The sequence below is a fragment of the Citrobacter sp. TBCS-15 genome (assembly GCF_005280815.1).
Lineage (GTDB): Bacteria > Pseudomonadota > Gammaproteobacteria > Enterobacterales > Enterobacteriaceae > Citrobacter > Citrobacter werkmanii.
The window spans coordinates 1-114,655 of the sequence record NZ_SZWK01000312.1; the positions used below are offsets into that span (position 1 = coordinate 1).

Below are 114,655 nucleotides of genomic sequence, written 5' to 3' on the forward strand. Positions count from 1 at the left end.
CGGATGGGCTTTTTTGCGTCTGTGCGAAATGAAACCTGCCGGATGTGGCGTAAACGCCTTATCCGGCTTACCAAAGCGCATCAGGCGCATCAACATACAGCAGTTATCGTCTTGCCCATTGCGTAACGAAATCAGCAACTTGCTGTATGTCATTAATATCTAATAATGGAACATCCACAGATAACGGAACATCACTGGCAACCGCGATAACAAACTCATCCATCACCAACTCTTCAGGAGTATGTCCGCAGCCCTCACGAAAAAGCAGGATCTTCGCAACAGGTTCATGCTTAAATCCCTCGACCAGTACCATATCTAACGTCGAAGCATCCATCCTGCTTACCAGATACGCTAAATCCAGTTCGGGTTCTTCCGGTGTTTCTACCATTAACGCCCAACGTTGCTGGCTGGCGACCAGTGTTTGTGCCGCCCCTGCTTTGCGCAGCTCATAGCTGTCTTTACCGGGCTTGTCGACATCCATATTGTGATGTGTATGCTTAATCAATCCGGGTCTAATACCTCTGACACGCAGCTCAGGGATCAGTTTCTTTAGCAGCGTGGTTTTTCCCGTACCGCTCCATGCCGCAATGGCAAGTAATGGGATCATGATTTTTCCTGCCATTTTGCAAGTTCTTCAGGTGTGTTCACGTTTACGAATGCATCTTTATGATCGCTGAAATCGACGGCATGACCGCCAGCCTGACGCATAAAGACCATGACGCGTCGTTCACCTGACTGAAGATAATCCTGTAGCAAGGGCTGCAAGGAGCGGTGCATCAGGGCAATTGTCGGGTGATCTCTTTCCCCATCATGCACCCAGACGATTGGTGCAGCTTTGCGCTGCTCTTTTAAACGGGAGACCAGATCGTGAGGAATATAGGGCATATCGCACGGGCAGAACAAAAACCAGTCCCCCGCTTGCTGCAGGAATACCGACAGCATCCCAGCCAGTGGGCCAGGGAAATCGGCCAAGGTATCGGGAATAACTTTCAGGCCGCTTTGTTGGTAGATATCCCGGTGGCGATTGGCATTAACGACTACGGTATCGACCTGCAAAGCGAGAGTATCGGCCACATGTCGCCAAAGCGGTTTACCGTCGAGTTCAAGCAGGCCTTTATCGGTTCCGCCCATCCGTCTGGCCTTACCGCCCGCCAGCACAACCCCTGTTATTGCACTATCCAGAATCACTGATATCGCCTCTTTTAATGTGGGATTGACCCTGCTAACGTATCCGTATTAAGCCTAAGGAGCACAACCATGAAATGTAAACGCCTTAATGAAGTTATTGAACTCCTCCAGCCAGCCTGGCAGAAAGAACCTGATCTTAACCTGATGCAATTTTTACAGAAACTGGCGCAAGAGTCAGGTTTTGACGGTGAACTGGCGGATTTAACTGATGACATTCTGATCTATCACCTGAAAATGCGTGACTCGGCGAAAGACGCCGTCATCCCAGGTATTCAGAAAGATTATGAAGAAGATTTTAAAACAGCCCTTCTCCGCGCACGTGGCGTAATTAAAGAGTAAAAGCTTGTAATCGCCGCCACCGAAAGCGCTGCGAAATGATATCCTGAATCATTCGTAGTATTTTCCGGATGATGGGATGAACGACAACGCTTTTACTTTCCAGACGCTACACCCGGATACCATCATGGATGCACTGTTTGAGCAGGGGATCCGGGTGGACTCCGGGCTAACCCCGCTTAACAGCTATGAAAACCGTGTCTATCAGTTTCAGGACGAAGACCGTCGACGCTTTGTCGTTAAGTTTTATCGCCCTGAGCGTTGGTCCGTTGATCAGATCCAGGAAGAGCACCAGTTTGCGCTGGAACTGATGAGCGATGAAGTGCCGGTTGCTGCACCGCTGGTACTGAACGGCCAAACACTGTTAAGCCATCAGGGTTTTCATTATGCGATCTTCCCAAGCGTCGGCGGACGCCAGTTTGAGGCCGATAACATCGATCAGATGGAGGCGGTTGGGCGCTATCTGGGGCGTATGCACCAGACTGGCGGCAAGCGTAATTTCGCTTTCCGTCCCACGATTGGCCTTGAAGAGTATCTGACCGAACCGCGTAAACTGTTTGAACAGGCCCAACTTATTCCTTCAGGGCAAAAAGCAGCCTTCCTGAAAGCAACGGATTCACTTATTACAGTAGTTTCCGAATGCTGGCATACGCGTTTTGCCACGTTACGCCTGCATGGTGATTGTCATGCCGGCAATATTCTGTGGCGTGACGGTCCAATGTTTGTCGATTTAGATGATGCCCGCAATGGCCCGGCTGTTCAGGATTTATGGATGCTTCTTAACGGCGATAAAGCTGAACAACGCATGCAGCTTGAAACCATTATCGAGGCTTATGAAGAGTTTAGTGAGTTCGACACGACAGAAATCGGACTGATCGAACCTTTACGTGCTATGCGTTTAGTTTATTATCTTGCATGGCTGATCCGACGTTGGGGTGACCCTGCGTTTCCAAAAAACTTCCCGTGGTTAACTGGGGAAGATTACTGGCATCGTCAGACCGCAACTTTTATTGAGCAGGCAAAAATTCTGCAAGAGCCCCCCTTACAATTAACGCCAATGTATTAATCGGAGAAACTTGAACATGAAAAAAATATGGCTGGCGCTGGCTGGTATGGTTTTAGCTTTTAGCGCATCTGCGGCGCAGTTCCAGGATGGCAAACAATACATCACTCTGGAAAAGCCTGTTGCGGGTGAACCGCAAGTGTTGGAGTTCTTCTCCTTCTACTGCCCGCACTGCTATCAGTTTGAAGAAGTGCTTCATGTGTCTGATAACGTGAAGAAAAAACTGCCGGAAGGCACCAAGATGACCAAATACCACGTCGAGTTTCTTGGGCCTTTGGGTAAAGATCTGACGCAGGCCTGGGCTGTTGCTATGGCACTTGGCGTTGAAGATAAGGTCACTGTTCCGCTGTTTGAAGGGGTTCAGAAAACCCAAACCGTTCAGTCTGTTGCAGATATCCGTAAAGTGTTTGTCGACGCGGGTATTAAAGGTGAAGACTACGATGCGGCATGGAACAGCTTTGTGGTGAAATCACTCGTGGCGCAGCAGGAAAAAGCGGCAGCTGATTTACAGCTGCAGGGCGTTCCGGCGATGTTCGTGAATGGTAAATACCAGGTAAACCCGCAGGGCATGGATACCAGCAGCATGGATATCTTTGTACAGCAGTATGCGGATACCGTGAAATTCCTGGTTAGTCAGAAGTAAAAGCGAAAGCCGGTCATTGACCGGCTTTTTTGTTTGTGGCTTTAATCGCATCTATTTGCGCGTCTTTCTCGCTCCAGAGCGTATTCAACCATAGCTGAAACCGACGCTTGAAACCTTTATCGTTCACGTAATCACCGTGCAACTCTTCTTGAATTTGCTCCAGGTTCACTCGCACGACAATACGCGTTAATTTGCCGCTCAGCATATCGTAGAAAGGGCGGCTGCTATTTTCCGGGTAGCACAGCGTGACGTTCAGCAACTTATCAAACTGCGCCCCCAGCACATTCAATGCCATAGCGATACCGGCCGCCTTAGGTGGGAGCAGGTTTTGATAGGGGGAGCGGGTTTGCTCACGTTTCTCATTAGTAAAGCGTGAACCTTCGACAAAATTGACGATAGTTGTCGGGTGTACGCGAAATTTCTCGCAGGAGCGACGCGTTGTTTCCACGTCTTTACCGCGCCGTTCCGGGTGACGGAGCAGGTAGCCGCGTGAATAACGTTTCATAAACGGCATATCCAGCGCCCAGCAGGCCAGGCCAATAAACGGCACCCAGGCGAGTTGTTGTTTGAGAAAATATTTATTCATCGGGATGTGCTTACGAAACAGAACGCAAAGCACGACGATATCGGCCCAGCTGTAATGATTACAAATGAGCAGATACCAGTTTTTTTTGCTAAGACCTTCCAGCCCTTCGACGTCCCACTTCAATCGTGGATTGAGGTGCAGCAGTATAGCCAGACCTTCACACCAGCAATACATCATGAAATTACAGAAGATGGAAACCTTGCGCCAGACGACAGGAACAGGCAAAAGGAGTTTTACCACCCCGGCAAGGATGATTGGCACAGAACAAAAAATCGTAACCAATATGGTCAATACGATACTCAGCAACAGCGTTATCGCAGCGAGTATTCTTGTCATAATTAAATTATTCAATAAGTTAGCCATAGACAGTGCGCTAAAAAGGCGCAAGGGGCTGATTTTATCAGAAAACGAACCAAATGATGGATCTTCCCTGAATAGAAAAAAAAGGAATATCTATCCACATCGGGATACAAGCGATAAAAATGGAATAAAATGCTGTAGATTTATTTAATTAACTGAAACATATGAAAAAATATAATGAATCAATAATTACCTTGCTATATTTAAAGAGCTGAAAATTATTTATTCACAAAGTTATCCACAGTCTTATTTGCGAGCAAAGCAGAAGAACTGCAAAAGTTTTTCGACAAAAACGGCGAAAAACTCATGTTTTCATCCCGTCTGTGGCATCCTTTACCCATAATCTGATAAACAGGCACGGACATTATGGTTCAGATCCCAGAAAACCCACTTATCCTTGTAGATGGCTCATCTTACCTTTATCGCGCATATCACGCGTTTCCGCCGCTGACTAACAGCGCAGGAGAACCTACTGGTGCGATGTACGGTGTTCTCAACATGCTGCGTAGCTTGATTCTACAATATCAGCCGACCCATGCTGCTGTGGTATTTGACGCTAAGGGTAAAACCTTCCGTGATGAATTATTCGAGCATTACAAGTCACACCGCCCGCCAATGCCTGACGATCTGCGCGCGCAGATTGAACCTCTACATGCGATGGTAAAAGCGATGGGGTTGCCATTACTCGCTGTTTCAGGCGTGGAAGCGGATGATGTTATCGGTACGCTGGCGCGTGAAGCGGAAAAGGTTGGTCGTCCGGTGCTGATCAGTACCGGTGATAAAGACATGGCTCAGCTGGTGACACCGAACATCACCCTGATCAACACCATGACCAATACTATCCTCGGCCCGGATGAAGTGGTGAATAAGTACGGTGTGCCACCTGAGCTGATTATTGATTTCCTGGCGCTGATGGGCGACTCCTCCGATAACATTCCTGGTGTGCCTGGCGTGGGTGAAAAAACGGCTCAGGCGCTGCTCCAGGGCTTGGGGGGGCTGGATACCCTTTATGCCGAATCTGACAAAATTGCGGGGCTGACTTTCCGTGGTGCGAAAACCATGGCGGGCAAGCTTGAGCAAAATAAAGAGGTGGCGTACCTCTCTTATCAATTAGCGACCATTAAAACAGATGTTGAGCTGGAGTTAACCTGCGAGCAACTGGAAGTGAAGCAGCCTGCCGCAGATGAACTGCTTGGCCTGTTTAAACAGTATGAGTTTAAGCGTTGGGTTGCAGACGTAGAAGCCGGTAAATGGCTGCAGGCGAAAGGAACGAAGCCGGCGGCGAAACCGCAGGAAACAATCGTCGTCGAGGCTACGCCGGATGAATCTGCGACGGCTCTTTCGTACGATAACTACGTGACGATTCTGGATGAAGCGACGCTGGAAGAGTGGATCGCGAAGCTGAAAAAAGCGCCCGTCTTCGCCTTTGATACAGAAACTGACAGCCTGGACAATATCTCTGCGAATCTGGTTGGACTGTCTTTTGCCATTGAACCGGGCGTAGCTGCCTATGTTCCTGTTGCCCATGACTACCTGGATGCTCCCGATCAGATCACTCGCGACCGTGCGCTGGCGCTGCTGAAGCCGCTGTTGGAAGACGAAAACGCGCATAAAGTGGGACAAAACCTGAAGTACGATCGCGGCATTCTGGCGAATTACGATATCGAACTGCGCGGCATCGTCTTTGACACCATGCTCGAGTCCTACATTCTTAACAGTGTTGCTGGTCGACACGATATGGACAGCCTGTCCGATCGCTGGCTGAAACATAAAACCATTACCTTTGAAGAGATTGCCGGAAAGGGCAAAAACCAGCTGACCTTTAACCAGATAGCGCTGGAAGAAGCTGGTCGTTATGCCGCGGAAGATGCCGACGTCACGCTACAGCTACATCTGAAAATGTGGCCGGAATTGCAGCAGCACAAAGGGCCGCTGAACGTCTTTGAAAATATCGACATGCCGCTGGTGCCGGTTCTGTCTCGCGTTGAACGCAACGGTGTGAAAATCGATCCGGCTGTTCTGCACAAGCATTCAGAAGAGCTGACGCTGCGTTTGAACGAGCTGGAGCAAAAAGCGCACGAGATCGCCGGAGAAGCGTTTAACCTCTCTTCCACCAAGCAGCTACAAACCATCCTGTTTGAAAAGCAGGGTATTAAGCCGCTGAAGAAAACACCTGGCGGCGCGCCATCAACCTCGGAAGAGGTACTGGAAGAGCTGGCGCTGGACTACCCGTTGCCGAAAGTGATCCTGGAATATCGTGGGTTAGCAAAACTGAAGTCGACCTATACGGACAAGCTTCCGTTGATGATTAACAAGAAAACCGGGCGCGTACATACCTCCTATCATCAGGCGGTTACCGCTACCGGGCGCTTGTCTTCAACGGACCCGAATCTGCAGAACATCCCGGTACGTAATGACGAAGGTCGTCGTATTCGCCAGGCGTTTATTGCACCGGAAGACTACGTGATTGTTTCAGCGGACTACTCGCAGATTGAACTGCGTATCATGGCGCACCTCTCGCGTGATAAAGGCTTGCTTACTGCATTTGCCGAAGGGAAAGATATTCACCGCGCAACGGCCGCTGAAGTCTTTGGCTTACCGCTGGATTCAGTAACTAGCGAACAACGCCGCAGCGCGAAAGCTATCAACTTCGGTTTAATCTACGGGATGAGCGCCTTTGGTCTTGCTCGCCAGTTAAATATTCCGCGCAAAGAAGCTCAGAAGTACATGGATCTCTACTTCGAACGCTACCCTGGCGTGCTGGAATATATGGAACGCACGCGTGCACAGGCAAAAGAGCAGGGTTACGTTGAAACGCTGGAAGGGCGTCGCCTCTATTTGCCGGATATTAAATCCAGTAATGGCGCTCGTCGTGCGGGTGCTGAACGCGCCGCAATCAACGCCCCGATGCAAGGTACTGCCGCAGATATTATTAAGCGAGCTATGATAGCCGTAGACGGATGGCTGCAAACCGAGAAACCGCGCGTGCGCATGATCATGCAAGTTCACGATGAACTGGTGTTTGAAGTGCACAAAGATGACCTGGAAAGTGTGTCTAAAAAGATCCATCAACTGATGGAAAACGAGACCCAGATTGACGTGCCGTTATTAGTGGAAGTCGGTAGTGGTGAAAACTGGGATCAAGCGCACTAAGGGTTTACTGAATAACGGCCTTTTTTCGTAACTAAGCAACATAAGATAGAACTTTTTGTGATGTCCATTAGAATTCCCTATGTAAGGAATGAAAAAAAATTACAAAAAGTGCTTTCTGAGCTGCTCAAAAAAGAGTAAAGTTATTCACGTAGGGTACAGAGGTAAGATGTTCTATCTTTCAGACCTTTTACTTCACGTAATCGGATTTGGCTGAATATTTTAGCCGCCCCAGTCAGTAATGACTGGGGCGTTTTTTATTGTGCGCAAGAAAAGTTTCGCTCACGCCGTAGGCCGGATAAGACGCGCAGCGGCGCCATCCGGCATAGCGGGGGATTATTCCCCGTCCTGAATCTCTTCGACCGGTGCCAGTTCACTAAACCAGCTATCCAGCTTCTGCCGCAGTTTGTCCACGCCCAGCTTTTTCAGTGATGAAAAGGCTTCTACCTGCACATCACCATTAAACGCCAGCACGGCTTCACGTACCATATTCAGTTGAGCTTTGCGCGCGCCGCTGGCCAGCTTGTCTGCTTTAGTCAGTAGCACCAGAACCTGAACGTTGCTCTCTACCGCCCACAGGATCATCTGCTGATCCAGATCTTTAAGCGGGTGACGAATATCCATCAGTACCACCAGACCTTGCAGGCTTTGACGTTTTTCCAGATATTCAGCCAGTGCGCGCTGCCATTTGCGCTTCATCTCTTCCGGCACTTCGGCGTAACCATACCCCGGCAGGTCAACCAGGCGTTTGCCGTCAACGACTTCAAACAGGTTGATGAGCTGAGTACGGCCCGGTGTTTTAGATGTACGCGCCAGACTCTTTTGATTAGTCAGGGTATTTAGCGCACTGGATTTGCCTGCGTTGGAACGGCCAGCAAAAGCCACTTCGATTCCGGTATCGGAAGGTAAGTGGCGAATATCAGGCGCACTCATCACAAAATGCGTCTGTTGATAATTCAAGTTAGTCAAAGAGGTCCTCTCCATCAATCAAGGCTTTGCAGCGATTATACCTGAACACCAGCAAAAGGCTGGTTTTTCGACGCGTGGCCTGTGTAAGTAAAAACCTCGCACTTTGTGAGACATTGCCGATAGTATCTATACGAGATGACAGTGTAAAAAATGACATGGCCTAAATAAATCATAGCGTTACGGTTAGGCACTATTCTTAAAATCCGAAATTGTTACCTTGGTTACTTGTACGTTTAAACCAAAACGGTAAAGTAGTGCCCATAGCGAGGAAGCTGACAGGATAGACGACTCAGGATGAGGGTCAGGAGCGCCAGGAGGCGAAGACACAGGATTGTCAGGAAGACAAACGTCCGGAGACGTTAGTAAAAGGAAATGGAAACAACACGGAATGTTTCAGGCTAAGGGAAAAACAGGGTGTGTTGATAGCCAACAGGGATAGTAGAGCCCGTAAGGGTTGAGAGTCAGGAAAAAAGGCGACAGATTACTCTGTCGCCTTTTTTCTTTATTTCTGCTAGATTCCGGCGCAAATATATACTGAATTAAAACAGCCAAAGACGAATCATGATGAAACCAACTTCTACACCACGCGGTAAAGGTCCTGCAAAAGCGCGTCGTAAAACACGCGAAGAAATTAACCAGGAAGCTCGCGACCGTAAGCGCCAGAAAAAACACCGTGGCCATGCGGCGGGTAGCCGTGCGTCCGGTAGCGATGGCGCATCTGGTGGCGGAAAGCAAAATAAGCAACAAGATCCTCGTATTGGCAGCAAAACCCCCATTCCATTGGGCGTGACCGAAAAAGTCACCAAACAGCACAAACCGAAGAGTGAGAAACCTATGCTTTCACCACAGGCTGAGTTGGATTTACTGGAAACGGATGAGCGCCTGGATGCGCTGCTGGAGCGTCTTGAAGCAGGAGAAACCCTGAGTGCGGAAGATCAAACCTGGGTTGATGCCAAGCTGGATCGCATTGATGAGCTGATGCAAAAGCTGGGTCTCTCTTACGATGACGAGGAAGAAGAGGAAGAAGAAGAAAAGCAGGAAGATATGATGCGCCTGCTGAAAGGCGGCAACTAACGGTTTTACACCGTGGGTCTTCCCGTCCTGCTTATAACCCTTCCGGTTATATGTTATCTGGTGTGGTTATTCGTTAAACTACAGCGGTTGTCGCGGCGACAGAAGTGGCTGCGCAACCGGCTTATTACCCGCACAGGGGTTAAGCCGGTACGCCGTACCCGCCAGAGACGCCATCGGAAGGAGTGAGCATGTCAGAGCAGCTAATAGACTGGGACCTGGCCCTGATCCAGAAATATAACTATTCCGGGCCACGATATACCTCGTACCCAACCGCGCTGGAGTTTTCTGAAGACTACGGCGCCGAGGCGTTTTTAAACGCTGTGGCGCGTTACCCTGAGCGTCCGCTCTCGTTGTACGTTCACATCCCGTTCTGCCACAAACTGTGTTACTTCTGCGGCTGCAACAAGGTTGTGACGCGTCAGCAGCATAAAGCCGATCAATACCTCGATGTCTTAGAACAAGAAATTATTCATCGCGCACCGTTGTTTGCCGGACGTCATGTCAGTCAGCTGCACTGGGGCGGTGGCACGCCAACGTATCTGAATAAAGCGCAAATCAGCCGTTTGATGTCGCTGCTGCGTGGCAACTTTAACTTTAACGATGACGCCGAAATCTCGATCGAAGTGGATCCGCGTGAAATTGAGCTGGATGTGCTCGATCATTTACGCGCTGAAGGTTTTAACCGCCTGAGCATGGGGGTGCAGGACTTCAATAAAGAAGTTCAGCGTCTGGTTAACCGTGAGCAGGATGAAGAATTTATCTTTGCGCTGCTGAATCATGCGCGGGAGATTGGTTTTACCTCGACGAACATCGATCTGATTTATGGTTTGCCAAAACAGACGCCGGAAAGTTTCGCCTTCACCCTGAAACGCGTTGCTGAGCTGAATCCAGACCGACTGAGCGTCTTCAACTACGCTCACCTGCCGACGCTGTTTGCTGCTCAGCGCAAAATCAAAGATGCCGACCTGCCCAGCGCGCAACAGAAGTTGGATATCCTGCAGGAGACCATCTCTTCACTGACCGAAACCGGTTATCAGTTCATTGGCATGGATCACTTTGCTCGCCCGGATGACGAACTGGCGATTGCTCAACGCAAAGGTGTGCTGCATCGTAACTTCCAGGGGTATACCACCCAGGGGGATACCGATCTTCTGGGGATGGGCGTATCGGCCATCAGTATGATTGGCGACAACTACGCGCAGAACCAAAAAGAGCTGAAGCGCTATTATCAGCAGGTAGACGAGCAGGGGAACGCGTTATGGCGAGGAATTGCGCTGACCCGCGATGACTGTATTCGTCGGGATGTGATTAAGCTGCTGATCTGCAACTTCCGCCTCGACTATGCCGCCGTGGAACAGCAATGGGATCTGAATTTTGCTGACTATTTTGCCGAAGATCTGAAACTGCTGGCGCCGCTGGCGAAAGATGGGCTGGTGGATGTGAATGAGAAGGGAATTCAGGTTACGCCTAAGGGCCGCCTGCTGATTCGGAATATTTGCATGTGCTTTGATGCCTATCTGCGCCAGAAAGCGCGGATGCAGCAGTTCTCACGCGTCATTTAGCCGGGTTGCCGGGTGGCGCTGCGCTTACCGGGCCTACACGTTGCGACAACCTGTAGGCCGGATAAGCGTTAGCGCCATCCGGCACATTGTCAGCTGAACAGTCCAACCAGCGCCGCGCACAGCACTGCGGCAACCGCAGTTTGTGGCGTATGGCTTTCGACCGCACCGCTCGACAGCAGATTAATCATTGATTCCAGCATGATGACTTCCCCCCGTTAGCCGGGCACGATCATACTTAACTCATCGGAACAGTAAAGCGCAAAATAGCAGCAATTTGCGCTCAATTATCAAACTTTACACTGTGACCGAGCGTCACTCCATTCCGAGTTCTTTTAACTTACGCGTCAAGGTATTACGGCCCCAGCCGAGCAAGCGCGCTGCTTCCTGTTTATGCCCCTGGGTATGACGTAGCGCGGTGGTCAATAGCGTGCGCTCCATCTCTGGTTGAGCTTCAGAAAGCAAATTTTGATGACCGGAACGTAATGCCCGGTCTGCCCACTGTGCTAACAGCGTTGCCCAACTGTCCGGCTGCATAGGGGACGGCGCGTCTGGCACGCTGGTTTCAAAAAGCTCGGCCGGCAAGTCCTGAATCAATACTTCCTGTCCGGCAGCCATAACAGTTAACCAGCGGCAGGTGTTTTCAAGCTGGCGTACGTTGCCCGGCCAGGCCAGACGCGTAAGCGCTGCCTCGGTTTCGGGATGTAATTGTTTGGCTTCCACCCCCAGTTCGCGGGCGGCTTCCTGCAGGAAATGACGTGCCAGGCGAGGGATGTCTTCCCGACGTTCACGCAGCGGGGGCAAATGAACGCGAATGACGTTCAGACGGTGGAATAAATCCTCACGGAATTTGCCTTCCTGTACGCGCAGTTCCAGATTCTGGTGCGTGGCGGCGATGATGCGAACATCCACTTTCACCGGCGCATAACCGCCCACCCGGTAAAACTGTCCATCGGCTAATACGCGCAGTAAACGCGTTTGCACGTCCAGCGGCATATCGCCGATTTCATCGAGGAACAGCGTCCCACCGTCGGCCTGCTCAAAACGCCCCTGACGAATGGTATTTGCCCCGGTAAACGCCCCTTTCTCATGACCGAACAGTTCAGACTCGATCAAATCTTTCGGGATCGCCGCCATGTTCAGCGCGATAAACGGCGCTTTGACGCGTGGGCTATGACGGTGCAGGGCGTGAGCGACCAGCTCTTTACCGGTCCCGGACTCGCCATTAATCAATACGCTGATTGAAGAACGGGAAAGTCGGCCAATAATGCGAAAAACATCCTGCATCGCTGGCGCTTCGCCAATAATATCGGTCGTTGGTCCGTGGATTTGTACATTACGCGGCTGCTGCTGTTCCTGATAATGACTGATGGCACGTTCGACCAGCGCCACGGCTTCGTCAATATCAAAAGGTTTGGGCAGATAATCAAACGCCCCTTGCTGGTAGGCGCTGACGGCGGCATCCAGATCGGAATGCGCCGTCATTATGATGACCGGAAGCATTGGATGACGCTGTTTGATCTGTTTTAACAGCGTCAGACCATCCATACCCGGCATGCGAATGTCTGACAACAATACGTCCGGTGTTTTGCTGGCCAGTGCGTCCAGCACCTCTTTACCGCTTTCAAATGCGGTACAGCTCAGACCAGCCCCTGCGAGCGCACGTTCTAGCACCCAACGGATGGAACTATCGTCATCAACGACCCAGACTATTCCTCGTTGCATAAACGTCACCTTTATTTCCTGATAGGCAGGTAAACCGAGAACTCGGTATGACCCGGCCAACTGGTAAATTCAATTTTGCCGGAATGCTGATCAATTAAATTACGGGCGATGGATAACCCAAGGCCGGTACCGCCCTCGCGACCGCTGACCATTGGGTAGAACAGCGTGTCCTGCAAATGAGAGGGAATACCCGGGCCGTTATCCTCAACATCGATCCGCGCCGCCAGACGGTAACGCACGCCGTGCAGCGTGAGCTGAAACGCAGTGCGGGTACGCAGTACGATCTCGCCACCTTCCGGCCCTAAGGCTTGCAGGGCATTGCGCACGATATTCAGCAAAACCTGTTCTATCTGGTCCGGGTCGTGCAATAACTCAGGCAGACTCGGATCGTAATCACGAATTAGCGTAACGTTTTCTGGCACTTCCATCGAAACCAGCGCCACTACACGCTCCGCCACTTTGTGAATACTTTCCGTGACGTGCATGCCCGGTTGTTGCGGTCCTAACAGACGGTCGACCAGATTACGCAGGCGGTCGGCCTGCTCAATAATGACTTTGGTATATTCGGTCAGCGCCGGGTCCGGGAGCGCTTTACTGAGAAGCTGTGCCGCGCCGCGTAACCCGCCCAGCGGGTTTTTGATTTCATGCGCCAGCCCGCGTACCAGATCGCGGGCGGCAATTTGCTGGGCATGCTGGAGTTGTTCCTGACTCAGACGGCGCTGGTTATCCATTGGCGCCATCTCCAGCAGGATCAAGCCATCAGGCAGCCTCTGGGCGGTCACAGAGAGGATATGTGAGTGGCTGTCTATCACCAGCGTCACTTCGTTATCCGTAAAGCCCTGACCGGCTTCCAGGCTCTCACGCAGCAGTCCGATGTTTAACGAGAAATAACTCAACAGATCGGGCAGCGGTGTACCAAACAGTTTGCGGGAGCTTTGAGCGAGCAGCTGTTGCGCCGCCGGGTTGGCGTAATGTATCGACAGCTCATCGTCGACGAGTAAGATGCTATTGATTAAAGAATTGAGGATCTGCCCAGCATCGGGCAGCGTGCCGGTTGCCATTCAGCAGTCTCCTGAAAAGTGTTGCACCATTTTAGTGCATTATAGCTTTTTATGGATAAAAAGCGCGAAAAAGCAGGTTGTTAGTGGAGAAAAAAGCCCATCCAGAGATGGGCTAAAAGTTCCACGGCAACTAAAACCTTCGTCTTTCTCCCTACAGCTGTGTTGGCTGTTTTCGCTCACCCCAGTCACTTACTTATGTAAGCTCCCGGGGATTCACTCAATTGCCGCCTTGCTGTAGCAAGAAATCCATTGGTTATTACATCCTCTGCACGTTTTTATGTGAGAGTGTAAAAGTTAAATTAAACGCTGTAGTACAGCTCAAACTCTACCGGGTGCGGCGTCATGCGCACGCGGTCATCTTCTTCGCGACGCAGTGCAATGTACGCATCGATCGCTTCATGGGTGAACACGCCGCCTGCAGTCAGGAACTCGCGGTCCAGATCCAGTTCTTTCAGTGCTTCTTCCAGAGAACCTGCAACCTGTGGGATCTCTTTCGCTTCTTCCGGCGGCAGGTCGTACAGGTTTTTGTCCATCGCTTCGCCCGGGTGGATCTTGTTCTTAATACCGTCAAGACCCGCCATCAGCAGCGCAGCAAAGCACAGGTACGGGTTAGCAGCCGGGTCCGGGAAACGCACTTCGATACGACGCGCTTTCGGAGAAGCTACCACCGGAATACGGATGGAGGCAGAACGGTTACGGGCAGAGTAAGCCAGCATGACCGGCGCTTCGTAACCCGGGACCAGACGCTTGTAGGAGTTGGTGGTCGGGTTCGCCAGGGCGTTGATCGCTTTAGCGTGTTTGATAACGCCGCCGATGTAGTACAGCGCCTGCTCAGACAGACCCGCATACTTGTCACCGGAGAACAGGTTTACGCCGTTCTTGGACAGGGACATGTGGCAGTGCATGCCGGAACCGTTATCGCCGAACATTGGTTTCGGCATGAAGGTTGCTGTTTTACCGAAGCGGTGAGCGACGTTGTGAACCACATATTTGTAGATCTGAATTTCGTCCGCTTTTTTAGTCATGGTGTTAAAGCGGGTCGCGATTTCGTTCTGACCAGCAGTCGCTACTTCGTGGTGATGCGCTTCAACGACCAGGCCCATTTCTTCCATGATCAGACACATGGTAGAACGGATGTCCTGAGAAGAATCTACCGGAGGAACCGGGAAGTAACCGCCTTTCACGCCAGGACGGTGACCTTTGTTACCACCTTCGTATTTGGTGGAGGAGTTCCATGCGCCTTCGATATCATCGATAGCCACGTGGGAACCGGAAATGGACGCGCCGAAACGGATGTCGTCAAACAGGAAGAATTCTGGCTCTGGCCCGAACAGAACGGTATCTGCGATGCCGGTAGAACGCAGGTACTCTTCAGCGCGTTTAGCGATGGAGCGCGGGTCGCGGTCGTAGCCCTGCAGCGTACCGGGTTCCAGGATATCGCAACGGATGATCAGGGTAGACTCTTCATAGAACGGATCGATGAGTGCAGTAGACGCATCTGGCATCAGAACCATGTCTGATTCGTTAATGCCTTTCCAGCCACCGATTGAGGAGCCGTCAAACATTTTGCCTTCTTCAAAGAATTCGGCATTTACCTGATGAGCAGGAATAGTGACGTGCTGTTCTTTACCTTTGGTATCAGTGAAGCGCAAATCAACAAACTTCACTTCGTGTTCGTTCAGCATCGTCAAAACGTGTTCAGCGGACATACTTACTCTCCCGGATTGGTCATGGTCGTCGTGGTAACGAAGTCTTCAATTCTGCAAAAAATTGGCCGTGTCGCCGTAAAAAAGATAAAGCGAAATCTGTGCCAACTTTTAAATTGCCCCTAAAAGGCGTTATCATGCGCACTATCGTGCAAAGGGGCTGCACCATGAAGGATGTATTGCACCATTATAGTGCTTTAATGTGAACATTAAGCACCATATTGGTGCAACGCACCCCAGATTACCCCTTTTAACGCTCCGTGAATGTGATCACAAAGAAACTCTGCAATACTTGTTTGCGGAGGATGTTTGTGATCCTGTTTTGTACTGCGATTAATCCGTGTACAATAACGCGCTATTTCTAAAATGCCTGAGGCAAAGTTGTGATCGAAAATTTGCGTAACATCGCCATCATCGCGCACGTAGACCATGGTAAAACGACCCTGGTAGACAAGCTGCTCCAACAATCCGGTACGTTCGATGCACGTGCTGAAACCCAAGAGCGCGTGATGGACTCCAACGATTTGGAGAAAGAGCGTGGGATTACCATCCTCGCTAAAAACACCGCTATCAAATGGAATGACTACCGTATCAACATCGTTGACACCCCGGGGCACGCCGACTTCGGTGGTGAAGTTGAACGTGTAATGTCCATGGTCGACTCCGTGCTGCTGGTGGTGGATGCAATGGATGGTCCGATGCCGCAGACGCGCTTCGTGACCAAAAAAGCCTTTGCCCATGGCCTGAAGCCAATTGTTGTTATCAACAAAGTTGACCGTCCTGGCGCGCGTCCTGACTGGGTTGTTGATCAGGTATTCGACCTGTTCGTTAACCTCGACGCTACCGACGAGCAGCTGGACTTCCCGATCGTTTACGCTTCCGCGCTGAACGGTATCGCAGGTCTGGATCACGAAGATATGGCAGAAGACATGACCCCGCTGTATCAGACCATCGTTGATCGCGTACCAGCTCCGAACGTAGACCTTGACGGCCCGCTGCAGATGCAAATCTCTCAGCTGGACTACAACAACTACGTTGGCGTTATCGGTATCGGCCGCATCAAACGCGGTAAAGTTAAACCGAACCAGCAGATCACTATCATTGATAGCGAAGGCAAAACCCGCAACGGTAAAGTCGGTAAAGTTCTGACCCACCTGGGTCTGGAACGTATCGAGAGTGATATTGCCGAAGCAGGCGATATCATCGCGATTACCGGTCTGGGCGAACTGAACATCTCCGACACCATCTGCGACCCGCAGAATGTCGAAGCGCTGCCGGCTCTGTCCGTTGATGAACCGACCGTAACCATGTTCTTCTGCGTAAACACCTCTCCGTTCTGTGGTAAAGAAGGTAAATATGTTACCTCTCGTCAGATCCTTGACCGCCTGAACAAAGAGCTGGTGCACAACGTTGCGTTGCGCGTTGAAGAAACCGAAGATGCGGATGCGTTCCGTGTATCCGGTCGTGGTGAGCTGCACCTGTCTGTTCTGATCGAAAACATGCGTCGTGAAGGTTTCGAAATGGCGGTTTCCCGTCCGAAAGTTATCTTCCGCGAAATCGATGGCCGTAAACAAGAGCCGTTCGAAAACGTAACGCTGGACGTTGAAGAGCAGCATCAGGGTTCTGTGATGCAGGCGCTGGGTGAGCGTAAAGGCGATCTGAAAAACATGAATCCAGATGGCAAAGGCCGCGTACGTCTTGACTACGTGATCCCAAGCCGTGGTCTGATCGGCTTCCGTTCAGAATTCATGACCATGACCTCCGGTACCGGTCTGCTGTATTCCACCTTCAGCCACTACGACGACGTTCGTGCGGGTGATGTGGGTCAGCGTCAGAACGGCGTACTGATCTCCAACGGCCAGGGTAAAGCAGTTGCGTTCGCACTGTTCAGCCTGCAGGACCGCGGTAAGCTGTTCCTGGGTCACGGTGCTGAAGTTTACGAAGGCCAGATCATCGGTATTCACAGCCGCTCTAACGACCTGACCGTAAACTGCCTGACCGGTAAGAAACTGACCAACATGCGTGCGTCTGGTACTGACGAAGCAACGGTTCTGGTTCCGCCGGTTAAGATGACTCTGGAGCAGGCTCTGGAATTCATCGATGACGACGAACTGGTAGAAGTGACTCCAACCTCTATCCGTATTCGTAAGCGTCACCTGACTGAAAACGATCGTCGCCGTGCAATGCGTGGCGCGAAAGAAGAGTAATTAACGCTCTTTCTCAGGTAAGCATAAAAAAGCCGCTGATTATCAGCGGCTTTTTTTTATCTCGGGAGTATCAGAAGAAATACTTTGCCCCAACACGAATCTGATTTTGTTCGCGATGATAGGGTTCCACATTACGATCTAACCAGCGTAATTCCAGGTAGGGTAACCAGTGTTCATTGATACGATACTTAAAGGTATTCGTAATTTCCCAGTGATGATCTTTTCCGTTACTGCTGTTGAAGTCATTGACTCGTATAAAATAGTGCGGCTCAAAGGTATAGGAAAACTTATCGGTGATGGTAAAGTTCCAGTAATTACCTATTTCATAGGTATCGTTATTATCCTGATCACCGTTTAGATCGGTTGAACTATAGTTATTATGGTTATAACGGTTACGCACGGTAAGATTAAACCACGGGGTAAATTTATAGTTAACATCCAGATAAGCCGCGCCACCAGAACCCGTACTCTTATCGTTTATCAATCCACCGGGCTGGATAGTTAATTTATCCGTTGGTTTAAATAAAGGATACCAACCTTCTATTTCGTTATAGCCGTGTTTTAACTCATCCTTACGTTGCATGGTGTAGGTGTTGGTGAGCATGATACCTGCGCCCATATCGGAGTTATAGCCAACGCGCATCATCACTTCTATCTGATCGGATGCCAGATTATATGCCTCGCGGTTCTCGACATAGGCACCGGCAAAAACAGAAGTGGACACAACAGAGGATAAGAGAATTATTGTCGTTAACTTTTTCATAATAAATCCATTTTTTAAGCGTAGGGAAGCCGCCATCCATTAAGATGGAATAAGCGGCAATTATTTTTATACGTTTACAGCAGAGGTATTATTTTTAGCGGTAACAGGATCCTGTTGAGTGTTGTTTTTCTTCCGTTGGCTGATTTCCTCAATAATAAAAGCAAAACGCGTTTCATTGAGTTTATAAAATAAACCCATCGTGATTGCAGCGATAATAGCCAGCCCGCAAGGCCACAGAAAAATAAGCTGACGCAGGCCAAGCAGGGTCGCATCGCTCTGGGTTATGTTGGGAATATAACCGATTTGCGTCAGCATGATGCCTGGCAGGAAGCCTGCGAGCGCAGCGGAAATTTTGCGAGAAAAGGTATAACCCGTATACACCGAGCCTTCCGCGCGGATCCCCGTTTTCCATTCGCCATAATCAACCGTATCCGGAACCAGCGCCCAGTTCAGGCTGTTGACGAATGCTGTCCCGAAGAAGGCCATACAGGAGAACGTTACGAACAAAAATGACGTACTGCCCCAGAAAAAGTTCAGAACATCACCGACAGCCCATAATGCCAGACCGCCGAGATAAACCTGCTTTTTACCGAAGCGTTTCACGGCTGCGGGAACCAGCAGCACGCCGACCAGAATGCATCCCATGCTGAAAAAACCCATCCACGACAGCAGATGAATATCGTTGAGCACGTACTGGGTGTAATACACCTGGATGGCCAGTTTTATGTTGAATGCGGCCAGTGTGCACAGGTTGGCAACACACAGCACCAGCAGCGGAGGGTTACGGAAAATGGCACAGAACGATTTGAGAATGCTGGGCTTATGGTGATCCGGCACGATTTCGATATAGCGTTCTTTCACACCGCTAAAGCACCACCACATGCTGAACAGTCCGCAGACCGAAAAGATCAGTGCGGCAATCAGATAACCCAATGAGGGGGAACTGACAAATAGCGCCTGAATTGGCATAAAACCAACGGTACACAATAACAGGCCAATGGTGGCACCACCCTGACGCCAGGCGGCGAGCTGAGCGCGTTCCTGTGGGTTTTTCGTGATTGCAGGCACCATCGCGCCGTAGGAGCAGTTCATCAGGCTATAGAACAGACCGAACAGCATAAACAACACCGTCGCCAGCCCGGTTTTCACCGTGAGCGTAAAATCAGTCGCTAAAAACTGGGCGCTGGCAACGACTGCGACAGGAAATGATGCATACAAAATAAAGGGTCTGAATTTCCCTTTTGCGCCAATATTTCGCCTTGAGTCCAGCAATACACCGGTCAGCATATCGGTAAAGGCGGTGAAGAACTTCGCCACCAGAAAGATAATCCCACCGTAATATGCGGGCATCCCTAGTTCATCGGTATAAAATTTGAGCAGATACAGCGTGCCGATACACAGCATCAAATTTGAGCCGAAGTCACCCACTCCGTAGGCGAATTTTTCACGCAGGCTCAGTTTTAGCGTTAGCGGATCATGAAAAGACATAATCGCTCCTCAATAGCGCCCCGCAGGGCGCTATTCATTATTATTATCAAACGGGTTGTTTACGTGCTTCTATCTCTTCAACGATGCGGACATACATCTTTTCGTTGAGATTGTAGAAACAGCCCATTGCGACGATGGTGATGACTGCCAGGGCACACGGATAAATAAAGATCAGCTGCCGCAAACCTTCGACCGTGCTCGCAGATTGCACCACGTTGGGGACGTAGCCGATTTGCGTCAGCATCCAGCCAGGGAAGAAGCCTGCCAGCGCCTGTGAAACTTTACGGAAGAAGGTGAAGCCAGTGTATACCGTGCCTTCAGAACGTACGCCGGTACGCCATTCGCCATATTCCACCGTATCGGAAACCAGCGCCCAGTTCAGGCTGTTGACGAAGGCTGAGCCGAAGAACGCCAGACAGGAGAAGGCGACAAAGCTGACTGAGCCGCCGCCAAAGAAGTAGTTAAGCAGATCGCCCGCGACCCAAATCAGCAGCCCGCCAATATAAACCTTCTTCTTACCAAAACGTCTGACCATCCCAGGCATCAGGAAGACGCCAATGAAGATACAGCCCATGCTGAAAAAGCCCATCCAGGAAAGGAGGATCGGATCGTTCAGTACGTACTGGGTGTAATACACCTGAATCGCCAGCTTGACGTTGAATGCGCCCAGCGTGCAAAGGTTGGCAACACACAGAATAAATAGCGGGCGGTTACCGGCGATGGCGCGGAAGGATTGCAGTAATCCCGGTTTTTGCGCGGCATCCACGGGTTTCACTTCCACGTAGCGTTCTTTTACCCCGGCATAGCACAGCCACATGAATAACAGACCAAACAGCGAAAACAGCGTGGCGGCGAAAATATAAGCCAGCTGTGAATTGCCTTCGATCAGGTTCATCACTGGAACAAAGCCGACGGTGCACAGCAGCAGGCCGAGAGTTGCGCCTCCTTGTCGCCAGGCAGCCAACGACGCGCGTTCGTCCGGGTTTTTCGTGATTGCAGGCACCATCGCGCCGTAAGAGCAGTTCATCATGCTGAAGAAAAGTCCGTACAGCATAAACAGCACCGTTGCCATGACCGTTTTACCGGTGACTTCAAACGGTGTACCGACAAAGTTGGCAATCGCCAGCAAGGTAACCGGAAATGCGGCATAAAGGACGAATGGACGGAATTTTCCTTTCGGGCCGATTTTGCGGCGCGAATCGAGCATAATCCCGGTGCCCATATCGGTAAACGCGGTAAAAAACTTGGCGATAAGGAAAATGATACCGCCATAAGTTCCCGGTAAACCAAGGACATCGGTATAAAACTTGAGTAAATAGAGCGTACCAATGTCCAACAGGATATTGGAGCCTAAATCACCCATCCCATAGGCGAGTTTTTCTTTGAACGGCAAGCGTAGGGTTGCCGGATTAGAGGAAGTCTGACTCATTATTATTCTCCATGTGCCCGCGAGTTGCCCCGCGGGCGAGCCGTGTTAGATGTTGCGTAAAGTGGCAAACAGTGACGCCCATTCACTCTTCGCGCGATAAAACACCGGAGGCTGGCCAATCGGCGCGTCCACGGTAATTTCACCCCCCTGGTAAGTTTCCCCGGTCCAGACATTGACCCAGCTATCCTCCGGCAGATACAGCGTCCAGTCGCTGCGTCCCTGTTCGTGAACCGGCGCTACCAGCAAATCTTGTCCCAGCAGGTACTGATACTTCAGGGTGTAGGTGCGCGCATCGTCTTCGTAATGCAGGAACAGCGGGCGCATTACCGGCAGACCGGTGGCGCTGTTTTGCGCGACGGCCTGTTTGAGATACGGTTTCAGGGTGGTGAAGACGGTGGTCATACGGGCAAAGTGGGCAATGGTTTCCTCATCGCCATCAAACTGCCAGTTATCGCCAGGACGGTTACCTTCGTGGGTACGCATCATCGGGGTGAAGGCGCTAAAGTCACACCAGCGCAGCAGTAGCTCTTTGCTGCGCTTCATATCAAACAGGGTGGTGTAACCGCCGATATCGCTGTGGTGCAGACCGTGGCCGGTCATCGCCAGCGACAGCGCGGCAGGAACGACGGAGGCCAGACCGTCGTCGAGGCTCCAGTCAACGTTCTGATCGCCCGCCCACATCATGGTGGAGTACTTCTGGCTACCGGTGTAGCCCGCACGCATAAAGAACAGGATCTCGCCGAGCTTGCCGGTCTCCTGCAGCGCTTCGTAGTTACATTTCGCCCACAGTGCGGGCCACGCGTTATGCATAATTTCGGCGCTGACGCCGTTATGCAGGTAAGTGTCGGTTGGCAGGTATTCGCCAAAGTCGGCCATCCAGCCGCCGCAGCCCAGCTCGATCATGTTCTTTTTGATGACCTCTTTGAACCAGGCGTAGGCTTTGGAGTTGGTCAGATCGACCACGCCGCCGTAAAACTCGCCGAACTCAACCAGATAGTCAGCGCCAGAGGCGTCTTTTGCCAGATAGCCGTGCGCAGCCGCTTCGGCGCAAAGATCTTTATCGCTGGCGACGTACGGGTTGATGTAAGAGAGGAACTGCACGCCTTCTTCTTTCCACTGCTGAATACGACTATCCAACTGCGGATAGTTGTCGCTGTTCCATTTCCAGTTCCACATCACGCGCTTGCCAAAGGAGGTCATGCGGATCCCGGACCAGTCCTGCGCCCAGATGCCGTTTACCTTCACGCCTGCGTTACGCATGGTGTCCAGTTTTTTCTGGCACACCTCTGTTCCGCCCTGAATGCCCAGCGTGACGCCATCATAAATCCAGTCCGGCAGCTCCGGCTGACGGCCTAACAGCGCGGTCAGTTTTTCCAAAAGAGAGATAAAGGTGTCGGCGCACTCAATGCGCAGCGTGGTTTTGTCTTCCCACAACGCCAGTTCGTGGTACTCCGGCGCGCTAAAGTCGAAATTCATATAGCAGCTGTTATCAACGTGGCAATAATACTTCTGCGTACTGACAAAGGTTGGTTGTGGGAAGAAGGTCCAGTAGTAGTCACCGCCGGCATTTTCTTTGCAGTCGGCCTGCCACGTGACATAGCTGTTTTTGTTGCGGCCCACGCCCTGTTCGCTGGTCCACAGTGGGAATGGCTTACCGCGCAAATCGAAGTAAGAGAACTGTTCGCCACAGCCGTAAATATGATCGTCTGGGTTAGCGGCCAGACGCAGCCAGATACGGTTATGGCTGCGTTCCTCGTTATGGAGGTCGAGCTTCAAACGACCCTGTTCGTCGGTAGAAATGTGCAGCGTGGCGTTGATGGTATTACCGCGGCTGAAATCGACCCGCCAGCCCTCAGGCGACTCGCTTACTGTGGCGTCGGTCAGGGCAATCTTCTCGTTGAGCTTGTCTTTAATGCTGAAGTTGCCGCGGAACATATCAATGTCGGCAACGCCAGCGCCAATCCACAGGCAAGGGGTCTCTGCGCTGTGACGTAAGATCGGGCGCTGGTGGTACGTCAGCGTAAATCCATTTTGTAACGTCGTCAGTTCTAATGCGGCGGACCGTTGTTGTAGCGAATTCATTTTCGTCTCCGTAAAAATAGGGTATTTCGGTAATTTGTCGGAAATCTGTTATTCACTGCCGATTAAAAAATGCATTTGATGCGTTTCTCCGGGCGCGAGATGAATCAGGCTAATGCCGGAGTTAAAGGCGTCGGGCGGGCAGGTCATCGGTTCTACTGCCAGGCCGCGGCGTGCTAATTTTTCGCCGGTATACACCTGCAGCCAGGGCTGGTGGCTGCGCAGGTATGTGGATATCTTTTGTGTTGGGCAGGTCAGTCTGACCTCCCACTCAGCCTCAGGCAGCAAGATCCTGAACGTGTGATCGATAGTGGTCTGAGCGATAACACGCGGCGTTGTGAAATCCCATTCACCGTGGGTGACATCACTCGCCGGGAGCGTTAATTCGCAGCTATCAATGGATTGCAAATTGCAGGTCAGGTAGGGATGTGCTCCCGCGCCATACGGTGCGATTTCGTCACCCACATTCTGGGTACGAATAAAGACGTGCAGTCCGCGGGCAGCATCCAACCGGTAAATCACCTCTGAATACAGCGCGAAGGGATAACCATAAGAAGGCGGTAGAAAAATCGTCAGCGACACTTCCGTGTTTGACAGTTGGTTAATCTGCCAGTCGCGCCAGGCCAGTAATCCATGAATGGCGGTATGCGAAACAGGGTCGTTAACGGCAAGCTGAAAGGCCTTGCCGTTATGTTGATAGCAGCCGTCTGCAATACGGTTTGGCCAGGGAATTAACACTTTTCCCAAATGTGCCAGCGGCATCTCTTCCGGCTTATGTGGAATAACGACGTGACGCCCAAAGTGCGTCAATTCTGCTAACCCAGCGCCAACCGTGACGATTTTCGCCTGGTAATGACCAGCCTGAAGATGAAGGGTTTTTCCACCGCTATGCATGACAGCTCACCTCGTGACTTATTTGGCGTTGATATCCAGCAGACCGGCTGCAACTGCCGGTGCAAGACCCGGAGCCAGCGGTAAACGTGGGATCACGAGGCAGTGCAGCAGGTGGTAAATGTCCTGCTTACCGTCCCAGACTTTGGTGGTCACCTTGTTATTGGTGTCCAGCTCTTGCCACCATGAACCGGTCTCGTAGTCCATCAGATACGTGATGCAGTAGTCCCACCACTTCTGGTACCAGGCTTCGTACTGGCTGTCGCCGGTAAGGGTATACAAGGCATAGGCGGTACCCATTGCTTCGACTATTGGCCAGCGCACTCTTTCGCGCACGATGGGTTTTCCGTCCCAGTCCACCGAATAGACAAAACCATCCGCACCGTCCGGTGCCCAGGCATCACGGATGGTGGCGTGGAACAAGCCTTTGGCATCTTCCAGCAACCAGGCGGGAGGTGTTTCAAAGCGGGCCTCCAGCGCGGCATGCAGATGCAGCATCAGACGGCCCCACTCGATCCAGTGGCCCGGCGTGCCGCCGTAGGCACGGAAACGATGCGCTGGATTCTCTTTGTTGTAATCGCGGATTGGGTTCCACTGTGAATCGAAGTGTTCGTTGACGCGATACTCCCCGCTGCGAGCCACGTCGTGAATAATTACCGATGCGATACGCAGTGCGCGATCGAGCCATTTGCGATCATGGGTAACGTCATAAACGATCAGGAAGGCTTCAACCGCGTGCATGTTGGCATTGCCGCCGCGGTAATCTTCCGTCTGGCTGAAGGCTTCGTCCCAGGACTCCAGACACATCTGCTCATCTTCGCTCCAGAAGTACTTCTCAATCACTTCGATAGCGTCATCCAGCAATTGTCTGGCCTGCGGATGCCCGGTAGTGACCGCGCTGGCTGCACCAAGCAAGACGAAGAAATGCTGATAGCCCTGTTTGGAGGCATCCATCACGCCTTCGTCATTTACGCAGGCGTACCAGCCGCCGTAACGTGTGTCGCGTAGCGCGCCGTTCAGCGCCTTAATTCCGTGATCGACTAACTGATATGCGCCGGGGCGACCCATGGATGCCGCAACGGAGTAAACGTGCAGCATGCGGGCGGTGATCCACAGATGCGTACCCATATCCGCTCTGACCTGACCACTATTTCCCAGCCAGCCAAAACCGGTCGGGACAGCAGCATTTTTACCAAAGTTAAAGATGCGGTCAGTTTCCTGCTCCAGCCAGCGGTTGTGGCTTAAGGTGTTAAACCATTTCATGCTTTGATCCTCGATTAACGGCGGGCCATCATTTCGTCGACGATATCGCCCAGACGCTGCAACTTCGGTGCGGAAACGTCGCGCAGCATCAGTTCGGTGTCCGGCAGGCCAATAACTGATGACCAGACAGCTCGCCCGGCCAGGAAGCCGGATGCGCCAGCGGTCATCGCCACACTGACCGCGCGTGGGAACAGTTTTTCATCCACACCAGAGGAGAGGATGACCCATGGCATGTTGATGTTTTCATGCAGACGCTGAGAGGCGCTGAGCAATTCCTGTTGGGTTCCTTTGCCATACAGCGGCATCTCGACCTTGTAGAGATCGGCACCGCTATCGCCCAGCTCTTTCGCGGCATCGATAATGGCCTGCTCGCGATCGAACTTATCGCCACGACGCGGTGGACGTACAACCGGCTCAATGATGCTCAACAGACCATTGGAATGGCATAGCTCATTGAATTCTTTGACCATATCCAGACGTTGCTGGGCATCTTCATCGCTACGCCACAGCACCAGCAGTTTGAGAGCCTTGGCGCCATCTTGCTTCACGGCCTGCGGGTTAATTTTTTTATCAATCACCACGCTATCGACCGGAATGCCGTTACCCGGAATAAAGTCATCAGCGGCAACAACCATGGCGCAGCTTTTGGCGACCGCGTTTTGCTCTACGACCTGGCGGTAGCAGAACTGCTGATCGACCAAAATAGCGGATGCATAGGGGGAAAGGATCTTCGCCGCATTGACTTTAAAATCAGTCAGCACGCTGTCACAGACCGGAGATTTTGCACCCGCTGCGACAAACATTAAGCGCATGGCTTCGCGCTGATCGACCGCCAGCATGGCAAAACCGCCGGAAGCTCGGGTGATATCTTTCAGGGTGTACTTCGTCATTGTTCAGTCCTTTTACTTATTAAAATTGGTGATTTAATCCGGCAGACGCACGAACCTGCTCAAGAATTGCGGTCCAGTCTTCCCGGCCACGGCCAGCGGCACGGGCCTGGTTATAAACTTCGCGGGAGGCGGCGCCGAGCGGCATCGGCACATGCAGAAGGTTTGCGACATCCAGCGCGATGCCAAGATCTTTGTGAGCTAAATCGATCATGAAAGCGGGAGAAAGATCGCCTTTCAGCACTTTGTTCGGCCAGGAGGTAGTGAAATGGCCTTTTCCGGCAGGAGTACCGCTCATTACCTTCAGAGCCACATCGAAGGAGAGGCCGAGCGCTTCGCATAACACGGCAGCTTCGGCTGAGAGGGCGTTCAGCGCGATACTCATGTAATTGTTGATGAGCTTCACGCGGATCCCCATGCCGGGACCCCCTGCGTTGATCAGCTCATTCCCCATCGCCATCAGCACCGGTGTGGCGCGTTCCACCTGTTCTGCTGTTCCGCCCGCCAGCAGCAGCAGCGTTCCCGCGATGGCGTGATCGGAGGTGCGTCCAACCGGGCAATCCATCATGTTGAAGCCTTTGGCACGCATATCGGTAATTAGTTTGTCGGTTTGCAGCGGGTGAATGGTGGACATATCAATCACCAACGCCTGCGGGGAGAGGCTTTCGCAGATTCCCTGTTCACCGAACAGTACGCTGCGCACCAGATCGCCATTGGGGAGCATAGTGATGACAAATTCCGCCTCTTTTGCTGCCTGGGCCGGGCTGCTGGCAGGCTGTGCTCCTTTTTCCACCAGGCGCTGAACGGCATCCGGGTTAACGTCAAAGACGCTGAGTTGATGACCCTGCTTCAGCAAGTTGCTCGCCATGGGTGAACCCATCTGACCTAATCCGATAAATGCTATAACTGCCATAACGTTCTCCTGAGACGTGGATGTCATTTTTTGTCATTTAAGGTCGCTTGTTTTTGTCTGTTTTTGATCGTATTTGTAATTTATAGTCAAAAAATTGACAGCCGTCACTTTTTAAACATTTTGTGAAATTAAAATGATCCCATCTTGAAACGCCTAAGGAATGACCATGATTCGTATTGCTTGTGTAGGTATTGCCGTGATGGATCGCATCTATTACGTGGAGGAGTTACCGACTGAAGGAGGTAAATATGTGGCGAAGCGTTATACGGAAGTGGGCGGCGGGCCTGCGGCAACGGCCGCGGTGGCTGCAGCGAAGTTGGGCGCGCAGGTGGATTTTATTGGTCGTGTGGGCGACGATGACACCGGAAATAGCCTGCTGGCGGAGCTGGAATCCCTGGGGGTGAATACACGCTACACCCGACGCTACGTGGGGGCGCAATCCTCCCAATCGGCAATTCTGGTTGATGCACAAGGGGAACGAATTATTGTTAACTATCCCAGCCCGGATTTACTGCATGACGCTGGCTGGCTCAATGAGATTGATTTTTCCCAGTGGGATGTGGTGTTAGCGGATGTTCGCTGGCACGAGGGGACCAAACAGGCGTTCACGCTGGCACGCCGGGTGGGAGTCATGACGGTACTGGATGGTGACGTAACGCCGCAGGATATCCGTGAGCTGGTGGCGTTAAGCGATCATGCCGCGTTCTCTGAACCGGGTCTGGCGCGTATGACCGGGATAAACGATCCGCAGGCCGGACTGAAAAAAGCAAAAACGCTCACAAATGGACATGTTTATGTGACGCGAGGGCGTGAAGGTTGCGACTGGATAGAAAATAATACTTTGCAGCATCAATCTGGTTTTACCGTCGACGTTGTTGACACCACCGGGGCCGGGGATGTTTTTCACGGCGCGCTCGCGTTCAGTCTGGCTAACGGAAATACCCCGCAAGACGCTGTCAGGTTCGCCAGTGGCGTTGCGGCGCTAAAATGCACGCGCCCGGGAGGACGAGCCGGAATCCCTGACTGTGATCAAACCCGATCTTTTCTGTCACTTTTTGTATAAAATGCCAGGGCAATGGTTTTTCGAGGAAATTTCATGAGTCTTACCGAACTGACCGGTAATCCGCGACACGATCAACTACTGATGCTGATTAGCGAGCGCGGTTATATGAATATTGATGAGCTTGCCAACTTGCTGGACGTGTCCACGCAGACCGTGCGTCGTGATATTCGTAAACTCAGCGAGCAGGGATTAATTACGCGTCATCATGGCGGCGCGGGCAGAGCCTCCAGCGTGGTGAATACGGCGTTCGAGCAGCGTGAAGTCTCCTGGACGGAAGAGAAAAAAGCCATCGCGGAAGCGGTGGCTGACTATATTCCTGATGGGTCAACGGTGTTTATTACTATTGGTACTACCGTTGAGCAGGTGGCGCGGGCGCTATTGAACCATAATCATTTACGCATTATCACTAACAGCCTGCGCGTGGCACATATTCTTTATAACAATCCACGTTTTGAAGTTATGGTGCCAGGTGGAACGTTACGTCCGCATAACAGTGGCATTATCGGTCCTTCCGCTACGGCATTTGTCGCTGATTTTCGGGCTGATTACCTGGTGACCAGCGTCGGCGCGATCGAAAGTGATGGCGCTTTGCTGGAGTTTGATGTCAACGAGGCCAGCGTCGTGAAAACGATGATGGCCCATTCAAGGCATATTCTGTTGGCTGCGGATCATACGAAATACACGGCTTCTGCCGCGGTAGAGATTGGCAATGTGTCTCAGGTGACCGCGCTGTTTACCGATGAATACCCTGGTCCCGCATTGCATAATTTACTCCAGTCTCAGCAGGTGGAAATTGTGCAGGTGAGTCCGTCACAGGATGATGCTCAGGTCGGGTAATTCTCCCAATGATGGCTCGATAAATTCGCAGCCATCATTCGCGCATAGTCAAACTTCTTCTTTCCCGCTACAGTTATTCATCCACGGCGAATAAGGAGAAGGGCATGCTCTATATCTTTGATTTGGGTAATGTGATTGTCGATATCGACTTCAATCGCGTGTTAGGCACATGGAGCGATCTGAGCCGTGTACCGCTAGCTTCGCTAAAGCAAAGTTTCAGCATGGGCGAGGCTTTTCACCAGCATGAGCGAGGTGAAATAACGGATGAAGCGTTTGCGGAGGCGCTATGCCATGAGATGGCGCTGCCGCTAAGCTACGAACAGTTCTCCCACGGTTGGCAGGCCGTTTTTGTCGCCTTGCGCCCTGAGGTGATCGATATCATGCATAAGCTGCGTGAGCAGGGGCATCGGGTGGTCGTTTTGTCGAATACCAACCGTCTGCACACAACGTTTTGGCCGGATGAATACCCCGAGATCCGTCAGGCCGCGGACCATATTTATCTTTCCCAGGATCTGGGCATGCGTAAACCGGAAGCGCGGATTTACCAGCATGTCCTGCAGGCTGAAGGTTTTTCTGCGCACGATGCGGTCTTTTTTGACGATAACGCCGATAATATTGAAGGGGCAAACCGGTTAGGTATTACCAGTATCCAGGTCATCGATAAAGCGACCATTCCAGACTATTTCGCGAAGTTGTTATGCTAAAAAATGTCCAGCAACAAGCCAGGCATCATACGCGGCCCGTACGAGCCTGGCTGAAGCTGCTATGGCAGCGCATTGATGAGGACAACATGACGACGTTGGCAGGGAATCTTGCCTACGTTTCATTGCTCTCATTAGTGCCGCTTATTGCTGTTGTTTTTGCACTTTTCGCCGCATTTCCGATGTTTTCCGACGTCAGTGTTCAGTTACGGCATTTTATTTTTGCGAACTTTATCCCGGCGACGGGAGACGTCATCCAGCGTTATATCGAACAGTTTGTCGCCAACTCGAACAAAATGACGGCCGTCGGGGCATGTGGGTTGATTGTGACAGCGTTATTGCTGATGTATTCCATTGATAACGCGCTGAATACTATCTGGCGCAGTAAGCGCACTCGGCCCAAAGTTTACTCTTTTGCCGTTTACTGGATGATTTTAACGCTGGGTCCTCTACTGGCGGGGGCCAGCCTGGCGATCAGCTCTTATTTGTTGTCATTGCGCTGGGCCAGCGATCTCAACACGGTGATTGATAACATTCTGCGTATTTTCCCGCTGGTGCTTTCCTGGCTCTCGTTCTGGCTGCTTTATAGCATCGTGCCGACCACGCGCGTACCTAACAGGGATGCGGTTATTGGCGCCTTTGTAGCCGCCGTATTGTTCGAGGCCGGAAAAAAAGGATTTGCGCTCTATATCACGATGTTCCCGTCTTATCAGCTTATTTACGGTGTTCTTGCGGTGATCCCCATTTTATTTGTCTGGGTGTACTGGACGTGGTGTATCGTCTTGCTAGGCGCGGAAATAACTGTCACTCTCGGGGAATACCGCAAACTTAAACAAGCCGCAGAACAAGAAGAAGCAGAGCAACCATGATTGCATTAATTCAGCGCGTAACCCGTGCCAGCGTCACCGTGGAGGGCGAGGTGACGGGTGAAATTGGCCCAGGACTTTTGGTCCTGTTAGGTGTCGAAAGGGATGATGACGAACAAAAAGCGAACCGCCTGTGCGAACGCGTACTCGGCTATCGAATCTTTAGCGATGCCGAAGGCAAAATGAACCTGAATGTGCAGCAGTCAGGCGGCAGCGTGCTGGTGGTCTCGCAATTTACGTTGGCGGCAGATACTGAGCGCGGCATGCGCCCAGGCTTTTCAAAAGGCGCCGCGCCCGATCGGGCAGAAGCACTGTATGAGTACTTTGTTGAGCGTTGCCGCCAACAGGAAATGAATACGCAAACCGGCCGATTCGCTGCGGATATGCAGGTTTCGCTGGTTAATGATGGCCCCGTGACGTTCTGGTTACAAGTATGAACCAGCTACCGGTGTGGCCGCGGGCAACAAGAGAGAGTACAGCTATGTATCACCTTCGAGTACCGCAAACAGAAGAAGAGTTGGAGCGTTACTACCAGTTTCGCTGGGAGATGCTGCGTAAACCGTTGCACCAGCCAAAAGGCTCCGAACGGGATGCCTGGGACGCAATGGCGCATCACCAGATGGTGGTGGACGAAGAGGGTAATCTGGTCGCGGTAGGGCGTCTGTATATCAATGCGGATAACGAAGCCTCCATACGCTTTATGGCTGTTGACCCCTCCGTGCAGGAGAAAGGGCTGGGAACATTGATGGCGATGACCCTGGAGTCTGTCGCGCGTCAGGAAGGGGTAAAGCGCGTAACCTGTAGCGCCCGTGAAGATGCGGTCGAATTTTTCGCCAAACTGGGGTTTGTGAGCCAGGGAGAGATCACCACACCGCAAACCACGCCGGTGCGCCACTTTTTGATGATTAAGCCCATCGCGACGTTGGACGATATTCTCCATCGCGGCGACTGGTGCGGACAGTTACAGCAAGCCTGGTACGAACATATTCCCTTGAGTGAAAAAATGGGCGTGCGTATTCAACAGTATACCGGGCAGAAATTTATTACGACGATGCCGGAGACGGGTAATCAGAATCCGCACCATACTCTGTTTGCCGGGAGCCTGTTTTCTCTGGCGACATTAACGGGTTGGGGGCTGATCTGGCTGATGCTGCGTGAACGTCATTTGGGGGGAACCATTATCCTTGCCGATGCGCATATCCGCTACAGCAGGCCAATCACCGGGAAGCCGACCGCCATCGCCGACCTGGGCTCGCTGAGTGGTGACCTCGACCGTCTGGCGAGAGGCCGCAAGGCGCGTGTGAAGATGCAGGTCGAGGTATTTGGCGATGACTCGCCTGGCGTCGTGTTTGAAGGCACGTATATTGTGCTACCCGCGAAACCGTTTGGCGCGTATGAAGAGGGCGGAAATGAGGAAGAGTAGCTGGACATATCCAACTACTCGATGAAGGCATCCGCTGGTAGTTTAAAGCGTTGTGTAAGCGCTTTAATATGATTAACCGTTAGTGCTCTGCGGCCATTTAAGATGTTGCTGACGTTCGATTTAGAACCAAGTTCGTTGGCAAGATCTGCTGCTTTGAGACCGTATTGATCCATGAGCGTTCGCAATACTGAAACGCCAGGGGGCGTTTTCTCCAGGTGTTGGTTGAGTGCTTTGAATTGCGGCGCATGTTTTTCGTATTCACTGATTCGGGCACAGAGTAATTCAAATAGTGGGTTTTCAAGATCGTCGTGGTCGACCAGAAACTCCACTAGCGCTAGTGCCCTGCGATACTCATTGTCATTTCGGTCTTCCCCCATCAGTGGGACGCTTTTTACCGCATCGCTGAAGGTATCAACGATCTTTTTTGCGCTGGTTGCATCCATCTGACGATGAGTTCTCATTCTTTATTACCCCGATAATATGCGGTCAGTTTGTCATATTCGGCATGGGAAACGATATGTTTCACAAATATCTTATGTAACCTGAAATCTATGTAGGAAATGAGTCTCAGGCTGTTACCAGAAACATCAATCACCCACCATTTATCTCTGTACTTAAAATTATCCAGTGAAGGAATATACAGCTTCATCTCTTCAGGCTGAGTGAATGTTTTTTTCTCCAGAACATTCAGCAACTCAGTGAGAGCAAGCTCATGGTTTGGATACATGAGCATCGCTTCATTGAACGGTTTTCGGCTGATAACATGCACAATGTAGTTCCATTACAAAGTTTTCAACCTGAAAACAATTTAGCGCAACGTTATCCAGTTTTCAAGTTGAAAACAAAATTGAATTTTAGGTCATTTTGCCTGTTGATGGACTTACAACACGCCAGGCCACATCTCGTATGGCGCTTCGTGCCGCCTGGCTCACACCTCCGAGCTGGAAAAAGCCATGAATGACACCGAGATAGCACTGGCAAGTGCATTCCACACCCTGCTCCTGGAACCGTTGATACAGGGCCTCGCCTTCATCTCGCAGTGGGTCGAATTCAGCTGTAATGATGTGCGTGGATGGCAGACCGGCGAAGTCCTCACGCCAGAGCGGACTGGCTTCAGGATGCAGTGGATCGGTTCGCGGCATATACATCTCGTAGCCCGACAGCAGCGTGTCGCGGGTGATAATGTAATCCTGTCCATTATGGTCATAGCTCGCAAACCTGGCTGTTGCGTCCAGCATCGGGTAGATCAACATAAGCTGCGCAGGTTGCCATTGACGGGCGGCTTTCAGGCGTAGCGCGGTGACCAGCGCCAGATGCCCACCCGCGCTGTCACCGGCAAGCGTAATGTTCTCGCGATCTATCCCCAGTTTCTGGGCATATTTCCAGATAGTATTGGCTCCAGTTTCGGCATCGTTATGTGCGGCCGGGAAGGTGTGCTCTGGTGCAAGTCGGTACTGCGCCGCAATCACGCGACAACGGCTGTAAAAAGCTAACTGCCTTAACTGGTTATCGTGGGTGGCAAAACCACCGCTGACAAAGCAGCCGCCGTGATAATAGATAACGCAGGGGAGATTTCCTGTGCTGCCCCGCGGCGAAACAACGCGAAACGTCATGGCATCGAGTTCAATATCTTCAACTTGTACGCGTGTTTCAGTTTCTCCTGCCAGTGCAGTACTGGCGATGTAGTCTGCTCTCCGGTCATCAATATTCTGCTCGCGTGAAGAAGGGCGTCCCGCCGCGATAAATGCCTCCACTAACTGCGCAATCCCGCTTTCCAGTGCCATTCATTATTCTCCTTGCCTGTATATATATACAGTTTTATAACCTGGATACTCACGAATGAAAATGGGAAAAAAGGGGGCGGGTATGATTCTGGAAAGCAGCTCGCAGATTAAATACCGTCATTGGTTTCTGCGGTTTGAATTCGGTATTGTGAGAAAAATACACTATACGCCATTGACGTATAGTTGATTTCTATTAATATAGTCCAATGGCGTACTCAAAATGCTATTCATAGAAACGGAAATCTTTACTGAAGACGTCAAAAAATTACTGGATGATGATGAATACCGTAGACTACAGATATTCCTTACGATTCAGCCCGATTGTGGCGATCTGATACAAGATACAGGGGGCCTGAGAAAGGTTCGCTGGAGAGCGCGAGGGAAAGGAAAACGTGGCGGTGTAAGGATTATCTACTTTCATCAAATCAGGAAATCATAAATTCGTTTGTTGCTGATTTATCAGAAAGGGATCAAGGATGATCTGACTCCACAGGAAAAAGTACTGCTGCGTATGTTGAATGAGGGGGGGTAAATGGATAAGGCACTATTTGAGCGATTAACTCAAAGTATGATTCAGATGAATGAGATCGCTGAAGGAACGCGGCAGCCTTCTCGTACCTTTCATATTGACGCCATGAAAATAAAGGAAATCCGTCAGTCTTCAGGATTATCACAGACTCGTTTCGCAGATTTGATATCGGTAAGCGTGAATACGTTGCGAAATTGGGAGCAGGGGCGTCGTTCACCGACCGGTCCAGCAAAAGCGTTGTTACGTGCCATTGCCAACGATCCAAAACATGTCATTCAGGCGCTAAGATAATCCCCGGCAGTCTGGTTCACTTGCCGGGGGAAGATCTTACAACTTACTCCCCTTCACCCGGGAACAGGAACGGGTTGATGGAGCTGCGGGCAAAGCCTTCTTGCTCCATGTGGGCGTCCAGCATCAGTGACGCGAGGTCGTCGGCCACGGCCTCGACTTTCGGGTCTTTTTCCTGGTAGAGAATCTTCAGGTAAGTCCCGCAGTCGCCGCAGCTTTCGGCTTTAATTGCCGCCTGCTCGTTATCCAGCGACCAGTAGTTCAAGTCACGGCTCTGTTCGCAGTTGCTGCACTTCACGCGCACCACGTGCCACTCGGTTTCGCACAGGTTGCAATGCAAATAACGCAGCCCCTGAGTCGTACCGATTTGCACTATGCTGGAGACCGGCATCGAACCACATACCGGGCAGAACTGACGCTGTTCACCGTACTCAGCGCGCGCTTTGCCGGGGATCAGACTTGCCATCTGCGCCCAGTAGAGCGACAGAGCGGCCCAAATGAACGGGGCTTTATCGCTACTGACGGAGGCAAAATCTGAGGCAAACAGCGCGCTTGCCATCAGCTCCAGCTCCTGCTCTGAGGCTTTTTCCAGATTCTCGATCACCGCCAGTGCAGGGCCGCTCATTTCTGGCTTCAGCTCAGCAATTAACGATTGCAGCAGTTTTTGCCAGTGCTTGTCACGTGGCAGGACGTGGATATCCAGCGGCGGCTTGCCCTGATCGTTCGCTTCTTTGATACGAGCGGTCAGATCCATCTGCAGCGGATGATCGTACAGTACCACTTCCTGTGCGTGGGCGATCAGCGCGGCAAAGCGCAGATAATCGCCCAGCGGGTTGTTTTCGGCCAGCTCGCGCAGACGTTCAGCGCGGCGGTTATACAAATTTTTGAGTCTGGGGAACAATAACGGCGGAATCATATCCGCCGTGCGTTTCTCGCTCGAACCCAGCTCATCTTGCGGGATTATGCGAATACTCATTCAGATGACTTTTCCTGTTTCTGGCGGACTTCACGGTACCAGCGTGGGTGATGTTTCTTCGCCCACGATTTAGTAACCCATCCTTCCACCATCGCGGTAATGGTGCCTTTCACCCAAAGGGCGGCGTAAATGTGCACCATGATAACCACAATTAACGCTACTGCGGCAAATGAATGCAGCATTAACGCGAATCGGATCACCGGGATTGAGAAAGCAGGCGCAAAATACGGACGCCAGATGATCACTCCGCTCACCAGTAACAGCACCAGGAAGATAATCGCCGCCCAGAATACGCATTTCTGGCCGAAGTTATAACGTCCCGTGTCACCTACTTCCTCGTTGACGACAATCTTACGAATATTCTTCGCCCAAAAGATATCATCCCGATTGATTAGATTGTGGTGCCAGTAACGGAAAAACATGATGATAAAAGAGGCAAACATGATCACGCCGACAAACGGGTGCACAATTCGCGCCAGTTGCGGCGTGCCCATGATGTGCATCAGCCAGTTAAAAGACGGGAAGAGAAAACCCATCCCGCTCACTGCCGCCAGAATAAAGCAGAAGGCGGTTATCCAGTGGTTGATGCGTTCCGGCGCCGTGTAGCGCACGATGGTGTCACGTCGTTTCATTTGCGCACCTCGTCTTTCTCTTCATGCAGATTGTCTTCTTCCTCTTCCGCACGGTTTGGACCCACACCGACGTAGTGGAAGATACTGGCCGCAAACGTCGCTGCGAAGCCGACCGCTGCCAACGGTTTCCAGATGCCTTTCCAGAACTTCACGGTGGCGCTGATTTCCGGGTTCTCCGGCAGACCGTGGTACAGATTCGGCTTGTCGGCATGGTGCAATACGTACATTACGTGCGTACCGCCAACGCCTGCCGGATCGTACAGACCCGCGTTATCGTAACCACGCGTTTTCAGCTCCGCCACGCGCTCACCGGCCAGGGTTTTCATCGACTCTTTCGTGCCGAAATGAATCGCCCCGGTTGGGCAGGTTTTCACGCAGGCCGGTTCTTGCCCGACCACCACACGGTCGACGCACAGCGTACATTTGTACACGCGGTTGTCTTCCGGGTTGAGGCGCGGCACATCGAACGGACAGCCAGCAATGCAGTAGCCGCAGCCGATGCACTGCTCGGACTGGAAGTCGACGATACCGTTGGCATACTGAATGATTGCGCCTTCAGCCGGGCACGCCTTCAGGCAGCCCGGATCGGCGCAGTGCATACAGCCATCCTTACGGATCAGCCACTCAAGTTTGTCGTTCTGTTCCACTTCCGAGAAGCGCATCACCGTCCAGGATTTCGCGGTCAAATCAGCCGGGTTGTCATACACCCCAACGTTGTTGCCCACTTCATCACGGATGTCGTTCCACTCGGAACACGCCACCTGACAGGCTTTACAGCCGATGCAGGTAGTGACGTCGATAAGTTTCGCCACCTCTTCCTGGTGATCCCGCGCCTGAGGCGCGGGGGTGAAACCGTTAGTGGCGGATCGACGAATGATGTCTTGCGATTGATAAGCCATAGGTCGTCTCCGTTACACCTTTTCCACGTTCACGAGGAAGGACTTAAATTCCGGCGTCTGCGTATTCGCATCACCAACGAATGGCGTTAACGTGTTAGCGATAAAGCCTTTTTTCGCCACACCTTCGTAGCCCCAGTGAATCGGAATACCGATAGTGTCGATATCCTTACCGTTAGCCTTCAACGTGCGAATACGTTTGGTCACCACTGCTTTGGCTTTAATATAGCCGCGGTTAGAGGAGACTTTGACGGTATCACCATGAGAGATACCGAGCTTATTCGCCAGCTTCTCGCCAATTTCCACAAACTGTTCCGGCTGGGCGATAGCGTTTAGCAGCGCATGCTTGGTCCAGTAGTGGAAGTGCTCGGTCAGACGATAGGTTGTACCGACATACGGGAATTTATCCGCTTTACCCAGCGCCTCCGCGTCACCTTTAAAGATACGCGCGGCAGGGTTAGAGATAACGTTCGGGTGCAGCGGGTTAGTGCCGAGCGGCGTTTCAAACGGCTCGTAGTGTTCCGGGAACGGCCCTTCCGCCATCTTATCGATAGCAAACAGGCGTCCCATCCCTTCCGGCTGCATGATGAACGGCCCGACGTCAGTACCCGGTGCGGCGGCGCTGTAGTCTGGAATATCCATCCCGCTCCATTTCGCGCCATCCCATTTCAGGATCTGACGTTTCGGATCCCACGGATTCCCCTGCGGGTCTGCGGAAGCACGGTTATAAAGAATGCGGCGGTTAAGCGGCCACGCCCAGGCCCAACCCAGCGTATTGCCAAGGCCCGACGGGTCGGCGTTATCGCGACGCGCCATCATGTTGCCTTCCGGCGTCCAGCTACCGGCAAAAATCCAGCAGCCGCTGGAGGTCGTGCCGTCATCGCGCAGTTGGGCGAACGAGCTGAGCTGTTGGCCTTTCTTGACGATTACCGCGCCGGTTGCCGGGTCGGTAATATCAGCCAGCGCTTTACCGTTACTCTCCATCGCCACTTCTTCCGAAGCCGGCTCATGCGGTGTGGAGTAGTTCCAGGTCATGCTCAGCACCTGTTCCGGGTTTGCACCACCTTGTTCGGCATACATCTTGCGCAGGCGCAGGAAGATACCGGCGAGGATTTCGCCATCGGTTGCGGCAATCCCTGGGGCATCCGCGCCTTTCCAGTGCCACTGCAGCCAGCGACCAGAGTTGACGATCGAACCGTTCTCCTCGGCGAAGCAGGTGGACGGCAGACGGAATACTTCGGTCTGGATTTTTGACGGATCAACATCGTTCGACTCACCATGGTTCTGCCAGAAGGTGGAGGTCTCTGTGTTGAGCGGGTCGATAGTGATCAGATACTTCAGTTTGGACAGTGAAGCCACAACCTTGTTTTTGTTCGGGAATGAGGCGACCGGGTTAAAGCCCTGGCAGATATAGCCATTCACTTTGCCCTGGTTCATCATCTCGAAGTACTGCAGGACGTCGTACCCTTTATCCCACTTCGGCAGCCAGTCGAAGCCCCAGCTATTTTCTGCTGTCGCTTTATCGCCAAAGAAGGCTTTCATCATCGAAACGAAGAATTTCGGGTAGTTGCCCCAGTAGTTTACCTGACCTTCCAGCAATGGTTTTGGCGTGTTGGCGGCAAGGTAGGTTTGCAGGTCGGTCTGTTTTTCGCTTGGCAGCGTCAGATAACCCGGCAGACTCTGTGACAGCAGACCAAGGTCGGTCAGTCCCTGAATGTTGGAGTGACCACGCAGGGCGTTAACACCGCCGCCGGCCATGCCCATGTTGCCGAGGAGCAACTGGATCATCGCCATCGTACGGATGTTCTGCGCACCAACGGAGTGCTGCGTCCAGCCCAGCGCGTACAGGAATGATGCGGTTTTGTCTTTCGCGCTGGTTTCTGCGATGTATTCACAGACCTTCAGGAAATCGGCCTTCGGCGTACCGCAGATATTCTCTACGACCTCCGGTGTATAGCGGGAGACGTGCTGTTTGAGCAGGTTCCATACACAGCGTGGATGTTGCAGAGTCACATCGCGTTTGGCGAAGCCGTTTTCATCCAGCTCATAGTTCCAACTGGTTTTGTCATACTTGCGTTTGTCCGCGTCGTAGCCGGTAAACAGGCCATCTTCGAAGCCAAAATCCTCGCGCACGATCAGGCTGGCGTTGGTATAGGCCTCGGTATATTCGCGGTTGAATTTTTCGTTATTCAGTAGGTACAGCATGACGCCTGACAGGAAGGCAATGTCAGTACCGGAACGAATTGGGGCATAGAAATCAGCCACCGCTGCGGTTCGCGTAAAGCGAGGATCGATGACAATCAGCTTAGCGCCGTTGTGAATTTTCGCTTCCATCGCCCAGCGGAACCCGACCGGGTGAGCTTCAGCGGCGTTACCGCCCATCACCACAACGAGGTTGGCGTTTTTAATGTCGACCCAGTGGTTGGTCATCGCACCGCGACCAAATGTTGGAGCAAGACTTGCTACCGTTGGTCCGTGTCAGACACGCGCTTGGTTGTCGACCGCGAGCATACCCAGCGCGCGGGAGAATTTTTGCGTCAAATAGCCGGTTTCGTTACTGGAAGCGGATGCACACAGCATCCCGGTGGAAAGCCAGCGGTTAACGGTTACGCCTTCGGCGTTTTGTGCAACGTAGTTAGCGTCGCGGTCTTCTTTCATCAGCTTAGCGATGCGGTCGAATGCCTCATCCCAGCTAATTTGCTGCCACTTATCTGAGCCTGGTGCGCGGTATTCCGGGAATTTCAAACGGCTTTCAGAGTGGATGAAGTCCACAAGACCTGCGCCTTTCGGGCACAGCGCGCCGCGGTTCACCGGGTGATCCGGGTCCCCTTCAATATGGAAGATGGATGCTTTGGCGTTTTTTGCTCCGTCACCGAGGCTGTACATCAACAGTCCACAGCCAACGGAACAGTAGGTGCAGGTGTTACGGGTTTCGCGGGTGCGCAGCAGTTTATATTGCCGTGTTTCCGCGAGCGCTACGCCGGGTGCAAAGCCCAGTGCCGCTGCCGTGGTGCCTGCCATACCGCCAGCGCAGATCTTAAAGAACTGCCTTCTGCTGACCTGCATGGTTTGCTCCTTGTTTCGACATTGTCACGTTCCCTTCGCATTTCTGCCATGCCAACGCGTGGGAAGTGGTTGTTATTTTTCTTTGCGGACGGGACCGCAAAGGTCCAGAATTGGGTGAATTTCCCTCCGTCCAGGAGGGATTTGTAAAGAATACCACAATGTTGGTACGCGTGTTCCAATATGGTTAAAAGAAAGTGAATAAGATTATTCAAGAAAACATTAAGAATGTGACATCTACGACAGGATCGCGCCAATTGACTCTCTGGAAGCGCGAGGATTTACAACATCCTCAGCCTGATGAAGTCGCTGAAGAAGTGCCTGTTGCGCTGGTCTATAACGGAATTTCACACGTGGTGATGATGGCGTCACCGAAAGATCTTGAGCATTTCGCGATGGGTTTTTCACTTTCTGAAGGCATTATTGAGTCCCCGCAGGATATTTACGGGATGGACGTGGTTCCTTCCTGCAACGGATTAGAAGTTCAGGTTGAGCTGTCCAGCCGTCGTTTTATGGGATTGAAGGAACGTCGTCGCGCGTTGGCCGGGCGCACCGGTTGTGGTGTTTGCGGCGTGGAGCAGCTCAATGATATTGGCAAGCCGGTCCAGCCGCTGCCGTTTACCCAGACATTCGATCTGGCGAATCTTGATAACGCTTTACGACATCTCAATGATTTTCAACCCGTGGGTCAACTGACAGGCTGCACGCACGCGGCGGCATGGGTGCAGCCTGCAGGTCATCTGGCGGGCGGACATGAAGACGTTGGGCGTCATGTCGCGCTGGATAAACTGCTGGGGCGTCGGGCGCTCGAAGGGGAAACCTGGCAACAGGGTGCGGTATTAGTCTCCAGCCGCGCCAGCTATGAGATGGTGCAGAAGTCGGCAATGTGCGGCGTGGAGATCCTGTTTGCCGTTTCTGCGGCGACAACGCTCGCTGTGGAAGTTGCCGAGCGCTGTAACCTGACGCTGGTGGGTTTTTGCAAACCAGGCAGGGCGACGATCTATACGCATCCGGAGCGTCTGATCGCGAAGTGACGCCACCAGGCGGCCAGGATACTCCCTGAAAATGCCAGTTCCATTATTACGGCAACGGGCGAGCCGACAATCACATTGTTCAGTAGCCAACACAGGCTGCCGCACAATGTGTATCCGCGTAATTTCCCGCTGCGTTTTTGAAACGACGCAAAGGTCATCAGCAGGCTTCCCATCAGCGGCAAAATACTCGACAGATTTTGCCAAAGATAAACGCTACACATCAGCGACCCCAGCATAAATCCCCACATCGCCCAGCGGTGAAACGTGACGATGGCCGTCGCGTAGCGGCATGCGGCAATGATCATTAACCCAGCCGCAGCGTGTTGATCCAAAAGATAGAAATGGATAGCCAACAGGGAAGTGGAACTGGTGAGCAGAGATAAGGTGATAGCCCGGCGCTGAAAATGAAAAGCGGAAATATCCAGCAAAAAGCTGATGCCAGCCAGAATCTGAGAGAGGAGAAATGCGTTCATAATGTGCGCCAACAATTGAAGAGTGACGGGACAATAATCGACGCATCAACGTAAGGCGTTAACCTTTGTTAAGACGCTGGCGAATACGAGACAGGCTAACGGGAGTAATGCCGATATAGTTGGCGAGATCGCGCTGAGTGAGTTGCGACTCCCAGTCCGGGAAGTGTGTTTGTACGTACTGGTAGCGTTGCTCTGGGGTATTGAACAGCAGCATTTGTTCTTTTTTCTCTTTATAGATCAACTGCTGGACCAGTAGCTGGGTCTTAATATCCTGATTTTCCGGCGCATCCAGCAACGCCAGCGGTATTTCACTGGTTTCGCCAGCGGCGATCATTTGCAGACTGTAATCAGCAGGCGTGTTGGTTAGCCAGTTCAGGTACAAAAAGCAGTATTCCCCGGCAAAGTAGAACTCTTTAACCCTTTCAACGCCACTGTCTGCGTGATACACCGCACGTGCAACGCCATGATGTAAAAGATGAATTTTACTTTGTGGTTCACCCTGACGCAGTAACCAACTTCCCGTCGGTTGCGTTTTTCTTCGGCTGCCTGCAAGCCATTGTGATTCCCGATTATGTGACATCTCATCTCTCAAATAATTTGAATAAGACTGGCAAATCATTCCGCTTTTAGTTGTTCGAGTATCAGCCTATTATTTATCACATCAAGGCACGGTGCCTTACTCAAACAACTAAGTTAAAGGGTTTATATCATGAAAAGCATCAAAACTTTTGTCGCAGTTATCGCTCTGGCTACTTCTTTTGGTTCATTCGCTGCTCAGACTGTTACCGCAACCGGTTCTACACTGGAAAGCGCTGAAGCAAACATTGCCGCTCAGGCTGAACGTGCAGGCGCCAGCGATTATAAAATCACCCAGGCTTACACCGGTAACCGCGTGCACATGACCGCTGAACTGCTGAAATAAGATACCTCAGTACTGTAGAAAGAGCGCCTTTGAGGCGCTTTTTTCATTTCCGGCATTCACTGCCCGAGCAATGCGATAAACGCTTTATAGTCTTTCAACCCTGCAATCATCTCTGCCGGGTGGCTGCTCAACACGCTGGATAAATAACTGAAGATTTTTAGTTCATGTCGCGCTTCGGCAGCGGCACAGGCGATCAGCACATGGCTGACCGGTTCGTTATTCACCAAAATAGGGTGCGCGAGGGTGATAAAGAAACCACGAAAGCGACGCTCCTGTTCACTCCAGCAGTGAGGAATCGCCAGACGATTCACTATCAGGTTTTCACCTTCATGTTCCCGGGCGCAAATGCGTAGCGCTTCGTCCTCGGTGATGTGGCCCTGTGCCACAAGCTGGCCGCAGATCCGGCCAATGATGCTCTGCCAGCTTTCGCCACTCGTATTGGCGTAATGAAAACTGCCCTGCTGTAAAAAGAATCGTTCGGGCTGCTGGCGTATAAAGGCCGTTGCGAGGAAGTGTTTTATCTGCTCGGTACCCGCCGCGGTGATAATGTTTTTGATAGTTAATGTATTTTTTAGAGATTCATCAAGCAGATAGTGGCTATTATTGATGATTAACAGCGGGGTGATTTCTTCACTGATGGCGCTGACCTCACTCGTATTTCGCGCAATGATCACCCGACAATTCAGTACGTCTCTCTCAATGGCCTGTTGGTTAACAGTGGCGATAGCATTCTGGTCGGATAACAAAATGATCGGCTGACGCTCGTTTTGGTGCCGCTCCAGCGCACAGGCGAAGTAAAGTCCGATGAGATCGCTATCGAACAGCGGAATATCCAGTTTTTCGCGCAACAGGGCAATAAAACGCAGACTTAAATCGAAGGCGGCAGGCCAGGTAGACTTCAGGTTATGCATACTGCTCTGGCGATGTTCCGGTACCCAGACTGGGGCAGAGACGCATCTCAGCAGGTGGCCGGTAATATTATCAACCAGTTGGCTATCGATAACGTTCAGCGCGGCGATGCCGGGAACACTTTTTAATAACGAAGTCACCGTCCCGGTCGAGATGGTCATGGCCTGTCGTTGTCTGATTTCCAGAAGGCCGATCAGTGTTCTGAAGGCGTTCTCACCCAGGTAAACACCTCCTTGTTCCACTGCGTTTTTCAGTGATGCATACCGACATTCTGGCCATGATCCGCAGAGCTGATTACGCAGGGCGTAGACTGCCAGCACCAGGCTTGCCAGGTACTCTCCCGAGATGAGCGGAAATTCATTAAGGTTTTCACATGCTGCATTGAGCCTGTCGATATTGTCGCGGGTAATACCCGGCAGCGGAATCAACAGCGGATCTTTTTTCAGCAGATTCGCCAGCAAGATAATGCGCTTTTCTTCCGGTTCATCAATGAAATGACCGACGCCTGGGCGGCTGGCAAGACAAAAGGCGCGCTCATAGCGTTGTTTGAGACGCGGCAGCCTGTCGGCAACCCAGGTTTCGGGTAAATTCAGCGTCGAGGCGAGCTGAAGGCGGGGGGTAAAAGGGTTCAGCAATAATATCGCCAGCAGTCGGTCATCATTATCATGGCGTTGCAGAAGCTGAAAATAACCGCGCCTGTCGACGATATCCAACTGATATCCCGCACTGCCCCCTGGCTGGATGCGGGCCTTACCGCTGAGCGTAAAATTGAGGTAGTCAAGATCGCGCAGGATGGTTCTGCCCGAAACGCCAGTTTGCCGCGCCAACTCGCCCAACGAATACGGCTGCTGTTCGAGGAGATCGACAATTTTCAACTGGCGTTCACTGAGCATCAGATTGACTCGCGAAAATCGGTGAAGGCTTTAACGTTATCCGCCGTCAGCGAGACCAGCAGCTCGCGGACCAGAGTGAACAGCGCGTCATAATCTTTCGCCGAAATCATACCGCTATTGGCGTGCAGATAGCGGGTCGGCAGGCACAGCGCAGCCACCGGACGACCGCCGCCCATCACATTATAGCGTCCGCCGTCCGTCGCACCGGTTTTCATGGTGCAGAACTGTAAAGGAGCCCCGCTGAGCTTAGCGCTCTCTTTCAACGCGGCAACCAGTCGCTGATTGGGAAAGTAGCGCTTATCAAACAGCATCAGCCCCGGACCATCGCCGAGCTTCAGCGGATATTTGATGCTATCAATGCCGGGAACGTCGCCCGCCACCGCCGTATCCAGCACGATAACCACGTCGGGTTTGATATGCTCCGCCGAGGTTTGCGCCCCGCGCAGCCCGACCTCTTCTTCCACGCTGCCGACGCCGTACAGGATGATCTCCGGGTTATCCACTGCCTGTAATAGCTCCGCCATCAGGGCGCAGCCGACGCGGTTATCCAGCGCTTTGCCGACGATTTTATCATCGCCCCAGCGGGCGAAATTGGCCTCCGGACTGATGAAATCGCCGACCGCAACTCCCTGTTTTTCTACCTCTTCACGGCTGTTCGCGCCAATATCAATGAACATCTCATCAAAAGAGAGCGGCTGCTGTTTTTGTTTCTCCGTGAGGGCATGTGGCGCAACGGAGCCGATCACGCCGGGTATTTTAGCCCCCGCGCGAGTGCGAACAGTGACCCGATGGTTAAGCATCGACTGGTTCCACCAGCCGCCGATGGTGGTAAAGCGGATAAAACCGCCCTCGTCGATATGCGTCACCATAAAGCCGACTTCATCCATGTGCCCGACGATGGCCACTTTCGGCCCGCGCTCACCTTTGCGGGCGACAAAACTGCCGAGGCCGTCAAAGGTGATTTCATCGACGCCGGATTCCAGCGCATTAATGAGAACGGAGCGAACTTCCTGCTCATCGCCGCTGACGGCGCTGGCTTCGCATAACTGCTGTAGTAACTCAATGTTCATGGGCAAGCTCCTGCTGCGCGGCTTTACGTTTCAGCCACAATCCTTTCAGGATGATAATTAACGAAATGTTCAGCGCCAGACCGATAGCCAGCACCAGATAAAATGACCCCACTGGCGACATCAGGCCAATCAGTGGATCAAAGATACCTAACCCCGGCGCGAGCCGTTTGATTCCGAAGGCGATCACCAGCATGCCGGTAATACCGCCGGAGAGCGTATTGGCAGTAATCATCGGCAGCGGCGCGGCCAGCGCGTAAGGAATAGCCGGTTCGGTGGCGACGGTTGCCCCCACCACAATCGCGCTGCTGGCGGCTGCCTTCTCCTGCTGGGTAAACAGTTTTGGCGCTAAATAGGTAGCGATACCTGCTGCGACGGGCGGCATCAGCGCCACCACGCCGACGATGGCGTACCAGTCATAGATATGTTTTTCCAGCAGCGAGAAACAGAAGAACCACGCGGTTTTGTTGATTGGCCCGCCCATATCAAACGCCAGCATCGCGCCGACGAGAAAGGCTGCGCCCATTTTCATTGATGGCGGAATGGTGTTCAGGAAGTGCAGCAGGCCGCTCATGATATCGGACATCACCGGGCCGATGACGTAATAAGTCAGTACGCCAAACACCAGCAGTGTGACAAACGGGATCAGCATCGAGCCGAGCAGCGGCTGGAGCGCTTTGCCGAGGCGCACCTTGCGAAACCACAAGACGAAGTAGCCGATTGCCAGCCCCAGCACGACCGCGCCGAGAAATCCCGCGCCGGATTGCGTCCCCAGTAGCCCTTTATCGTTCGCCAGATAGCACACGAGGAACGCCGGGGCGAACGCCGGTTTATCGGCAATAGACCAGGCGATGTACGCGCCCATTATGGGGATCATAAAGGTGAAGCCCAGATAGCCGATGGATTCGACGATCCAGGTAAACGACGGCGCGCCCTTTGACATGTCGGTATAGGGCAAACCGAACTGCACTAGCATATTGGCGATGGCGACCAGAATACCGCCGCCGATAACAAACGGCAGCGCGGCGGAGACGCCCGCCATCAGGTGACTCATCACGCTACCCTGCTGCACATCCTGTTTGCCCAGCTTTACGCCGCTATCGGCGGTAAACAGCTGCGAATGTGAAGGCAACTGCGTAAAAATCTGGTCGATATTTTTCAGCGCCTGAGAAATGGCGATTTCATAGACCTTTTTCCCTGTGAAGCGCGCGCGGTCTTCACCGCTTAAGCCGCGGCCTGTTGCCAGAATCACGTAATCCGCGGCGGCAATCTCTTCACTGGTCAGACGGTTTTCCACGCCGCTTGAGCCCTGGGTTTCGACTTTAATGGTATGGCCAAGCGAACGCGCTTTTTGCTCCAGCGCTTCCGCCACCATATAGGTGTGGGCGATTCCCGCAGGACAGTTGGTGATCGCCACTAAACGCAAGGATGACTCCATAGCCGCTTCCTTATGAGGTTAAGGTCTGATTGAGCAGGGCAAGCACCTGACCGACGTCGCCCTGTTTCAGCTGGTTGATGAAATCCTGATGGATAATTTTGCGGCACAGGGTGCCGATGATTTTGACCTGATCGTCCTCGCCGGTTTGCGGCACGCCGAGGCAAATCCAGCAGTTGACGTCTTCGCCGTCGCTGGCCTTCCAGTCGACGTTTTCTGATTTACGCGCGAACAGGACGAAAGGCTGCTTAACACAGGCGCTTTTGCCGTGCGGGACGGCAATGCCCGAACCAAAGCCGGTGGAGTGCAGCTTTTCGCGCAGCAGCAGCGTTTGCAAAAACTGATGACGATCGCTGACGTAGCTGTTATCAAAAGCGATATTCGCCAGCTGTTTGAGGATAGAATAAACGCTATTTCCCTGAATATTCAGGTCAATGCAGTTAGCTGTAAGGGCTGCCATGGTGAGACTCCGTTAAAACCTGTTTCATACGATTTTAACGGTGAGACGATGAAGAGATGAGCGGCAATATGTCAGCGTGCAGTGACAATTTGAGGCCGAGTTAGCGCGTGGTTTTGTGGGGTAAAACACACAATGCTACAGGCGATTACCCTGATGAATATTTCGTCAGGGTCGTTATATTATTAGTGTATTCCCGCCATCCTCAACAGCGCCGTCACCACGGCCGCAGCAATGATTACCACGATCAACGGCATTTTACGCCAGGCGAGAAAGACCGCGAAGCCAACCCCAAGAACGCGCGCCATTCCAGCAAAGTGTTCACCTTCATAAAAAGTAGTCGCCAGCGCGACGGAGAACAGCAATACCGTTGCGGCATCAGAAAGCAGCGCCTGCGAGCGTTCTGAAAACGCTAAACGGCTCCCAAGCTTCGCTCCCCCTAAACGCATTAAATACGTTCCCAGAGATAACATGGCGATACCAACGATAAACAGCGTCATGTTGCCCATTATTTTTTCCTCGTCAGTAAGCCAAACAGTGAGAGCAGAACCGGTAAACCCACCGGCGCAAAGGGAATGGCGGCAAGCGACAGCGCGGCACCGCTGCAGGCGCGGATCAGCGTGGTGCGGTTTTTAAAGGCCGGGACCACTAAGGCCAACAAAATGGCAGGGAAAACGGCATCCAGACCGATGGTTTCTGGGGCCGGGAGCAGTTTGCCGACACCTGCGCCAATCAGCGTGCCAATCGGCCAGAATAGGGCGACGCCCAGACCGCATAGCCAGTAGGCGGCTTTACGCTGTTCCGGCGTTTTTTGCGACAGGCCAAACACCACGCTTTCGTCGTTCATGATATGGCAGCCGAGGAGGCTGGCGACACGAGAGCCTACCAGGTCACGCACCGTAACGCCAAAAGGTACGTGTCGGGCGTTCACCAGTAAACCGGCAGCCGCAGCCGCCAGTGGGTTACCGCCGCTGGCGACGATGCCGATAAACATAAACTCGGATGCGCCCGCCAGCACCGTAATAGAAAGCACAAATGGTACCCACAGCGGGAAACCGTAGGCCATCGCCAGCGAGCCATATGACATGCCGACAACGCCGACGGCCAGACAGACGAGAAATATTGCTTTCAGCGTGTCGCCTTTGAGACAGGAAAAATAATGTTTCATACCATTTTAGCCATATCGAACGAATTTCCATTATAATGAACGCAACAATTTAGCTTTACAAGTCGAACGATTCGTTCGATATAAAAAACATGGAGTCGTGAATGACCCAGCCCATCAGTATGATCGCGAAAAGCCTGGTGCGTGAACGTCAGCGCACCGGTTTGTCACTGGCAGAGATTGCCCGCCGCGCGGGGATTGCAAAATCGACGCTCTCACAGTTGGAAGCGGGTAATGGCAATCCTAGCCTGGAAACGCTGTGGTCGCTGTGTGTGGCGTTGGATATCCCTTTTGCGCGCCTGCTGGAGCCGCAAGAGCAAAAAACGCAGGTGATTCGCCGCGGCGAAGGGACAAAAGTCGTGGCGGAACAGGCCCACTATCAGGCCATTTTACTGGCCGCCTGCCCACCGGGCGCGCGGCGGGATATCTATCTGCTGCTGACGCAACCGGGCGCGGATCGTATTTCACAGCCGCATCCACCGGGATCGGTTGAACATATTATCGTGACGCAAGGTAAGGCGATGGTGGGATTGACGGAAGCGCCGGAAGAGTTAGGTGAGGGCGACTACATTTGTTACCCCGCCGATCGGGCGCATATCTTTAAAGCACTGGAGCCTGACACCCAGGCGATTCTGGTTTCTGAGCAGAATTGAAATTGCCGGATGGCGCTATCGCTTATCCGGCCTACAAAAAATAAAACCGTGTGCCCGGTAAGCTTGCGCCACCGGGCACACGACTTACTGCAGATAGAACACCTCTTTTAGCTCTGCGCTGAGCGGGCTGTTGTCCGGGTTGGCTGGCATAACGTCGCGCATATGTTTCCACCAACGCTGGCAAACGTCGGTGCTGGCAACGGCATTCCAGCGCTCCTCGGACTCAATCTCAACGGTGGCGAACAGCAGATTACGCTCCTGATCAAGATAAATCGCGTAGTGATGGGCGCCGTGTTGTTTCAGTACTAATTCCAGCTCAGGCCAAATGGGATTATGACGACGCTGGTACTCAACGTGCGCGTCGGCATTCACCTGCATCACAAACGCTTTGCGGATCATAACGCCTCCAGATATAGCTCGCGGACTTCATCGCGACTGGCGGTGCGTGGGTTACATGGCGCACACGGATCGGCCAATGCTTTATCCAACCAGCCTTCAATATCTTCTTTGGTCACGCCAAGCTGGCTGAAACCGGCTGGAATACCTACCCGCTTGCTCAGGGCGCGAATGGCGTTAATGGCTTCCATGCTTGCCGCTTTATCGCTCATGCCGCGGGTATCGACGCCCATCGCCTGCGCCACGCGGGCAAAGCGAGCCTCGGCGTTTGGGCGGTTAAAGTTTTCGATTACTGGCAGCAGGATGGCATTGCAGACGCCGTGCGGCAGGTTGTGGGTTGCGCCCGGCTGGTGCGCCAGCGCATGCACCAGACCCAGACCGGCGCTGTTAAATGCCATACCCGCCAGATACTGACCAAATGCCATTTGTTCACGGGCTTCGAGGTTATGACCATCGTCAACCGCTTTCGGTAGCCACAGATTGATTAAGCGAATCGCTTCCAGCGCGTTGGCGTCAGTGAGTGGATGCGCGCCGACGGAAACATAGGCTTCCACCGCGTGCGTCAGGGCGTCCATACCGGTTGCGGCGGTAACGGAAGCCGGGATTTCCAGCATCACGCTGGCATCATCCACGGCGATATCCGGGATGATGTTCGGGTCGATGATCACCTCTTTAACCTTGCGAGCAGAGTCGATAATCACCGCATTGCTGGTCATTTCTGCAGCTGTACCGGCGGTGGTATTGATGGCGACCAGCGGAACGCCGGCATTTTTCACTTTGCCCACGCCGGAGTATGCGGTAGAAGGACCCGGGTTGGCGGTCAGGATTTTCACCGCTTTAGCGGTATCGATCGGGCTGCCGCCGCCGAAGGCGATAATGTAGTCACATTCTGCGCTCTTATACGCCGCAAAACCTTTCTGCACCAGCTCTTCTGTCGGGTTTGGGAATACCTCATCAAACAGGTGGTAAGACATTTGATGTTCATCCAGCGCGGCAAACAGGCTGTCCAGCAGGCCCAGCTTCACCAGTTGACCATCGGTGACGATCAGCGCTTTGCCCCATTGCTTATTCGCCACGAGGTTCACCATATCGGCAATCGCTCCAGCGCCATGCAGGCTAATTTTGGGTAGTGCTAACATAAAGCTCATCACTATTCTCCTTATAATGCTAGTGCGCTTGCCAGCGGAGTCACGCCAAAACGTTTGCCGAGTGCGACCAGTTCTTCACGCGTGATGGTCTGCTTCATACCGCCCATCGAATAGATTTTGACTAAAACTTCTGCTGATTTCTCTGCGGTGTCGATCAAACCGAATGCTTCATCGAGAGAGGGGCCGCTGCCGAACACGCCATGGAACGGCCAAAGAACAAGCGAATGCTTCTGCATTTCCTGCGCGGTCGCCTGGCCGATTTCATCCGTACCCGGCACCATCCACGGCAAAATGCCGACGCCATCCGGGAACACCACCAGGCACTCGGTGCTGCCTTCCCACAGTTTGCGCGTCATCAGCGCGGTGTCGTTTTCCAGCACATAGGTCAGGGCGATCAGGTTGGTGGCGTGACAGTGCATGATCACGCGATCTTTGCCGTTCGTCGCTTTAATACGTTCGCAGTGAGAGAGGAAGTGAGCCGGCAATTCGGAGGTTGGTACCGCTTCGTGGGTCAGGCCCCAAAGGATGTGATAGCCCGCGCCGTCGCTGTCCACTTTCACTACGCCTAAATTTGCCGCCGGATCGAGCTGAACGTTACGGAAAAATTTACCCGAGCCGGTGACGATAAAGGACGTATTCGCCAGCAACGGCATAGGCTGACTCAGCGCAATATAGCGCGGTTTTTCGTGAAAGTCGGCGCTAAATGGCGCGATGTCTGCTTCATCCAGCCGCAGCGTCAGGTTGCCGCCGTTACGCTCGTCCCAGCCTTTTAGCCACGCATCAGAAGTGGCTTTGATCATCCCCTGGACGAACCAGGAAGTAGTAATGTTTTGCATCTTCGGTGTTCCTGTTTATTGCCCGAACGTTATCGGGTCTTACGTAGGCCGGATAAGCGCAGCGCCATCCGGCAATCATGTTTCATTTACTGCCGGATGGCGACGCGAGGCGTCGTATCCGGCCTACAGATCAGGTGTCGCAATCAGCTACGTTTGCTCAGGATCTCTTTTTCATAAGCGCGAACGCTGTCCAGCCACTGGCTGCCCGCTGGCGTGTCGTGGCGCTGGCAATACATTTCCCAAACGGCCTGCCATGGCAGTGATTTTTGCTCTTCCAGCAGCGCCAGACGTGCGGTGTAGTCGCCGCTGGCTTCGAGCTGACGCAGTTGCTCGGTTGGTTCTAACAACGCGCGCAGCAGGGCTTTTTTCATATTGCGGGTGCCGATAACCCACGCGGCGATGCGGTTAATAGAGGCGTCGAAGAAGTCGAGACCGATGTGTACGCGGTCAAACAGGTTGTGGCGGACGATCTCGCTGGCAATCGCCTGAGTTTCATCATCCAGCAGCACCACGTGATCGCTGTCCCAGCGCACCGGACGACTGACGTGCAGCAGCAGGCGCGGTACATACAGCATGGCGGCGGAGATTTTGTCGGAAATCACTTCAGTTGGATGGAAGTGACCCGCATCCAGGCACAGCGCAGTCTGGCGGCTGGTGGCGTAGCCCATATAGAACTCGTTGGAGCCGACGGTGTAGCTTTCGGCACCGATGCCAAACAGCTTGCTCTCAACGGCGTCGATATGGTGCGCCGGGTCGAGTTTCTCGCTGATCACTTCGTCCAGTGCTTCCAGCAGGCGCTGGCGCGGCGCTAAACGGTCAACGGTGATATCTTTCATACCGTCCGGGATCCAGATGTTCATCACCGACGGTGTACCCAACTGCTCGCCAAAATACGCCGAGACGCGACGGCTGGCTTTGCAGTGATCGATCCAGAACTGGCGAATGTGGTCATCGGCGTGGGCCAGCGTGAAGCCGTCGGCGCTCAGTGGGTGAGAAAAGCAGGACGGATTGAAATCCAACCCTAACTGGTTTGCTTTCGCCCACTCAACCCAGTTTTTGAAGTGTTCCGGTTTGATTTGGTCGCGGGCAACCGGCGTATCAGATTCCAGATAGATCGCATGCAGGTTCAGACGTTTTGGTCCCGGTATCAGGCTCAGCGCCTGCTCAAGATCGGCACGCAGTTCGGTCGCGTTGCGCGCTTTGCCCGGATAGTTGCCGGTAGCCTGAATTCCGCCAGTGAGCGAGCCTTCCGGGTTTTCGAAACCGGCGACGTCATCGCCCTGCCAGCAGTGCATGGAGACCGGCAGACGATCGAGCTGGCGTAAGGCCGCCTCGACATCAATACCTACCGCGGCGAAACGCAGTTTTGCCAGTTCCCAGGCTTGTTCAAGTTGAGTGGTCATGCGCAAAGCTCCTTTGTCTGTCGTAGTGATTGAAACTGCGCCTGGTAGCGGGCAATTTCACTTTCCGGATTGGGAATGAAGGTGGTCAGGTCGTAGTTGGCGCGCACTACCTGACGGAAATCATCGACGTTGTTAAGCTCGTCCAGCGCCATCAACTGGATGCCGATGTTGCCGAGCGTGGAGGCCTCAATCGGGCCGGACATAACGCGAATACCGCAGGCATCCGCGCACAGCTGATTCAGTAACGCGTTCTGGCAACCGCCACCAACAATGTGCAACTGGCTAAACGCTGCACCACGCAGGTCTGCTAACTCTTGCAGAATGTCGGCATACAGCAGAGCCAGGCTGTCGAAGATGCAGCGCGCCAGTTCGGCGTTTTGCAGTGGAACAGGTTGGCCTGATTCACGACAGGCCGCCTGAATTTCCGCACTCATATCGTCGGGGTTGATAAAGCGATCGTCGTTCGGGTTTATCAGGAACTGGCAGGCTGGCAGCGCTTGCGTTTCGGCGATAAGCGTTGGCAGATCGTCGATCTGGCGCTCTTTTAATACGCGCTGGAGCAGCCATAGTCCCATGATATTTTTCAGTACCCGGTAGCGCCCTTCCGCGCCGCCTTCGTTGGTGATATTCGCCGCCAACGCCGCATCGTTGGTATACGGTGTGCTGCTCTCAAACCCCATCAGCGACCAGGTGCCGGAAGAGAGATACGCGCTGTTTTTATCGGCGAGCGGCGAAGCAATGACCGCGCTGGCTGTGTCGTGACTGGCAACCGCCACGACCGGAATTTGATTTTTCTGCGGGCAAATCCAGTGGCCAATGACGTTCCCCGGATGCGTCGGGCGACCAAACCAGGCTTTGTCTGCCCCGGTCCACGCCAGCAGCGTGTCATCCCAGTCGTCGGTATTGATATTGACTAACTGGGTGGTGGTGGCATTGGTGTATTCCCAGTTCATTTCACCGGTCAGGCGAAAGCTGAAGTAGTCGGGGATCAGCAGGGCATGCGCCACCTGCGGAATCAGTTCTGGTTGCTGTTCAACCAGCGCGCGCAACTGATACAAGGTGTTAAAAGGCAGAAACTGAATACCGCTACGACGGTAAATTTCATTTTTACCCGGCTGCTTCATCGCCTGCGCCATAATGCCCGTCGTGCGGTTGTCACGGTATGAGACCGGCAGACCGACGCGCTGACCGGCGTTATCGACCAGCACGTAATCCACCCCCCAGGTATCAATGCCGATGCTGTCTATCCGAATGCCTTCATCGCAGACTTTCTTCAGACCCAGACGAATGTCGTTTTCCAGGCTGTCGATGTCCCAGGTGTCAAAACCGTCCGTTTTTTGCAGGCAGTTAGTGAAGCGGTGGATTTCACGCAGCGTCAGGGTGCGGTGTTCACTGTCGTAACGCGCCAGCATTACGCGCCCGCTGGATGCGCCGAGATCGACAGCGACACAATGGCGAAAAGTCATAGCGAGGTCCTTCTGAGTTTTATTGCACTCAGTCTAAGAACCCCGAATAAGGCCTACCTTCTCAACAGTGACAGGCACAATTAGCGGCTGGCAACATGGCAAAGGTGAACGTGATGATGTTCACAGTTTCTACTCATGGGGCGGATTCGGGCAGATGTGACGCCTTCCGCAATTCCCGATCTTTCCCGCCGTATCTTGAAGAATTGACCGTGTTTACGCACTTTGGCGTCAAAAATTTAAGGTGAGGGTAGTAACCCTTAATTACTATTCAGCCATATTCGCTAAACAGGGGGAGCCGTCATGACTGTACTGCATTGCGTAGACTTTTTTCCGACAGGTAAAGCGCCAGTGGCTATTGAACCACGGCTTCCTCAACCCGCATTTCCTGAACATCATCATGATTTTCATGAGATTGTGGTGGTCGAGCATGGTACGGGAATCCATGTGTTCAACGGACAGCCTTACACCATCAGCGGTGGTACGGTGTGTTTCGTCCGCGATCATGACCGGCATTTATATGAGCATACGGACAATTTATGTCTGACCAATGTCCTGTATCGATCCCCGGATGCGTTTCAATTTTTAGCCGGGCTGAATCAGCTTTTACCTCAGGAACAGAATGGGCAGTATCCATCCCATTGGCGGGTAAACCAGGGGGTATTACAGCAGGTCCGACAGTTGGTGGGGCAAATGGAAGCGCTTGGTGACGGGATGGATACGCCAACGGCAGCAAATCGTGAAATTCTGTTTATGCAGCTACTGGTCGTGTTGCGTAAAAGCAGCCTGATGGCAGCGGCAACCGATAACGACGCGCGGCTTAACCTTCTGATGGCGTGGCTGGAAGATAACTTTGCTGACGAGGTGTGTTGGGAGGCGCTGGCCGAGAAGTTTTCGCTCTCTTTGCGCACACTGCACCGCCAGCTTAAACAACAAACGGGATTGACGCCCCAGCGCTACCTTAACCGTCTGCGGCTTATTAAAGCGAGACATCTGCTTCGCCACAGTGATGACAGCGTGACCGATATCGCGTATCTCTGCGGTTTCGGCGACAGTAATCACTTTTCGACGCTTTTTCGCCGTGAGTTCGAGTGGTCGCCACGCGATATTCGCCAGGGGCGCGATCTCATGGCGGGAAGCAGCCTGCAGTAACGCGAAAGCTATCAACGTTTTTTACCGCCCGTTTGCTGATAATCATACCCTTTCATGCCGGATGGCGGCTGCGCCTTATCCGGCAAGTGTCCAGGTTGAGGTAATGCGGTGGCGAATCAGCTAATCCTTCTGAAATCAGATTTTTTTGCGCATGAGCAGCAGGCTGTTGCCGTGGCTGACCGCTATCCGCAGGATGTCTTTGCGGAGCATACCCATGAATTTTGCGAGCTGGTCCTGGTCTGGCGCGGCAATGGTCTGCATGTCCTTAACGATCGTCCATACCGAATAACCCGTGGCGATCTGTTTTACATTCGCGCCGAAGACAAACATTCCTACACTTCCGTAAACGACCTTGTGTTGCAAAATATCATCTACTGCCCGGAGCGGTTGACGCTGAATGTTGACTGGGAAGGGGCGATCCCCGGATTTAACGGTACGCCACGGCAGCCGCACTGGCGACTCGGCAGCGTAGGTATGACTCAGGCCCGGCAGGTGATAAGCCAGCTTGAGCATGAAAGTAATCAACGCGATGCGCAGGCTTTTAGCATGGCGGAACTGCTATTCGGGCAACTGGTGACACTCCTTAAACGCCATCGTTATGCCACAGATACGCTCCCGGCAACGTCGAGTGAAACGCTGTTGGATAAACTCATTACCGCGTTAGCCGGGAGCCATGAGCATGCTTTCGCACTGGATAAATTTTGCGAGCGCGAACAGTGCAGCGAGCGCGTTTTGCGCCAGCAGTTTCGTAGCCAGACCGGGATGACCATCAACCAGTATCTCCGCCAGGTGCGGGTCTGCCATGCTCAATATCTGCTCAAGCATAGCCGGTTAATGATTAGTGAGATTTCCATGCGCTGCGGCTTTGAGGACAGTAACTACTTTTCGGTGGTGTTTACGCGGGAAACCGGGATGACGCCGAGCCAGTGGCGTCATCTCAGTACCCAGCATGCTTAGCTGGCCATTCCCAGACCAACAATATTTGCCGCGACGATAATCACCACGCAGCCGAGGCTCAGTACGCTGACCGGACGGCGACCCGCATTCTTCCACTCTTTCAATACCAGACCAACAATCCCACCGCACAGGACATAAAAACTCATGTGCAGCATCCAGCTTACATAGTCATACTGTGCCGGAATACGCGCGTGGCCCCAGGCGTAGAAGAAAAATTGCAGATACCACATCAAGCCACCGAGCGCGGAGAGCAGCACGTTGCTGATGATCAGCGGTTTAGCTAGCGAGAAGTCGGCTTTTATCGACAAGTTCTTCACTTTTGCCAGACGAATGAAGCAAAAACCCAGGTTGACCAGCGCACCACCGCCCATGATAACCACATAGCTGGGCAGGGCGACATACAACGGGTCTACACCCAATGCGGCGGCGGCATCGTGCATCGGTTTCGCGGCGTTCATCGCAAATGACATCCCTGCGGAGAAAATGCCGCACATGACCGCCAGAACCAACCCTTTTTTCAGGTTGAACTCTTCGGCTTTGATGCCCATTTTGCGTTCTTTTAATTGACCCGCACGGGTAACAATGCCCACGCCAATCAGTGCGACCAGTACGCCAAGCAGCGTCATGCGTCCGCCGGAGGTGTTGATCAGCACGTCAAAGTTGCCGTTGATAATCGGGGTCATCAGTGTGCCGACAATCAGCGTAATACCTATCGCAATGCCGATACCCATCGACATACCGAGATAACGCATAGTCAGGCCATAGTTAATGTTGCCAATCCCCCACATCGCACCGAAAAGAAATACCGGGGCCAGTGTGGAAAGGCTGAAGGAGCTGAAATAGGCCCAGAAATTGGGAAGTAACATAGCGCTGATAGTCCACGGAAGGATAAGCCAGGAGACGATCCCGCCCACCGACCACATCGTTTCCCATGACCAATGTTTGACCTGCTTGAACGGGGCATAGAAACAGGCGGCACTGGCTGCGCCTATCAAATGCCAAAAGATACCCATCGTAATCGCGTTACTCATGACTTAATCCTCGTTATTTTTTATCGTCGGTAATGACCCCTCCGACCTAACGAGTTTAAAAATTACGCAAGGTGTTAACCTTTTAACGCTTGCCGCCATTTTACGCATGTTGGCAATCATCACGTTAAGTGGGTGATTCGGTTCACAACTTTTGCAATAGACTGAATGACTAAAACCTTGTAAAAAGTACGGCATTGATAATCATTTTCAATATCATTTAATTAACTATAATGACCCAACTGCTTACGCGGCGTTAACACTGGCCGCCCGACAACACTGGAGATGATTATGAGTTATACACTGCCATCCCTGCCGTACGCTTATGATGCCCTTGAACCGCACTTCGATAAGCAGACGATGGAAATTCACCATACCAAACACCACCAGACTTACGTAAACAACGCCAACGCTGCGCTGGAAAGTCTGCCTGAATTCGCCAGCCTGTCGGCTGAAGAGCTGATCACCAAACTGGATCAACTGCCAGCGGACAAGAAAACCGTACTGCGCAACAACGCAGGCGGCCACGCTAACCACAGCCTGTTCTGGAAAGGCCTGAAAACCGGCACTACGCTGCAGGGCGACCTGAAAGCGGCTATCGAACGCGACTTCGGCTCTGTTGACAACTTCAAAGCTGAATTCGAAAAAGCAGCAGCCACCCGCTTTGGTTCCGGCTGGGCGTGGCTGGTGCTGCAAGGTGACAAACTGGCTGTCGTTTCCACCGCTAACCAGGATTCCCCGTTGATGGGTGAAGCAATTTCTGGCGCTTCCGGCTTCCCGATCGTCGGTCTGGATGTTTGGGAACACGCTTACTACCTGAAATTCCAGAACCGCCGTCCGGACTACATTAAAGAGTTCTGGAACGTGGTGAACTGGGATGAAGCTGCTGCGCGTTTCGCCGCTAAAAAATAAGTTCTACGCTTAAATAATGCCCCTGCAAGCGCTGCTTGTGGGGGCTTTTTTGTGATCAAAATCAACATGGGAACATTGATCCATTTAAATTGAAACAATGTTTTATTGTGCGGGTGGGATCACTTTTATAATTCCTCTGAATGTCTATCTTCTGTTCATCAAGACGGGCGCATCTCAAAAGTAAGATGCAATCGCCCATAAAAATTGCCCCATTTTTATGTCTACAGGTGATGGAAATGCAGATCAAACGAACGATAGAGAGAATCCCTGGCGGGATGATGCTGGTGCCGCTTTTCCTCGGCGCGTTATGTCACACCTTTTCACCCGGCGCCGGGAAATATTTCGGCTCATTTACCAACGGTATGATCACCGGTACGGTGCCTATTCTGGCGGTCTGGTTCTTTTGTATGGGCGCGTCGATTAAGCTAAGCGCAACCGGCACCGTGCTGCGTAAATCAGGCACGCTGGTCATCACCAAAATTCTGGTGGCGTGGGTGGTAGCGGCGATTGCCTCACGCATCCTGCCGGAACACGGTGTGGAAGTCGGGTTCTTCGCCGGGTTGTCCACGTTGGCGCTGGTGGCCGCCATGGATATGACCAACGGTGGGCTGTACGCCTCGATTATGCAGCAGTATGGCACCAAAGAAGAGGCCGGGGCATTTGTCCTGATGTCTCTGGAATCAGGCCCGCTGATGACCATGGTGATTCTGGGTACCGCGGGGATTGCTTCGTTTGAACCACACGTGTTTGTGGGGGCCGTATTACCCTTCCTGATTGGTTTTGCGCTGGGTAATTTGGACCCTGAACTGCGGGAGTTCTTCAGCAAAGCTGTGCAGACTCTGATCCCGTTCTTCGCCTTCGCGCTGGGTAACACCATTGATTTGAGCGTGATTGCGCAGACCGGCGTGCTGGGGATTCTGTTGGGCGTGGCGGTGATTATCATCACCGGGATCCCATTGATTATCGCCGATAAACTGATTGGCGGCGGCGATGGAACAGCGGGGATTGCCGCTTCCAGCTCAGCGGGTGCGGCGGTTGCCACGCCGGTACTGATTGCTGAAATGGTTCCGGCATTTAAACCGATGGCGCCAGCGGCAACCTCTCTGGTGGCGACCTCGGTGATTGTGACCTCCATTCTGGTACCGATTATCACGTCCATCTGGTCGAAAAAGGTCAAAGCCAGGGCGGCGGAAATTGATCTTCGTGGTACCGTGAAGTAAGCCTCTTTTGCCGGATGGTCTGCGCCATCCGGCTTAGTCAGTTAACCTTTGACGACGAACACCTCATCAATAGTCCGACATTCCCCCTCATTCAACTCTCCGCCAGCATTACGTGACACACCGGTGCAGTAGCCAAACTTACGCGATACCACGGTTTTGATGGTGGTGACAAAATCTTCGCCAATGGCGTAGATGGACATATAGGTGCCAATCTGGTCCTGAATATCGAGAAACGTCGCCAGATCGCCCTGCTTAAACGCCTCCCGCGCACTGACAAACAGTTCCGGCATAACGTTGTTCAACCCTGAAATAATCCCCGCCCCGCCTGCCAGCAGGTTAGGAATGTAGTATTCGTCATAACCGGACAGTACGGCAAAATCTTCCCGCACGGCGCGCGTTGTCTGAATCATGCTGCGGGTATGTGACTGACAGTCGACGGTATCTTTGATGCCTGCGAAATTTGGGAACTCGGCAGCGAGAGTGGCAACCAGCTCCGGCGTTAAATCACAGCCGGTACGCGCCGGGAAATTATAGGCAAACCATTTACCGCTGAGTTTCTGTCCCAACTGGCGGAAGTAACTCAGCAGCTGTTTCGCCGTTTGTCCGTAGTAATAAGGCGGCAGGATCATCACGGCATCATAACCTGCGCGATACGCTTCCTGCGCCATCAACAGAACATCATTCTGGCAGGTGGATGAGACGTTGGCGACCATCTTCAGCGAGCTCATGGCCCGGGCTTCACGGATCAGCAGCAGTCGTTCTTCGAGCGTAAAGGAAGCAAACTCCCCGATGCTGCCCATCAGCAAAATCACGTCGATTTTGGCCTCGGTAAGGCGTTTAAGATGCTGGCTCAGACCGTTGAGATCGATCTTGCCGTCATTGTCCATTGGCGTAATGGAAGGGCACCAGACGCCAGCAAATTGCGATTGACCAGTCACGTAGTCGACTCCTTATTTGAAATGATGTTTCAAAACCAGATTACATTGATAGCATGTGTCCTTAAGTTTCATGTGAACCGTGCTCTCATTTTGAGCGACTGGGATAAAATAAATATGGTGTAATGGGGGAAATTTATCGGGAGAGGGAACAGATGCGATATCCGGTCGATGTTTTTACAGGCAAGATTCGGGACTATACGGGAAGTCGTCCCAGCGCGATTGCTAAAGTTCAGGTCGATGGTGAGCTGATGCTGACCGAGCTGGGCCTGACGGGGGATGAACAGGCGGAAACGAAAATTCACGGCGGGCCGGATCGCGCGCTGTGCCACTATCCGCGTGAACACTATCAGCACTGGAGACAAGAGTTTCCGGAGCAGGCGGAGTTATTTGTCTCCCCCGCTTTTGGCGAAAACCTCTCCACTGAGGGGCTGACAGAAGAGAATGTGTATATTGGCGACATTTTCCAGTGGGGAGACGCGCTGATTCAGGTCACACAGCCGCGCTCGCCGTGCTTTAAGCTGAATTTCCATTTTGGCATCAGCGATATGGCCACCCAGATGCAGGATGCGGGCAAGACGGGCTGGCTGTGTAGCGTCATCGCTCCCGGCCAGGTGTCGGCAGACGCGCCGTTGATCCTGGCGTCACGCGTGAGCGACGTCAGCGTGCGCGAGGCGATTGCCATTGCCTGGCATATGCCGTTTGATGACTCGCAGTATCACCGTTTACTGTCGGCTGCTGGGTTATCGAAGAGCTGGACCAGAACGATGCAAAAGCGCCGTTTAAGCGGCAAGATCGAAGATAATTCCCGCCGTTTGTGGGGCAAATAACGCTCACCTTTAGCTTGCCATTAAATCAGGTGGCGACACCTGATTTATCGTCCTCATGGTTCATCTCCTCACGTACTAAAACCTGCCTGTCGCGCCATGTGTCCAGGCCATTCTTGATACCTGGCCCACAAAAAGAAACGCTGCGTTGAAAAAAAACTTGAGTATTTCGTGCACTCAAATATCTTAGCTTCAAATTGGTTTAAACCAGATTGAATGAGATGAAAAAGAAAAACAATGTTGATGTGCTCAGAGAGCGCTTTGAAAGCTGGTTAAACGAGAATAATTTGCCAGCGGGCTCCAAATTGCCTTCGGAGAGAGAGCTATGTGAGCTGCTGGATGCAAAGCGCATGACCTTACGTCAGGTTCTGATCGAGCTGGAGATTGATGCACGTATTTTCCGCAAGAACCGTAGCGGGTGGTTTATTTCATCGAAGCGATTCATTTATAACCCGAAATCACTTTCCAGCTTCAATGCCGAGGCCTGTGCCCAGGGGCGTAAACCTTTTTGGGATTATTTGACCAAGGAAACGATTGAGACGGTTCCGCACCATGTTGATGATGTTTTTCTCTCCTCCGGCGATCGTTATTTAGTTACCGGCTGGTGTGGTCTTGATTCACATAAAGTGTTTTACCATGAATCCTATATTGATGCCGATGTTGCACCGGGATTTATAAATAAACTTGGCAATCAGTCTTTTGCCAGCGTCTGGGAAGATGCGTTCGGTCATGTTTTAAATATCAAAGAGATGATTTTTAAACCGGTCAATATGCCGGAAGTGGCCTGCAAAGAACTGGGCGTTGCGCCAAATACTTATGGAATTTTAGTAGAAAAACATCGGGCAACCCGAGACAAAAAAGTGGTTCAGGTTGATTTTGAATACTGGCGACTTGAATCAGTGGAACTTGTTATTCGTGATGAATGAGAAAACTATGGGAAAATATAACCAGGAACTTCTCGCTGAACGCGCGAGAAATATACCGCTGTACCTACATGCTTATGCCTTTCATCTGAATATGCGCTATGAGAGAGTCCTCCCTGGCGATCTTCTGGATATTGCATATCAGCAAAAATTAAAAGGTGTAAAAATACATGTTGAGGATGGCGAGTCCCAGTCACTGCAGAAACTAAACGATCGGCAGTTACACGATTTTAAAGAAAAGGCCAAAAAATATAATTTGGATGTGCATATTGAAACCAGCGCATCGGACCAGGCGACATTGACGGATGCGATCCGTATTGCCATGGCAACTGGCGCAACGTCAGTTCGTTTCTACCCGCGCTATGAAGGGCATCTCAACGATGTTATGGCGAAGATCGCTAATGATATTGCGTGGTTGTCTCAGCATGATGACTGCGGCCTAAGCTTTACCATCGAACAGCATGAAGATCTGCAAGGTCATGAACTGGTGACGCTGGTTAAGAATAGTGGGATGAAGAATCTCTCTATTCTGTTTGATTTTGGCAACATGATTAACGCTAATGAGCAGCCGCTTTCTGCGTTAGAGGTCATGTCTCCTTGGATCACTCAGGTACATATTAAAGACGCTAAAATTATTAAAGAAGGTAAAGGCTGGGGGCATGAGGCTTGTCGTTCAGGATACGGCGACTTACCCATGGAGGAGATGCTCAAGGCATTATTACTCTTAGGTGAAGATAAACCACAAGTACATGCTTTTGGTCTGGAAGAAGAAGTTGAATATTATGCTCCGGCATTTCGTTTCGATGATGAAGGTGATAATCCCTGGATCCCATGGCGCGATGCAAGTTATACGCCGCTACCCGACGCTGACATGATTGATGCGCGACTGGCGCAGGAAAAAGAACATGCTCTGGCTCAAATAAAATATATTCGTGACTTGTGTAATAAATTTATAGGTAATCAATAACTTTTTAAAATCTTACTAAATGCGAACAGGGTTATGAAAATAACTCTACAATTTTATTAATTATATAAATTAATCTAAATATTTCTCTCAACAAGCAATGAGGGTTTACTCATGTTCATGAATAAATGGGCAAGGCTTTGTTTTTTGATTTTAGGCGGCGGCACAATATTCAAACTTTCAAGTATGAAAGATGTTTTCTATGTGCCAATGCAAAATGACTGGGGTTTAACCAATACGCAGATTGGCTTGAGTTTTACGGTTTATACGATTGTTCAGACAACCGGCCTGTTTCTTTCGCTCTATATTGCAGACCGTTATTCTAAGAAAATATTATTACCCTTTGGTCTGATCGGTGTTGGGCTTTGCGGTTTATATCTGGCAACGCTACCGTCATTTACCGGTTATCTCATTTGCTTTGCCGCAATGGCGTTTTTTGCCGATGTGGTGTATTGGCCGGTATTGCTGAAAGCCGTACGTCTGCTGGGTACGAAAGAAGAACAAGGCCGCATGTTTGGCTTTTTAGAAGCCGGACGTGGCGTGGTGGATGTCATCGTCGCTTCTGGTGCCCTGTTTGTTTTTGTTCAGTTTGGTGAAGGCAAAGCGGGAATGCAGGCGGGTCTGTTGTTTTATACGGTCATTACGCTTGCGGCAGGTATTGTGACGTACTTTATAGTCGATGACGACAAAGTGAAAGGCGGCGAGAATACCAGTGCCAATATGGAAGTGTTAAAGGGGATTAAACATGTTTTGTCCTGTCCTAACGTCTGGTTGGCTTCTTTAGGGATTTTCTTCGTTTACGCCGCATATTGTGGGCTGACTTACTTTATCCCCTTCTTAAAAGACATCTACATGTTGCCGGTAGCACTGGTCGGCGCGTACGGCATCATTAACCAATATGCGTTAAAAATGGTAGGAGGGCCGATTGGTGGGCTGCTGGCGGATAAGGTTGCTAAATCGCCTACGGTGTACCTGAAATGGACCTTTCTGATCTCTGCCGTTGCGATGCTTGTTTTCATGCAGTTGCCGCATCAAACAATGAACGTGTATATCGGTATGGCCGCTACATTAGGATTCGGGGCGATTATCTTCTCACAGCGTGCGATTTTCTTCGCGCCGATGGATGAGATTGGTACGCCACGTGAGTATGCCGGTTCGGCAATGGCGTTTGGTTGCATCATCGGTTATATGCCCGCCATGTTTGCGTACACGTTATACGGATATTTGCTGGACACCAATAGCGGCATCACAGGCTACAACTATGTTTTTAGCGTGATGATTGCGTTCAGCTTAATGGGCTTTATCTGTTCGACAATTCTGGTGAAGCGGATCAAAAAGCAAAAGCTAGCGGCTGCGACCGCAACTGCATAATGTGAGTGCTTCCCCGGCGATACGTGACCGGGGAAGCCTGTTAAGCGCGTTTATACAGCGGTAACCAAATCACCAGCCGTAAACCACCCAGCGGGCTGTCTTCGGCCTTCACCCAGCCACGATGCTGCTGGATCGCGGTTTCCACAATCGCCAGACCCAGACCCGTTCCGCCAGACTCGCGATCGCGCGCCTCATCGGTACGGTAGAACGGACGGAAAATCTGCTCCCGGTCCTCAGGGCTGACGCCCGGACCATCGTCGTCAACGGTGATGGTGATCCCGTCTTTATCCACCGCGAAGCCCACTTCAATCTGCGTGTGTGAATAGCGTAGGGCGTTGCGCACAATGTTTTCCAGCGCGCTTTCCAGCGCATTTGGGTTGCCGTACAGCGGCCACGGACCCGGCGGGAAATTCACCGTGAGCGATTTACCCATCTGCTCGGCTTCAAAGGCGGCGTTATCCAGTACTTCGCCCCATAGCTGATTGGCTTTCACCGTTTCACTGACCAGCGCGTTTTTCTGCTGATTACGTGACATCACCAGCAGGTCGTTGATCATGCTGTCCAGCCGATGCGCTTCTGTTTCAATGCGCTCCAGCTCTTTGCTCTCACCGCTACGACGGCGCAGCAGAGCGGTTCCCAGTTGCAGACGTGTCAACGGCGTTCTCAACTCGTGAGAGATGTCCGACAGCAGGCGCTGCTGCGTGGTCATCATCCGCTCCAGCGCCGTCACCATCTGGTTAAAGCTGGCGCCCGCCGCCAGAAACTCCTGCGGACCGGCTTCCAGCTCCGGATGCTGACGCAGGTTGCCCTGGGCCACTTCATCCGCTGCATTTTTCAGCTTACGCGCCGGTTTCGCCAGGCTCCAGGCAAGCCAGAGCAATAACGGAGAGCTGACTAACATGGTGACGATCAGCAATAACAGCGGTCGGTCGAACAGCAGGTTGATAAAGTCAGATTGCGAGCTGCTGGCAGGTCGAATGAGATACAGCTGGTAGTTATCTTCACCGTCTCTGACGGAAAAAGGCCCGACCATCTCCACGCGACCGTATTTTTTCTTTTGCGGATGGTCGGCGTTATCGGCCTGACCAATAAAGTTACGAATGATCTGCATTTCGTTGCGTTCTGCGCCGATCACGCGTCCTTCCGTGGTAACAAGTAATAACCGCTGTCCTGGCGGCGCCCACTTGTCTATCGCCCGAAACAAGCGACGCCACCACATTAAATCGTTGGGTGGATCGTTCGCCAGTTCAGCTTCAACGTGTTGCTCAATCATCAACCCCTGGCGCTGCTCGCTGTCCAGTAGCTCGGTCATCTGACGTGAGTCGAGCTTGGGTAGCATCAGTACCAACATCAACACCAGTGCCAGCGTCAACCAGAAGATGGCAAAGATGCGTGCGGTTAAACTCCCTATCATGAAGCGGAGACCATCAGGTAGCCGCGACCACGTAGCGTTTTAAACCACGGATGCCCATCTTTACGCTCTGGCAGCTTACGACGCAGGTTTGAGATATGCATGTCGATCGCGCGATCGAAAGGCGTCAGGCGTTTGCCCAGCACTTCCTGGCTCAGATGTTCACGCGAAACCACCTGGCCGAGATGCTGCGCCAGCAAATAAAGCAGGGTGAATTCGGTGCCGGTTAGCTCCAGCGTTTGCCCGTCGAAGCTGGCTTCCTGGCGACCCGGGTTGAGGCTTAACGCATCCACTTCCAGAGTCGGTGAGCCGTTGTCGCTGCTCTGCTGCTGTTCGCTCCAGTGCGAGCGACGCAGAATAGCGCGGATGCGCGCGACCAGTTCGCGGTCGTTAAACGGTTTAGGTAAATAGTCGTCCGCGCCCAGTTCAAGGCCGAGAACGCGATCCAATTCGCTGCCGCGAGCGGTCAGCATGATTACGGGGGTCTGGTGTGTCTGGCGAAGCGCTTTCAGTGTATCGATGCCGTTTTTCTTTGGCATCATGACGTCGAGCAAAAGTAAATCGATGCTGTCATCCAGAAGCTCGAGCGCCTGTTCCCCATCATGGGCAACCAGCACATCGAAACCTTCCATTTCGAGCAACTCCTTTAACAGGGAAGTCAGCTCTCGGTCATCATCAACTAACAGGATTTTATTCATTGTTTACGTACCTCCGAGGCAGAAATTACGTCATCAGGCGTCGCTAATCTATGACTTTACGTTGTTTTACACCCCCTGACGCATGTTTGCAGCCCGAATCGTAAACTGTCTCTCGTTGAATCGCGACAGAAAAGATTTTGGGAGCAAGTGATGGGCAAAGTAACCGCTGCCGTCATGGCCTCAACGCTGGCACTCAGTACTTTAAGCCATGCAGCTGAAGTCGTCACAGGCGATCACTGGCACCTGGGTGAAGGCTCCTCGCAACGCAGCGTACAGAGCCACATGTTTGACGGTATCAGTTTAACCGAACATCAACGTCAACAGATGCGAGATTTAATGCAGCAGGCAAGACACGAACAGCCTCCTGTTAATGTTAGCGAAATGGAGACAATGCATCGCCTTGTCACCGCAGAGAAATTTGATGAAAGCGCTGTGCGCGCTCAGGCAGAAAGAATGGCGCAGGAACAGGTTGCCCGCCAGGTTGAAATAGCCAAGGTTCGCAACCAGATGTATCGCCTGTTAACGCCCGAGCAGCAAGCGGTTTTAAATGAGAAACATGAACAACGAATGGAGCAACTGCGCGACGTCGCGCACTGGCAAAAAAGCTCATCGTTGAATTTATTGAGTAGTAGCAACTCACGTTCCCAGTAGTAACCCTGTTTTCCTTGCCATAGACACCATCCCTGTCTTCCCCCACATGATGTGGGGGTTTTTTTTTGCCCAAAATTTGTCACTCGGTAATTGCCTGACTGTTTTACTTCATCCGTTATACTAGCGGCATATCCTGGCAGGAGTGTTTATGAATCAAACCTATGGGCGGCTGGTTAGCCGGGCGGCAATCGCGGCGACCGTGATGGCATCGCTGTTACTTTTGATCAAAATTTTTGCGTGGTGGTACACCGGATCGGTCAGTATTCTGGCTGCACTGGTGGATTCTTTGGTGGATATCGCGGCGTCGTTAACCAACCTGTTGGTGGTGCGTTATTCATTGCAACCGGCCGATGATGAACACACGTTTGGACACGGTAAAGCGGAATCATTGGCGGCGTTGGCGCAAAGTATGTTTATTTCCGGTTCGGCGCTGTTTTTATTCCTGACCGGGATTCAGCATCTTATCCAACCCACGCCGATGAAAGATCCCGGCGTCGGGGTGATTGTCACCATCATTGCGTTAGTGTGCACCATCATACTGGTCTCGTTTCAGCGCTGGGTGGTGAAGCGTACGCAAAGTCAGGCCGTTAGGGCGGATATGCTTCATTATCAGTCTGATGTTATGATGAACGGTGCGATTCTCATTGCGCTTGGGCTGGCATGGTACGGCTGGCATCGCGCAGATGCCTTGTTTGCGCTCGGGATTGGCATCTATATTTTATATAGCGCATTACGCATGGGGTATGAGGCGGTACAGTCATTGTTGGATCGCGCTTTACCCGATGAAGAACGTCAGGAAATTATTGATATCGTGACGTCATGGCCGGGAGTCAGCGGCGCTCACGATCTTCGCACGCGGCAGTCAGGGCCGACCCGCTTTATTCAGATTCATTTGGAAATGGAAGATAATCTGCCGCTCGTTCAGGCGCATGTAGTGGCTGAGCAGGTCGAGCAGGCAATTTTGCGACGTTTCCCGGGATCGGATGTCATTATTCATCAGGATCCCTGTTCCGTCGTACCCAAGGAAGGCAAGATGTTTGAGCTTTCATAATTCGTTGTAAAAAAAGTGAACCAGGCCAGCATTTTGTGTATAAATTACCACCATTTGGCCTGACCTGAATCAATTCAGCAGGAAGTGATTGTTATACTATCTGCATATTCGTTGGATCGTTTCGATATGCGGAATCGACTTCCGGCAGCAGATTTCATTTTGCATTCCAAAGTTCAGAGGTAGTCATGATTAAGAAAATCGGTGTGTTGACAAGCGGCGGTGATGCGCCGGGCATGAACGCAGCAATCCGTGGTGTTGTACGTGCAGCGTTGACGGAAGGGCTGGAAGTCATGGGGATCCATGATGGCTACCTGGGTTTGTATGAAGACCGTATGGTCCAGCTCGACCGCTATAGCGTGTCCGACATGATCAACCGTGGCGGTACCTTCCTCGGTTCTGCCCGCTTCCCGGAATTCCGCGACGAAAACGTGCGTGCGGTGGCTATCGAAAACCTGAAGAAACGTGGCATCGACGCCCTGGTTGTTATCGGCGGTGACGGTTCTTACATGGGTGCGAAACGCCTGACTGAAATGGGCTTCCCGTGCATCGGTCTGCCGGGCACTATCGACAACGATATCAAGGGCACCGACTACACCATCGGTTATTTCACCGCGCTGGGTACTGTAGTCGAAGCGATTGACCGTCTGCGTGATACCTCTTCTTCTCACCAGCGTATTTCCATCGTTGAAGTGATGGGCCGCTACTGTGGTGATCTGACTCTGGCGGCAGCGATTGCCGGCGGTTGTGAGTTCGTGGTGGTTCCGGAAGTAGAATTCAGCCGTGACGATCTGGTTGCTGAAATCAAAGCCGGTATCGCGAAAGGTAAAAAACACGCGATTGTAGCGATCACTGAACACATGTGTGACGTTGACGAACTGGCGCATTACATCGAGAAAGAAACGGGCCGTGAAACGCGTTCAACCGTACTGGGTCACATCCAGCGTGGTGGTTCTCCGGTTCCTTATGACCGTATTCTGGCGTCCCGTATGGGCGCGTATGCCATTGAACTGCTGCTCGAAGGTCACGGTGGCCGTTGCGTAGGTATTCAGAACGAAAAACTGGTTCACCATGACATCATCGACGCTATCGAAAACATGAAGCGTCCTTTCAAAGGTGACTGGCTGGACTGCGCGATAAAACTGTACTGATTGTTTTTTGCGCGCCTGATGGCGCTACGCTTATCAGGCCTACAGGTTGCAGAAACGTGTAGGCCGGATTAGGCGCTAGCCGCCATCCGGCAATCCCTCAGATTTATTCCTCGAAGTTATAGCAAATCTTTTTTTATTCTTTAATGTTTGGATCGCTTTCTGGCACGCTTTGCTCATCACAACACCACATAAGAGAGCTGGGCGATGAACAAATGGGGCGTAGGGTTAACATTATTGCTGGCATCGACCAGCGTTCTGGCAAAGGATATTCAGTTACTTAACGTATCGTACGATCCAACGCGTGAGCTGTACGAGCAGTACAACAAAGCTTTTAGCGCGCACTGGAAGCAGGAAACCGGCGACAACGTCGTGATCCGCCAATCGCACGGCGGTTCGGGTAAACAGGCGACTTCCGTCATTAACGGCATTGAAGCCGATGTCGTGACGCTGGCGCTGGCTTACGATGTGGACGCTATTGCTGAACGTGGTCGTATCGATAAAAACTGGATCAAGCGTCTGCCGGATAACTCAGCACCTTACACTTCCACCATCGTTTTCCTGGTCCGCAAGGGCAATCCAAAACAAATTCATGACTGGAACGATCTTGTCAAACCGGGTGTGTCTGTCATTACGCCAAACCCGAAAAGCTCAGGCGGCGCACGCTGGAACTATCTGGCAGCATGGGGCTATGCCCTGCACCACAACAATAACGATCAGGCCAAAGCCCAGGACTTCGTCAAAGCCCTGTTTAAAAACGTTGAAGTGCTGGACTCTGGTGCGCGTGGCTCAACTAATACCTTCGTTGAACGCGGTATCGGTGATGTGCTGATTGCCTGGGAAAACGAAGCGCTACTGGCGACGAACGAACTGGGTAAAGATAAATTCGAGATAGTGACCCCGAGCGAATCGATTCTCGCGGAGCCGACCGTTTCCGTGGTCGACAAAGTGGTGGAAAAGAAAGACACCAAAGCGGTAGCGGAAGCCTACCTGAAGTATCTCTACTCGCCGGAAGGTCAGGAGATAGCAGCGAAAAACTTCTACCGTCCGCGTGATGCTGAAGTGGCGAAGAAATACGAAAATGCCTTTCCGAAGCTGAAGCTGTTCACCATTGACGAAGAGTTTGGCGGCTGGACGAAAGCACAGAAAGAGCACTTCTCTAACGGCGGTACGTTCGACCAGATCAGCAAGCGTTAAATAAATCTGTGAGTTACCAACCCGGTGGCATAACGCGACCGGGTTTTTTATTTGTCATGGTTTTGCGTTACTCTTGCCCCTCAATAGGATACAGGGAACGCGTAATGAAAAAAGCAGGCTATCTTTTACTGGCGGTGATTGTGGTGGCTGCCGCTGCTGGCATTGGTTACTGGAAATTCACCGGCAACCCGGACGCGTTACGCCAGATTGTTCTTCAGCAATGCTTGCCGCACCAGTTGCAGCAGCAGGATCCCGCACCGTGCGTGGAAGTGAAACCAGACGCCGGATATGTGGTGTTCAAAGATCGTAATGGTCCGCTGCAATATCTGTTGATGCCTGGTTACCGTATCAATGGTACGGAAAGCCCGTTGCTGTTGGAATCAGGCACGCCGAACTTTTTCTGGCTGGCCTGGCAGGCGCGTAGCTTTATGAGCCAAAAATACGGTCAGGAGATCCCTGACAAAGCGGTATCGCTGACCATTAACTCGCGTAGCGGGCGTACGCAAAATCACCTGCACATTCATATCTCCTGCCTGCGAACCGATGTCAGAAAGCAGCTGGATGACAACATGGCGAAAATCAGCACCCGCTGGTTGCCTTTGCCGGGTGGATTACGCGGGCATGAATATCTGGCGCGTCGCGTCACGGAAAACGAACTGGCGCAACGCAGCCCGTTTATTATGCTGGCGGAAGAAGTACCGAATGCGCGAGAACATATGGGCCGCTATGCGCTGGCGATGGTGCGCCAAAGCGATGAGTCTTTTGTCCTGCTGGCGACTCAGCGTAACTTGCTGTCGCTGAATCTCGCCTCTGCTGAGGAAATTCAGGATCATCAATGTGATATTCTGCGCTAACCCTACCTAATCTGGCGTTTACTCCGCATGCCTGTCCCCGTATTCTTGTTGAAAAAAACAACAGGAGACAGGCATGTCGCTCTGGCTTTCACACCCTCTGTTTATTCCTTCTCTGGTGGTTGGCATCACCATTATTCTCTGGGCGACATCGCTACTACCGGAATTTATAACGGCGCTGCTGTTCTTTGCCGTGGCGATGGTGGCCAAAATCGCGCCACCGGATGTGATTTTTGGCGGCTTTGCGTCATCGGCATTCTGGCTGGTCTTCAGTGGCTTCGTGCTGGGTATCGCGATTCGTAAAACGGGATTGGCGGACAGGGCGGCGAGGGCGCTGTCATCGCGATTGACCGACTCCTGGCCGTTAATGGTAGCGAGTGTGGTACTGCTAAGTTATGCGCTGGCGTTTGTAATGCCGTCCAATATGGGGCGCATTGCGCTGCTGATGCCGATTGTCGCGGCGATGGCGAAACGGGCGGGAATTAACGACGGCACGCGAGCCTGGTATGGTCTGGCGCTGGCCGTCGGGTTTGGGACGTTCCAGCTTTCCGCGACGATTTTACCCGCTAACGTGCCGAATCTGGTGATGAGCGGCGCAGCGGAAGGTTCTTACGGTATCCACCTGAATTATCTGCCCTATTTACTGTTACATACGCCGGTTCTGGGCTGGCTCAAGGGCGCGGTACTCATCGTACTTATCTGCTGGCTGTTTCCTGGTAAGCCCCATGCGCCGCGCGATCTGACGCCGCCTGAGCCGATGAGCCGGGATGAAAAACGTCTGGCATGGATGTTAGCGGTGGTGTTGTTTTTGTGGGTAAGCGAAAGCTGGCACGGCATTGGTCCAGCGTGGACCGGACTGGCGGCGGCGGTTATCACGCTGCTACCTCGGGTTGGCTTTATTAATGGCGAGGAGTTTTCCAGTGGGGTCAATATCCGTACCTGTATCTATGTGGCGGGTATTCTGGGGCTGGCGATCACCGTCACGCAGACCGGTATTGGCAGTGCGGTGGGCGAGGCGCTGTTACAGGTGATGCCGCTGGACGCGGAAAAACCGTTTACCAGCTTCCTCGCGCTGACTGGCATTACCACCGCACTCAATTTTATTATGACGGCAAACGGCGTTCCGGCGCTATATACCACGTTGGCGCAAAGCTTTGCCGATGCGACGGGATTCCCGCTGCTGTCGGTGATTATGATTCAGGTACTGGGATATTCCACACCGCTACTTCCGTATCAGGCTTCACCCATTGTTGTGGCGATGGCGCTTGGGAAAGTGCCTGCGAGGGAGGGGATGCTGCTGTGTATTGCGCTGGCGGCGGCAACGTATCTGGTGCTTCTGCCGTTGGATTACCTCTGGTTCAGTATGCTGGGTAAATTATAACTGTATCTAAATGTTAATTTTTTGTTTTGTGAGATGATGAATTGTTTTATTTGGGCTGATGGCGGTTAATACCGGGGCGCAGATTTATGCACTGGAAACTCAAGGATTGATTCATGGACAGTTTGACCCCTATCCGCTGTTGGCCTGCCATCATTTCGCTCGCGATCACGCTGACCATCTGGTTTGTTATCCCGTGTCCGCCTGATGTCACTCCGCAAGCGTGGCATCTGCTGGCGTTGTTCATAGGTACGATCGCAGCGATTATCGGTAAAGCCATGCCCATTGGCGCCATTGCGGTTGTGGCGATTATGCTGGTGGCGATGACCGGCGTCACTAACCCCGGTAAACCCTCGGCCGCACTGAACGATGCGTTGAGTGGCTTTTCTAACCAGTTAATCTGGCTGATTGGTTTATCCATTATGCTGTCGCAAAGTCTGTTAAAGACCGGCCTGGGGGCGCGAATTGGCTACGGGTTTATTGCGCTGTTTGGTAAAAGAACGCTGGGTATTGCGTGGGCATTAACCCTTGCGGAAACGCTGATTGCGCCGGTTACGCCCAGCAACACGGCGCGTGGCGGTGGTATTATCCACCCAGTAATGCGGGCGATTGCGGAAAGCCTCGGATCGCAACCGGGAAACAACGAGAATGGTTCAACGGGTCGTTATCTGGCGCTGGTGAATTACAACATTAACCCCATCAGCTCGGCAATGTTCATCACCGCGACCGCACCTAACCCCTTAATCGTTAGCTTTTTAACGAAGGGGACGGATGGCGTGCTGAACATGACCTGGGGAATGTGGGCTATTGCGGCGCTGCTTCCCGCTGTGGTCTCGCTGGTCGTCATGCCGATTGTAATCTGGTGGCTCTATCCGCCAGCTATCACGCGCACGCCAAATGCGCCGCAGTTCGCACGACAAAAACTGGAGGCCCTAGGTCCGCTTTCACTGGCAGAGAAAATTACCCTGGCCGTCTTCATTTTGCTGCTCTGCCTGTGGGCGGGAGTGCCCGCGATGTTGATGGGCAGCGCCTGGAGCGTAAACCCCACAAGCGCCGCGTTAATTGGTTTGTCGATTCTGTTGATGGCGGGAGTATTAAGCTGGGAAGACATTCTTAAATGCCGTGGAGCGTGGGATACCATAGTCTGGTTCGCGGCGCTGGTAATGATGGCGGATTTTCTCAGCAAGCTTGGGTTGGTCGGTTGGCTGGCGACCAGCGTGGGTAGTGCAATCGACCATCTGGGTGTGCACTGGAGCATTGCGACGCTGTTGTTGATTCTGCTTTACGTCTATTCGCACTACTTTTTCGCCAGTACAACTGCGCATATTACGGCGATGTTCGCTGCGTTCTTCGCTGCAGGTTTAGGCCTCGGCGCGCCGCCAGCGCTGCTTGGTTTAATGCTCGGTTTCTCCTCCTCCTTGATGATGTCGCTCACGCACTATGGCACGGGTACTGCGCCTATTATCTTTGGTTCGGGCTATGTCACGCTGGCGGAGTGGTGGAAAACGGGGCTGGTAATGAGTGTGGTCAACCTGACCATTTGGGGTGTGACCGGCGCCTTCTGGTGGCACTGGTTGGGATACTGGTAGTTAATACAGCGGGAGGAGTGCCCCTCCCGCCTTAACAACTTAAGCCTGTTTAGCGGCTTCTGCTGCTTTAACGATGACTGCGAAAGCATCTGCTTTCAGAGAAGCACCGCCAACCAGCGCGCCGTCGATGTCCGGCTGAGCGAACAGTTCTGCCGCGTTGCCCGCGTTTACGGAACCGCCGTACTGGATAATAACCTGTTCAGCGATTTTCGCGTCAGCTTTAGCAATGTGATCACGAATGAATTTGTGAACAGCCTGAGCCTGAGCCGGAGTTGCAGATTTACCGGTACCGATAGCCCATACTGGTTCGTAAGCGATGACTACGCCTTCGAATGCCGCAGCGCCCTGAGTTTTCAGAACGGCGTCGATCTGACGTGCGCAGACTTCTTCAGTTTTGCCCGCTTCGTTTTCTGCTTCGGTTTCACCGATGCACAGAACTGGAGTCAGACCCTGCTCTTTCAGCACAGCGAATTTCTTCGCGATCAGCTCGTCAGACTCTTTGTGATAAGTACGACGCTCAGAGTGACCGATAATGATGTACTGCGCGCCGATATCTTTCAGCATTTCAGCGCTTGTTTCACCGGTGAATGCGCCAGACAGGTTCAGGTCAACGTTCTGCGCGCCCAGGATGATGTGGCTACCGGCAGCGGCGTGTTTCGCCAGGTCGATATACATTTCCGGCGGAGCAATCGCTACTGCACAGCCAGCAACGCCAGCCAGTTCTTTACGCAGATTAGCAACCAGTTCGTTTACCATATGGCGGCTGCCGTTCAGTTTCCAGTTACCCATCACTAAAGGATGTCGCATTTCATTTCTCCACGCTTGTCAGCGAATTAAGGAATATGGCCGCCCGTCAGGGCAGCATGGTCTGTGAAACAGTATAGAGATTCATCCCCAGAAAGGCTTTGCTTTTTGTCACTTATTCGACCCTTCGAGGTTTTCAGATAGAGCCAGCTTAATCGGTTCAACAGCGAAGGTCAGCCCTTTTCACCGTTATCTGCTATGACATAGCGAATAGCGCCTTCTGTTTCGGCGTAATAGTGCTTACCTTTGCCTGCGGCGAGCAATTTTTGCAGCTTTTTCTGGCTCTGTTCTTTCGTCAGCAGCGGCGCGACGGTGCGGATGACGGCGCTCATATATTCCAGCGCTTTCGCTTTCGCCGCCTTTTGTTCTGGCCCCTGAATCGGCAGCCAGGTGATCTGCATACTTTTGATTTTCAATGTACCGCGCTCAAGGGCCGAGGACGCATACAGGTTTTCGTTGATTTTACTGGCGGCGCGGGTGAGATTCGCTCGGTCGCGACTGCTGTCGATGGCGCGGAACTCATTGAGGATAAGCTTCGGATTCTGTGTATTAAAGTTTTCACGAAACTGGCTAATCGATAGATCAAAAGTTGGCGCGCCCGCCAACAAATAGGGGGCCGTGATTGCCGTCGATGGCTCTTCCGCCTGCGCCGTAGTGCTTACGGTTAAGGCTGAAAACAGTAATAAAAACAGTGTAAATCCTTGCTTCATCAATTGTACCTTTCATTCTCACTGCTCACGATTAAAACGGTAACCGTCCGGCTTGTCAAAAGGGTAAACTGTCCTGGAAGGTAATAATAAAGGAACCTACATGACCATACAGCAGTGGTTATTCTCATTTAAAGGGCGTATTGGACGCCGTGATTTCTGGATTTGGATAGGTCTGTGGCTCGTCAGTATGTTGGCGTTGTTCTCCCTGGCGAGTAAGCAATTACTCGATATTCAAACCGCGGCATTTTGTCTGGTGTGTCTGCTATGGCCGACGGCGGCGGTGACGGTAAAGCGTCTGCACGATCGGGGACGTTCAGGGGCGTGGGCGTTGCTGATGATTCTGGCGTGGATGCTGCTGGCCGGAAACTGGGCGATGTTACCTGGCGTCTGGCAATGGGCGGTAGGCCGTTTTCTTCCGACGCTGATTCTGGTCGGCATGCTTATCGATCTGGGCGCGTTTGTCGGCACCCAGGACGAAAATAAATATGGTAAAGATACGCAGGACGTAAAGTACAGAGCTGACTCGTAGGCCGGATAAGGCGCGTTAGCGTCGCCATCCGGCAAGCCCTTACCAGTAGTGCTCAGCAGTCATATGGCCTGGTCGACGGCGCAGGTGTTTGGTCATCTGCCGGGTCTCTTTCAACAGTTGCTGCGTGTCGCGTACCATTTGTGGATTTCCACACAGCATTACGTGGCTGGTTTCTTTATCCATTGGCAGACCTACCGCTTTTTCCAGCTCACCGCTTTCAATCAGCGCCGGCACTCGCCCGGTCAACGAATTTGCCGCAGTTTCACGGCTAACAACGGTCTGGATACGTAATTTACCTTCGTAGCGCTTTTCCAGCGCCTGCATCAATGGCAGGTAGCTTAAATCGGCGGCATAGCGCGCGGCGTGGACCAGCACCAGATTTTTAAAGCGATCCAGATCTTTGCCTAACTGCAAAATCGACAAATACGGGCCGATAGCCGTGCCGGTCGCCAGCATCCATAGCGTATCGCAATCGGGGATCTCATCCAGCACGAAGAAGCCAGCGGCTTCACTGACCACCTGAATGTCATCGCCAGGTTTCAGCGCGGCCAAACGAGGGCTGAGTTTGCCGTCGGGAACTGTCACCAGATAAAACTCTAAATCGGGATTGTCGGGCGCATTGACGTAGGAATAGGCGCGCTGGACGCGCTCGCCGTCGATTTCCAGGCCAAGCTTGGTAAACTGGCCAGCAGTAAAAGGAAGAACTGGAGCTCGCACGGTCAAACTAAATAAGGCATCGGTCCAGTTCTGCACCTTTGTGACTTTGCCTGTTACCCAATCTGCCATGGTTTTCTCCTGTCTGCTTTGATTGCCTTATCTTCGTTCGTTGGACGAAAGATTTCCAGCCCGGATGGGCTGGAAGGCTCTATTGATCAAATCAATTACAGGATGTGCGCCTGCACATCGGGATCTTTGCGATCGAGATAGTGAATCGACTGAATACGGCGGATTGTGCGCGATTTGCCGCGGATCAGCAGCGTTTCGGTGGTCGCGATATTGCCTTTGCGGCTAATGCCTTCCAGCAGATCGCCTTTGGTGATGCCGGTGGCAGAGAAAATGACGTTGTCGCTGCGCGCCATTTCGTCCAGACGCAGCGCTTTGCCCGCTTCAATGCCCATCGCGGTGCAGCGGGCCAGTTCCTGTTCGCCAATGCGGCGGTTTTCTTCGCTGTCGCCTTTGACGTCATGACGCGCCAGGAGACGGCCCTGCATATCGCCATCCAGCGCGCGGATAACGGCGGCGGAGACCACTCCTTCCGGTGCGCCGCCAATGCCGTACAGCACGTCAACTTCACTGTCAGGCATGCAGGTCAGAATTGAAGCCGCAACGTCGCCGTCGGGAATAGCGAATACGCGCACGCCCAGTTTCGTCATCTCTGCAATAACGTCATCATGGCGTGGCTTGGCCAGAATGGTGACGGTCAGTTCACTCAGCGGCTTATTGAGTGCAGCGGCAACGTTATGCAGGTTGGCTTCCAGCGACAGATTTAGGTCAATGGACCCTTTTGCGCCTGGGCCGACAATCAGCTTTTCCATATACATGTCTGGCGCGTTCAGGAAGCAGCCTTTATCGCCAACAGCCAGTACCGCCAGCGCGTTTGCCTGACCCATTGCCGTCATACGCGTGCCTTCGATAGGATCGACGGCGATGTCGACCGCATCACCAAGACCGGTCCCGACTTTCTCACCGATAAACAGCATCGGTGCTTCATCGATCTCACCCTCGCCAATCACGATGGTGCCGTCGATGTTGACCTGGTTGAGCATAATACGCATGGCGTTCACCGCCGCGCCGTCAGCGGTATTTTTATCGCCGCGGCCCAGCCATTTGTAGCCAGCCAGCGCGGCCGCTTCGGTCACGCGTGAAAATTCAATGGCAAGTTCTCGTCTCATTGCAAACTCGTAGCTGAAAGGAATGGCGCGAAGTGTAGCACAGGGGAGGGGGCGAGATTATTGATGTGTGTGCGGGGTTGTCCCCGCACGAAGATATTGCCGGATAAGACACCTTAGCGTCGCCATCCGGCAATGACGTATTACTCGTCGTGATCTTCCCACGCCATGGCGCGTTTGACAGCTTTTTTCCAGCCGCTGTAACGGAAGTTACGTTCGGTAGTTTCGATGCCGGGACGGAATTCACGCTCGATGACCGCTTTTTCCTGCAGCTCATCCAGGTTTTGCCAGAAGCCGACCGCCAGACCGGCCAGGTACGCCGCACCCAGCGCAGTGACTTCGCGGACTTCCGGACGCTCAACGCGCGTGCCGAGAATATCCGACTGGAACTGCATCAGGAAGTTGTTGGCGACCGCACCGCCATCGACGCGCAGGGCGTGCAGACGAATGCCGGAGTCAGCCTGCATCGCTTCCAGTACGTCACGGGTCTGGTAAGCGATAGACTCAAGCGTTGCGCGGATGATGTGGTTGGAGTTTACACCACGGGTCAGACCGAAGATGGCGCCACGCGCATACGGGTCCCAGTACGGTGCGCCCAGACCGGTGAATGCCGGAACGACGTACACGCCGTTGGTGTCTTTCACTTTGGTGGCGAAATACTCAGAGTCGAATGCATCGCTGATGAGTTTCATTTCATCACGCAGCCACTGGATAGAGGCACCCGCCATAAACACCGCGCCTTCCAGGGCGTAGTTCACTTCCCCGGTCGGTCCGCAGGCGATGGTGGTCAGCAGCCCGTTTTCGGACTTAACGGCTTTCTCGCCGGTGTTCATCAGCATGAAGCAGCCGGTACCGTAGGTGTTTTTCGCCATCCCTTCCTTCACGCACAGTTGGCCGAACAGCGCCGCCTGCTGGTCACCGGCGATACCGGAGATAGGAATACGAATGCCGCCCTTACCACCGATGTTGGTCTGACCGTACACTTCAGAAGAACGACGTACTTCCGGCAGCATGGCGCGCGGAATATCCAGCGCATCCAGCATCTTGTCGTCCCAGTCCAGGGAGTGAATGTTGAACAGCATGGTACGTGAGGCGTTGGTGTAATCGGTGACGTGTACACGCCCCTGCGTCATTTTCCAGATAAGCCAGGTGTCTACGGTACCAAACAGCAGTTCACCGCGACGAGCGCGCTCACGCGAGCCTTCTACGTGGTCGAGGATCCACTTCACTTTGGTACCGGAGAAGTACGGGTCAATCACCAGGCCGGTGTTGCTACGAATGTACTCTTCCATACCGTCGCGCTTGAGCTTCTCGCAGATATCCGCGGTACGACGACACTGCCACACAATGGCGTTATAGATAGGTTTACCGGTCTCACGTTCCCAGACGATGGTGGTTTCACGCTGGTTGGTAATACCGATCGCGGCAATTTCATCGGAACTGATATCGGCTTTCGCCAGCACTTCTACCAGCGTGGAGCTTTGGGTCGCCCAAATTTCCATTGGGTCGTGTTCTACCCAACCTGCTTTCGGGTAGATTTGCTCGAATTCGCGCTGTGAAACGGCAACGATATTCGCATCGTGGTCCATTACGACCGCGCGGGAGCTGGTGGTGCCCTGGTCGAGCGCAACGATATATTTTTTTTCAGTCATAATTTTTTGTCCCGTAGTCACATTACTGCGAAGCTTTTTGTTGAGTGTTGGCCGCAACGTCTTTCTCTTCAATCGCGCAGACATCGCACGGTAAATGACGACCAATCAGTTTGCGATAGGCCCATGCGCCCAAAATTGCGCCAGTAATTGGGCCAAACACCGGTACCAGGAAGTAAGGGATATCACGACCACCCGTGAAGGCAATCTCACCCCATCCGGCCAGTCCGGCGAACAGTTTCGGTCCGAAGTCACGCGCCGGGTTCATCGCAAAACCGGTTAGCGGCCCCATGGAAGCACCAATAACGGCAATCAGTAAGCCGATCAGCAGTGGTGCCAGAGGACCACGAGGTACACCGTTACCATCGTCGGTCAGGGCCAGAATCAGCCCCATTAGAATAGCGGTAATGACCATTTCAACCGCGAAGGCCTGCACAAAATTGATATGCGGGTTTGGATAGGTGGAGAAAGTACCTGCCAGACCCAGGCTTTCCGTACTGCCGCGCACGATATGGTTGGTTTGTTCGAAATCGAGGAAAAGATTGTAATAAAGCCCGTAAACCAATGCCGCTGCGCAAAAGGCGCCGGCAATTTGCGAAATAATAAAAGGGACGACTTTGCGTTTATCAAAACAGGCAAACAGCCAGAGTGCGATGGTGACCGCTGGATTCAGGTGTGCACCAGAAACGCCTGCGGTCAGATAGATAGCCATTGCTACCCCCAGACCCCAGATGATGCTGATTTCCCACTGACCAAAAGTTGCCCCGGCCACTTTGAGTGCAGCGACACAGCCCACACCGAAGAAAATCAACAACCCGGTACCGAGGAATTCAGCAATGCACTGGCCTTTTAAGGTTGATGTTTGACTCATAATCGGATCCTGAAGAGAGTTTAATGTTTATTGTGTGCGAGAAGGTCACTGACATCCCCGGAGCCGGTAGGCACACTGTTAATTTATCGTTAACGCTCAAAAACGAGAAATATCGAAATTAAAATGTGTGTACTGCATCAACAAAATGAGCGTTTTCGCGCCATTGCGCGGTATTTGTTATACAAAAATAGTGTGAGCTGAATCATTTCACCGATCAATCTCTTAACACTTAAGCGTTATGACAGTCATGTCACCAGGAGAAAGACTAAAAGTGTTGCAAACCGCAATCTGCGCGGGATGCCGCTGGACAGGGATGACGCGGCTTCATACAATCGGTGTTAAGTAGAGTGCGCTCGTTTTTATTAAGGCGTCGCCGGTTATCGGGACGAGGATTTTTATCCATCAACGCCTTGCAATTCAGGAGAGGTATGACGATGTCATTAGAAGTGTTTGAGAAACTGGAAGCAAAAGTACAGCAGGCGATTGATACCATCACGCTGTTGCAGATGGAAATCGAAGAGCTGAAAGAAAAGAACAACTCACTGTCGCAGGAAGTTCAGTCTGCACAGCAGCAGCGTGAAGAACTGGAGCGTGAGAACAACAACCTGAAAGAACAGCAGAACGGCTGGCAGGATCGTCTGCATGCCCTCCTGGGTCGTATGGAAGAAGTCTAATCCTCGTCATATTTCACGTTATGGCGGCGTTGGCTGCGTGCGTTCACCCCAGTCACATAGTGGCCTATGCTCCTGGGGATTCACTTACTTGCCGCCTTGCCCTGACGCGAAATCTATAGAGGATTTAGAATGCGGATACCTGTAGGCCGGATAAGGCGTGAGCCGACATCCGGCAATCAGCGACAACGCATAAAAAAAGGCACCTTGCGGTGCCTTTTTGATCACTCGATATCGAGCGGGTCTTCGGAGAGAATTATCCCGGTGTTGTCGGCGTACAGGTGGTCGCCGGAGAAGAACGTCACGCCGCCAAAGTTGACGCGCACATCGCTTTCCCCAATGCCTTCACCGGAAGCGCCTACCGGAATTGCGGCAATCGCCTGAATGCCGATATCCAGTTCTTCCAGATCGTCTACCTGGCGTACTGAGCCGTAGATGACTAGACCTTCCCATTCATTCTGTACGGCCAGTCTTGCCAGTTCGGCATCGACCAGCGCGCGACGGACAGAACCGCCGCCATCGACCAGCAGAATGCGACCACGGCCGTTTTGTTCGAGCAGATCGTACAGCAACCCGTTGTCCTCGAAACATTTTACCGTGATGATTTGTCCGCCAAACGACGACCGTCCCCCAAAGTTAGAGAACAGCGGTTCCACGACGTTGACATCTTCCTGATAGATGTCACAAAGCTCGGATGTATCGTATTTCATAGGCTTAACGTTTAGTTGCTGCGAGAATTTTTAGTATATCGCGCTATGTGTACTGTTGGCAAAATCATCAATTGTTAATTGATATTTGTCAGTTAAAGAGACCACTGACTTAAGAAAATCCCAACGACAAACAGCAGGTTAGTTAATAGTGCCGCTTTTACGGTGCGTTCCAGCATCGGGCGCATTGCCTCAGGGTTCATCTCACGCATCACGTAACGCGCCTGTTTGAAAAGCAGCGGAGCGGCGAGAATAAACAGCCATCCCCACAGGCTTTGCAGCGAGAACAGGTTAAACAGCGCCAGGCAGACCAGCGTACCCATCAGCAGGCAGGCATGGTAGCGGCGGGCATTGACGGCGCCTAAACGCACGACCAGCGTGTTCTTGCCGTTCTCTCTGTCGCTGTTGATATCGCGCAGGTTGTTGACGTTGAGCACAGCGGTTGCCAGCAGGCCGCAGGCGGTGGCAGGCAGAATCAGCGCCGGAATTAGCGTATGGGCCTGCAAATACCAGCTTCCCATCACGCTGAGCCAGCCGAAGAATACCAGCACGGAAATATCGCCCAGACCGATATATCCGTAAGGGCGATTACCCACGGTGTAAGTGATCGCGGCGATAATCGACAGGCCCCCGAGCACCAGGAAACCGACAAAATCCGCCAGCGTGTGACAGGCCACGGCAACCAGGGCCAGACCAGACAGACAGATCAACACTACGGTGACGATCAGCGCGCGCTTCATCTGCTCTTGGGTGATAACCCCTTTTTGCATCCCGCGCAGCGGTCCAATGCGATCGGGCTTGTCGCTGCCTTTGACGGCATCGCCATAGTCGTTAGCGAGATTGGACAGAATTTGCAGCAGTCCCGCCGTAATCAATGCCAGCAGAGCAACCAGCGGATCGAAGTATCCTTGCCACCATGCTAATGCCGTACCGACGATGATCGCCGCGAAGGCGAGCGGTAAGGTCTTAGGTCGTAAACTTTCCAGCCAGGCTTGTGAGCGGCTAATTTGTTGTTGTTCAGTCATATTTAGCGCCAATAAAAATGGGGCTTTATCAGCCCCATCAACAGTGATGAAAATGCATTGAACGCGATTATAGGATAAAACGGCTCAGATCTTCATCTGCGACCAGCGCATCCAGATGTTTGCTCACATATTCGGCATCAATTGTGATGCTTTGGCCGTTCAAATCGCTCGCATCATAGGAAATATCTTCCATCAGACGCTCAAGAACGGTGTGCAGACGACGCGCACCGATGTTTTCGGTGGTTTCGTTAACCTGCCAGGCCGCTTCGGCAATGCGTTTAATGCCCGATTCGGTGAAGTTAATGTCCACACCTTCGGTCGCCATCAGCGCTTTGTACTGAACGGTGATGGAGGCATTCGGTTCGGTCAGGATACGCTCAAAATCGCTGGTGGTCAGCGCCTGTAGTTCAACGCGAATCGGCAGACGACCCTGCAGTTCCGGGATCAGGTCAGACGGTTTGGCTACCTGGAATGCGCCAGAAGCGATAAACAGAATGTGATCGGTTTTCACCATGCCGTGCTTAGTGGAGACCGTGCAGCCTTCAACCAGCGGTAGCAGGTCGCGCTGTACGCCTTCACGGGACACGTCCGGGCCAGAGGATTCGCCGCGCTTACAGATTTTGTCGATTTCGTCGATAAACACGATCCCGTGCTGCTCAACGGCGTCGATAGCTTCCTGTTTCAGCTCTTCCGGGTTCACCAGTTTGGCCGCTTCTTCTTCAATCAGCAGCTTCATCGCGTCTTTGATTTTCAGCTTACGCGGTTTTTGCTTCTGACCGCCCAGGTTCTGGAACATGGACTGCAGTTGGCTGGTCATCTCTTCCATGCCCGGAGGCGCCATGATTTCAACGCCCATCGGTGCGGCGGCGAGATCGATTTCGATCTCTTTATCGTCGAGCTGGCCTTCGCGCAGTTTTTTACGGAACGCCTGACGCGCAGCAGAAGGTTCCTGCGGTTGTTCAGACTGCCCCCAGTTATTTTTAGCTGGTGGGATCAGCACGTCGAGAATGCGCTCTTCCGCCATCTCTTCAGCGCGGAAGCGGTTTTTCTCAATTGCCTGAACGCGAACCATCTTAATGGCAGCGTCGGTCAGATCGCGGATGATGGAGTCAACTTCTTTACCAACATAGCCAACTTCGGTGAATTTGGTTGCTTCAACTTTGATGAACGGCGCGTTGGCCAGTTTTGCCAGGCGACGGGCGATTTCGGTTTTACCGACGCCGGTCGGGCCAATCATCAGAATATTTTTCGGCGTCACTTCATGGCGCAGCTCTTCGTTGAGCTGCATACGGCGCCAGCGGTTACGCAGGGCAATCGCCACGGAACGCTTAGCGTTATCCTGGCCGATGATGTGTTTGTTCAGTTCGCTGACAATTTCGCGTGGGGTCATTTCAGACATGGGGGATCCTTACGCTTTGGAGTTCAATTCTTCGATGGTATGGAAGTGGTTGGTATAAATGCAGATATCCCCTGCAATATCCAACGCTTTCTCAGCAATCTCGCGCGCGCCAAGCTCGGTGTTTTCCAGCAGAGCCCGTGCAGCAGCCTGGGCGTAGGGACCGCCGGAGCCGATGGCAATCAGATCGTTTTCTGGCTGGATGACGTCGCCGTTACCGGTGATGATGAGTGATGCCGTTTCATCTGCGACGGCCAGCAGCGCTTCGAGTTTGCGCAGCATACGGTCGGTACGCCAGTCTTTTGCCAGTTCAACGGCCGCTTTCACCAGGTGACCCTGGTGCATTTCCAGCTTGCGTTCGAACAGTTCGAACAGCGTGAATGCATCCGCAGTACCGCCCGCAAAGCCCGCAATGACTTTGTCGTTATACAGACGGCGGACTTTCTTCACGTTGCCTTTCATTACGGTGTTACCCAGTGTGGCCTGACCATCACCGGCGATTACCACATGGCCGTTACGGCGTACGCTTACTATTGTTGTCACGAGCAGACCCCTTGGTTACAAATGCAGAATACAGGCCCCGCACAGGATGCGGGGCGTAATGCAAGTATAGATGGGGGGGATTTTGGGGGTTTCAACCCCCAGTGGCGAGTCGAATGCAGTTTGTGTGACCAGCAACCTTCAGGCGGCTGATGGTGTTGTCGGCATTCTCTTTGCCTTTGACCGGACCAATGACCACGCGATTCCAGCCGTTGTTGGTGGTGATACGCGAGTTGAACCCTTCGAAGGCCAGCTGCGCGCGCACGGTTTCTGCCTGCTCAGCGCCTTTAAATGACCCGCACTGAACCATCCAGCGGCGTTCATCTTTTTTCTCCGCCGTCTGTTTTGGCGGTTGCGTTTCATTCGTTATTGGCGCGGCCGGTTGCGTTTTCGGCTGAACGGCGGTGGTATGCGCAGGCGTTTGCAGCAGATCCTGATACGGCTGTTGCGCCGCCGGTTTTGGCTGCGGTTTCGGCTGTTGTACCGGTGCGGTTTGCGCCGTACGCGTTTGCGGCTGCTGGTAAGGCTGTTCCGTTGCTCGTTGGCGTGGCTGTTGAGCCTGCTGCTGCGTAGTGTTCCACTGCTGCTGTTGCACCTGACGCTGACGCTGCAGCGTTTGCTGGCGTTGTTCAGGCGTTTGTTCGTTCCACGGGACTTCGTTGAGCTGCGTTGGCTGTTGACGCATGTCAGCCTGCATCTGCGCCAACAACTGGCGTTGCTCATTGGTTAACTGGTCGGCGTTCAGCACCTCGCCGCCGGCGGACGGTTCGGTAGGCGCGCGTACGCCAGGCTGACGGCTTTCCAGCTCTTTGATGTATCGCCAGCGCTCTTCCGGTTTTGGTGGAATGCCATTGCCGGTGACTTTCTGGTTTTGCAGCGTTTCGGACTCTTCTTTCTTGTGATGCGTAATGAAGTACAGACCACCGATAAAGGTCACGAGTACGGCTGCAGCAATAGCAACCATTGCGGGCGATACCGCAGGCGTATTGCGTTGTTTTTTCCGTGATGTGCTCTTTTTGCGCCGCGAAGGTGCCGGTTGGCCGCGACGTACATAATCTCGTTGTGCCACTATCGTTTCGCTGTATTTATTCGTTCGTCAGCCCGCCATGTTACTTAAGCGGCGGGCCTTTGACCAGACAGGGGAGTCCGAAAGCACTTTACTTTACGTCAGTGCCCGGGTTGTACCCCGAATAATAAGCTCGCAGTCCAGTAAACGTGAGCCACTGCTGACGTTCTGCCCTTGTAATTGATCGAGCAGTAACAGCATAGCTTCACGTCCGATATCGAAACGCGGCTGTGCGACGGTTGTCAGGGGTGGATCACAAAATTCCGCGAGCGAAATGTTATCGAAGCCGATAATCGATAAATCATCGGGCACCTTCAGGCCCTGACGTTTGGCGTAAGAGAGGGCGCCAAGCGCCATGACATCGCTGTGACAAAAGACCGCGGTAGGCGGCTGTGGTAGCGCCAGGAGCTGTTTAAGCGCATTGGCTCCCGCTTCATAGGTAAAGTCACCGCGCGCGATGAAATGCGGATCGACCGTAATTCCGTTGCGGCGCAGTGCCTGAACGTAACCTTGCAGACGGTAATGGCACAGCGGCATATCCTCTGGTCCGGCGATACAGCCAATGCGTTTATGTCCCAGTTCCAGCAGATAGTTCATCGCGTTAAAGGCGGCGGTGAGGTTATCAATGTGCACGGTGGGAAGTTCCAGCTCTGGCGCGAACTCGTTGGACATAACCATCGGCGGTAAATTACGCTGCTCTTCCACGCTGGCATCAAACGGCAGGCGCGAGCTGAGCAGCACCATGCCATCGATCTGCTTGGTGATAATGAGGTTAAGAAAGGTCTTTTCCTGCTGATTCTGGTGCGCGCAATCGCCGATAAGCACCAGATATCCCTGTTCTGCGGCGGTGACTTCTATGCCACGAATGACTTCGCTAAAAAACGGATCGCAGATATCCGGTACAATCACCAGAATGGTACGTGACTCATTACGCTTTACGTTGCGTCCCATCGATTGAGGTAGATATCCCACTTCCAGAGCAGCTTGCTCAACCTTGTTACGGGTTGACTGCGAAACTTTGTCTGGGTTCATTAATGCGCGGGATACGGTTGCCGTTGAGACTTTCGCCTTCAGAGCAACATCTTTCATCGTAGCGGCGGCAACCTGCTTATTCGGTTTCACTCTTTCTCCTCGCCAGGGCGGCTGGCACAGACTCGTCCCTGGATAACCTTCATCTGAAACATTTTTATCAGATAGTGAATGGAAGCGGTTACAGAATTTTCATAAAAAGTGTGATGGATATTTAATTTTACGATCCGCCTCGCATCGTGAGGGATTATCCCTCGATGGGATCGACATCCAGCACCCATTTAACCTTACGTGCATCGGGTAATGTATTAATCAGCGCCAGCGTGCCGCTGACGATATGCTGCAGGCGAATTCGCGACGGGTGCTGCAACAAAATTTGCCAGCGATAGCGACCGCCACGTTTGGGCGCCAGGGCAGGAACCGGGCCTAACACCCACAGTTTTTCATCGGCCAGCGGACTGGCCTGAATCAGATTTCGTAACTGCTGCAAGAACATCGGCGCATGCTGGTTGTTGTGATCTTCTGCCCGCACGATGACATGGCTGGTCCATGGGGGAAGCTGGAGCGTTTGTCGCTCGGCCAGCGTCTGTTCGGCAAAGGCGTCATAACCTTTATACAGCAAGGTTTGCAGCAGCGGATGTTCAGGGTGGTGCGTTTGTAGTACCACTTCGCCCTGCTTCCCGGCGCGACCGGCACGCCCGGAAACCTGCGTGTAGAGCTGGGCGAAGCGTTCTGCCGACCGGAAATCTGCGGAGAACAGCGCGCCGTCAACGTCCAGCAGCGCCACCAGGGTGACGTCCGGGAAATGGTGGCCTTTTGCCAGCATTTGCGTGCCGATCAGGATCCGCGCGCCGCCGCGGTGTACTTCCGCCAGATGCTGCTCCAGCGAGCCTTTACGGCTGGTCGTGTCGCGATCGATGCGTGAGATTGGCACGCCGGGGAAAAAAGGCGCCAGAGCCTGCTCAAGCTGTTCGGTGCCGAGTCCTACCGGAACCATATGCGTTGAGCCGCAGGAAGGGCACTGACGCGGTATCGGACGCTGACTGTCGCAGTGGTGGCAGCGCAGATGGTGCTGCGCCTGATGCAGCGTGTAGTAGTGATCGCAGCGCGGGCATTCAGCAATCCAGCCACAATCGTGACACAGCAGGGCAGGAGCAAAGCCCCGGCGATTCAAAAACAGGATCACCTGATTATCCGCCTGCAGGTGCTGACGCATACGGGCAATAAGCGCAGGGGCGAGTCCGGCCTGCACCTGCTGACCTTTCAGATCCAGCACGTGCTGAGTGGCTGGGCGGGCATTCCCGGCGCGGCGCGTCAGGCGCAGCATGCGGTATTTTTTCTGCCGCACGTTGCACAGCGTTTCCAGTGCTGGGGTGGCTGAGCCGAGAATGATGGGAATTTGTTCGCTATGGGCGCGATAAACCGCGAGGTCGCGCGCATGATAGCGCCAGCCTTCCTGCTGTTTATAAGAGCTGTCGTGCTCTTCGTCGATGACAATCACGCCCAGATTTTTAAACGGCGTAAACAGCGACGAGCGAGTGCCGATAACAATCGCCGCTTCGCCATTTTTCGCCTTCAGCCATGCCGAAAGACGTTCACTGTCATTTAAACCCGAGTGCAGGACTTCGACCGGCGCATTGAAGCGCTCGCGAAACCGGGCAATAGTTTGCGGCGTCAGGCCAATCTCCGGCACCATTACCAGTGCCTGTTTGCCCTGGGCGAGCACATTTTCCAGTACGCTTAAATAGACCTCTGTTTTACCCGATCCCGTCACGCCCGCTAATAGCCAGGCGCTAAAACTGTCAGAAGCGCTGTGGATCGCCCCGACAGCGGTAGCCTGTTCGGTATTCAGCCGCAGACGCTCACCGGAAACCGCGTAGTGCGTACGCCAGTCGCTAAATCCTGGCGTTTCGCTTGCCAGATCGCACAGGCCTTTTTTACGCAGCGCCTGCAAGGCGGCGTCATTAAATTCCAGCTCTGCCACCTGGTCGCGCCAGATTTTTCCCTGGCGTAATGCTGCCAGCGCCTGCTGCTGCTTGGGAGAACGCTTCAGGCCGTTGAGATCAATAACCTGGCCCTCTTCAGTGGCAAACCAGTACCACATGGGCGTGTTGGTAGCCGGGCGTCCCTGGCGTAGCAGAATCGGCAGGGCATGAAACAGCACGTCGCCAATAGGATGATGATAATAGTCAGCTGCCCACAACAGCAGACGCCAGACGGAGGTCGAATAGACCGGTTCGCTGTCCAGCACTTCGAGAACGGCTTTTAATTCGTTGAGAGGTAGTTCGCTGTGCTCGCTAACGGAAAGGACGATGCCCACGCGCTCCTGCTGCTTGCCAAAAGGCACGCGTACACGACACCCGGCTTTGGCGCTCATGCCTTCCGGCAGGAGGTAGTCAAAGGTGCGAGGTAGTGGAACGGGTAAGGCAACGTGCGCAACGGGCATTGAATCATCCTGACTTGAAATCTGGCGGGTTAGTATACACATTAGTGAGGGGTAGAATGCGGATCAGTTTGCATGAGCAGGTTAATTTCTGTATGATTCGCCGCCTTTGATGCAAATTGATTGCGTCAAACAATGACCATTACCCGAGAATTTCAAGCTGTTGATGCAGTGTGAAAGGTGACGGGGAATAATTAACATCGCGTGGTGTCTGGCGTTAGGGCTGGAAGAGCGACGCGGCCTTAAACCGAGGTTTTCCCATGAAAAAAGATATTCACCCGAAATACGAAGAAATTACTGCAAACTGCTCTTGCGGTAACGTCATTAAAATCCGCTCTACTGTCGGTCACGATCTGAACCTCGACGTGTGCAGCAAGTGCCACCCGTTCTATACTGGCAAGCAGCGTGATGTTGCTACCGGTGGCCGTGTTGATCGCTTCAACAAGCGTTTCAGCATCCCAGGCAGCAAGTAAGTTTCAGCTGTCAGAAAAAAGCGCCTTACGGCGCTTTTTTTGTATCTGCGCCTGAAGACTGAAATTTATATTGATGTGTTGAATAGTGTCTTTTATTTAATAAATAAAACAGTGTTTTTATTTTTTAGGTAAAATGTTTCTACTGGTGATCTGCGTCCTTTTTATCTTCTGGTTTTTGCCACTCATGCTAATTGTTGGCAAAATACCAAAGGTTTCTGCTTTCTTTCTAAAATACACTTTCGTCGAAATATAAAATTATTCTTAATCCTTCATCGTTTCCCATTAATGGACGGAACGAGATGGGTAATTTCCTTGATTTAGTGTGAAGAGGGATGGTCATGAAATTTAAATCTGCGTTATTACTGATTCCATTATTCTCTGTGGCCGCGCAAGCGGGTTATGTTGATTATCGTCATGAATATTATGACGATGGGCGTAATTACGATCGTGTTTATATGTCTCATCGTTTTGCGACTGGTTTTGGTGTTGCAGTTGAAGCTATTTCACGTTCCGAAGATACGCAATCTAATGATGCGTGGAATAATATGGAAAGTAATGGCAACGAGTATACGGCAAGCTACCAGTTTACCTGGCGGGATCTTATCTGGCAGCCGGGTATTGCGATTGAAACGGGCGATAACATCACGATTTATAAACCTTATATCCGCGTACAGTACAATATCAATGACTGCTGGTGGACTGCGTTCCGCTATCGTCAGGAGTACATGCGCAGAAACACTGACGGCAAGGATGACCGCATGGTCTATCGTCCGGAAGCATGGCTCGGTTATAACATTCATGACTGGATGTTTGAGCTTAACGGTATTTATAAAATTGCCGATAGCGAAGATTTATATAACAACCGCAAAGACGATTATGAATATAACTTCCGTGTGGCTTATAAAATAGGTTCCTGGATTCCATTTGTTGAGGTGGGTAACGTTTCCTCCGGTTATAACACCACCACCACAGACGATCGTCAGACTCGTTATCGTGTCGGTCTCGGTTATAACTTCTGACCATTAATACTCTTCATAGCGGTTTATTACGCTGAGCATCGGTATATACATATAGTTTGCGTGAATAATGAGTCTAAGGAGTTGACATCATGTCTAATGATGGTACTACAATCGGAAGTAATCAAAGTATTACTGTCAGGCCTTTCGGATTAAGAGATAAATTTGGTTATTTGTGTGGCGACCTCGGAACCTGTTTTATTCTTGGGTTGGTGAACAGTTTTCTAATGATTTATTACACTAACGTACTCGGTATTTCCGGCGTTATTGTAGGCTCGCTCTATTTTGTAACCAAACTCTTTGATGCGTTTGTCGACGTTGGCGTAGGGCGTTTATGTGATACCTCTAAACTAACGGTACATGGACGGTTTAACCCGTGGGTGCGCCGTATGAAGTATCCTTTCTGCATCATTGCGGTCGTCCTGTTCCTGCCATTTGTGAATGATTTCTCTTATACGGCGAAAATTATCTACATCTGCTGCTCCTATTTTATCTACGGTTCGTTGTTATCGACGGTCAGTATCCCGTATGGTGCCATGTCTGCGGCGATCAGCTCGAACCCGGAAGATCGTGTTTCGCTCTCAACCTGGCGCAGCGTTGGGTCTGCCATCGGCGGCGGGGCAACCGGCTTTTTTATTCCAATTCTGATGTACACCACCCTGGTGGACGGAAGCCAGGTGATTTCCGGGCAGCATTTCTTTTGGATTGCCATTGGTTGCGCAGTGCTGGGCTTTATCTTTTTAACCCTAACCTGTCAGCTAACGACGGAACGCGTGCGTGTGGAGAGAAAAGAGAGCATGCCCGTGTCGGTGTTACTGAAGGGGTTGTTACGCAACAAGGCACTGATTGTTCTGGTTGTGGTGGATCTGCTGATTGTGATTAATCAGGGGTTGTCCGGGACCAATATGACCTACCTGTTTAATGACTATTTCCATAACAAAGAGGCCATGTCCGTTGCATTGCTGTTTACCTTTGGCTCTCTGGTTTTGCTGGCGCCATCGGCATCCTGGCTCACGAAGCGGTTTGGTAAAAAAGAAGCGAGTGTAGGCGCGTTACTCTTTGCGGTAGCGATGTATCTGATTATGTACTTCGTCCACATTACCGACGCGAAAGTCTATTTGGTTTTCCTGTTTCTGGCGACGCTGGGTGCAGGGTTATTCAACCTGATGATATGGGCGTTTATGACTGATGTTTGTGATTATCACCAGTATGTCACTGGCGATCGTGAGGATGGTACCGTTTATGGCGTGAACTTCTTCGCCCGCAAGGTTGGTCAGGCGTGCGCCGGGGCTATTGGCGGCTTTATGCTGGCCATCATTGGTTATCAATCTTCCTCAACGGGTGGGGCTGTGCAAACCAGCATCGTGCAGGAAAATATTTATACGATGGCGAATCTCCTGCCAGCTTTGTGCCTGTTTTTGGCGGCGGTCATTCTGATTTATTGCTATCCATTGAACCGTAAAGAAACGCTCAAAATGGAAGAAACATTGAATAAACTCAATGGAATTAGTAAGTAGCGTTGTGAAATATGGCGGGAGCAATCCCGCCNTCGTTTTTTTGAGCGAAATACGTATCAGTATTGCGATACCTATCGAGCAGGTAGCAATAGCGATTTAAACAACCGCTGTTATCCTTGATCGCCTGCATCACGCTACTGCTTGTGAGTTTGAACGTGGGATCTATGTCCATCCCTGCGCTGACCAATGCTTTTGCTGTCCATTTATTACAGGTGTTGAAGATGCTATAGCGACCATTAGCAGCGTAAAATTGGCTATTACCATAGATGCCGTATTTTAGTGGAATAAGATTTCTATTGTCGTCGTAAGCGAAACTACGTCCAATGAAGCGCATTAGATTGTTAAATTGACTGCTATCCAGGGTCAGTTCGCTAATATCTTCCCCAGAGAAATAGCGGCTAGGTTTTTGGGAAAAAGTGACGACATGCAGAACTGCTCCAGATGACCAGAACATAGCTTGCAGCGTCAGTTTTGTTGTTATCTCATGCGCTTGATAAAAGCCTTTATCACCCCAGCCGATTTCATACCACTGCGCTTCAGGAAAACGCAATTTAAGCTGTGGTAACGCGATGTTCACGTTGTGGGCTGGCGCAATTATTCCTGTATGCCAGCCATGGTTGACGATATAAATTTCATAGCTGCTTTTAGCCGGTGAGTTTTGTGTCTTAAGGGATAACGCTTGCGGATAGGTAGAGCAACCCCAAAGTAGAAAACAAACCCAGATGAGAATCGAATATTTCATTGTTGTTTACCACGAGAACAAAGGCCAATTTTTATCTACCGTCTCCAATTGCGGTGCGTCAAATACCGCCTGCGGGGAGATGACCGTTTCATTCAACGGGATATTCTTTCCATATCGTTCTTTGAGTTTGGCTCGTACCACTGGCTGATTGAGATCGAACTCTTTTAGCTTTTGCAGCTTCCCGATACGCATTCCAAGTGCGTTCTGGTAGACCTTCCACACCACTTCCGAGCAGTACTGGCGTTCATCCGTCCATGAGAAGGTCAGATCGTAAGGTTTACCGAGATAATGTTTTGCTGTTTGCACCAGCTTTTGCTGTTGCGGGGATGAAAGCCCACCGCTGACTCGTCTGACGATATATCGTCCGCCTTCCCCACGAGCAATCCAGTGCGACAAAGGGGTATAGACTACGGGGCCAACCGCTTCAAAGACATACGGTTTGCTGCTACGTATGACGATCATTCCGGTGTGACTATAGTCTGAATGAGTTGCCAGCTGTATCGCTTTGCTTTGCGATGAACGGGAGATTTGGAAGATGATGTCGCCAGTTTGCGGGTCCCAGGCTAACGCGGGGTGAAAGATAAACGTCGTAAAAAGAAGAAAATATTTCTTCATGTGGCATCCTTACTAAAGACGTTAATAACCGGCGGCTCTGAATCCGTGAGCCGCCGTGATCACATTAGTATTCCCACGTTTCCGGGTTGATACCCAGTTCACGCATGATTACCTTTGCTTCTTCCGGGATTTCATCACTGCGCTCTTTACGCAGGTCGTCATCGTTGGGTAGTGGTTGCCCGGTAAAAGCATGCAGAAACGCTTCACACAGCAGTTCGCTATTGGTGGCGTGGCGCAGGTTGTTCACCTGACGACGCGTGCGTTCATCGGTAAGGATTTTTAACACCTTCAGAGGAATGGAAACCGTAATTTTTTTTACTTGCTCACTCTTCTTACCGTGCTCAGCGTATGGGCTGATATATTCGCCGCTCCATTCAGCCATGAGATACCTAATCCTCTTCGTCATTAATATTGAGGCCAGAACCTGAGCCCGGACCATAATTGCGCGTAGTTTATCGTAGTGGCGCGGCCCTGACACGAAGTAAGCCGACGCGGATGTACGCTAATGCATATAATTTTAACGGCTATTTGCGGTTTGCTCAATCTATACGCAAAGAAGTTTAGATGTCCAGATGTATTGACGTCTATTGTAACTATGATTAATCTGGTGCCTGACTTTTCACCGACTCAGCCAGGATCTCCTCAATATGACGCGTAAACAGGCCACCATCGCAGTGCGTAGCGGATTAAATGACGACGAACAGTACGGTTGCGTTGTCCCGCCGATTCACCTCTCCAGTACCTATAACTTTACCGGTTTTAATGAACCTCGCGCCCATGACTATTCACGCCGCGGTAACCCGACGCGCGATGTGGTTCAGCGCGCGTTGGCAGAACTGGAAGGTGGCGCGGGCGCGGTACTAACCAATACCGGTATGTCGGCGATTCATCTGGTGACGACGGTATTCCTGAAACCTGGCGATCTGCTGGTCGCGCCGCACGACTGTTACGGTGGCAGCTATCGCCTGTTTGACAGTCTGGCAAAGCGTGGCTGTTATCGCGTACTGTTTGTCGATCAAGGCGATGAGCGGGCGTTGCAGGCGGCGCTGGCGGAAAAACCGAAGCTGGTGCTGGTAGAAAGCCCCAGCAACCCGCTACTACGCGTGGTGGATATTGCGAAAATCTGTCAATTGGCGCGTGAAGCTGGTGCAGTCAGCGTGGTAGACAACACTTTTTTAAGCCCGGCACTGCAAAATCCACTGGCATTGGGCGCCGATCTGGTGTTGCATTCATGCACGAAATATTTAAACGGTCACTCAGACGTGGTGGCTGGCGTGGTGATAGCGAAAGATCCGGAAACGGTCACTGAACTGGCGTGGTGGGCGAACAATATTGGCGTGACCGGCGGCGCGTTTGATAGTTATCTGCTGTTGCGCGGCCTACGTACTCTGTCACCGCGTATGGAGGTGGCGCAACGTAATGCTCAGGCGATTGTTGATTATCTGCAAACGCAGCCGCTGGTGAAAAAATTGTATCACCCATCATTGCCGAATAATCAAGGGCATGAGATTGCCGCGCGTCAGCAAAAAGGCTTTGGCGCGATGCTGAGTTTTGAACTGGATGGCGATGAGCAAACGCTGCGTCGCTTCCTTGGCGGGCTGTCATTGTTTACGCTGGCGGAATCGTTAGGAGGCGTTGAAAGTCTGATCTCCCACGCCGCAACCATGACACACGCGGGAATGGCGCCAGAAGCGCGCGCGGCGGCAGGGATTTCGGAAACGCTGCTGCGTATCTCCACCGGTATTGAAGATGGCGAAGATTTAATTGCCGACCTGGAAAATGGCTTCCGGGCTGCAAACAAGGGGTAAACATGAGTGTGATTGCGCAGGCAGGGGCGAAGGGTCGTCAACTGCACAAATTTGGTGGTAGTAGTCTGGCTGATGTGAAATGTTATCTGCGTGTCGCAGGCATTATGGCGGAGTACTCGCAGCCTGATGACATGATGGTTGTTTCAGCCGCAGGCAGCACCACTAACCAGTTGATTAGCTGGCTGAAGTTAAGCCAGACCGATCGTCTTTCTGCGCATCAGGTTCAGCAGACGTTACGTCGCTATCAGAGCGAGCTGATTAGCGGTTTGTTACCACCAGAAGTGGCCGACGGCCTGATCGGTGCGTTTATTCACGACCTGGAGCGTCTGGCCGGATTACTCGACAGCGGCGTGAACGATGCCGTTTATGCTGAAGTTGTCGGACACGGTGAGGTATGGTCGGCGCGTTTGATGTCCGCCGTCCTTAACCAACAAGGTATGGAATCGGCCTGGCTGGATGCGCGCGATTTTTTACGTGCGGAGCGTAGCGCTCAGCCGCAGGTGGATGAAGGTCTCTCTTACCCATTGCTGCAGCAACTGTTGGCGCAACATCCGGGTAAACGCCTGGTCGTTACCGGTTTTATTAGCCGTAGCAACGCCGGTGAAACGGTACTGCTGGGGCGTAATGGTTCTGACTACTCGGCGACGCAGGTTGGCGCGTTGGCTGGGGTTTCTCGCGTAACTATCTGGAGCGATGTCGCCGGGGTTTACAGTGCGGATCCGCGTAAAGTGAAAGATGCCTGCCTGCTACCGCTGCTGCGTCTGGATGAAGCCAGCGAACTGGCGCGTCTGGCGGCTCCGGTCCTCCATGCCCGTACCTTACAGCCGGTTTCCGGCAGTGATATTGATCTCCAGCTGCGTTGTAGCTATACGCCGGAGCAAGGTTCAACGCGTATTGAACGCGTGCTGGCTTCCGGGACCGGGGCGCGTATCGTGACCAGTCATGACGACGTCTGCCTGATTGAGTTTCAGGTTCCCACCGGTCAGGACTTTAAGCTGGCCCACAAAGAGGTCGACCAGATTTTAAAACGCACCCAGGTGCGTCCGCTGGCGGTGGGTGTGCATCCCGATCGCCAACTGCTGCAATTTTGCTATACCTCCGAAGTCGCTGACGGCGCGTTGAGAATTCTTGATGAGGCCGGATTGCCGGGAGAGCTGCGTCTGCGTCAAGGGCTGGCTCTCGTGGCGATGGTCGGGGCGGGCGTCACCCGTAACCCGCTGCACTGCCACCGCTTCTGGCAGCAACTGAAAGGTCAGCCGGTTGAGTTCACCTGGCAGTCGGAGGAGGGCATCAGCCTGGTCGCCGTACTGCGTACTGGACCGACGGAGAGCCTGATCCAAGGTCTGCATCAGTCAATTTTCCGCGCGGAAAAACGTATCGGCCTGGTGTTGTTCGGGAAGGGGAATATTGGATCACGTTGGCTGGAGCTATTCGCCCGTGAGCAAAGTACGCTCTCGGCGCGTACCGGATTAGAGTTCGTGCTGGCGGGCGTGGTTGATAGCCGCCGTAGCTTGCTGAATTATGAAGGGCTGGATGCCAGCCGCGCGTTGGCCTTCTTTGATGATGAGGCAGTGGAACAGGATGAAGAGTCGTTGTTCCTGTGGATGCGCGCCCACCCGTATGATGACTTAGTGGTGCTGGACGTAACCGCCAGCGAGCAGTTGGCGGATCAATATCTGGATTTCGCCAGCCACGGTTTCCATGTTATCAGCGCCAACAAACTGGCAGGTGCGAGCAGCAGTAATAAGTATCGCCAAATTCATGATGCGTTTGAAAAAACCGGTCGTCACTGGCTGTATAACGCCACCGTGGGTGCAGGTTTGCCGATCAACCATACCGTGCGCGATCTGATTGATAGTGGAGATACCATTCTGTCGATCAGCGGGATCTTCTCTGGCACGTTGTCGTGGCTGTTCCTGCAATTTGATGGCACGGTGCCTTTCACCGACCTGGTAGATCAGGCGTGGCAGCAGGGGCTGACCGAACCAGACCCGCGCGTGGATCTTTCCGGCAAGGATGTGATGCGTAAGCTGGTGATTCTGGCGCGTGAAGCGGGTTACGACATCGAGCCGGATCAGGTTCGCGTGGAGTCGCTGGTGCCTGCGCATTGTGAAGAAGGCTCTATTGACCATTTCTTTGAAAATGGCGATGAACTGAATGAGCAGATGGTGCAACGCCTGGAAGCGGCGCGTGAAATGGGGCTGGTGCTGCGCTATGTGGCGCGTTTTGACGCTAACGGTAAAGCACGTGTGGGTGTTGAAGCGGTACGTTCTGAGCATCCGCTGGCGGCATTGTTGCCGTGCGATAATGTGTTCGCCATTGAAAGCCGCTGGTATCGCGATAACCCGCTGGTGATTCGTGGGCCGGGGGCGGGTCGTGATGTGACTGCCGGAGCCATTCAGTCCGACATCAACCGCCTGGCGCAGTTGCTGTAGTTTGCGTTGCCGGATGGCGCTTACGCTTATCCGGCCTGGCTATGACACGAACCATAGGCCCGGAAAGCTGCAGCGCCACCGGGCAAATCGCTCTGGGTGATCAGGGTGTTGTATTTCTCCGTCAGCGTCCTTATCGTCTGAAACACCGAATGGGCCGAGTAACGGGCGCTATCCCGAAATTCCGGCTGTTGCTGCAGCCAGGCGATAAAATGATGACTTGCCCTCAGGGTTATCGAGGCTCCTTTTTCAACCTGTCCCTCCGTTAACAAACACACCATTTTACGCCTGTTGTTCTGTTGCCAAATCTGCCACTGGTTTTGCCACCATCCCTGATAACTTTTGCCCAGTAATTGGCAGGGCATGGTGTGTTGATCGTCGCCCATTTCTTCATCCACAAACCAAAGCGAGGCGTGATGTTCGCGAAATTGTTCCGCCCATGCGGTAATCACAGCACCGCGCAGAAAACATTCGTGGGCGATGATGTGCATTTTAACCGTTGGCCAGAGATGGCTCAGAACGCGGAAATGCCCATGCGTGGTAATGACCGGACGTAAAATCTTACCGCTGGCGTTACGTTTGAGCATCGCGCTGCCGTACTGAATTTCGTCAAACTGGCTGCGACGTAAAAACTGCGTTTCTCGATGATTTACACGTTGGATAACATCATCATGATTCGCTGGGGCCTCGACCATCCCGCGCCAGCGGTAAACTAATGACTTGCCAACAGAATGAGGGGAAAAGTTGCTGGAAATATGCAAAATATTGCCGCGAATAGCATCAAAACTGAGTAATACATACAGTTTCTGATCTGCACTTGCGCCCTGAAAAGGGACGATAAGCGGCACCGTCACTATCTGTTCTGGCGGATCAATAGTCGTCGATGGCGGTTGTCTGGGGGTCCAGACTTTTCTACAGCTCCGGCACTGTAGGCGCTGGGTTCCCTGTGGGTTATGTCCATAACGGATCGGTTCCCGCTGATAGCAATTTGGGCAAAAAAGACCGCTGTTAATTGCAAAATGTGTAAAACAGGCGGCCAACCACTCGCGGAAATGTTCAGCGTTAAACAGCGGGGGATAACTTCCGCATGCCCGGCAGTGCAGGGCGGCGTAGCCCAGTCGGTAATCGGGCCAGCTGTAATCAACTGAGTTTGCCAGCCCCAGATTTTTGCAGCCAAAAGACTTGCAGCAGTTGATGGTGAACAGAGAAGTCATCGCATTACCAACGATTTTTAATGGTCGTTGATTTTGCCCTGCAACTATTACCGATGGGTGTGAGTCTTCTCACATAAAAAAACCTTTCAGAACGTAACGTAGCGATTCTTTATATGACTGAAAGGGATTGATTATGAAGTTAAAAATGCTTGCTGTCGGTGTTCTGGTCTCTTTGCCGCTCTGGGCGAGTGCCAAAGATGTCACGATTATTTATACCAACGATCTTCATGCCCATGTCGAACCTTATAAAGTCCCGTGGATTGCTAATGGCACACGCGATATTGGCGGTTGGGCCAATATCACGACGATGGTGAAGCAGGAAAAAGCGAAAAATAGCGCGACCTGGTTCTTTGACGCGGGTGATTACTTCACCGGGCCGTACATCAGCAGCCTGACAAAGGGCAAGGCGATTATCGATATCATGAATACGATGAATTTCGATGCCGTCACTATGGGTAATCATGAGTTCGATCACGGCTGGGATAATACGTTGTTGCAACTGAGCCAGGCGAAATTCCCCATTGTGCAGGGCAATATCTTTTACCAGAACAGCAGCAAAATGTTCTGGGATAAGCCCTGGACCATTATTGAAAAAGATGGCGTAAAGATTGGCGTCATAGGTCTGCACGGTGTGTTTGCTTTTGATGATACGGTTTCGGCTGCGACGCGCGTTGGCATTGAGGCGCGGGATGAGGTGAAGTGGCTGCAACGTTATATCAATGAATTAAAAGGTAAGGTCGATCTGACGGTGGCGTTGATCCACGAAGGTACGCCGGCGCGTCAGTCCAGCCAGGGAAGTACAGATGTGCGTCGTGCGCTGGATAAAGATATCCAGACTGCAGGTCAGGTGCATGGCCTGGATATCCTGATCACCGGCCATGCGCATGTGGGCACGCCAGAGCCGATTAAAGTCGGTAATACCTTAATTCTCTCCACCGACAGCGGCGGTATTGATGTCGGTAAACTGGTGTTGGATTACCAGCAAAAACCGCATCAATTTACCGTGAAGAATTTCGAGCTGAAGACTATCTACGCCGATGAGTGGAAACCCGATCCGCAGACGAAACAGGTGATTGATGGCTGGAATAAAAAGCTTGATCAAGTGGTACAACAGACGGTTGCCAACTCGCCGGTTGAGCTGACGCGAGCTTATGGTGAATCCTCTTCGTTAGGGAATCTGGCGGCGGATGCATTACTGGCTGCGGCGGGTAAAGATACCCAGTTAGCGCTTACCAACTCAGGGGGCATTCGTAATGAAATCCCGTCAGGTGCTATTACGATGGGCGCAGTTATTAGTACCTTCCCGTTCCCGAACGAGCTGTCTACGATGGATCTTACCGGTAAGCAACTGCGTAGTTTGATGGAGCACGGCGCGGGTTTAAGCAACGGCGTACTACAGGTATCCAAAGGGTTTGAGATGAAGTACGACAGCAGCAAACCGGTTGGCCAGCGGGTCACCGTATTGACGCTAAACGGCAAGCCAATTGAGGACGCTGTGATTTATCACATTGCCACCAATAGTTTTCTGGCAGACGGCGGTGATGGTTTTACGGCATTCACCGAAGGCACAGCGCGTAATACATCCGGCGGTTACTATGTCTCTAATGCCGTCGTTGATTATTTCAAAGCGGGAAATACGCTGACGGATGAGCAACTGAAAGGCATGCGTGTGGAAGATGTGAAAAAGTAACGCGTTCAGGCCAGCAGACAAGCCGCTGGCCTGTTGTTTTAGCCTCTGTGGGAGGCAAACACCTCTTTCGCGGCGAACAGACCATTCAACGCGGCCGGAAAGCCAGCGTATACGGCCATCTGCATAATTACTTCGACGATCTCATCCTGCGTTAAGCCTACGTGTAATGCTGCGCCAATATGCACCTTCAATTGCGGGGCGGCATTACCCAGCGCCGTTAACGCCGCGACGGTAGCAATCTCTCTACTGCGTAAATCCAGACCCGGTCTTGAATAGATGTCGCCAAAAGGAAATTCAAGCAGGTAGCGGGCGAAGTCTGGCGCAATATCTTGCAGGCTTTCGATGACCGCATCGCCCCCTTTACCATCCACTTTTTGCAGCATCTTCTGACCGGTAATAAAGCGTTCTGAATGCATAATCTCTTCCTCATTTGTCTGGTATATAGCCTGAGGATAGAGCGTGCAGAATGATTGGGATAATACCGTTTCCGTGATACCTTTTTGGTATGACAACATCGCCTTTGCACTCTCTGGATATTCGTCTGCTGCGTTACTTTTCCGTAGTGGCGGAAGAGAACAATATGAGCCGGGCGGCGCAGCGTTTATTTATGTCGCAGCCGCCGCTGAGTCGCCATATTCGCCAGCTTGAAGAACGTCTGGGGATGACGCTTTTTGTCCGTCATACCCGTGGTTTGACGCTGACGGAAGATGGTCTGCGCGTACTGGAAATAGTGCGTCCGCTGCTGACGATGTACGAAGAAACCTGCGCGACGTTGAGTCAGTTAGCGCAAGCTGGGGAGCACTCTTTGCGCCTGGGGCTAAGTACGGCGTTTGAACAAGGTGTTTTTGCTTCGCTTGAATCGCAGCTACACGGGTGTACGGAGAAACTACATATTGTTCGTCATGGTTCGCCTGAGCTGGTGCGGCAGGTTCGTCGGGGAAAACTGGATGCAGCGCTGGTGGCGTTACCGCTTGAGGCTCCTGGGCTTACCGTTATGCAACTTGGCTGGCAAGAGCCGATGGTTGCCGCATTACCCGCGATCTGGCCAGAGGCGAGCCTGCCGTCACTCTCATTAACGACGCTGAACCACCGACCACTGTTCTGGTTTAAACGCGAACGGAACCCTGCCTTTTTTGATTACACCCGACATATTTTTCGTCGCGCCGGTTATTCTCCTGCCTGTATTGAAGAGCCGCTGGAACATGACGTGCTGCTGGCGCGGATCGCCCATGGTGACGGTCTGAGTTTACTCCCGGCCTCCTTTTCCGCTATCCAGCGTCAGGGCGTGATATTCCTGCCGCTTACCGATTCCGCATTACGTATCCACGTGGGATTGGTAATGCTACCTGAGAGCGAAGCAACGTTGCAGTGGTTGCAGACGGTTGCGAACCAATCCCTCGGTCTTTCAGGTTGATGTGAATTTTTTTCACGTTGACTGAGTATTCCTCACCTTTAACGATGATTTTTGTGTTGACGCCAGCGTGCTTTTCCGTCATTTTTACATCTAGACGTCTAAACGTATAGCAGTTCACAACACAACATATAACGACAAAAGATTGATGAGGTAAGGTATGAGCTTTTTTCACGCCAACCAGCGGGAAGCGCTGAATCAGAGTCTGGCCGAAGTACAGGGGCAGATTAACGTTTCTTTCGAATTTTTCCCGCCGCGCACCAGTGAAATGGAGCAAACCCTGTGGAACTCTATCGATCGCCTGAGCAGCCTGAAGCCGAAGTTTGTTTCAGTCACTTACGGTGCAAACTCTGGTGAGCGCGACCGCACGCATAGCATTATTAAAGGGATTAAGGATCGCACCGGGCTTGAAGCGGCGCCGCACCTGACCTGTATTGATGCGACCCGCGATGAGCTGCGCACTATTGCTCAGGACTACTGGAATAACGGTATTCGTCATATTGTTGCCCTGCGCGGTGACCTGCCGCCGGGAAGCGGTAAACCGGATATGTATGCCTCTGACCTGGTGACTCTGCTAAAAGACGTTGCGGACTTTGATATCTCCGTTGCGGCTTACCCGGAAGTACACCCGGAAGCGAAGAGTGCTCAGGCCGATCTGCTGAACCTGAAGCGTAAGGTTGATGCCGGTGCAAATCGCGCGATCACCCAATTTTTCTTCGATGTAGAAAGCTATCTGCGTTTTCGCGATCGCTGCGTGTCAGCGGGTATCGATGTGGAAATTATTCCGGGCATCCTGCCGGTATCTAACTTTAAACAGGCGAAAAAATTTGCCGACATGACCAACGTCCGCATTCCGGCATGGATGTCGACTATGTTTGCTGGCCTGGATGACGATGCGGAAACCCGCAAGCTGGTGGGCGCAAACATCGCCATGGATATGGTGAAAATTCTCAGCCGCGAAGGGGTGAAAGATTTCCATTTCTATACTCTCAATCGCGCCGAAATGAGCTACGCAATTTGTCACACGCTGGGAGTAAGACCGGCATAATCAGTACGTCAGCCCTCTGCGGAGGGTTTTTTATTGATCATTTTGATCTACATCTCTGTAACTAAAAATATAAAAGGATCTGGCTATCGAATCTGTGGGTTATTTCGACTATATCTAATCTTTGGTGGTGTATATCGTAGTCATAACACTGTAAAGGGAGCATATAGATGAGCATGTCCGACGATAGCCAGAACGCATCAACTGCCGGTAAGTGTCCTTTCCATCAGGGCGGGCCGGATCACAGCGCGGGAGCTGGAAGAAGTAACCGCGACTGGTGGCCTAATCAACTCCGCGTTGATCTTTTGAACCAACATTCCAATCGTTCGAACCCGCTGGGTGAGGACTTCGACTACCGCAAAGAATTTAGCAAACTTGACTACTCTGCCCTGAAAGGGGATCTGAGAGCCCTTCTGTCCGAATCTCAACCGTGGTGGCCTGCTGACTGGGGCTCTTATGCCGGTTTGTTTATCCGTATGGCATGGCACGGGGCAGGGACCTATCGTTCCATCGATGGACGCGGTGGCGCGGGTCGCGGACAACAGCGTTTTGCACCACTGAACTCCTGGCCGGACAACGTCAGCCTGGATAAAGCGCGTCGTCTGCTGTGGCCAATCAAGCAGAAATATGGCCAGAAAATCTCCTGGGCCGACCTGTTTATCCTCGCGGGCAACGTGGCGCTGGAAAACTCCGGCTTCCGTACCTTCGGTTTTGGCGCGGGTCGTGAAGATGTCTGGGAACCGGATCTCGACGTAAACTGGGGGGATGAAAAAGCCTGGCTGACCCACCGTCACCCGGAAGAACTGGCAAAAGCGCCGCTGGGCGCAACCGAAATGGGTCTTATCTATGTGAACCCGGAAGGGCCGGATCATAGCGGCGAACCGCTTTCTGCGGCCGCGGCGATTCGCGCGACCTTCGGTAACATGGGAATGAACGACGAAGAAACCGTGGCGCTGATTGGCGGCGGTCATACGTTAGGTAAAACCCACGGCGCAGCAGCAGCTTCCCACGTTGGGGCCGATCCTGAATCTGCGCCGATTGAAGCGCAAGGCTTAGGCTGGGCCAGCAGCTATGGTAGTGGCGCGGGTGCAGACGCGATTACTTCCGGCCTGGAAGTGGTCTGGACGCAAACGCCGACCCAGTGGAGCAACTATTTCTTCGAGAACCTGTTCAAATATGAGTGGGTCCAGACTCGCAGTCCGGCTGGTGCTATCCAGTTCGAAGCGGTGGATGCGCCGGAGATTATCCCCGATCCGTTTGATCCTGAGAAAAAACGCAAGCCGACGATGCTGGTCACCGACCTGACGCTGCGTTTCGATCCTGAGTTCGAGAAGATCTCTCGTCGTTTCCTCAATGATCCGCAGGCGTTCAACGAAGCCTTTGCCCGTGCGTGGTTTAAACTGACGCACCGCGATATGGGGCCGAAAGCGCGTTACATCGGACCGGAAGTGCCAAAAGAAGATCTGATTTGGCAGGATCCGTTGCCGCATGCGTTCTTCAACCCAAGCGAAGAGGATATTCTTAACCTGAAGGCGACCATTGCTGCTTCCGGGTTGTCCGTGGGCGAATTGGTATCGGTAGCGTGGGCTTCGGCATCAACCTTCCGCGGTGGGGATAAACGTGGCGGCGCGAATGGCGCTCGTCTGGCGCTCGACCCACAGCGTGGTTGGGATGTGAATGCTACTGCAGCACGCGTACTGCCCGTGTTAGAGGGCATCTATAAATCAGCCCATACCGCGTCGTTGGCCGATATTATCGTGCTGGCTGGTGTCGTAGGCGTGGAGCAGGCTGCAAGCGCTGCGGGTGTCAGCATCAATGTTCCTTTTGCGCCGGGCCGCGTAGATGCGCGTCAGGATCAAACGGATGTTGAGATGTTTGAACTGCTCAAGCCAATTGCGGACGGGTTCCGTAACTATCGTTCTCGCCCTGACGTATCAACCACTGAGTCACTGCTGATCGATAAAGCACAGCAGCTGACGCTGACCGCACCGGAAATGACTGTGCTGGTGGGCGGTATGCGCGTACTGGGCACCAACTTCGATGGTAGTCAGCACGGCGTCTTTACCGATCGTCCTGGCGTACTCAGCACTGACTTCTTCGTCAATTTGCTGGATATGCGTTACGAATGGAAAGCGGTTGATGAGTCACAAGAGCTGTTTGAAGGTCGTGACCGTCTGAGTGGCGAAGTAAAATACACCGCAACTCGCGCCGATCTGGTGTTTGGTTCTAACTCTGTACTGCGTGCAGTGGCTGAAGTTTATGCCTGCAGCGATGCGCACGAGAAGTTCGTGAAGGACTTTGTGGCGGCATGGGTGAAAGTGATGAACCTGGATCGTTTCGATCTGCTGTAAACAAAAACGCCGGATGGCGCTTGCGCGTATCCGGCATGGTATGAATAAAAAATCCCCGCGATTGCGGGGATTTTTTATTGGCAAGTTATTCCCACTCTTGCAGATAACGCTGCCCATACTGGTCAGCGACCAGCAACGCGGCATACACCTGATCCGGCGTTGCGCCGCCAGGCATGTTGTGGATGGTTTCGCCCTCAGCACAGGCCGCCTCTGCCACAATGCGCATTTTCGCCGGGATATCCTGTTTGATATCCAGTTGCGCCAGGGTAATCGGCAACCCAACGGAATGACACAGCGCCGCCACGGTTTCGATTTCATCGACCGGCGCGTTTTCCAGCACCAACTGCGTTAGCGTACCAAACGCCACTTTCTCGCCGTGGTAGTAATGATGCGCATCCGGGATCGCCGTCAGGCCGTTATGAATGGCGTGAGCCGCTGCCAGACCACCGCTTTCAAAACCGACGCCGCTCAGATAGGTATTGGCCTCAATAACGCGCTCCAGCGCAGGTGTAACCACGCGCTGCTCGGCTGCCAGCATCGCTTTTTCACCTTCTTCTATCAGTGTATTAAAGCACAGCTCAGCCAGTGCCAGCGCCGCTTGGGTGCACTGACCGCCCGCCATGGTAGTTGCGCCGCTGCGTGAACAGGCACGCGCTTCGAACCAGGTCGCCAACGCATCGCCGATGCCTGCGGCTAACAGACGTGCCGGTGCGCCCGCGACAATTTTAGTATCAACAATGACCCTGTCCGGGTTGTTCGGCAGTAGCAGATAGCGATCGAATTCACCCGCATCGGTGTAAATGACGGACAGGGCGCTGCATGGTGCATCGGTAGAGGCGATGGTTGGCGCAATGGCGACAGGCACGCCCATAAAATGCGCCAGCGCTTTGGCGGTATCCAGCGTTTTCCCGCCGCCAATACCAAGTACTGCGCCACACTGCGCTTTTTCCGCCACGCCGCGCAAACGGTCGATTTCGTTTTGCGAACATTCACCGCCAAAAGGCGCGATCTCCAGCGCCAGTCCGGCATCCTGGAAGCTTTTTTCCAGCGCGGATTGTGCGAAGCCTAAGACAAACTTGTCCCCAACGACCAGCCAGCGTTCTGCCAGTGGTTTGAGGTAGCTGCCAAGACGGGTAATAACATCGGCACCCTGGATGTACTTACCAGGTGATTGAATAATGCGATCCATACTTTATTTCCCTCACAGGTTGATGTGACCAAATGCGTTGTTCCAGTCCTGCTCAAACTTCTCTATTGCTGACTCTACCGCAGGGGTATTGAGCATTTGTTGCGCTACGTCTAAGGGCAGGGTGATTGCTTCACATCCTGCCAGTAAGCAATCCAGCGCCTGACGCGGGGTTTTAAAGCTGGCCGCCAGTACCATGCTGTTTGGCGCATGTAGCTCCAGTAGCGTTTGCAGTTCCTGTACCGTGCGGATCCCGTCGCCGCCCTGAGCGTCAATGCGGTTAACGTAAGGCGCGATATATTTTGCGCCAGCCAGCGCGGCCAGTAGACCTTGCGAAGCACTGTACACGGCGGTTCCCAGGGTGGTGATACCCTCTTTTTTCAGTAACTTGATGGCGGCCAGACCTTCAGCAGTAACGGGAATTTTCACCACGATACCCGGTACGGCATTGCTCAGACGTTTAGCTTCTTCCACCATGCCCTGCGCGTCGCGGCTCATGGTTTGGGCAAAAAGAATGCCCTCTTCGCCAATGGCGTTTTGCAGGCGCGGCAGCACATCCCAGATGGATTCTTTGCTTGCCGCCACAATGCTTGGGTTGGTGGTGACCCCCGCGATAGGGAAGATGCGGGCCAGACGTTCAACTTCCGCGACGTTGGCGGTATCAAGGTAAAGTTCCATACAAAACACCCTCTTAATTTTGCGTGAGCAGCCCGTTGCCGGAATGCGTTGTTGTGCACAGGATAAGAGCGTTTTGCCGCATCGCGCTATCTGACAAATCTGTCAAAAGCTGGATAAATGTAATGTATCTATAAAAGTGAGATTTACTTCACATGTCAGCTACGGATAGGGTTTGTTGCGGTGATGGGGATGGTGAGTTAGCTTTTGATATTACAAAAATCCAGTTAATGTTGTTTTTATCTTCTTTATTGCTGGCGGATCGCTTTCTCCGTCAACTGGCTGTGATATTGCCGGCGATATTCTGAGGGCGAACGTTCGGTATTCTTGCGAAACAGGCGGCAGAAGTAGTTGCTGTCAACAAACCCACTGGCGTGCGCCACTTCTTTGATCTTCAGCTCGTAACCCTTCAGCAGCGTCTTCGCGTGTTCAAGTCGCGTGTGGTTCAGGTATTCGTTAAAACCGATGGCGCCCGTTTTTTGAAACAGATGGGAGAGGTAATTGGGCGAGATGTAGAACGCTTGCGCGACTGATTCCCGGGTAAGCGGCGAAGCGTAGCGCTCGTCAATATAGTCGCGAATGGCTTCGAACAGCGCCTGACTGCGCGACGCGGTCTGGATCTGGCTGCCGAGCAGATCGCGGCAGTGGCTCAGTAAGCTCGCGACGATCAGTCTGGCCGTTTGCTGCTCCTGCGGCTGCATCTGTATTTCATTAAGCGTTTGTAGCAGGAAAGAGCCAATACGCGGTCCACGCCGTGCGACATGCTGCCTGGCGAGGTTTTGATATTGCTTGCCGTCCCACTGAACGACGTTGAAACCCAATTGCTGTTTGCCGAACAGGATGCTGAGTGTGGTCACCGGTGTGTGCCACTGGGGGAAGTTCCAGCCGCTAGCCGGAACAAACAGTACATCGCCAGGGAGTAACGTCGCGGGAGCGCCTGCAACGCCGTTATCGGTGAACTCACCTTCCAGCACAATCTCCAGCCGGGGAAAATCAACCTGATATGCCAGTTCCGGCGTTGGGCTACTGGTACTGGCAAAATAAATCTGGCGCAGCGGTGTGGGGCCGTTAATCAGGCGGGCGAGAAGATGGCTGATGTCGTGATACATGTTAATCCCTTGCAGGCAGCAGACAGGGAGAACAGTAACCGCCATCATAAAAAAAGGCCACTCTTAAAGAGTGGCCTGTGTGGGATTATTGATTACCGATTTGATCGCCGTAAGGCAAGGTATCGTAATCAATCAGGGCATTCTTCTTGTATGGATTGCCAATCCAGCGAGTCGTCTCTTTGAACTGCGGGCTGGTAATGGAACGCGTTGGATCGAAGCCATCGTAAGTGAAGCCTGCTAAATCAGACCAGGTATGGATTAGCTCTGAGCTGCTGTATTTACGATTCACATCCTGCGAGAAGTCCCGAGGATGCGCGGCCTGCCATTTTTCCGAGGTCCATAATAAGAACGGCACCGTATACATATGGCGTGTCGGATTGTCTTCATTACGGCCCTGCGTTTTATGCGGTGGCGTGTCGTACACCTCTTCACCATGATCGGAGAAATACAGCAGGAAACCGTTCGGATCGGTCGCTTTGTAGTCTTTGATCAGGCTGGCAATGATGTGGTCATTGTAGACATTCGCGCTGTCGTAATCGTTGTAGGCTTCCAGCTCATCATTACCCAAACCAGCGGGAACGTTGTCGATATTGTTGTCGAACTTGCCCTGACCATCCGGATAACGGAATTTGTACTTAATATGGGTACCCAGCAGGTGAACGATGATGAATTTTTTCGGTGCCGGGTCGGCCAGGACTTCTTTAAATGGCGCCAGCACATTGCTGTCATATTCGCGCGCACTTTGCGTACGCTGCTGGTTCATATAGAACTGCTTATCTGTCTGCTTAGAGAACACCGTCAGCATGGTGTTGCGGGCAGTCATTGTCTGCTGATTGGTGATCCAGAATGTTTTATAACCCGCCTGTTTCATCATGTTCATCAGGGATGGCTGGGTCAGATACAGATCCGGGTTCTTCTCGTTGGCAAAGGTCAGCGCCTGCTGCAGGATTTCAATGGTATACGGACGTGAGGTCACGACATTATTGAAAACGGTGAAGTTAGGATCGGTTTTATGCAGCGCATCCAGTTCCGGTGTGGTTTCGCGTGGGTAACCGTACAGGCTCATTCGACCACGCTGCGTTGACTCACCAATTACCAGCACTAATGTACGTGGTGCGTCACCGGAATGGTCCTTAAAGTTGGCCAGCGGCGGCAGGGCATTGTTTTCATTCAGCAGGCTATTCAGTGCGGTTAACTGCTGGCGATACTGATAATAACCGGAGATAAATTGCCACGGTGCGGCGGGTTCCATCCGCGAAGCGAGACCATCCAGCGTTTTTTCAAACGGTTTATGTTTGATGAACGTGTTAACCGCCATTGGGTGCAGAATCAAGCCATATAACAGTGCGAAAGACACCAGATAGCGCCAGGGCGATGGAATATGAACAGGGCGCAGACGCGTCCACAGCAGAATCGCCATTGCCGTATACGCCAGCGCGATTAACACAATTTTCAGGCTGAAATATTGGCTCAGATATTCGCTGGCTTCGTTCGCATTGGTTTCAAACATTACGTACAGAACGCTTTGCGAGAACTCTTGTCCATAAATGACGTAATAGCTCAGAGCCGCCAGCGAGGCCGCCCATAGCATGACGCCAATAACGGCAGCGATCGCGCGGATACGGTTTGGAAACAGGAATACAGGGATCAGCCATAGCGAACTGAATAGCAAGGAGTCGCGTAAACCGGTAGATCCGCTGTAGCCGCTAAAATAGATAACGGCCTGCAGTAATGAGGAAAAAAACCAAAAATAGAGGAGCGCCCAACCCAGGGCTTTCCAGCTAAATGCAGGTTTAGACTGGGGTTGTAAGGATTGCATAGTGTGAGCCTGTCTTTAATCGTAGCGCCAAGAGTAGCGGCTAAACCTTAAGAGGAAGTGAAGCATCACGATGTTAGTATCGTGTTCTGTTGTTTATATATTCATTGAGTGAATATATACAGGCGGGAATATATTGAAAATGAAGCAGTTATAACAGCGATTTTTGATGTCGCCTTCACGCAATAGCACGAAGGCGACGGGAGGGGACGTTAGCCTGTGTTACGCATACCGGCGGCAACACCAGCGATAGTTACCATCAGCGCTTGTTCAACGCGTGGATCTGGCGCATTGCCTTGCTCTTCCGCCAGGCGCGAGCGATGTAACAGCTCTGCCTGTAAAACGTTCAGCGGATCGGTATAAACATTCCTTAACTGGATAGATTCGGCAATCCACGGCAGGTCGGCCATCAGATGTGAATCATTGGCAATCGCCAGCACGACGTCGATATCTGCTTCCAGGCGCTGACGCAGTTCTTCGCCGAGCGGCCACAACTCTTTTTTGACCAGACGTTGATCGTAGTATTCAGCCAGCCACAGGTCTGCTTTAGCGAAAACCATTTCCAGCATGCCAAGGCGTGTGGAGAAGAATGGCCAGTCGCGGCACATTGCTTCGAGTTCGCTTTGCTTACCGTCTTCCACCACTTTTTGCAGCGCGGTGCCAGCACCCAGCCATGCCGGGAGCATCAGGCGGTTTTGCGTCCAGGCAAAGATCCACGGAATGGCGCGCAGAGACTCTACCCCACCAGTCGGGCGGCGTTTTGCCGGACGTGAGCCGAGCGGCAATTTACCCAGTTCCTGCTCTGGTGTTGCGGAGCGGAAGTAAGGGACGAAGTCTTTGTTTTCACGTACATATCCACGGTAGAGCTCACACGAGATATCAGAAAGCTCATCCATGATATGGCGCCAGTTATCTTTCGGCTCTGGCGGCGGTAACAGGTTGGCCTCCAGGATGGCTGCGGTATAAAGCGACAGGCTGCTGATGGTGACTTCCGGCAGGCCGTACTTAAAGCGGATCATCTCCCCTTGTTCCGTCACGCGTAGGCCACCTTTCAGGCTGCCTGGCGGTTGAGAAAGCAGTGCGGCATGCGCAGGCGCGCCGCCGCGGCCAATGGAACCACCGCGACCGTGGAACAGCGTCAGCTCGATGCCGGCTTTTTCGCAGGTTTTGATCAGCGCGTCCTGGGCCTGATATTGCGCCCAGGAGGCCGCCATCACGCCCGCGTCTTTTGCGGAATCAGAGTAGCCAATCATGACCATTTGTTTGCCCTGAATAAAGCCGCGGTACCAGTCGATATTCAAGAGCTGGGACATGACGTCATCAGCATTGTTGAGGTCGTCCAGCGTTTCAAACAGCGGCGCAACCGGCATAGCAAAACCGATCCCGGCTTCTTTCAACAGCAGATGTACGGCCAATACATCGGACGGCGTTTTCGCCATCGAGATAACATAGGCGGCAATGGAGCCATACGGAGCTTCGGCAATGACGCGGCAGGTGTCGAGCACTTCGCGGGTATCATTGCTTGGTTCCCAGTTACGTGGCAGAAGCGGACGCTTGGAGTTCAGTTCGCGGATCAAGAAAGCCTGTTTATCCGCTTCTGACCAGTTTTCGTAGTCGCCAATGCCCAGATACCGGGTCAGTTCGCCCAGCGCTTCAGTGTGACGGGTACTTTCCTGACGAATATCAATACGTACCAGCGGCACGCCGAAACATTTCACGCGGCGCAAGGTGTCGAGCAGTTCGCCATTGGCGATGATGCCCATGCCACAGGCTTGCAGAGACTGATAACACGCGTACAGCGGATCCCAGAGCTGTTCGTTTTGGGTGAGAAGGCCGGCAGGTTTCGGTAATTTCTCGCCTTTCAGACGGGCTTCCAGCCAGGCTTGAGTTGCCATCAGACGTGAACGCAGGGTTTTCATCAGATAACGGTATGGTTCTGCTGCGCCTTCTTCACCTACCAGCGCCAGCAGTTCCGGCGTGGCATCCACCATCGACAGTTCAGAGATCAGAAACTGAATGTCTTTCAGGAACAGGTCGGTGGCTTTCCAACGGCTGAGCAATAGCACGTGACGGGTGATATCCGCCGTCACGTTCGGGTTGCCGTCACGGTCGCCGCCCATCCAGGAGGTAAAGCGAACCGGAACAAAATCAACGGGCAGCTTATAACCCAGATTCTCTTCTAACTGTTCGTTCAGTTCGCGCAGATAGTTCGGCACGCCTTCCCACAGGCTGTTTTCGACCACGGCGAAGCCCCATTTGGCTTCATCGACCGGGCTTGGGCGTATCTTGCGGATCTCATCCGTATGCCAGGACTGGGCAATCAACTGGCGCAGACGGCGCATCAGTTGATGGCGTTCATAATCGACGAGATCTTTGTTATCAAGCTGTTTGAGACAGGCGTTTACTTCACCCATTTTATGGATCAACGTACGACGGGTGATTTCTGTCGGGTGGGCAGTCAGAACCAGCTCCAGGGAGAGTGACTCCACGGCTTCTTTGATGGTGGCTTCATCGAGATTGGGCTGGTCTTTCAATTTACGCAGAGTGCGAGCAATCACTTCCGGGTTGCTGGCTGCTTCGCCTTTAGGCGAAATGCTGTGGTATTGCTCGGCGGTGTTAGCCAGGTTCAGGAACTGGCTAAACGCACGGGCAACCGGTAGCAGCTCGTCGTTAGACAGGTTTTGCAGTGTAGTGAGTAGCTCCTGGCGATTGACTTCATTGCCAGCGCGGGATGATTTGGACAGCTTACGGATTGTTTCTACGCGATCAAGAATGTGCTCTCCCAGCGCATCCTTAATGGTCTCTCCCAGCACTTTGCCGAGCATACTGACATTACTACGCAACGCGGAATATTGTTCGTTCATATTAACCCAGACACCCCATCTCTTTTGTAAATGTCCTGTATCTTTCGCGCCGCCGTCAACACTGCTGCAACGTGAAATTTTCCGGACTTAATTTTTTCGCCGTCTTTTATAAAGCCACGTAAAACTCGTGACGTCAATTGCTGCGAAATCGGTTCAGCAAACGAAAAAATGGCGGGAATTTACGTTATTTAATTCACATCGAATCAAATAAGCTGTGCTTATGAAAATGTTAATAAATGACCTTGCTCGCCGCTGAAGGATGAGCAAGGTTATAAACGATTAATGCCAGCAGAAATGATGCACAACCTGGGTGATCAATTCGCGAGTTGGCTTAATGAAGCGTGTTTCCAGGTATTCATCTGGCTGATGTGCCTGATTAATGGAGCCTGGGCCCAACACCAGCGTCGGGCAAAGCGTCTGGATAAACGGCGCTTCAGTGCAGTAGTTCAC

At 52.5% G+C, this 114,655-nt stretch carries 107 protein-coding genes and 3 pseudogenes (1 of these 110 cut by a window edge); 46 read left to right on the plus strand and 64 right to left on the minus strand.

Annotated elements, in window-relative coordinates; translation table 11 throughout:
- Nucleotides 1-103 precede the first annotated feature (103 nt).
- Complete coding sequence (gene mobB / locus FDW96_RS22170; protein ID WP_094301049.1) at nt 104-622, minus strand: molybdopterin-guanine dinucleotide biosynthesis protein MobB; 519 nt, start codon at nt 620-622, stop codon at nt 104-106.
- Nucleotides 604-1,188, minus strand: a complete 585-nt coding sequence (gene mobA / locus FDW96_RS22175) for a molybdenum cofactor guanylyltransferase MobA (protein WP_061382605.1) — start codon at nt 1,186-1,188, stop codon at nt 604-606. Before mobA ends, mobB begins: the two co-directional genes overlap by 19 nt.
- Nucleotides 1,189-1,257: 69 nt before the next feature.
- Here mobA and FDW96_RS22180 point away from each other — a divergent pair, with 69 nt between their 5' ends.
- From FDW96_RS22180 to dsbA, 3 genes are all read left to right on the plus strand, one after another.
- On the plus strand, nt 1,258-1,527 hold the full coding sequence (locus FDW96_RS22180) for a YihD family protein (protein WP_003028616.1): 270 nt from the start codon (nt 1,258-1,260) through the stop codon (nt 1,525-1,527).
- 76 nt (nt 1,528-1,603) lie between these two features.
- Complete coding sequence (locus tag FDW96_RS22185; protein ID WP_137366324.1) at nt 1,604-2,590, plus strand: serine/threonine protein kinase; 987 nt, start codon at nt 1,604-1,606, stop codon at nt 2,588-2,590.
- A gap of 16 nt (nt 2,591-2,606) precedes the next feature.
- Nucleotides 2,607-3,230: a thiol:disulfide interchange protein DsbA gene (dsbA, locus tag FDW96_RS22190; protein ID WP_038635827.1), complete on the plus strand. Its 624-nt coding sequence runs from the start codon at nt 2,607-2,609 to the stop codon at nt 3,228-3,230.
- 13 nt (nt 3,231-3,243) lie between these two features.
- Here the strand turns inward: dsbA and FDW96_RS22195 are convergent, their stop codons facing one another.
- On the minus strand, nt 3,244-4,107 hold the full coding sequence (locus tag FDW96_RS22195; RefSeq protein WP_249357208.1) for an acyltransferase: 864 nt from the start codon (nt 4,105-4,107) through the stop codon (nt 3,244-3,246).
- On the opposite strand from FDW96_RS22195, the gene FDW96_RS26340 reads away from it, so the two are divergent.
- Both FDW96_RS26340 and polA read left to right on the plus strand, forming a co-directional pair.
- Nucleotides 3,992-4,327 carry a hypothetical protein gene (locus FDW96_RS26340; protein ID WP_233639323.1) on the plus strand — a complete coding sequence of 112 codons (336 nt, stop codon included), beginning with the start codon at nt 3,992-3,994 and terminating at the stop codon, nt 4,325-4,327. The genes FDW96_RS22195 and FDW96_RS26340 overlap by 116 nt on opposite strands.
- A gap of 215 nt (nt 4,328-4,542) precedes the next feature.
- On the plus strand, nt 4,543-7,329 hold the full coding sequence (gene polA, locus FDW96_RS22200) for a DNA polymerase I (RefSeq protein ID WP_137366325.1): 2,787 nt from the start codon (nt 4,543-4,545) through the stop codon (nt 7,327-7,329).
- Nucleotides 7,330-7,662: 333 nt separating this feature from the next.
- On the opposite strand, the gene yihA is transcribed toward polA, so the two are convergent.
- Entirely contained in the window at nt 7,663-8,295 is a 633-nt protein-coding gene (gene yihA, locus FDW96_RS22205; RefSeq protein WP_042313572.1) for a ribosome biogenesis GTP-binding protein YihA/YsxC, read from the minus strand.
- A 209-nt stretch (nt 8,296-8,504) separates the two neighbouring features.
- Between yihA and FDW96_RS22210 the strand changes: the two are divergent.
- The 3 genes and pseudogenes from FDW96_RS22210 (at nt 8,505) to hemN (ending at nt 10,931) form a co-directional block, all read left to right on the plus strand.
- Nucleotides 8,505-8,753, plus strand: a pseudogene (locus FDW96_RS22210) (hypothetical protein).
- 106 nt (nt 8,754-8,859) lie between these two features.
- Complete coding sequence (gene yihI, locus FDW96_RS22215; RefSeq protein ID WP_249357210.1) at nt 8,860-9,369, plus strand: Der GTPase-activating protein YihI; 510 nt, start codon at nt 8,860-8,862, stop codon at nt 9,367-9,369.
- A gap of 188 nt (nt 9,370-9,557) precedes the next feature.
- Complete coding sequence (gene hemN / locus FDW96_RS22220; RefSeq protein ID WP_042313566.1) at nt 9,558-10,931, plus strand: oxygen-independent coproporphyrinogen III oxidase; 1,374 nt, start codon at nt 9,558-9,560, stop codon at nt 10,929-10,931.
- An 89-nt stretch (nt 10,932-11,020) separates the two neighbouring features.
- Here hemN and FDW96_RS22225 read toward each other — a convergent pair whose 3' ends face one another.
- The 4 genes from FDW96_RS22225 to glnA all read right to left on the minus strand — a co-directional run bounded on the left by FDW96_RS22225 (nt 11,021) and on the right by glnA (nt 15,423).
- Nucleotides 11,021-11,131: a YshB family small membrane protein gene (locus FDW96_RS22225; RefSeq protein WP_003028631.1), complete on the minus strand. Its 111-nt coding sequence runs from the start codon at nt 11,129-11,131 to the stop codon at nt 11,021-11,023.
- Nucleotides 11,132-11,243: 112 nt separating this feature from the next.
- Nucleotides 11,244-12,653, minus strand: coding sequence for a nitrogen regulation protein NR(I) (gene glnG, locus FDW96_RS22230; RefSeq protein WP_042313592.1), 1,410 nt, complete (start codon nt 12,651-12,653; stop codon nt 11,244-11,246).
- 11 nt (nt 12,654-12,664) lie between these two features.
- On the minus strand, nt 12,665-13,714 hold the full coding sequence (glnL, locus tag FDW96_RS22235; protein ID WP_042313563.1) for a nitrogen regulation protein NR(II): 1,050 nt from the start codon (nt 13,712-13,714) through the stop codon (nt 12,665-12,667).
- A gap of 299 nt (nt 13,715-14,013) precedes the next feature.
- Nucleotides 14,014-15,423 carry a glutamate--ammonia ligase gene (gene glnA, locus FDW96_RS22245; protein ID WP_137366327.1) on the minus strand — a complete coding sequence of 470 codons (1,410 nt, stop codon included), beginning with the start codon at nt 15,421-15,423 and terminating at the stop codon, nt 14,014-14,016.
- A gap of 380 nt (nt 15,424-15,803) precedes the next feature.
- On the opposite strand from glnA, the gene typA reads away from it, so the two are divergent.
- The gene (gene typA, locus FDW96_RS22250; RefSeq protein WP_003028641.1) at nt 15,804-17,627 is read left to right on the plus strand and encodes a ribosome-dependent GTPase TypA; all 1,824 of its coding nucleotides are present in this window, start codon (nt 15,804-15,806) and stop codon (nt 17,625-17,627) included.
- A 70-nt stretch (nt 17,628-17,697) separates the two neighbouring features.
- On the opposite strand, the gene ompL is transcribed toward typA, so the two are convergent.
- The 8 genes from ompL to yihU all read right to left on the minus strand — a co-directional run bounded on the left by ompL (nt 17,698) and on the right by yihU (nt 27,340).
- Nucleotides 17,698-18,390 carry a porin OmpL gene (gene ompL / locus FDW96_RS22255; RefSeq protein WP_137350331.1) on the minus strand — a complete coding sequence of 231 codons (693 nt, stop codon included), beginning with the start codon at nt 18,388-18,390 and terminating at the stop codon, nt 17,698-17,700.
- A 66-nt stretch (nt 18,391-18,456) separates the two neighbouring features.
- Entirely contained in the window at nt 18,457-19,878 is a 1,422-nt protein-coding gene (locus FDW96_RS22260; protein WP_137350332.1) for an MFS transporter, read from the minus strand.
- Nucleotides 19,879-19,924: 46 nt separating this feature from the next.
- The gene (locus FDW96_RS22265; protein WP_006686128.1) at nt 19,925-21,307 is read right to left on the minus strand and encodes an MFS transporter; all 1,383 of its coding nucleotides are present in this window, start codon (nt 21,305-21,307) and stop codon (nt 19,925-19,927) included.
- 45 nt (nt 21,308-21,352) lie between these two features.
- Nucleotides 21,353-23,389, minus strand: coding sequence for an alpha-glucosidase (locus FDW96_RS22270; protein ID WP_137350333.1), 2,037 nt, complete (start codon nt 23,387-23,389; stop codon nt 21,353-21,355).
- A 48-nt stretch (nt 23,390-23,437) separates the two neighbouring features.
- Nucleotides 23,438-24,280, minus strand: coding sequence for an aldose-1-epimerase (locus tag FDW96_RS22275; RefSeq protein WP_042313546.1), 843 nt, complete (start codon nt 24,278-24,280; stop codon nt 23,438-23,440).
- An 18-nt stretch (nt 24,281-24,298) separates the two neighbouring features.
- Complete coding sequence (gene yihS / locus FDW96_RS22280; RefSeq protein WP_042313543.1) at nt 24,299-25,540, minus strand: sulfoquinovose isomerase; 1,242 nt, start codon at nt 25,538-25,540, stop codon at nt 24,299-24,301.
- A gap of 14 nt (nt 25,541-25,554) precedes the next feature.
- On the minus strand, nt 25,555-26,430 hold the full coding sequence (gene yihT, locus FDW96_RS22285; RefSeq protein ID WP_137366328.1) for a sulfofructosephosphate aldolase: 876 nt from the start codon (nt 26,428-26,430) through the stop codon (nt 25,555-25,557).
- Between the two features lie 19 nt (nt 26,431-26,449).
- A complete protein-coding gene (gene yihU, locus FDW96_RS22290; protein ID WP_137366329.1) occupies nt 26,450-27,340 on the minus strand; it encodes a sulfolactaldehyde 3-reductase in 891 nt (296 codons plus the stop codon).
- Between the two features lie 166 nt (nt 27,341-27,506).
- On the opposite strand from yihU, the gene FDW96_RS22295 reads away from it, so the two are divergent.
- The 6 genes from FDW96_RS22295 to fabY all read left to right on the plus strand — a co-directional run bounded on the left by FDW96_RS22295 (nt 27,507) and on the right by fabY (nt 32,230).
- Nucleotides 27,507-28,403 (plus strand): sugar kinase, encoded by an 897-nt coding sequence (locus FDW96_RS22295; protein ID WP_137366330.1) that lies wholly within the window; start codon nt 27,507-27,509, stop codon nt 28,401-28,403.
- Nucleotides 28,404-28,436: 33 nt separating this feature from the next.
- Nucleotides 28,437-29,240, plus strand: a complete 804-nt coding sequence (locus FDW96_RS22300; RefSeq protein ID WP_042313532.1) for a DeoR/GlpR family DNA-binding transcription regulator — start codon at nt 28,437-28,439, stop codon at nt 29,238-29,240.
- A 104-nt stretch (nt 29,241-29,344) separates the two neighbouring features.
- On the plus strand, nt 29,345-29,944 hold the full coding sequence (yihX, locus tag FDW96_RS22305; protein WP_038635879.1) for a glucose-1-phosphatase: 600 nt from the start codon (nt 29,345-29,347) through the stop codon (nt 29,942-29,944).
- Nucleotides 29,938-30,810: a virulence factor BrkB family protein gene (locus FDW96_RS22310; RefSeq protein WP_042313529.1), complete on the plus strand. Its 873-nt coding sequence runs from the start codon at nt 29,938-29,940 to the stop codon at nt 30,808-30,810. Before yihX ends, FDW96_RS22310 begins: the two co-directional genes overlap by 7 nt.
- Nucleotides 30,807-31,244, plus strand: a complete 438-nt coding sequence (gene dtd / locus FDW96_RS22315) for a D-aminoacyl-tRNA deacylase (protein ID WP_003825289.1) — start codon at nt 30,807-30,809, stop codon at nt 31,242-31,244. The genes FDW96_RS22310 and dtd overlap by 4 nt, the downstream gene beginning before the upstream one ends.
- A 44-nt stretch (nt 31,245-31,288) precedes the next feature.
- On the plus strand, nt 31,289-32,230 hold the full coding sequence (gene fabY / locus FDW96_RS22320; protein WP_032940213.1) for a fatty acid biosynthesis protein FabY: 942 nt from the start codon (nt 31,289-31,291) through the stop codon (nt 32,228-32,230).
- Nucleotides 32,231-32,244: 14 nt separating this feature from the next.
- Here the strand turns inward: fabY and FDW96_RS22325 are convergent, their stop codons facing one another.
- From FDW96_RS22325 to FDW96_RS22335, 3 genes are all read right to left on the minus strand, one after another.
- On the minus strand, nt 32,245-32,691 hold the full coding sequence (locus tag FDW96_RS22325; protein WP_137366331.1) for a type II toxin-antitoxin system HigA family antitoxin: 447 nt from the start codon (nt 32,689-32,691) through the stop codon (nt 32,245-32,247).
- Nucleotides 32,688-32,999, minus strand: coding sequence for a type II toxin-antitoxin system HigB family toxin (locus FDW96_RS22330; RefSeq protein ID WP_000558161.1), 312 nt, complete (start codon nt 32,997-32,999; stop codon nt 32,688-32,690). Before FDW96_RS22330 ends, FDW96_RS22325 begins: the two co-directional genes overlap by 4 nt.
- A gap of 85 nt (nt 33,000-33,084) precedes the next feature.
- The gene (locus FDW96_RS22335; RefSeq protein WP_137366332.1) at nt 33,085-34,014 is read right to left on the minus strand and encodes an alpha/beta hydrolase; all 930 of its coding nucleotides are present in this window, start codon (nt 34,012-34,014) and stop codon (nt 33,085-33,087) included.
- A 220-nt stretch (nt 34,015-34,234) separates the two neighbouring features.
- Here FDW96_RS22335 and FDW96_RS22340 point away from each other — a divergent pair.
- Nucleotides 34,235-34,546, plus strand: a pseudogene (locus FDW96_RS22340) (type II toxin-antitoxin system RelE/ParE family toxin).
- Nucleotides 34,547-34,834 carry a DNA-binding transcriptional regulator gene (locus FDW96_RS22345; protein ID WP_042313514.1) on the plus strand — a complete coding sequence of 96 codons (288 nt, stop codon included), beginning with the start codon at nt 34,547-34,549 and terminating at the stop codon, nt 34,832-34,834.
- Between the two features lie 43 nt (nt 34,835-34,877).
- On the opposite strand, the gene fdhE is transcribed toward FDW96_RS22345, so the two are convergent.
- The 4 genes from fdhE to fdnG are packed head-to-tail and all read right to left on the minus strand — an operon-like array spanning nt 34,878 to nt 40,401.
- The gene (gene fdhE / locus FDW96_RS22350) at nt 34,878-35,807 is read right to left on the minus strand and encodes a formate dehydrogenase accessory protein FdhE (protein WP_042313511.1); all 930 of its coding nucleotides are present in this window, start codon (nt 35,805-35,807) and stop codon (nt 34,878-34,880) included.
- Nucleotides 35,804-36,439 (minus strand): formate dehydrogenase cytochrome b556 subunit, encoded by a 636-nt coding sequence (fdoI, locus tag FDW96_RS22355; protein ID WP_042313508.1) that lies wholly within the window; start codon nt 36,437-36,439, stop codon nt 35,804-35,806. Before fdoI ends, fdhE begins: the two co-directional genes overlap by 4 nt.
- Entirely contained in the window at nt 36,436-37,338 is a 903-nt protein-coding gene (fdoH, locus tag FDW96_RS22360; protein ID WP_042313505.1) for a formate dehydrogenase O subunit beta, read from the minus strand. Before fdoH ends, fdoI begins: the two co-directional genes overlap by 4 nt.
- A 12-nt stretch (nt 37,339-37,350) precedes the next feature.
- A complete protein-coding gene (gene fdnG, locus FDW96_RS22365) occupies nt 37,351-40,401 on the minus strand; it encodes a formate dehydrogenase-N subunit alpha (protein ID WP_137350340.1) in 3,051 nt (1,016 codons plus the stop codon).
- 194 nt (nt 40,402-40,595) lie between these two features.
- Between fdnG and fdhD the strand changes: the two genes are divergently transcribed.
- Complete coding sequence (gene fdhD / locus FDW96_RS22370; protein WP_072276989.1) at nt 40,596-41,432, plus strand: formate dehydrogenase accessory sulfurtransferase FdhD; 837 nt, start codon at nt 40,596-40,598, stop codon at nt 41,430-41,432.
- Here the strand turns inward: fdhD and FDW96_RS22375 are convergent.
- Together FDW96_RS22375 and FDW96_RS22380 are read right to left on the minus strand one after the other, a co-directional pair.
- On the minus strand, nt 41,399-41,905 hold the full coding sequence (locus FDW96_RS22375; RefSeq protein ID WP_137366333.1) for a YgjV family protein: 507 nt from the start codon (nt 41,903-41,905) through the stop codon (nt 41,399-41,401). The two genes, fdhD and FDW96_RS22375, sit on opposite strands and share 34 nt — an antisense overlap.
- A gap of 58 nt (nt 41,906-41,963) precedes the next feature.
- On the minus strand, nt 41,964-42,485 hold the full coding sequence (locus FDW96_RS22380; protein WP_137366334.1) for a Crp/Fnr family transcriptional regulator: 522 nt from the start codon (nt 42,483-42,485) through the stop codon (nt 41,964-41,966).
- A 129-nt stretch (nt 42,486-42,614) separates the two neighbouring features.
- Between FDW96_RS22380 and FDW96_RS22385 the strand changes: the two genes are divergently transcribed.
- Complete coding sequence (locus FDW96_RS22385; protein ID WP_042313485.1) at nt 42,615-42,827, plus strand: DUF1471 domain-containing protein; 213 nt, start codon at nt 42,615-42,617, stop codon at nt 42,825-42,827.
- 56 nt (nt 42,828-42,883) lie between these two features.
- Here the strand turns inward: FDW96_RS22385 and FDW96_RS22390 are convergent, their stop codons facing one another.
- The 6 genes from FDW96_RS22390 to FDW96_RS22415 all read right to left on the minus strand — a co-directional run bounded on the left by FDW96_RS22390 (nt 42,884) and on the right by FDW96_RS22415 (nt 48,756).
- Complete coding sequence (locus FDW96_RS22390) at nt 42,884-44,629, minus strand: putative frv operon regulatory protein (protein ID WP_137366335.1); 1,746 nt, start codon at nt 44,627-44,629, stop codon at nt 42,884-42,886.
- Nucleotides 44,629-45,699: an aminopeptidase gene (locus tag FDW96_RS22395; RefSeq protein WP_079225723.1), complete on the minus strand. Its 1,071-nt coding sequence runs from the start codon at nt 45,697-45,699 to the stop codon at nt 44,629-44,631. The genes FDW96_RS22390 and FDW96_RS22395 overlap by 1 nt, the downstream gene beginning before the upstream one ends.
- Nucleotides 45,689-47,134 (minus strand): PTS fructose-like transporter subunit IIBC, encoded by a 1,446-nt coding sequence (locus FDW96_RS22400; RefSeq protein ID WP_137366336.1) that lies wholly within the window; start codon nt 47,132-47,134, stop codon nt 45,689-45,691. The genes FDW96_RS22395 and FDW96_RS22400 overlap by 11 nt, the downstream gene beginning before the upstream one ends.
- A gap of 10 nt (nt 47,135-47,144) precedes the next feature.
- Nucleotides 47,145-47,591 (minus strand): PTS fructose transporter subunit IIA, encoded by a 447-nt coding sequence (locus tag FDW96_RS22405; protein WP_137350344.1) that lies wholly within the window; start codon nt 47,589-47,591, stop codon nt 47,145-47,147.
- A 182-nt stretch (nt 47,592-47,773) separates the two neighbouring features.
- Nucleotides 47,774-48,097: an AzlD domain-containing protein gene (locus FDW96_RS22410; RefSeq protein WP_042313473.1), complete on the minus strand. Its 324-nt coding sequence runs from the start codon at nt 48,095-48,097 to the stop codon at nt 47,774-47,776.
- Complete coding sequence (locus tag FDW96_RS22415; RefSeq protein WP_061382577.1) at nt 48,097-48,756, minus strand: AzlC family ABC transporter permease; 660 nt, start codon at nt 48,754-48,756, stop codon at nt 48,097-48,099. The genes FDW96_RS22410 and FDW96_RS22415 overlap by 1 nt, the downstream gene beginning before the upstream one ends.
- Nucleotides 48,757-48,857: 101 nt before the next feature.
- Between FDW96_RS22415 and FDW96_RS22420 the strand changes: the two genes are divergently transcribed.
- Nucleotides 48,858-49,406, plus strand: coding sequence for a helix-turn-helix domain-containing protein (locus FDW96_RS22420; protein ID WP_003825255.1), 549 nt, complete (start codon nt 48,858-48,860; stop codon nt 49,404-49,406).
- An 84-nt stretch (nt 49,407-49,490) separates the two neighbouring features.
- On the opposite strand, the gene rhaM is transcribed toward FDW96_RS22420, so the two are convergent.
- From rhaM to rhaB, 5 genes are all read right to left on the minus strand, one after another.
- On the minus strand, nt 49,491-49,805 hold the full coding sequence (gene rhaM, locus FDW96_RS22425) for an L-rhamnose mutarotase (protein ID WP_061382576.1): 315 nt from the start codon (nt 49,803-49,805) through the stop codon (nt 49,491-49,493).
- Nucleotides 49,802-50,950: a lactaldehyde reductase gene (fucO, locus tag FDW96_RS22430; protein WP_079225719.1), complete on the minus strand. Its 1,149-nt coding sequence runs from the start codon at nt 50,948-50,950 to the stop codon at nt 49,802-49,804. The genes rhaM and fucO overlap by 4 nt, the downstream gene beginning before the upstream one ends.
- Before the next feature lie 11 nt (nt 50,951-50,961).
- Complete coding sequence (gene rhaD / locus FDW96_RS22435; protein ID WP_137366337.1) at nt 50,962-51,786, minus strand: rhamnulose-1-phosphate aldolase; 825 nt, start codon at nt 51,784-51,786, stop codon at nt 50,962-50,964.
- 143 nt (nt 51,787-51,929) lie between these two features.
- A complete protein-coding gene (gene rhaA, locus FDW96_RS22440; protein WP_042313455.1) occupies nt 51,930-53,189 on the minus strand; it encodes an L-rhamnose isomerase in 1,260 nt (419 codons plus the stop codon).
- Complete coding sequence (rhaB, locus tag FDW96_RS22445) at nt 53,186-54,655, minus strand: rhamnulokinase (RefSeq protein ID WP_137366338.1); 1,470 nt, start codon at nt 54,653-54,655, stop codon at nt 53,186-53,188. The genes rhaA and rhaB overlap by 4 nt, the downstream gene beginning before the upstream one ends.
- A gap of 300 nt (nt 54,656-54,955) precedes the next feature.
- On the opposite strand from rhaB, the gene rhaS reads away from it, so the two are divergent.
- Nucleotides 54,956-55,804: an HTH-type transcriptional activator RhaS gene (gene rhaS / locus FDW96_RS22450; protein ID WP_042313449.1), complete on the plus strand. Its 849-nt coding sequence runs from the start codon at nt 54,956-54,958 to the stop codon at nt 55,802-55,804.
- Between the two features lie 108 nt (nt 55,805-55,912).
- Nucleotides 55,913-56,761 (plus strand): HTH-type transcriptional activator RhaR, encoded by an 849-nt coding sequence (gene rhaR, locus FDW96_RS22455; protein ID WP_137350347.1) that lies wholly within the window; start codon nt 55,913-55,915, stop codon nt 56,759-56,761.
- Here the strand turns inward: rhaR and rhaT are convergent.
- A complete protein-coding gene (gene rhaT, locus FDW96_RS22460) occupies nt 56,758-57,792 on the minus strand; it encodes an L-rhamnose/proton symporter RhaT (protein WP_042313441.1) in 1,035 nt (344 codons plus the stop codon). The two genes, rhaR and rhaT, sit on opposite strands and share 4 nt — an antisense overlap.
- A 288-nt stretch (nt 57,793-58,080) precedes the next feature.
- On the opposite strand from rhaT, the gene sodA reads away from it, so the two are divergent.
- Together sodA and kdgT are read left to right on the plus strand one after the other, a co-directional pair.
- Nucleotides 58,081-58,701 (plus strand): superoxide dismutase [Mn], encoded by a 621-nt coding sequence (gene sodA, locus FDW96_RS22465; protein WP_038635943.1) that lies wholly within the window; start codon nt 58,081-58,083, stop codon nt 58,699-58,701.
- A gap of 236 nt (nt 58,702-58,937) precedes the next feature.
- Entirely contained in the window at nt 58,938-59,921 is a 984-nt protein-coding gene (gene kdgT, locus FDW96_RS22470) for a 2-keto-3-deoxygluconate transporter (protein WP_038635946.1), read from the plus strand.
- Nucleotides 59,922-59,962: 41 nt separating this feature from the next.
- On the opposite strand, the gene FDW96_RS22475 is transcribed toward kdgT, so the two are convergent.
- Nucleotides 59,963-60,859 carry a dihydrodipicolinate synthase family protein gene (locus FDW96_RS22475; protein ID WP_137366339.1) on the minus strand — a complete coding sequence of 299 codons (897 nt, stop codon included), beginning with the start codon at nt 60,857-60,859 and terminating at the stop codon, nt 59,963-59,965.
- A gap of 152 nt (nt 60,860-61,011) precedes the next feature.
- Between FDW96_RS22475 and yiiM the strand changes: the two genes are divergently transcribed.
- The 4 genes from yiiM to FDW96_RS22495 all read left to right on the plus strand — a co-directional run bounded on the left by yiiM (nt 61,012) and on the right by FDW96_RS22495 (nt 64,941).
- Nucleotides 61,012-61,686, plus strand: a complete 675-nt coding sequence (gene yiiM, locus FDW96_RS22480) for a 6-hydroxyaminopurine reductase (protein ID WP_137366340.1) — start codon at nt 61,012-61,014, stop codon at nt 61,684-61,686.
- Between the two features lie 218 nt (nt 61,687-61,904).
- The gene (locus FDW96_RS22485) at nt 61,905-62,609 is read left to right on the plus strand and encodes a GntR family transcriptional regulator (protein WP_042313430.1); all 705 of its coding nucleotides are present in this window, start codon (nt 61,905-61,907) and stop codon (nt 62,607-62,609) included.
- 7 nt (nt 62,610-62,616) lie between these two features.
- Entirely contained in the window at nt 62,617-63,573 is a 957-nt protein-coding gene (locus FDW96_RS22490; protein WP_042313589.1) for a sugar phosphate isomerase/epimerase, read from the plus strand.
- A gap of 117 nt (nt 63,574-63,690) precedes the next feature.
- Entirely contained in the window at nt 63,691-64,941 is a 1,251-nt protein-coding gene (locus FDW96_RS22495; RefSeq protein WP_087856673.1) for an MFS transporter, read from the plus strand.
- A gap of 40 nt (nt 64,942-64,981) precedes the next feature.
- Here the strand turns inward: FDW96_RS22495 and cpxA are convergent, their stop codons facing one another.
- Entirely contained in the window at nt 64,982-66,355 is a 1,374-nt protein-coding gene (cpxA, locus tag FDW96_RS22500; RefSeq protein ID WP_042313425.1) for an envelope stress sensor histidine kinase CpxA, read from the minus strand.
- Nucleotides 66,352-67,050 (minus strand): envelope stress response regulator transcription factor CpxR, encoded by a 699-nt coding sequence (gene cpxR / locus FDW96_RS22505; protein ID WP_038635960.1) that lies wholly within the window; start codon nt 67,048-67,050, stop codon nt 66,352-66,354. Before cpxR ends, cpxA begins: the two co-directional genes overlap by 4 nt.
- Nucleotides 67,051-67,200: 150 nt before the next feature.
- Here cpxR and cpxP point away from each other — a divergent pair, with 150 nt between their 5' ends.
- The 7 genes from cpxP (at nt 67,201) to FDW96_RS22540 (ending at nt 74,912) form a co-directional block, all read left to right on the plus strand.
- A complete protein-coding gene (gene cpxP, locus FDW96_RS22510; RefSeq protein ID WP_042313421.1) occupies nt 67,201-67,701 on the plus strand; it encodes a cell-envelope stress modulator CpxP in 501 nt (166 codons plus the stop codon).
- Between the two features lie 148 nt (nt 67,702-67,849).
- Nucleotides 67,850-68,752 carry a CDF family cation-efflux transporter FieF gene (fieF, locus tag FDW96_RS22515; protein ID WP_038635968.1) on the plus strand — a complete coding sequence of 301 codons (903 nt, stop codon included), beginning with the start codon at nt 67,850-67,852 and terminating at the stop codon, nt 68,750-68,752.
- A 185-nt stretch (nt 68,753-68,937) separates the two neighbouring features.
- The gene (pfkA, locus tag FDW96_RS22520; RefSeq protein WP_137366341.1) at nt 68,938-69,900 is read left to right on the plus strand and encodes a 6-phosphofructokinase; all 963 of its coding nucleotides are present in this window, start codon (nt 68,938-68,940) and stop codon (nt 69,898-69,900) included.
- Nucleotides 69,901-70,104: 204 nt separating this feature from the next.
- Nucleotides 70,105-71,094 carry a sulfate/thiosulfate ABC transporter substrate-binding protein Sbp gene (gene sbp, locus FDW96_RS22525; RefSeq protein WP_042313417.1) on the plus strand — a complete coding sequence of 330 codons (990 nt, stop codon included), beginning with the start codon at nt 70,105-70,107 and terminating at the stop codon, nt 71,092-71,094.
- A 104-nt stretch (nt 71,095-71,198) separates the two neighbouring features.
- Nucleotides 71,199-71,948 (plus strand): CDP-diacylglycerol diphosphatase, encoded by a 750-nt coding sequence (locus tag FDW96_RS22530; RefSeq protein ID WP_042313414.1) that lies wholly within the window; start codon nt 71,199-71,201, stop codon nt 71,946-71,948.
- Between the two features lie 73 nt (nt 71,949-72,021).
- Complete coding sequence (locus FDW96_RS22535; RefSeq protein ID WP_137366342.1) at nt 72,022-73,326, plus strand: SLC13 family permease; 1,305 nt, start codon at nt 72,022-72,024, stop codon at nt 73,324-73,326.
- A 113-nt stretch (nt 73,327-73,439) separates the two neighbouring features.
- Nucleotides 73,440-74,912 carry a DASS family sodium-coupled anion symporter gene (locus FDW96_RS22540; RefSeq protein ID WP_042313410.1) on the plus strand — a complete coding sequence of 491 codons (1,473 nt, stop codon included), beginning with the start codon at nt 73,440-73,442 and terminating at the stop codon, nt 74,910-74,912.
- A 39-nt stretch (nt 74,913-74,951) separates the two neighbouring features.
- On the opposite strand, the gene tpiA is transcribed toward FDW96_RS22540, so the two are convergent.
- Together tpiA and FDW96_RS22550 are read right to left on the minus strand one after the other, a co-directional pair.
- The gene (gene tpiA / locus FDW96_RS22545) at nt 74,952-75,719 is read right to left on the minus strand and encodes a triose-phosphate isomerase (RefSeq protein ID WP_038635981.1); all 768 of its coding nucleotides are present in this window, start codon (nt 75,717-75,719) and stop codon (nt 74,952-74,954) included.
- Nucleotides 75,720-75,827: 108 nt separating this feature from the next.
- Nucleotides 75,828-76,426: pseudogene (locus FDW96_RS22550) on the minus strand (YiiQ family protein).
- Between the two features lie 100 nt (nt 76,427-76,526).
- Here FDW96_RS22550 and FDW96_RS22555 point away from each other — a divergent pair.
- Entirely contained in the window at nt 76,527-76,955 is a 429-nt protein-coding gene (locus FDW96_RS22555; RefSeq protein WP_042313402.1) for a DUF805 domain-containing protein, read from the plus strand.
- A 39-nt stretch (nt 76,956-76,994) separates the two neighbouring features.
- Here the strand turns inward: FDW96_RS22555 and fpr are convergent, their stop codons facing one another.
- From fpr to FDW96_RS22575, 4 genes are all read right to left on the minus strand, one after another.
- Complete coding sequence (fpr, locus tag FDW96_RS22560) at nt 76,995-77,741, minus strand: ferredoxin--NADP(+) reductase (protein ID WP_137366343.1); 747 nt, start codon at nt 77,739-77,741, stop codon at nt 76,995-76,997.
- 95 nt (nt 77,742-77,836) lie between these two features.
- Nucleotides 77,837-78,847: a class II fructose-bisphosphatase gene (gene glpX, locus FDW96_RS22565; protein WP_137366344.1), complete on the minus strand. Its 1,011-nt coding sequence runs from the start codon at nt 78,845-78,847 to the stop codon at nt 77,837-77,839.
- 140 nt (nt 78,848-78,987) lie between these two features.
- On the minus strand, nt 78,988-80,496 hold the full coding sequence (gene glpK, locus FDW96_RS22570) for a glycerol kinase GlpK (RefSeq protein ID WP_042313394.1): 1,509 nt from the start codon (nt 80,494-80,496) through the stop codon (nt 78,988-78,990).
- A gap of 22 nt (nt 80,497-80,518) precedes the next feature.
- Nucleotides 80,519-81,364 carry an MIP/aquaporin family protein gene (locus tag FDW96_RS22575; RefSeq protein WP_038635996.1) on the minus strand — a complete coding sequence of 282 codons (846 nt, stop codon included), beginning with the start codon at nt 81,362-81,364 and terminating at the stop codon, nt 80,519-80,521.
- A gap of 428 nt (nt 81,365-81,792) precedes the next feature.
- Between FDW96_RS22575 and zapB the strand changes: the two genes are divergently transcribed.
- Nucleotides 81,793-82,038, plus strand: coding sequence for a septal ring assembly protein ZapB (gene zapB, locus FDW96_RS22580; RefSeq protein WP_019077914.1), 246 nt, complete (start codon nt 81,793-81,795; stop codon nt 82,036-82,038).
- A gap of 221 nt (nt 82,039-82,259) precedes the next feature.
- Here zapB and rraA read toward each other — a convergent pair whose 3' ends face one another.
- The 7 genes from rraA to priA all read right to left on the minus strand — a co-directional run bounded on the left by rraA (nt 82,260) and on the right by priA (nt 90,244).
- The gene (rraA, locus tag FDW96_RS22585; protein WP_008787034.1) at nt 82,260-82,745 is read right to left on the minus strand and encodes a ribonuclease E activity regulator RraA; all 486 of its coding nucleotides are present in this window, start codon (nt 82,743-82,745) and stop codon (nt 82,260-82,262) included.
- Nucleotides 82,746-82,837: 92 nt separating this feature from the next.
- Complete coding sequence (menA, locus tag FDW96_RS22590) at nt 82,838-83,767, minus strand: 1,4-dihydroxy-2-naphthoate polyprenyltransferase (protein WP_038636012.1); 930 nt, start codon at nt 83,765-83,767, stop codon at nt 82,838-82,840.
- Between the two features lie 67 nt (nt 83,768-83,834).
- Nucleotides 83,835-85,166: an HslU--HslV peptidase ATPase subunit gene (gene hslU, locus FDW96_RS22595; protein ID WP_003028803.1), complete on the minus strand. Its 1,332-nt coding sequence runs from the start codon at nt 85,164-85,166 to the stop codon at nt 83,835-83,837.
- A gap of 9 nt (nt 85,167-85,175) precedes the next feature.
- Nucleotides 85,176-85,706, minus strand: a complete 531-nt coding sequence (gene hslV, locus FDW96_RS22600) for an ATP-dependent protease subunit HslV (protein WP_003028805.1) — start codon at nt 85,704-85,706, stop codon at nt 85,176-85,178.
- 91 nt (nt 85,707-85,797) lie between these two features.
- A complete protein-coding gene (gene ftsN, locus FDW96_RS22605) occupies nt 85,798-86,772 on the minus strand; it encodes a cell division protein FtsN (protein ID WP_137350354.1) in 975 nt (324 codons plus the stop codon).
- 93 nt (nt 86,773-86,865) lie between these two features.
- Nucleotides 86,866-87,891, minus strand: a complete 1,026-nt coding sequence (cytR, locus tag FDW96_RS22610) for a DNA-binding transcriptional regulator CytR (protein ID WP_042313387.1) — start codon at nt 87,889-87,891, stop codon at nt 86,866-86,868.
- A 154-nt stretch (nt 87,892-88,045) separates the two neighbouring features.
- A complete protein-coding gene (gene priA, locus FDW96_RS22620) occupies nt 88,046-90,244 on the minus strand; it encodes a primosomal protein N' (protein WP_137366345.1) in 2,199 nt (732 codons plus the stop codon).
- A gap of 257 nt (nt 90,245-90,501) precedes the next feature.
- Between priA and rpmE the strand changes: the two genes are divergently transcribed.
- From rpmE to FDW96_RS22635, 3 genes are all read left to right on the plus strand, one after another.
- Complete coding sequence (gene rpmE, locus FDW96_RS22625; protein WP_003028810.1) at nt 90,502-90,714, plus strand: 50S ribosomal protein L31; 213 nt, start codon at nt 90,502-90,504, stop codon at nt 90,712-90,714.
- Between the two features lie 338 nt (nt 90,715-91,052).
- Entirely contained in the window at nt 91,053-91,733 is a 681-nt protein-coding gene (locus tag FDW96_RS22630) for an oligogalacturonate-specific porin KdgM family protein (protein WP_042313383.1), read from the plus strand.
- A gap of 89 nt (nt 91,734-91,822) precedes the next feature.
- Nucleotides 91,823-93,247 carry an MFS transporter gene (locus FDW96_RS22635; RefSeq protein WP_137366346.1) on the plus strand — a complete coding sequence of 475 codons (1,425 nt, stop codon included), beginning with the start codon at nt 91,823-91,825 and terminating at the stop codon, nt 93,245-93,247.
- Here the strand turns inward: FDW96_RS22635 and FDW96_RS22640 are convergent.
- The 3 genes from FDW96_RS22640 to metJ form a co-directional block, all read right to left on the minus strand.
- On the minus strand, nt 93,237-93,989 hold the full coding sequence (locus FDW96_RS22640; protein ID WP_137366347.1) for a TIGR02117 family protein: 753 nt from the start codon (nt 93,987-93,989) through the stop codon (nt 93,237-93,239). The two genes, FDW96_RS22635 and FDW96_RS22640, sit on opposite strands and share 11 nt — an antisense overlap.
- A 6-nt stretch (nt 93,990-93,995) precedes the next feature.
- Nucleotides 93,996-94,604, minus strand: coding sequence for a YiiX family permuted papain-like enzyme (locus tag FDW96_RS22645; RefSeq protein WP_137366348.1), 609 nt, complete (start codon nt 94,602-94,604; stop codon nt 93,996-93,998).
- A 64-nt stretch (nt 94,605-94,668) separates the two neighbouring features.
- Entirely contained in the window at nt 94,669-94,986 is a 318-nt protein-coding gene (metJ, locus tag FDW96_RS22650) for a met regulon transcriptional regulator MetJ (RefSeq protein WP_003825168.1), read from the minus strand.
- Between the two features lie 265 nt (nt 94,987-95,251).
- On the opposite strand from metJ, the gene metB reads away from it, so the two are divergent.
- Both metB and metL read left to right on the plus strand, forming a co-directional pair.
- Entirely contained in the window at nt 95,252-96,412 is a 1,161-nt protein-coding gene (gene metB / locus FDW96_RS22655; protein WP_038636034.1) for a cystathionine gamma-synthase, read from the plus strand.
- 2 nt (nt 96,413-96,414) lie between these two features.
- Complete coding sequence (gene metL / locus FDW96_RS22660; protein ID WP_042313376.1) at nt 96,415-98,847, plus strand: bifunctional aspartate kinase/homoserine dehydrogenase II; 2,433 nt, start codon at nt 96,415-96,417, stop codon at nt 98,845-98,847.
- A 26-nt stretch (nt 98,848-98,873) separates the two neighbouring features.
- Here metL and FDW96_RS22665 read toward each other — a convergent pair whose 3' ends face one another.
- Entirely contained in the window at nt 98,874-100,058 is a 1,185-nt protein-coding gene (locus tag FDW96_RS22665) for a cytoplasmic protein (protein ID WP_137366349.1), read from the minus strand.
- 133 nt (nt 100,059-100,191) lie between these two features.
- Between FDW96_RS22665 and FDW96_RS22670 the strand changes: the two genes are divergently transcribed.
- On the plus strand, nt 100,192-101,748 hold the full coding sequence (locus FDW96_RS22670) for a bifunctional UDP-sugar hydrolase/5'-nucleotidase (protein ID WP_137366350.1): 1,557 nt from the start codon (nt 100,192-100,194) through the stop codon (nt 101,746-101,748).
- 38 nt (nt 101,749-101,786) lie between these two features.
- On the opposite strand, the gene FDW96_RS22675 is transcribed toward FDW96_RS22670, so the two are convergent.
- Nucleotides 101,787-102,164, minus strand: coding sequence for a carboxymuconolactone decarboxylase family protein (locus FDW96_RS22675; protein WP_061382562.1), 378 nt, complete (start codon nt 102,162-102,164; stop codon nt 101,787-101,789).
- 89 nt (nt 102,165-102,253) lie between these two features.
- On the opposite strand from FDW96_RS22675, the gene FDW96_RS22680 reads away from it, so the two are divergent.
- The 3 genes from FDW96_RS22680 to katG all read left to right on the plus strand — a co-directional run bounded on the left by FDW96_RS22680 (nt 102,254) and on the right by katG (nt 106,555).
- The gene (locus FDW96_RS22680; RefSeq protein WP_137366351.1) at nt 102,254-103,162 is read left to right on the plus strand and encodes a LysR family transcriptional regulator; all 909 of its coding nucleotides are present in this window, start codon (nt 102,254-102,256) and stop codon (nt 103,160-103,162) included.
- A 157-nt stretch (nt 103,163-103,319) separates the two neighbouring features.
- Nucleotides 103,320-104,207 (plus strand): methylenetetrahydrofolate reductase, encoded by an 888-nt coding sequence (gene metF, locus FDW96_RS22685; protein WP_038636049.1) that lies wholly within the window; start codon nt 103,320-103,322, stop codon nt 104,205-104,207.
- 167 nt (nt 104,208-104,374) lie between these two features.
- Nucleotides 104,375-106,555, plus strand: a complete 2,181-nt coding sequence (gene katG / locus FDW96_RS22690) for a catalase/peroxidase HPI (protein WP_137366352.1) — start codon at nt 104,375-104,377, stop codon at nt 106,553-106,555.
- Nucleotides 106,556-106,640: 85 nt separating this feature from the next.
- Here katG and FDW96_RS22695 read toward each other — a convergent pair whose 3' ends face one another.
- The 6 genes from FDW96_RS22695 to argE all read right to left on the minus strand — a co-directional run.
- Nucleotides 106,641-107,744, minus strand: coding sequence for a glycerol dehydrogenase (locus FDW96_RS22695; protein ID WP_042313362.1), 1,104 nt, complete (start codon nt 107,742-107,744; stop codon nt 106,641-106,643).
- A 12-nt stretch (nt 107,745-107,756) separates the two neighbouring features.
- Nucleotides 107,757-108,419 carry a fructose-6-phosphate aldolase gene (fsa, locus tag FDW96_RS22700; RefSeq protein ID WP_137350363.1) on the minus strand — a complete coding sequence of 221 codons (663 nt, stop codon included), beginning with the start codon at nt 108,417-108,419 and terminating at the stop codon, nt 107,757-107,759.
- A 245-nt stretch (nt 108,420-108,664) separates the two neighbouring features.
- Nucleotides 108,665-109,525 (minus strand): helix-turn-helix domain-containing protein, encoded by an 861-nt coding sequence (locus FDW96_RS22705; protein WP_061382559.1) that lies wholly within the window; start codon nt 109,523-109,525, stop codon nt 108,665-108,667.
- Between the two features lie 85 nt (nt 109,526-109,610).
- The gene (locus FDW96_RS22715; RefSeq protein WP_042313354.1) at nt 109,611-111,344 is read right to left on the minus strand and encodes a phosphoethanolamine transferase CptA; all 1,734 of its coding nucleotides are present in this window, start codon (nt 111,342-111,344) and stop codon (nt 109,611-109,613) included.
- Nucleotides 111,345-111,553: 209 nt separating this feature from the next.
- Complete coding sequence (ppc, locus tag FDW96_RS22720; RefSeq protein WP_079225698.1) at nt 111,554-114,205, minus strand: phosphoenolpyruvate carboxylase; 2,652 nt, start codon at nt 114,203-114,205, stop codon at nt 111,554-111,556.
- Nucleotides 114,206-114,484: 279 nt separating this feature from the next.
- A protein-coding gene (argE, locus tag FDW96_RS22725) for an acetylornithine deacetylase (RefSeq protein WP_047025879.1) crosses the window boundary here: on the minus strand, nt 114,485-114,655 show its final stretch. 981 nt of this gene lie beyond the right edge of the window; 171 of the gene's 1,152 nt are visible here — the last part of the coding sequence; its start codon lies off the right edge, out of view; its stop codon occupies nt 114,485-114,487.

Excerpts from the sequence above, each read along its gene's own strand:
- dsbA (WP_038635827.1), top strand. The coding sequence starts at position 2,607 with ATGAAAAAAATATGGCTGGCGCTGGCTGGTATGGTTTTAGCTTTTAGC.
- metL (WP_042313376.1), top strand. The coding sequence starts at position 96,415 with ATGAGTGTGATTGCGCAGGCAGGGGCGAAGGGTCGTCAACTGCACAAA.
- FDW96_RS22485 (WP_042313430.1), top strand. The coding sequence starts at position 61,905 with ATGAAAAAGAAAAACAATGTTGATGTGCTCAGAGAGCGCTTTGAAAGC.
- FDW96_RS22385 (WP_042313485.1), top strand. The coding sequence starts at position 42,615 with ATGAAAAGCATCAAAACTTTTGTCGCAGTTATCGCTCTGGCTACTTCT.
- glnL (WP_042313563.1), bottom strand. The coding sequence starts at position 13,714 with ATGGCAACCGGCACGCTGCCCGATGCTGGGCAGATCCTCAATTCTTTA.
- pfkA (WP_137366341.1), top strand. The coding sequence starts at position 68,938 with ATGATTAAGAAAATCGGTGTGTTGACAAGCGGCGGTGATGCGCCGGGC.
- FDW96_RS22300 (WP_042313532.1), top strand. The coding sequence starts at position 28,437 with ATGAGTCTTACCGAACTGACCGGTAATCCGCGACACGATCAACTACTG.
- menA (WP_038636012.1), bottom strand. The coding sequence starts at position 83,767 with ATGACTGAACAACAACAAATTAGCCGCTCACAAGCCTGGCTGGAAAGT.
- rpmE (WP_003028810.1), top strand. The coding sequence starts at position 90,502 with ATGAAAAAAGATATTCACCCGAAATACGAAGAAATTACTGCAAACTGC.
- zapB (WP_019077914.1), top strand. The coding sequence starts at position 81,793 with ATGACGATGTCATTAGAAGTGTTTGAGAAACTGGAAGCAAAAGTACAG.
- fsa (WP_137350363.1), bottom strand. The coding sequence starts at position 108,419 with ATGGAACTTTACCTTGATACCGCCAACGTCGCGGAAGTTGAACGTCTG.
- FDW96_RS22535 (WP_137366342.1), top strand. The coding sequence starts at position 72,022 with ATGTCGCTCTGGCTTTCACACCCTCTGTTTATTCCTTCTCTGGTGGTT.
- FDW96_RS22270 (WP_137350333.1), bottom strand. The coding sequence starts at position 23,389 with ATGAATTCGCTACAACAACGGTCCGCCGCATTAGAACTGACGACGTTA.
- FDW96_RS22310 (WP_042313529.1), top strand. The coding sequence starts at position 29,938 with ATGCTAAAAAATGTCCAGCAACAAGCCAGGCATCATACGCGGCCCGTA.
- fpr (WP_137366343.1), bottom strand. The coding sequence starts at position 77,741 with ATGGCAGATTGGGTAACAGGCAAAGTCACAAAGGTGCAGAACTGGACC.
- rhaD (WP_137366337.1), bottom strand. The coding sequence starts at position 51,786 with ATGCAAAACATTACTACTTCCTGGTTCGTCCAGGGGATGATCAAAGCC.
- FDW96_RS22490 (WP_042313589.1), top strand. The coding sequence starts at position 62,617 with ATGGGAAAATATAACCAGGAACTTCTCGCTGAACGCGCGAGAAATATA.
- FDW96_RS22530 (WP_042313414.1), top strand. The coding sequence starts at position 71,199 with ATGAAAAAAGCAGGCTATCTTTTACTGGCGGTGATTGTGGTGGCTGCC.
- fabY (WP_032940213.1), top strand. The coding sequence starts at position 31,289 with ATGTATCACCTTCGAGTACCGCAAACAGAAGAAGAGTTGGAGCGTTAC.
- glpK (WP_042313394.1), bottom strand. The coding sequence starts at position 80,496 with ATGACTGAAAAAAAATATATCGTTGCGCTCGACCAGGGCACCACCAGC.
- FDW96_RS22345 (WP_042313514.1), top strand. The coding sequence starts at position 34,547 with ATGGATAAGGCACTATTTGAGCGATTAACTCAAAGTATGATTCAGATG.
- cpxP (WP_042313421.1), top strand. The coding sequence starts at position 67,201 with ATGGGCAAAGTAACCGCTGCCGTCATGGCCTCAACGCTGGCACTCAGT.
- FDW96_RS22265 (WP_006686128.1), bottom strand. The coding sequence starts at position 21,307 with ATGAGTCAGACTTCCTCTAATCCGGCAACCCTACGCTTGCCGTTCAAA.
- fdoH (WP_042313505.1), bottom strand. The coding sequence starts at position 37,338 with ATGGCTTATCAATCGCAAGACATCATTCGTCGATCCGCCACTAACGGT.
- fieF (WP_038635968.1), top strand. The coding sequence starts at position 67,850 with ATGAATCAAACCTATGGGCGGCTGGTTAGCCGGGCGGCAATCGCGGCG.
- FDW96_RS22275 (WP_042313546.1), bottom strand. The coding sequence starts at position 24,280 with ATGCATAGCGGTGGAAAAACCCTTCATCTTCAGGCTGGTCATTACCAG.
- FDW96_RS22400 (WP_137366336.1), bottom strand. The coding sequence starts at position 47,134 with ATGGAGTCATCCTTGCGTTTAGTGGCGATCACCAACTGTCCTGCGGGA.
- yihX (WP_038635879.1), top strand. The coding sequence starts at position 29,345 with ATGCTCTATATCTTTGATTTGGGTAATGTGATTGTCGATATCGACTTC.
- fdoI (WP_042313508.1), bottom strand. The coding sequence starts at position 36,439 with ATGAAACGACGTGACACCATCGTGCGCTACACGGCGCCGGAACGCATC.
- metB (WP_038636034.1), top strand. The coding sequence starts at position 95,252 with ATGACGCGTAAACAGGCCACCATCGCAGTGCGTAGCGGATTAAATGAC.
- FDW96_RS22180 (WP_003028616.1), top strand. The coding sequence starts at position 1,258 with ATGAAATGTAAACGCCTTAATGAAGTTATTGAACTCCTCCAGCCAGCC.
- cpxA (WP_042313425.1), bottom strand. The coding sequence starts at position 66,355 with ATGATAGGGAGTTTAACCGCACGCATCTTTGCCATCTTCTGGTTGACG.
- FDW96_RS22405 (WP_137350344.1), bottom strand. The coding sequence starts at position 47,591 with ATGGCAGCCCTTACAGCTAACTGCATTGACCTGAATATTCAGGGAAAT.
- FDW96_RS22335 (WP_137366332.1), bottom strand. The coding sequence starts at position 34,014 with ATGGCACTGGAAAGCGGGATTGCGCAGTTAGTGGAGGCATTTATCGCG.
- ompL (WP_137350331.1), bottom strand. The coding sequence starts at position 18,390 with ATGAAAAAGTTAACGACAATAATTCTCTTATCCTCTGTTGTGTCCACT.
- FDW96_RS22495 (WP_087856673.1), top strand. The coding sequence starts at position 63,691 with ATGAATAAATGGGCAAGGCTTTGTTTTTTGATTTTAGGCGGCGGCACA.
- rhaB (WP_137366338.1), bottom strand. The coding sequence starts at position 54,655 with ATGACTTTTCGCCATTGTGTCGCTGTCGATCTCGGCGCATCCAGCGGG.
- FDW96_RS22380 (WP_137366334.1), bottom strand. The coding sequence starts at position 42,485 with ATGTCACATAATCGGGAATCACAATGGCTTGCAGGCAGCCGAAGAAAA.
- FDW96_RS22645 (WP_137366348.1), bottom strand. The coding sequence starts at position 94,604 with ATGAAGAAATATTTTCTTCTTTTTACGACGTTTATCTTTCACCCCGCG.
- glnA (WP_137366327.1), bottom strand. The coding sequence starts at position 15,423 with ATGTCCGCTGAACACGTTTTGACGATGCTGAACGAACACGAAGTGAAG.
- cpxR (WP_038635960.1), bottom strand. The coding sequence starts at position 67,050 with ATGAATAAAATCCTGTTAGTTGATGATGACCGAGAGCTGACTTCCCTG.
- FDW96_RS22665 (WP_137366349.1), bottom strand. The coding sequence starts at position 100,058 with ATGACTTCTCTGTTCACCATCAACTGCTGCAAGTCTTTTGGCTGCAAA.
- FDW96_RS22395 (WP_079225723.1), bottom strand. The coding sequence starts at position 45,699 with ATGAACATTGAGTTACTACAGCAGTTATGCGAAGCCAGCGCCGTCAGC.
- rhaS (WP_042313449.1), top strand. The coding sequence starts at position 54,956 with ATGACTGTACTGCATTGCGTAGACTTTTTTCCGACAGGTAAAGCGCCA.
- FDW96_RS22260 (WP_137350332.1), bottom strand. The coding sequence starts at position 19,878 with ATGTCTTTTCATGATCCGCTAACGCTAAAACTGAGCCTGCGTGAAAAA.
- FDW96_RS22295 (WP_137366330.1), top strand. The coding sequence starts at position 27,507 with ATGATTCGTATTGCTTGTGTAGGTATTGCCGTGATGGATCGCATCTAT.
- FDW96_RS22390 (WP_137366335.1), bottom strand. The coding sequence starts at position 44,629 with ATGCTCAGTGAACGCCAGTTGAAAATTGTCGATCTCCTCGAACAGCAG.
- sbp (WP_042313417.1), top strand. The coding sequence starts at position 70,105 with ATGAACAAATGGGGCGTAGGGTTAACATTATTGCTGGCATCGACCAGC.
- polA (WP_137366325.1), top strand. The coding sequence starts at position 4,543 with ATGGTTCAGATCCCAGAAAACCCACTTATCCTTGTAGATGGCTCATCT.
- kdgT (WP_038635946.1), top strand. The coding sequence starts at position 58,938 with ATGCAGATCAAACGAACGATAGAGAGAATCCCTGGCGGGATGATGCTG.
- FDW96_RS22325 (WP_137366331.1), bottom strand. The coding sequence starts at position 32,691 with ATGAGAACTCATCGTCAGATGGATGCAACCAGCGCAAAAAAGATCGTT.
- yihI (WP_249357210.1), top strand. The coding sequence starts at position 8,860 with ATGAAACCAACTTCTACACCACGCGGTAAAGGTCCTGCAAAAGCGCGT.
- FDW96_RS22410 (WP_042313473.1), bottom strand. The coding sequence starts at position 48,097 with ATGGGCAACATGACGCTGTTTATCGTTGGTATCGCCATGTTATCTCTG.
- metF (WP_038636049.1), top strand. The coding sequence starts at position 103,320 with ATGAGCTTTTTTCACGCCAACCAGCGGGAAGCGCTGAATCAGAGTCTG.
- yihS (WP_042313543.1), bottom strand. The coding sequence starts at position 25,540 with ATGAAATGGTTTAACACCTTAAGCCACAACCGCTGGCTGGAGCAGGAA.
- rhaM (WP_061382576.1), bottom strand. The coding sequence starts at position 49,805 with ATGATCCGCAAAGCGTTTGTGATGCAGGTGAATGCCGACGCGCACGTT.
- FDW96_RS22680 (WP_137366351.1), top strand. The coding sequence starts at position 102,254 with ATGACAACATCGCCTTTGCACTCTCTGGATATTCGTCTGCTGCGTTAC.
- FDW96_RS22630 (WP_042313383.1), top strand. The coding sequence starts at position 91,053 with ATGAAATTTAAATCTGCGTTATTACTGATTCCATTATTCTCTGTGGCC.
- sodA (WP_038635943.1), top strand. The coding sequence starts at position 58,081 with ATGAGTTATACACTGCCATCCCTGCCGTACGCTTATGATGCCCTTGAA.
- FDW96_RS22705 (WP_061382559.1), bottom strand. The coding sequence starts at position 109,525 with ATGTATCACGACATCAGCCATCTTCTCGCCCGCCTGATTAACGGCCCC.
- FDW96_RS22675 (WP_061382562.1), bottom strand. The coding sequence starts at position 102,164 with ATGCATTCAGAACGCTTTATTACCGGTCAGAAGATGCTGCAAAAAGTG.
- FDW96_RS22415 (WP_061382577.1), bottom strand. The coding sequence starts at position 48,756 with ATGAAACATTATTTTTCCTGTCTCAAAGGCGACACGCTGAAAGCAATA.
- FDW96_RS26340 (WP_233639323.1), top strand. The coding sequence starts at position 3,992 with ATGAAATTACAGAAGATGGAAACCTTGCGCCAGACGACAGGAACAGGC.
- FDW96_RS22225 (WP_003028631.1), bottom strand. The coding sequence starts at position 11,131 with ATGCTGGAATCAATGATTAATCTGCTGTCGAGCGGTGCGGTCGAAAGC.
- dtd (WP_003825289.1), top strand. The coding sequence starts at position 30,807 with ATGATTGCATTAATTCAGCGCGTAACCCGTGCCAGCGTCACCGTGGAG.
- FDW96_RS22375 (WP_137366333.1), bottom strand. The coding sequence starts at position 41,905 with ATGAACGCATTTCTCCTCTCTCAGATTCTGGCTGGCATCAGCTTTTTG.
- rhaA (WP_042313455.1), bottom strand. The coding sequence starts at position 53,189 with ATGACCACTCAACTTGAACAAGCCTGGGAACTGGCAAAACTGCGTTTC.
- hemN (WP_042313566.1), top strand. The coding sequence starts at position 9,558 with ATGTCAGAGCAGCTAATAGACTGGGACCTGGCCCTGATCCAGAAATAT.
- ppc (WP_079225698.1), bottom strand. The coding sequence starts at position 114,205 with ATGAACGAACAATATTCCGCGTTGCGTAGTAATGTCAGTATGCTCGGC.
- FDW96_RS22695 (WP_042313362.1), bottom strand. The coding sequence starts at position 107,744 with ATGGATCGCATTATTCAATCACCTGGTAAGTACATCCAGGGTGCCGAT.
- priA (WP_137366345.1), bottom strand. The coding sequence starts at position 90,244 with ATGCCCGTTGCGCACGTTGCCTTACCCGTTCCACTACCTCGCACCTTT.
- metJ (WP_003825168.1), bottom strand. The coding sequence starts at position 94,986 with ATGGCTGAATGGAGCGGCGAATATATCAGCCCATACGCTGAGCACGGT.
- FDW96_RS22420 (WP_003825255.1), top strand. The coding sequence starts at position 48,858 with ATGACCCAGCCCATCAGTATGATCGCGAAAAGCCTGGTGCGTGAACGT.
- fdhE (WP_042313511.1), bottom strand. The coding sequence starts at position 35,807 with ATGAGTATTCGCATAATCCCGCAAGATGAGCTGGGTTCGAGCGAGAAA.
- FDW96_RS22540 (WP_042313410.1), top strand. The coding sequence starts at position 73,440 with ATGGACAGTTTGACCCCTATCCGCTGTTGGCCTGCCATCATTTCGCTC.
- hslU (WP_003028803.1), bottom strand. The coding sequence starts at position 85,166 with ATGTCTGAAATGACCCCACGCGAAATTGTCAGCGAACTGAACAAACAC.
- yiiM (WP_137366340.1), top strand. The coding sequence starts at position 61,012 with ATGCGATATCCGGTCGATGTTTTTACAGGCAAGATTCGGGACTATACG.
- katG (WP_137366352.1), top strand. The coding sequence starts at position 104,375 with ATGAGCATGTCCGACGATAGCCAGAACGCATCAACTGCCGGTAAGTGT.
- glnG (WP_042313592.1), bottom strand. The coding sequence starts at position 12,653 with ATGCAACGAGGAATAGTCTGGGTCGTTGATGACGATAGTTCCATCCGT.
- mobB (WP_094301049.1), bottom strand. The coding sequence starts at position 622 with ATGGCAGGAAAAATCATGATCCCATTACTTGCCATTGCGGCATGGAGC.
- fucO (WP_079225719.1), bottom strand. The coding sequence starts at position 50,950 with ATGAGCTTTATGTTAGCACTACCCAAAATTAGCCTGCATGGCGCTGGA.
- glpX (WP_137366344.1), bottom strand. The coding sequence starts at position 78,847 with ATGAGACGAGAACTTGCCATTGAATTTTCACGCGTGACCGAAGCGGCC.
- FDW96_RS22575 (WP_038635996.1), bottom strand. The coding sequence starts at position 81,364 with ATGAGTCAAACATCAACCTTAAAAGGCCAGTGCATTGCTGAATTCCTC.
- rhaT (WP_042313441.1), bottom strand. The coding sequence starts at position 57,792 with ATGAGTAACGCGATTACGATGGGTATCTTTTGGCATTTGATAGGCGCA.
- FDW96_RS22670 (WP_137366350.1), top strand. The coding sequence starts at position 100,192 with ATGAAGTTAAAAATGCTTGCTGTCGGTGTTCTGGTCTCTTTGCCGCTC.
- FDW96_RS22715 (WP_042313354.1), bottom strand. The coding sequence starts at position 111,344 with ATGCAATCCTTACAACCCCAGTCTAAACCTGCATTTAGCTGGAAAGCC.
- tpiA (WP_038635981.1), bottom strand. The coding sequence starts at position 75,719 with ATGCGACATCCTTTAGTGATGGGTAACTGGAAACTGAACGGCAGCCGC.
- yihU (WP_137366329.1), bottom strand. The coding sequence starts at position 27,340 with ATGGCAGTTATAGCATTTATCGGATTAGGTCAGATGGGTTCACCCATG.
- FDW96_RS22185 (WP_137366324.1), top strand. The coding sequence starts at position 1,604 with ATGAACGACAACGCTTTTACTTTCCAGACGCTACACCCGGATACCATC.
- FDW96_RS22635 (WP_137366346.1), top strand. The coding sequence starts at position 91,823 with ATGTCTAATGATGGTACTACAATCGGAAGTAATCAAAGTATTACTGTC.
- FDW96_RS22555 (WP_042313402.1), top strand. The coding sequence starts at position 76,527 with ATGACCATACAGCAGTGGTTATTCTCATTTAAAGGGCGTATTGGACGC.
- rraA (WP_008787034.1), bottom strand. The coding sequence starts at position 82,745 with ATGAAATACGATACATCCGAGCTTTGTGACATCTATCAGGAAGATGTC.
- yihT (WP_137366328.1), bottom strand. The coding sequence starts at position 26,430 with ATGACGAAGTACACCCTGAAAGATATCACCCGAGCTTCCGGCGGTTTT.